The 115343-nt window shown below is 51.0% G+C and carries 105 protein-coding genes and 3 tRNA genes (1 of these 108 running past the window's edge); 40 read left to right on the top strand and 68 right to left on the bottom strand.

What is annotated here, in order from left to right; genetic code table 11:
* Nucleotides 1-339: 339 nt before the first annotated feature.
* Nucleotides 340-864: a ComF family protein gene (locus tag ACJJIE_RS02665; protein WP_282932260.1), complete on the top strand. Its 525-nt coding sequence runs from the start codon at nucleotides 340-342 to the stop codon at nucleotides 862-864.
* Nucleotides 851-1513 (top strand): DNA-processing protein DprA, encoded by a 663-nt coding sequence (locus tag ACJJIE_RS02660; RefSeq protein ID WP_282932259.1) that lies wholly within the window; start codon nucleotides 851-853, stop codon nucleotides 1511-1513. The genes ACJJIE_RS02665 and ACJJIE_RS02660 overlap by 14 nt, the downstream gene beginning before the upstream one ends.
* A 72-nt stretch (nucleotides 1514-1585) precedes the next feature.
* On the opposite strand, the gene ACJJIE_RS02655 is transcribed toward ACJJIE_RS02660, so the two are convergent.
* The 32 genes from ACJJIE_RS02655 to ACJJIE_RS02500 all read right to left on the bottom strand — a co-directional run bounded on the left by ACJJIE_RS02655 (nucleotide 1586) and on the right by ACJJIE_RS02500 (nucleotide 27834).
* Complete coding sequence (locus ACJJIE_RS02655) at nucleotides 1586-1873, bottom strand: hypothetical protein (RefSeq protein WP_444893456.1); 288 nt, start codon at nucleotides 1871-1873, stop codon at nucleotides 1586-1588.
* Between the two features lie 98 nt (nucleotides 1874-1971).
* The gene (locus ACJJIE_RS02650; RefSeq protein ID WP_444893455.1) at nucleotides 1972-2412 is read right to left on the bottom strand and encodes a DUF2793 domain-containing protein; all 441 of its coding nucleotides are present in this window, start codon (nucleotides 2410-2412) and stop codon (nucleotides 1972-1974) included.
* A 16-nt stretch (nucleotides 2413-2428) separates the two neighbouring features.
* The gene (locus ACJJIE_RS02645; RefSeq protein WP_444893454.1) at nucleotides 2429-3988 is read right to left on the bottom strand and encodes a phage tail protein; all 1560 of its coding nucleotides are present in this window, start codon (nucleotides 3986-3988) and stop codon (nucleotides 2429-2431) included.
* Between the two features lie 7 nt (nucleotides 3989-3995).
* Entirely contained in the window at nucleotides 3996-4574 is a 579-nt protein-coding gene (locus ACJJIE_RS02640; RefSeq protein WP_444893453.1) for a hypothetical protein, read from the bottom strand.
* Nucleotides 4571-5530, bottom strand: coding sequence for a hypothetical protein (locus ACJJIE_RS02635; RefSeq protein WP_444893452.1), 960 nt, complete (start codon nucleotides 5528-5530; stop codon nucleotides 4571-4573). Before ACJJIE_RS02635 ends, ACJJIE_RS02640 begins: the two co-directional genes overlap by 4 nt.
* Entirely contained in the window at nucleotides 5527-6453 is a 927-nt protein-coding gene (locus ACJJIE_RS02630; RefSeq protein WP_444893451.1) for a hypothetical protein, read from the bottom strand. Before ACJJIE_RS02630 ends, ACJJIE_RS02635 begins: the two co-directional genes overlap by 4 nt.
* A complete protein-coding gene (locus tag ACJJIE_RS02625) occupies nucleotides 6441-6875 on the bottom strand; it encodes an NlpC/P60 family protein (protein ID WP_444893450.1) in 435 nt (144 codons plus the stop codon). The genes ACJJIE_RS02630 and ACJJIE_RS02625 overlap by 13 nt, the downstream gene beginning before the upstream one ends.
* Nucleotide 6876: 1 nt before the next feature.
* Nucleotides 6877-7812 carry a phage/gene transfer agent baseplate hub protein gene (locus ACJJIE_RS02620; RefSeq protein WP_444893449.1) on the bottom strand — a complete coding sequence of 312 codons (936 nt, stop codon included), beginning with the start codon at nucleotides 7810-7812 and terminating at the stop codon, nucleotides 6877-6879.
* On the bottom strand, nucleotides 7809-8399 hold the full coding sequence (locus ACJJIE_RS02615) for a DUF2460 domain-containing protein (RefSeq protein WP_444893448.1): 591 nt from the start codon (nucleotides 8397-8399) through the stop codon (nucleotides 7809-7811). Before ACJJIE_RS02615 ends, ACJJIE_RS02620 begins: the two co-directional genes overlap by 4 nt.
* Nucleotides 8399-10642 carry a hypothetical protein gene (locus tag ACJJIE_RS02610; protein WP_444893447.1) on the bottom strand — a complete coding sequence of 748 codons (2244 nt, stop codon included), beginning with the start codon at nucleotides 10640-10642 and terminating at the stop codon, nucleotides 8399-8401. Before ACJJIE_RS02610 ends, ACJJIE_RS02615 begins: the two co-directional genes overlap by 1 nt.
* Nucleotides 10643-10658: 16 nt before the next feature.
* Nucleotides 10659-10922 carry a phage tail assembly protein T gene (locus ACJJIE_RS02605; protein WP_444893446.1) on the bottom strand — a complete coding sequence of 88 codons (264 nt, stop codon included), beginning with the start codon at nucleotides 10920-10922 and terminating at the stop codon, nucleotides 10659-10661.
* Nucleotides 10923-10942: 20 nt separating this feature from the next.
* Entirely contained in the window at nucleotides 10943-11302 is a 360-nt protein-coding gene (locus ACJJIE_RS02600) for a phage tail assembly chaperone family protein, TAC (protein ID WP_444893445.1), read from the bottom strand.
* A 10-nt stretch (nucleotides 11303-11312) separates the two neighbouring features.
* A complete protein-coding gene (locus ACJJIE_RS02595; RefSeq protein WP_444893444.1) occupies nucleotides 11313-11792 on the bottom strand; it encodes a phage tail tube protein in 480 nt (159 codons plus the stop codon).
* 51 nt (nucleotides 11793-11843) lie between these two features.
* A complete protein-coding gene (gene gpU, locus ACJJIE_RS02590) occupies nucleotides 11844-12236 on the bottom strand; it encodes a phage tail terminator protein (protein ID WP_444893443.1) in 393 nt (130 codons plus the stop codon).
* A 129-nt stretch (nucleotides 12237-12365) separates the two neighbouring features.
* Nucleotides 12366-13652: a hypothetical protein gene (locus ACJJIE_RS02585; RefSeq protein WP_444893442.1), complete on the bottom strand. Its 1287-nt coding sequence runs from the start codon at nucleotides 13650-13652 to the stop codon at nucleotides 12366-12368.
* A gap of 281 nt (nucleotides 13653-13933) precedes the next feature.
* A complete protein-coding gene (locus ACJJIE_RS02580) occupies nucleotides 13934-14230 on the bottom strand; it encodes a head-tail joining protein (RefSeq protein WP_444893441.1) in 297 nt (98 codons plus the stop codon).
* A 7-nt stretch (nucleotides 14231-14237) separates the two neighbouring features.
* Nucleotides 14238-14609: a capsid cement protein gene (locus ACJJIE_RS02575; protein WP_444893440.1), complete on the bottom strand. Its 372-nt coding sequence runs from the start codon at nucleotides 14607-14609 to the stop codon at nucleotides 14238-14240.
* A gap of 81 nt (nucleotides 14610-14690) precedes the next feature.
* Nucleotides 14691-16820: a ClpP-like prohead protease/major capsid protein fusion protein gene (locus tag ACJJIE_RS02570; protein WP_444893439.1), complete on the bottom strand. Its 2130-nt coding sequence runs from the start codon at nucleotides 16818-16820 to the stop codon at nucleotides 14691-14693.
* 9 nt (nucleotides 16821-16829) lie between these two features.
* Nucleotides 16830-18314, bottom strand: a complete 1485-nt coding sequence (locus ACJJIE_RS02565; protein ID WP_444893438.1) for a phage portal protein — start codon at nucleotides 18312-18314, stop codon at nucleotides 16830-16832.
* Nucleotides 18314-18529 (bottom strand): DUF6148 family protein, encoded by a 216-nt coding sequence (locus tag ACJJIE_RS02560; protein WP_444893437.1) that lies wholly within the window; start codon nucleotides 18527-18529, stop codon nucleotides 18314-18316. Before ACJJIE_RS02560 ends, ACJJIE_RS02565 begins: the two co-directional genes overlap by 1 nt.
* Nucleotides 18530-20542 (bottom strand): terminase gpA endonuclease subunit, encoded by a 2013-nt coding sequence (locus tag ACJJIE_RS02555; RefSeq protein WP_444893436.1) that lies wholly within the window; start codon nucleotides 20540-20542, stop codon nucleotides 18530-18532.
* Nucleotides 20505-21026, bottom strand: coding sequence for a hypothetical protein (locus ACJJIE_RS02550; protein WP_444893435.1), 522 nt, complete (start codon nucleotides 21024-21026; stop codon nucleotides 20505-20507). Before ACJJIE_RS02550 ends, ACJJIE_RS02555 begins: the two co-directional genes overlap by 38 nt.
* 97 nt (nucleotides 21027-21123) lie before the next feature.
* Nucleotides 21124-21861, bottom strand: a complete 738-nt coding sequence (locus ACJJIE_RS02545) for a hypothetical protein (protein ID WP_444893434.1) — start codon at nucleotides 21859-21861, stop codon at nucleotides 21124-21126.
* The gene (locus ACJJIE_RS02540) at nucleotides 21851-22099 is read right to left on the bottom strand and encodes a hypothetical protein (protein ID WP_444893433.1); all 249 of its coding nucleotides are present in this window, start codon (nucleotides 22097-22099) and stop codon (nucleotides 21851-21853) included. The genes ACJJIE_RS02545 and ACJJIE_RS02540 overlap by 11 nt, the downstream gene beginning before the upstream one ends.
* Nucleotides 22096-22590 (bottom strand): hypothetical protein, encoded by a 495-nt coding sequence (locus tag ACJJIE_RS02535; RefSeq protein ID WP_444893432.1) that lies wholly within the window; start codon nucleotides 22588-22590, stop codon nucleotides 22096-22098. Before ACJJIE_RS02535 ends, ACJJIE_RS02540 begins: the two co-directional genes overlap by 4 nt.
* A complete protein-coding gene (locus ACJJIE_RS02530; protein ID WP_444893431.1) occupies nucleotides 22590-22985 on the bottom strand; it encodes a DUF5675 family protein in 396 nt (131 codons plus the stop codon). The genes ACJJIE_RS02535 and ACJJIE_RS02530 overlap by 1 nt, the downstream gene beginning before the upstream one ends.
* Before the next feature lie 255 nt (nucleotides 22986-23240).
* The gene (locus tag ACJJIE_RS02525) at nucleotides 23241-23699 is read right to left on the bottom strand and encodes an ECF-type sigma factor family protein (RefSeq protein ID WP_444893430.1); all 459 of its coding nucleotides are present in this window, start codon (nucleotides 23697-23699) and stop codon (nucleotides 23241-23243) included.
* A gap of 105 nt (nucleotides 23700-23804) precedes the next feature.
* A complete protein-coding gene (locus tag ACJJIE_RS02520; RefSeq protein ID WP_444893429.1) occupies nucleotides 23805-24041 on the bottom strand; it encodes a hypothetical protein in 237 nt (78 codons plus the stop codon).
* Nucleotides 24038-25786, bottom strand: coding sequence for a DUF5906 domain-containing protein (locus ACJJIE_RS02515; RefSeq protein ID WP_444893428.1), 1749 nt, complete (start codon nucleotides 25784-25786; stop codon nucleotides 24038-24040). Before ACJJIE_RS02515 ends, ACJJIE_RS02520 begins: the two co-directional genes overlap by 4 nt.
* The gene (locus tag ACJJIE_RS02510; RefSeq protein ID WP_444893427.1) at nucleotides 25783-26823 is read right to left on the bottom strand and encodes a PriCT-2 domain-containing protein; all 1041 of its coding nucleotides are present in this window, start codon (nucleotides 26821-26823) and stop codon (nucleotides 25783-25785) included. Before ACJJIE_RS02510 ends, ACJJIE_RS02515 begins: the two co-directional genes overlap by 4 nt.
* Nucleotides 26824-27129: 306 nt before the next feature.
* A complete protein-coding gene (locus ACJJIE_RS02505) occupies nucleotides 27130-27426 on the bottom strand; it encodes a hypothetical protein (RefSeq protein WP_444893426.1) in 297 nt (98 codons plus the stop codon).
* Nucleotides 27427-27564: 138 nt separating this feature from the next.
* Nucleotides 27565-27834, bottom strand: coding sequence for a YdaS family helix-turn-helix protein (locus ACJJIE_RS02500; protein ID WP_444893425.1), 270 nt, complete (start codon nucleotides 27832-27834; stop codon nucleotides 27565-27567).
* Between the two features lie 111 nt (nucleotides 27835-27945).
* Here ACJJIE_RS02500 and ACJJIE_RS02495 point away from each other — a divergent pair, with 111 nt between their 5' ends.
* On the top strand, nucleotides 27946-28812 hold the full coding sequence (locus ACJJIE_RS02495; protein WP_444893424.1) for a type II toxin-antitoxin system RelB family anti-toxin: 867 nt from the start codon (nucleotides 27946-27948) through the stop codon (nucleotides 28810-28812).
* 97 nt (nucleotides 28813-28909) lie between these two features.
* On the opposite strand, the gene ACJJIE_RS02490 is transcribed toward ACJJIE_RS02495, so the two are convergent.
* The gene (locus tag ACJJIE_RS02490; protein WP_444893423.1) at nucleotides 28910-29278 is read right to left on the bottom strand and encodes a hypothetical protein; all 369 of its coding nucleotides are present in this window, start codon (nucleotides 29276-29278) and stop codon (nucleotides 28910-28912) included.
* Nucleotides 29279-29579: 301 nt separating this feature from the next.
* Between ACJJIE_RS02490 and ACJJIE_RS02485 the strand changes: the two genes are divergently transcribed.
* From ACJJIE_RS02485 to ACJJIE_RS02405, 17 genes are all read left to right on the top strand, one after another.
* Nucleotides 29580-29915, top strand: coding sequence for a response regulator transcription factor (locus ACJJIE_RS02485; protein WP_444893422.1), 336 nt, complete (start codon nucleotides 29580-29582; stop codon nucleotides 29913-29915).
* Nucleotides 29912-30094, top strand: a complete 183-nt coding sequence (locus tag ACJJIE_RS02480) for a hypothetical protein (RefSeq protein WP_444893421.1) — start codon at nucleotides 29912-29914, stop codon at nucleotides 30092-30094. The genes ACJJIE_RS02485 and ACJJIE_RS02480 overlap by 4 nt, the downstream gene beginning before the upstream one ends.
* Nucleotides 30091-30420 carry a hypothetical protein gene (locus ACJJIE_RS02475; RefSeq protein ID WP_444893420.1) on the top strand — a complete coding sequence of 110 codons (330 nt, stop codon included), beginning with the start codon at nucleotides 30091-30093 and terminating at the stop codon, nucleotides 30418-30420. The genes ACJJIE_RS02480 and ACJJIE_RS02475 overlap by 4 nt, the downstream gene beginning before the upstream one ends.
* Nucleotides 30413-30739, top strand: coding sequence for a hypothetical protein (locus ACJJIE_RS02470; RefSeq protein WP_444893419.1), 327 nt, complete (start codon nucleotides 30413-30415; stop codon nucleotides 30737-30739). The genes ACJJIE_RS02475 and ACJJIE_RS02470 overlap by 8 nt, the downstream gene beginning before the upstream one ends.
* On the top strand, nucleotides 30736-31044 hold the full coding sequence (locus ACJJIE_RS02465; RefSeq protein ID WP_444893418.1) for a hypothetical protein: 309 nt from the start codon (nucleotides 30736-30738) through the stop codon (nucleotides 31042-31044). The genes ACJJIE_RS02470 and ACJJIE_RS02465 overlap by 4 nt, the downstream gene beginning before the upstream one ends.
* The gene (locus ACJJIE_RS02460) at nucleotides 31044-31202 is read left to right on the top strand and encodes a hypothetical protein (RefSeq protein ID WP_444893417.1); all 159 of its coding nucleotides are present in this window, start codon (nucleotides 31044-31046) and stop codon (nucleotides 31200-31202) included. The genes ACJJIE_RS02465 and ACJJIE_RS02460 overlap by 1 nt, the downstream gene beginning before the upstream one ends.
* The gene (locus tag ACJJIE_RS02455) at nucleotides 31199-31486 is read left to right on the top strand and encodes a phage antirepressor KilAC domain-containing protein (RefSeq protein WP_444893416.1); all 288 of its coding nucleotides are present in this window, start codon (nucleotides 31199-31201) and stop codon (nucleotides 31484-31486) included. Before ACJJIE_RS02460 ends, ACJJIE_RS02455 begins: the two co-directional genes overlap by 4 nt.
* Nucleotides 31487-31509: 23 nt before the next feature.
* Nucleotides 31510-31809, top strand: a complete 300-nt coding sequence (locus ACJJIE_RS02450; protein WP_444893415.1) for a hypothetical protein — start codon at nucleotides 31510-31512, stop codon at nucleotides 31807-31809.
* 88 nt (nucleotides 31810-31897) lie between these two features.
* On the top strand, nucleotides 31898-32251 hold the full coding sequence (locus ACJJIE_RS02445; RefSeq protein ID WP_444893414.1) for a YfdP family phage-associated protein: 354 nt from the start codon (nucleotides 31898-31900) through the stop codon (nucleotides 32249-32251).
* Between the two features lie 59 nt (nucleotides 32252-32310).
* Nucleotides 32311-33156 (top strand): DUF2303 family protein, encoded by an 846-nt coding sequence (locus ACJJIE_RS02440; protein WP_444893413.1) that lies wholly within the window; start codon nucleotides 32311-32313, stop codon nucleotides 33154-33156.
* A gap of 59 nt (nucleotides 33157-33215) precedes the next feature.
* Nucleotides 33216-33482 carry a hypothetical protein gene (locus ACJJIE_RS02435; RefSeq protein ID WP_444893412.1) on the top strand — a complete coding sequence of 89 codons (267 nt, stop codon included), beginning with the start codon at nucleotides 33216-33218 and terminating at the stop codon, nucleotides 33480-33482.
* A 70-nt stretch (nucleotides 33483-33552) separates the two neighbouring features.
* The gene (locus ACJJIE_RS02430) at nucleotides 33553-33708 is read left to right on the top strand and encodes a hypothetical protein (protein WP_444893411.1); all 156 of its coding nucleotides are present in this window, start codon (nucleotides 33553-33555) and stop codon (nucleotides 33706-33708) included.
* 4 nt (nucleotides 33709-33712) lie between these two features.
* Nucleotides 33713-34108 (top strand): hypothetical protein, encoded by a 396-nt coding sequence (locus ACJJIE_RS02425; RefSeq protein ID WP_444893410.1) that lies wholly within the window; start codon nucleotides 33713-33715, stop codon nucleotides 34106-34108.
* A 50-nt stretch (nucleotides 34109-34158) separates the two neighbouring features.
* Nucleotides 34159-35595, top strand: a complete 1437-nt coding sequence (locus ACJJIE_RS02420; RefSeq protein ID WP_444893409.1) for a DNA cytosine methyltransferase — start codon at nucleotides 34159-34161, stop codon at nucleotides 35593-35595.
* Between the two features lie 10 nt (nucleotides 35596-35605).
* Nucleotides 35606-36520: a hypothetical protein gene (locus ACJJIE_RS02415; protein ID WP_444893408.1), complete on the top strand. Its 915-nt coding sequence runs from the start codon at nucleotides 35606-35608 to the stop codon at nucleotides 36518-36520.
* 15 nt (nucleotides 36521-36535) lie between these two features.
* Nucleotides 36536-36775 carry a DUF4224 domain-containing protein gene (locus ACJJIE_RS02410; protein ID WP_444893407.1) on the top strand — a complete coding sequence of 80 codons (240 nt, stop codon included), beginning with the start codon at nucleotides 36536-36538 and terminating at the stop codon, nucleotides 36773-36775.
* Nucleotides 36775-37809: a tyrosine-type recombinase/integrase gene (locus tag ACJJIE_RS02405; RefSeq protein ID WP_444893406.1), complete on the top strand. Its 1035-nt coding sequence runs from the start codon at nucleotides 36775-36777 to the stop codon at nucleotides 37807-37809. Before ACJJIE_RS02410 ends, ACJJIE_RS02405 begins: the two co-directional genes overlap by 1 nt.
* 1 nt (nucleotide 37810) lies before the next feature.
* On the opposite strand, the gene ACJJIE_RS02400 is transcribed toward ACJJIE_RS02405, so the two are convergent.
* The 4 genes from ACJJIE_RS02400 to ACJJIE_RS02385 form a co-directional block, all read right to left on the bottom strand.
* The gene (locus tag ACJJIE_RS02400) at nucleotides 37811-38632 is read right to left on the bottom strand and encodes a hypothetical protein (RefSeq protein WP_444893405.1); all 822 of its coding nucleotides are present in this window, start codon (nucleotides 38630-38632) and stop codon (nucleotides 37811-37813) included.
* A 156-nt stretch (nucleotides 38633-38788) separates the two neighbouring features.
* A tRNA-His gene (locus ACJJIE_RS02395) sits at nucleotides 38789-38864 on the bottom strand.
* A 115-nt stretch (nucleotides 38865-38979) separates the two neighbouring features.
* Nucleotides 38980-39056: transfer RNA gene (locus ACJJIE_RS02390), tRNA-Arg, on the bottom strand.
* Nucleotides 39057-39074: 18 nt separating this feature from the next.
* A tRNA-Pro gene (locus tag ACJJIE_RS02385) sits at nucleotides 39075-39151 on the bottom strand.
* A gap of 340 nt (nucleotides 39152-39491) precedes the next feature.
* On the opposite strand from ACJJIE_RS02385, the gene folD reads away from it, so the two are divergent.
* The 3 genes from folD to ACJJIE_RS02370 are packed head-to-tail and all read left to right on the top strand — an operon-like array spanning nucleotide 39492 to nucleotide 42059.
* Nucleotides 39492-40337: a bifunctional methylenetetrahydrofolate dehydrogenase/methenyltetrahydrofolate cyclohydrolase FolD gene (gene folD / locus ACJJIE_RS02380; RefSeq protein WP_444893404.1), complete on the top strand. Its 846-nt coding sequence runs from the start codon at nucleotides 39492-39494 to the stop codon at nucleotides 40335-40337.
* Nucleotides 40330-41034, top strand: a complete 705-nt coding sequence (rsuA, locus tag ACJJIE_RS02375; RefSeq protein ID WP_282932200.1) for a 16S rRNA pseudouridine(516) synthase RsuA — start codon at nucleotides 40330-40332, stop codon at nucleotides 41032-41034. Before folD ends, rsuA begins: the two co-directional genes overlap by 8 nt.
* A gap of 8 nt (nucleotides 41035-41042) precedes the next feature.
* Nucleotides 41043-42059, top strand: a complete 1017-nt coding sequence (locus ACJJIE_RS02370; protein ID WP_444893403.1) for a class I SAM-dependent methyltransferase — start codon at nucleotides 41043-41045, stop codon at nucleotides 42057-42059.
* A 49-nt stretch (nucleotides 42060-42108) separates the two neighbouring features.
* Here ACJJIE_RS02370 and ACJJIE_RS02365 read toward each other — a convergent pair whose 3' ends face one another.
* From ACJJIE_RS02365 to ACJJIE_RS02315, 11 genes are all read right to left on the bottom strand, one after another.
* On the bottom strand, nucleotides 42109-42564 hold the full coding sequence (locus ACJJIE_RS02365; protein WP_282932198.1) for a hypothetical protein: 456 nt from the start codon (nucleotides 42562-42564) through the stop codon (nucleotides 42109-42111).
* A 126-nt stretch (nucleotides 42565-42690) separates the two neighbouring features.
* Nucleotides 42691-43437: a spermidine synthase gene (locus ACJJIE_RS02360; RefSeq protein ID WP_444893402.1), complete on the bottom strand. Its 747-nt coding sequence runs from the start codon at nucleotides 43435-43437 to the stop codon at nucleotides 42691-42693.
* Nucleotides 43437-43910, bottom strand: coding sequence for a free L-methionine (R)-S-oxide reductase MsrC (gene msrC / locus ACJJIE_RS02355; protein ID WP_444893401.1), 474 nt, complete (start codon nucleotides 43908-43910; stop codon nucleotides 43437-43439). The genes ACJJIE_RS02360 and msrC overlap by 1 nt, the downstream gene beginning before the upstream one ends.
* Nucleotides 43911-44041: 131 nt before the next feature.
* Nucleotides 44042-44503 (bottom strand): 6TM ABC transporter family protein, encoded by a 462-nt coding sequence (locus ACJJIE_RS02350; RefSeq protein ID WP_444893400.1) that lies wholly within the window; start codon nucleotides 44501-44503, stop codon nucleotides 44042-44044.
* A gap of 168 nt (nucleotides 44504-44671) precedes the next feature.
* Nucleotides 44672-45874 carry a Wadjet anti-phage system protein JetD domain-containing protein gene (locus tag ACJJIE_RS02345; RefSeq protein WP_444893399.1) on the bottom strand — a complete coding sequence of 401 codons (1203 nt, stop codon included), beginning with the start codon at nucleotides 45872-45874 and terminating at the stop codon, nucleotides 44672-44674.
* A 42-nt stretch (nucleotides 45875-45916) separates the two neighbouring features.
* Nucleotides 45917-49564, bottom strand: coding sequence for an ATP-binding protein (locus ACJJIE_RS02340; protein ID WP_444893398.1), 3648 nt, complete (start codon nucleotides 49562-49564; stop codon nucleotides 45917-45919).
* A 134-nt stretch (nucleotides 49565-49698) separates the two neighbouring features.
* Nucleotides 49699-50463, bottom strand: a complete 765-nt coding sequence (locus tag ACJJIE_RS02335) for a DUF4194 domain-containing protein (RefSeq protein ID WP_444893397.1) — start codon at nucleotides 50461-50463, stop codon at nucleotides 49699-49701.
* Nucleotides 50456-51883, bottom strand: a complete 1428-nt coding sequence (locus ACJJIE_RS02330; RefSeq protein WP_444893396.1) for a Wadjet anti-phage system protein JetA family protein — start codon at nucleotides 51881-51883, stop codon at nucleotides 50456-50458. The genes ACJJIE_RS02335 and ACJJIE_RS02330 overlap by 8 nt, the downstream gene beginning before the upstream one ends.
* A 15-nt stretch (nucleotides 51884-51898) precedes the next feature.
* Nucleotides 51899-52087 carry a DUF3012 domain-containing protein gene (locus ACJJIE_RS02325; RefSeq protein WP_108733723.1) on the bottom strand — a complete coding sequence of 63 codons (189 nt, stop codon included), beginning with the start codon at nucleotides 52085-52087 and terminating at the stop codon, nucleotides 51899-51901.
* A gap of 115 nt (nucleotides 52088-52202) precedes the next feature.
* A complete protein-coding gene (gene cysS / locus ACJJIE_RS02320; RefSeq protein WP_444893395.1) occupies nucleotides 52203-53579 on the bottom strand; it encodes a cysteine--tRNA ligase in 1377 nt (458 codons plus the stop codon).
* 87 nt (nucleotides 53580-53666) lie between these two features.
* Nucleotides 53667-55340, bottom strand: a complete 1674-nt coding sequence (locus tag ACJJIE_RS02315; protein WP_444893394.1) for a glutamine--tRNA ligase/YqeY domain fusion protein — start codon at nucleotides 55338-55340, stop codon at nucleotides 53667-53669.
* Nucleotides 55341-55553: 213 nt separating this feature from the next.
* On the opposite strand from ACJJIE_RS02315, the gene ACJJIE_RS02310 reads away from it, so the two are divergent.
* Nucleotides 55554-56063: a peptidylprolyl isomerase gene (locus tag ACJJIE_RS02310; RefSeq protein ID WP_108733726.1), complete on the top strand. Its 510-nt coding sequence runs from the start codon at nucleotides 55554-55556 to the stop codon at nucleotides 56061-56063.
* Nucleotides 56064-56098: 35 nt separating this feature from the next.
* A complete protein-coding gene (locus ACJJIE_RS02305) occupies nucleotides 56099-56824 on the top strand; it encodes a UDP-2,3-diacylglucosamine diphosphatase (protein ID WP_444893393.1) in 726 nt (241 codons plus the stop codon).
* Here ACJJIE_RS02305 and ACJJIE_RS02300 read toward each other — a convergent pair.
* The 3 genes from ACJJIE_RS02300 to ACJJIE_RS02290 are packed head-to-tail and all read right to left on the bottom strand — an operon-like array spanning nucleotide 56821 to nucleotide 59926.
* Complete coding sequence (locus ACJJIE_RS02300) at nucleotides 56821-57762, bottom strand: NAD-dependent epimerase/dehydratase family protein (RefSeq protein WP_444893392.1); 942 nt, start codon at nucleotides 57760-57762, stop codon at nucleotides 56821-56823. The genes ACJJIE_RS02305 and ACJJIE_RS02300 overlap by 4 nt on opposite strands.
* Before the next feature lie 24 nt (nucleotides 57763-57786).
* A complete protein-coding gene (locus ACJJIE_RS02295) occupies nucleotides 57787-58569 on the bottom strand; it encodes a glycosyltransferase (RefSeq protein WP_444893391.1) in 783 nt (260 codons plus the stop codon).
* A gap of 52 nt (nucleotides 58570-58621) precedes the next feature.
* Nucleotides 58622-59926 (bottom strand): condensation domain-containing protein, encoded by a 1305-nt coding sequence (locus ACJJIE_RS02290; RefSeq protein ID WP_444893390.1) that lies wholly within the window; start codon nucleotides 59924-59926, stop codon nucleotides 58622-58624.
* Between the two features lie 209 nt (nucleotides 59927-60135).
* Here ACJJIE_RS02290 and ACJJIE_RS02285 point away from each other — a divergent pair, with 209 nt between their 5' ends.
* The 5 genes from ACJJIE_RS02285 (at nucleotide 60136) to adiC (ending at nucleotide 68650) form a co-directional block, all read left to right on the top strand.
* Nucleotides 60136-61296, top strand: a complete 1161-nt coding sequence (locus ACJJIE_RS02285) for a saccharopine dehydrogenase family protein (protein WP_444893389.1) — start codon at nucleotides 60136-60138, stop codon at nucleotides 61294-61296.
* 98 nt (nucleotides 61297-61394) lie between these two features.
* The gene (locus ACJJIE_RS02280; RefSeq protein WP_444893388.1) at nucleotides 61395-63077 is read left to right on the top strand and encodes an FMN-binding glutamate synthase family protein; all 1683 of its coding nucleotides are present in this window, start codon (nucleotides 61395-61397) and stop codon (nucleotides 63075-63077) included.
* Nucleotides 63078-63102: 25 nt separating this feature from the next.
* Nucleotides 63103-64815 (top strand): thiamine pyrophosphate-dependent enzyme, encoded by a 1713-nt coding sequence (locus ACJJIE_RS02275; RefSeq protein ID WP_444893387.1) that lies wholly within the window; start codon nucleotides 63103-63105, stop codon nucleotides 64813-64815.
* Between the two features lie 41 nt (nucleotides 64816-64856).
* Complete coding sequence (locus ACJJIE_RS02270) at nucleotides 64857-67160, top strand: Orn/Lys/Arg family decarboxylase (RefSeq protein WP_444893386.1); 2304 nt, start codon at nucleotides 64857-64859, stop codon at nucleotides 67158-67160.
* Nucleotides 67157-68650 (top strand): arginine/agmatine antiporter, encoded by a 1494-nt coding sequence (gene adiC, locus ACJJIE_RS02265; RefSeq protein ID WP_444894738.1) that lies wholly within the window; start codon nucleotides 67157-67159, stop codon nucleotides 68648-68650. Before ACJJIE_RS02270 ends, adiC begins: the two co-directional genes overlap by 4 nt.
* A 2-nt stretch (nucleotides 68651-68652) precedes the next feature.
* Here adiC and ACJJIE_RS02260 read toward each other — a convergent pair whose 3' ends face one another.
* Nucleotides 68653-69123: a YpsA SLOG family protein gene (locus tag ACJJIE_RS02260; protein ID WP_444893385.1), complete on the bottom strand. Its 471-nt coding sequence runs from the start codon at nucleotides 69121-69123 to the stop codon at nucleotides 68653-68655.
* A 129-nt stretch (nucleotides 69124-69252) separates the two neighbouring features.
* Between ACJJIE_RS02260 and ACJJIE_RS02255 the strand changes: the two genes are divergently transcribed.
* Nucleotides 69253-69708: a DUF2269 domain-containing protein gene (locus ACJJIE_RS02255; RefSeq protein ID WP_282932180.1), complete on the top strand. Its 456-nt coding sequence runs from the start codon at nucleotides 69253-69255 to the stop codon at nucleotides 69706-69708.
* A gap of 197 nt (nucleotides 69709-69905) precedes the next feature.
* On the opposite strand, the gene ACJJIE_RS02250 is transcribed toward ACJJIE_RS02255, so the two are convergent.
* Together ACJJIE_RS02250 and ACJJIE_RS02245 are read right to left on the bottom strand one after the other, a co-directional pair.
* Entirely contained in the window at nucleotides 69906-70535 is a 630-nt protein-coding gene (locus ACJJIE_RS02250; RefSeq protein WP_444893384.1) for a malonic semialdehyde reductase, read from the bottom strand.
* A 53-nt stretch (nucleotides 70536-70588) separates the two neighbouring features.
* Complete coding sequence (locus tag ACJJIE_RS02245; RefSeq protein ID WP_444893383.1) at nucleotides 70589-71053, bottom strand: DUF3429 domain-containing protein; 465 nt, start codon at nucleotides 71051-71053, stop codon at nucleotides 70589-70591.
* A 71-nt stretch (nucleotides 71054-71124) separates the two neighbouring features.
* Between ACJJIE_RS02245 and ACJJIE_RS02240 the strand changes: the two genes are divergently transcribed.
* Nucleotides 71125-71385 carry a DUF3081 family protein gene (locus ACJJIE_RS02240; protein ID WP_282932177.1) on the top strand — a complete coding sequence of 87 codons (261 nt, stop codon included), beginning with the start codon at nucleotides 71125-71127 and terminating at the stop codon, nucleotides 71383-71385.
* A 489-nt stretch (nucleotides 71386-71874) separates the two neighbouring features.
* Here ACJJIE_RS02240 and ACJJIE_RS02235 read toward each other — a convergent pair whose 3' ends face one another.
* Nucleotides 71875-72093 carry a hypothetical protein gene (locus ACJJIE_RS02235; protein WP_444893382.1) on the bottom strand — a complete coding sequence of 73 codons (219 nt, stop codon included), beginning with the start codon at nucleotides 72091-72093 and terminating at the stop codon, nucleotides 71875-71877.
* A 2206-nt stretch (nucleotides 72094-74299) separates the two neighbouring features.
* Nucleotides 74300-74926, bottom strand: a complete 627-nt coding sequence (locus ACJJIE_RS02230; protein ID WP_444893381.1) for a MiaE family protein — start codon at nucleotides 74924-74926, stop codon at nucleotides 74300-74302.
* Between the two features lie 220 nt (nucleotides 74927-75146).
* Between ACJJIE_RS02230 and ACJJIE_RS02225 the strand changes: the two genes are divergently transcribed.
* Nucleotides 75147-76082: a hypothetical protein gene (locus ACJJIE_RS02225; RefSeq protein WP_444893380.1), complete on the top strand. Its 936-nt coding sequence runs from the start codon at nucleotides 75147-75149 to the stop codon at nucleotides 76080-76082.
* Nucleotides 76083-76124: 42 nt separating this feature from the next.
* Here ACJJIE_RS02225 and ACJJIE_RS02220 read toward each other — a convergent pair whose 3' ends face one another.
* The gene (locus ACJJIE_RS02220) at nucleotides 76125-76574 is read right to left on the bottom strand and encodes a DUF1289 domain-containing protein (RefSeq protein ID WP_444893379.1); all 450 of its coding nucleotides are present in this window, start codon (nucleotides 76572-76574) and stop codon (nucleotides 76125-76127) included.
* A 304-nt stretch (nucleotides 76575-76878) separates the two neighbouring features.
* Between ACJJIE_RS02220 and acnB the strand changes: the two genes are divergently transcribed.
* From acnB to ACJJIE_RS02205, 3 genes are all read left to right on the top strand, one after another.
* Entirely contained in the window at nucleotides 76879-79494 is a 2616-nt protein-coding gene (acnB, locus tag ACJJIE_RS02215) for a bifunctional aconitate hydratase 2/2-methylisocitrate dehydratase (protein ID WP_444893378.1), read from the top strand.
* A 404-nt stretch (nucleotides 79495-79898) separates the two neighbouring features.
* Nucleotides 79899-80708, top strand: a complete 810-nt coding sequence (locus ACJJIE_RS02210) for a sulfotransferase family 2 domain-containing protein (protein WP_282932171.1) — start codon at nucleotides 79899-79901, stop codon at nucleotides 80706-80708.
* Nucleotides 80709-81192: 484 nt separating this feature from the next.
* Nucleotides 81193-83346, top strand: coding sequence for an alginate lyase family protein (locus ACJJIE_RS02205; RefSeq protein WP_444893377.1), 2154 nt, complete (start codon nucleotides 81193-81195; stop codon nucleotides 83344-83346).
* Nucleotides 83347-83353: 7 nt separating this feature from the next.
* On the opposite strand, the gene ACJJIE_RS02200 is transcribed toward ACJJIE_RS02205, so the two are convergent.
* Entirely contained in the window at nucleotides 83354-84736 is a 1383-nt protein-coding gene (locus ACJJIE_RS02200) for an MFS transporter (RefSeq protein ID WP_444893376.1), read from the bottom strand.
* Nucleotides 84737-84804: 68 nt separating this feature from the next.
* Here ACJJIE_RS02200 and ACJJIE_RS02195 point away from each other — a divergent pair, with 68 nt between their 5' ends.
* The 4 genes from ACJJIE_RS02195 (at nucleotide 84805) to ACJJIE_RS02180 (ending at nucleotide 88637) form a co-directional block, all read left to right on the top strand.
* Nucleotides 84805-85023 (top strand): hypothetical protein, encoded by a 219-nt coding sequence (locus ACJJIE_RS02195; protein WP_444893375.1) that lies wholly within the window; start codon nucleotides 84805-84807, stop codon nucleotides 85021-85023.
* Nucleotides 85024-85281: 258 nt separating this feature from the next.
* The gene (locus ACJJIE_RS02190) at nucleotides 85282-85638 is read left to right on the top strand and encodes a hypothetical protein (RefSeq protein WP_444893374.1); all 357 of its coding nucleotides are present in this window, start codon (nucleotides 85282-85284) and stop codon (nucleotides 85636-85638) included.
* A 200-nt stretch (nucleotides 85639-85838) separates the two neighbouring features.
* Nucleotides 85839-87062 carry a hypothetical protein gene (locus tag ACJJIE_RS02185; protein WP_444893373.1) on the top strand — a complete coding sequence of 408 codons (1224 nt, stop codon included), beginning with the start codon at nucleotides 85839-85841 and terminating at the stop codon, nucleotides 87060-87062.
* 348 nt (nucleotides 87063-87410) lie between these two features.
* The gene (locus ACJJIE_RS02180) at nucleotides 87411-88637 is read left to right on the top strand and encodes a hypothetical protein (RefSeq protein ID WP_444893372.1); all 1227 of its coding nucleotides are present in this window, start codon (nucleotides 87411-87413) and stop codon (nucleotides 88635-88637) included.
* Between the two features lie 180 nt (nucleotides 88638-88817).
* Here ACJJIE_RS02180 and ACJJIE_RS02175 read toward each other — a convergent pair whose 3' ends face one another.
* From ACJJIE_RS02175 to ACJJIE_RS02130, 10 genes are all read right to left on the bottom strand, one after another.
* Complete coding sequence (locus ACJJIE_RS02175) at nucleotides 88818-90596, bottom strand: sulfatase-like hydrolase/transferase (RefSeq protein ID WP_444893371.1); 1779 nt, start codon at nucleotides 90594-90596, stop codon at nucleotides 88818-88820.
* Nucleotides 90597-90849: 253 nt separating this feature from the next.
* Nucleotides 90850-92223 carry an MFS transporter gene (locus ACJJIE_RS02170; protein WP_444894737.1) on the bottom strand — a complete coding sequence of 458 codons (1374 nt, stop codon included), beginning with the start codon at nucleotides 92221-92223 and terminating at the stop codon, nucleotides 90850-90852.
* 444 nt (nucleotides 92224-92667) lie between these two features.
* The gene (locus ACJJIE_RS02165; RefSeq protein WP_444893370.1) at nucleotides 92668-97860 is read right to left on the bottom strand and encodes an OmpA family protein; all 5193 of its coding nucleotides are present in this window, start codon (nucleotides 97858-97860) and stop codon (nucleotides 92668-92670) included.
* Nucleotides 97860-110909: an isopeptide-forming domain-containing fimbrial protein gene (locus ACJJIE_RS02160; protein ID WP_444893369.1), complete on the bottom strand. Its 13050-nt coding sequence runs from the start codon at nucleotides 110907-110909 to the stop codon at nucleotides 97860-97862. Before ACJJIE_RS02160 ends, ACJJIE_RS02165 begins: the two co-directional genes overlap by 1 nt.
* 306 nt (nucleotides 110910-111215) lie before the next feature.
* Entirely contained in the window at nucleotides 111216-112595 is a 1380-nt protein-coding gene (locus ACJJIE_RS02155; protein ID WP_444893368.1) for an AgmX/PglI C-terminal domain-containing protein, read from the bottom strand.
* A 9-nt stretch (nucleotides 112596-112604) separates the two neighbouring features.
* Nucleotides 112605-113144 carry an ExbD/TolR family protein gene (locus tag ACJJIE_RS02150; RefSeq protein ID WP_444893367.1) on the bottom strand — a complete coding sequence of 180 codons (540 nt, stop codon included), beginning with the start codon at nucleotides 113142-113144 and terminating at the stop codon, nucleotides 112605-112607.
* Nucleotides 113141-113731 (bottom strand): ExbD/TolR family protein, encoded by a 591-nt coding sequence (locus ACJJIE_RS02145; RefSeq protein ID WP_282932156.1) that lies wholly within the window; start codon nucleotides 113729-113731, stop codon nucleotides 113141-113143. Before ACJJIE_RS02145 ends, ACJJIE_RS02150 begins: the two co-directional genes overlap by 4 nt.
* Nucleotides 113731-114462 carry a MotA/TolQ/ExbB proton channel family protein gene (locus tag ACJJIE_RS02140; protein ID WP_282932155.1) on the bottom strand — a complete coding sequence of 244 codons (732 nt, stop codon included), beginning with the start codon at nucleotides 114460-114462 and terminating at the stop codon, nucleotides 113731-113733. The genes ACJJIE_RS02145 and ACJJIE_RS02140 overlap by 1 nt, the downstream gene beginning before the upstream one ends.
* 69 nt (nucleotides 114463-114531) lie before the next feature.
* Nucleotides 114532-114852: a hypothetical protein gene (locus tag ACJJIE_RS02135; RefSeq protein WP_238152012.1), complete on the bottom strand. Its 321-nt coding sequence runs from the start codon at nucleotides 114850-114852 to the stop codon at nucleotides 114532-114534.
* On the bottom strand, nucleotides 114849-115343 hold the 3' portion of the coding sequence (locus ACJJIE_RS02130; protein ID WP_413662567.1) for a tetratricopeptide repeat protein. The gene runs 90 nt beyond the window's last position; only the last 495 of its 585 coding nucleotides appear in the window; the start codon falls outside the window, past its right edge — the gene reads right to left on this strand; it ends in the stop codon at nucleotides 114849-114851. The genes ACJJIE_RS02135 and ACJJIE_RS02130 overlap by 4 nt, the downstream gene beginning before the upstream one ends.

The following is a 115343-nucleotide window of genomic DNA, read 5'->3' as shown; positions in this document are numbered from 1 at the left end:
ACCTGAAGCTTCAACATATCCCTAAGCTTCGGGTCAGCAGGTGTCTGCGGTCATATCAATAGTGTTCAAGCAAGCGCGTATCTCGGCTTCAACCTCTATGAATGTCATGGCCCAACTCCTTCTTTCCGTCGACACAGAGGCAATCTACCAAAATACTGTATACATATACAGCATAGATAACAAAAAGAAGATGGCGGGTGCCTAGTGGCATCCTGAGGGTTTGCAAGAGCTAGTGCTGTGGTTATGGCTCGCAGCTAATCAAATATAATCCAGTTTTCATACTGTGAACTTCATCTGTATATTTGCAGCCGGAAGCAAAAGTTGTTAAGGGATTTAATCGTGCAGGTAGAATATTTATTTGATTACCACCCGTATCGAGGTGGCAAAAACCCACAACATACTGGCACAAGCGTGCAGCTTATCAAGTTTAAACAGGGAGACCCGGAAGCTATCCGATTCTTTTCGGAGCATGTTAAAGCCAGGCTCGCATCAATATTTCCTGCAGGCGCAGTGTTTAGTGTTGCCACCGTCCCCTCCTCCACCCAGGGAAAAGCCCATAAAGGCTTTACTCACATGTTTCGAGTGCTCCAGGGTGCGTTCTATATCAAGAACAGCGGAAACCTACTGCAGAGAGTGAGGTCCATCGACCCCTTACATAAAGGCGGCTCACGGTCCCCAAACATGCACAGAGAAACCCTGACGGCAGTTAACCGCATTACCCCAGGTGATAAAGTGGTATTATTGGACGATGTGACTACCAGTGGGAATTCTCTGAAAGTGGCTGCGGAGCTGCTCAGGGAGGCCGGTGCTGATGTAGTTTTGGTTCTAGCTTTATGTAAAACGGTCAATAATGGATATAGTTGAGATTCGGCGCGGTGACCAAAGATACCCACTGGGATTAGAGGACGCCCCCAGCCCTCCTGCGGTCTTGTATGCGCGTGGGAATGTTGACCTTCTCTCCAAGCCTGGCATAGCTATCGTGGGCTCTCGTGATGCCTCTACGAATGGACTGGAGATTGCCCGGAGAATTGCCGGTTACGCGGTATCAAAAGGGAATGTCGTTGTCAGCGGTTTGGCACTAGGGATCGATGCCGCAGCCCATGAAGGCGCCCTGGCTGTTGGTGGTGGCACTATCGCCGTGCTTGCCCACGGTCTACACACTGCAAACCCCCGAGCTAACTACAAGCTGGCAATGCGAATACTTGATGCCGGCGGCCTTTGGGTGTCAGAACACCCTGAAGGTGTATCTCCCCAGAGACACTTCTTCGTAGCCAGAAACCGAATCCAGGTTGGGCTCTCTCAATCTTCAGTTATCGTGGAATCTGCCACATCAAGCGGAACCATGAAGCACGCTGACTTTTGCCTGCAAGCACGGCACCGCCTCTTTGCAGTTGCTCCTCACAATCCTGAAAATTCATTAGGTCTTAATTGCCAAGGTCCAATTAAGCTCATCAATGATGGCAAAGCTACAGCTCTAAGAACCAAGGCTGACTACGACCTCTTAGAGCTGTAGGGTTCTACTCTTCCTATGAGAACTTCAGCCCGTACTTCTCCACTATCGCCATAAAGCACTGCACATAGAAGGCTAGGCGATTGACTCTTCTTGCTCTGAGGCTTCAGCAATGCCAAAGACCTGCTTAATTTCACGCTTAATGCGCTGGTATTCGCCCATGCTGTTTTCATTGAACTCCAGCGTGATGGGCGTACCTCCTTCTGGTGAGTCCCCTAGTGTCACTATTATTCCTAGTTTTTTAAAATAAAAATGGGATATGTAAGAAGGGTTTATAAAACATTCTTTATCATCGCTAAACACTATAGACCCAGTTATTTCCTGGATGTCTTCATTTAGTTTAATCCTGATGGCTTTATGCACTTTCTTTGCTCCATGCTAGCAACTTATTGAGTATTATTTCTGGAGGCTAATGCTGTTTTTTCAATGCCTCACGAGCCCTATACTAGACAAAAAGCAATCTAACTCACCTGATTATCCCAAAGCATACCATCCAAAGCCCCCAGCATCTGCCCAACCACTCCGGCCAGATCCGTCGATGTATCCCCAGTAATCTGCGGCAAAGTCGCCGGGCGGTTGGCCACCTGCCAGCCGCTGCTGCCGTTGATATATAACAGGCCGTCCGCCTGATTCAGTGCGACCTTGGCGGGGAAGAATTGCCAGTAGCCGGGGTCCGCCACATAGCGGGCGAGCTGGCCGTTTTGGTTTGCCCACTCATTGCTACCGGTGGCAACTATGTAGCGATCGCCATCACTGGGGGAGCCGGGGGGATCATTTTGGATCCCCTGCACTTCGATCTGCAGCAACGCGTCGATGGTATCCAGGGCTTGGTTGAGGCTTGCCGCTGGGTCCAGGGTGCCTTCTTCGGCGTAGGGGATGGCGTTGTTGGGTGTGTTGCTCATGGTCCTTTTATCCTGTTTATACCGTAACTTCCGCAGTCGGGCCTGCGCCGGTGATGCTGTTAATTTGGCTCACTTGGATGGTGGCGGTGCCTGGGTCGGTGATTGTCAGGCTAGTGGCGTTGGTGTCAGTGCTATCGCCGTTCACCGTTACCCGGTAGCCGGTGAAGAACTGGCTTTGATCGTAGGCGGCGCGGCCACCTAAGCGCCCCACCCCAACCCATTCAATGGTGAGCTGGCCGCCGCTGCGGTAGGCGCGCAGGCTGGTGGGGGCTGGCTCACTATGGGAGGCGCCAGTGTAGGTGGCGGCGGTGGTGGTCTCCTCACCGCTGCCTGAACTGGTGGCGCGGAAGGTGAGAACCTGGCCCAGGTTGTAGCGCTCGGTGGGGATATAATTCAGCGTATTGCGATCCAGCAGAACAAAGCGGGTACCCGCTGAGTGCTGGGTGATTTCGGTTCCCAGGCGGCCGCGCAGCAGGTAGCCAATTTCCCAGACGCCGGGGCTGATCTCGTCGGCCTCGCCAAAGCTGATAATCTCATTGCCAATCAGTGCCCGGTTCTGCCGGTTGAGCAGCTGCGCCAGGGTGCGATATTCGAGCGCGTCGCCATCATCATAGAGTTGGATTTGCACGCGGTTGTGCGTGTCGGGGATCTCGCGCTTGTGGGTGCCGAGCGCAGTGACCAGCTCACCCATCACCGCCTCTACGTCCGTGGTATCGGACTCGGTATAGTTTTCTCCACCATCTAAAGACAGCGCAACAGTGGCGCCGCTCCAGGCGCTGTTGCTGCCGGCGATAGCGATGTAATAGCCCAGCTGGGTATCGTCGCCGCTGGACAGTATTGGCGCGTCGATAAATTCGATGTAGGTGGCGCCGGCCACTAGCGGCACTGGGTCCGGTGCGACCATGGGGGCCACGCCTAGGGCCTGACTTTGGTAGGCGCTTTTGCGGTCGTGAATCAGTTTGTATTTTTGCTCGCCCCGATCAATATTCACTTCATCAACGCGAAGGCGGTCGCCGAGATACAGCACCACATCGCCTGCCGTGAGCCCCAGATAATTGCGAGGCAAAGTAATATCAAACTCGCCGCGCTGCTCTTCGATCATCACTTTGTGCATGATCACAGCGGTTTGCGCGGCCTGATCGGTTTCCAGTACCACGGGGGTTTCAATATTTTTTTCCCCCTCGCCGCGAGTGTCGATACTGCGGTCTGAGGTTTGTTTGCAGGTATCGATACCGCCAACAGAATCGTAATAGTTCAGGTTTAATACCTGCACAATATCCTCGGGGGAGCGTCGGGTTTTCTCGTCGTCGCTATCGCCGATTAAATCGTTGGGGTCGATTTCCATTACCGGCTCACCGCCGCGCGGGACAAAAGTGACCGTTCCGCTGCGGTTTACCGGATCAAAAAAATATACCTTGGCCAGCTCTTGGATATGCTCGAATGCCGGGGATTCGTTAGTGATCTGCATCCCCTGCACATAGCCCTCCAACAGAGTGGTGTCGAATTTATCGAAGGGCACACCGGCGCGCTCGCAGATCTCGGCCACGACGGCGTAAAGGGGATATGCTGAAGACATAGAAAGCCTAGGGTTTTAATAAAAATTGCAGGCGGAATTTTCGATTCATGCCGACTTTAATCAGCCCGTCGCTGTTGACGTTTTCCTGCAGTAAATATTCGGTTTGATAGCGGTCGCGCTGCTGGCGGTAACAGAGGTCGCCGCCGCTGAGATAAGCAAAAATCACATCGCTGATTGAGGATTGCAGCGGCCTTGTATCATCCAGGGTCAGGCGCGGCGTCACTATGCCGGGCCAGGTGGTAGTGGTGAGGGAGCCAATACTGGAATCAAACCAGTAGAGCTTGGCCGTACCGCTTTCTACATAGGCGATCACCGGGTACATGTTCTGGTCAAAGGCCAGGCTTACTTCGGTAATATCGGTGCCGGTAATAATTGTGTACGCGTCCACCTCTCGCGCATCCAGCACAATTTCCGTACCGTCATTTAAAATACGCGCCCGCCAGATTTGATAATCCAGCCCCTCGGAAGGATCTTGAATGGCAATGCCGCCCATCTCGTAGTCGGTAATATCCCGCGCGGGCAGTGCAGCACCACCGATAAAAGGAGCATCAACCACCACAGAGGATAATTGCTGGTCCGGGATCATATCGATGCCCTGCCCCAGGTGTGGCCAATAGTTAGTGACAACGTTTTGCTGGAGGTTTTATTGATGGCATCGCCGGTGCCCTGAGCGGAGAATTCCAACTGCCAACGGCCCCAGCCCTGCTGCAACAAAACACTGCGTATGCCGTTTGAAAAGTTACCCTCATCCAAATCAAATTTAATGGTTTTGTATTGGGTGTAGCTGTTATCCACATAGTCTTCTATGGTGGGCGTAGAGCTACTGTCGTAGCTGCCGCCCGGCGCACCAGTGTAGTCGCCAATATTGCCATCATAACCCCGATAGCTACTGCTATTGTTACCGCTTGAGGTTGAGCCTAATTCAAGGCTCCAGCCGGTATAGCTGCCGCCGTAACTGCCCACATCGGCCGCGCGCATAGTGACATCGTAGGTAATGCCATCCAGTGTGATGGTGTCAGCTGCATCGGTTGTGGGAGGATAAAGACGCAACTCATAAGTGACCTGTAAATACTCGTCGCTGAGTTTGGTAATTGAGGTGGGGTTGCCGTCCGTATCGAGAATCAGCGCACGGGAAAATAAATCCGAGGTATCACTACCCCACCCCATGCCCACCTCAGAAATATTGCCGGTGCCCGCACCCGGTGCAAATTCAATCACCACCCGGCGCCACACGTAGGGCGTATCGCCATTCACCGCGCCGGTATCTGTATCCACATCGTCATCGCTGACAGCCAGCCGGCTATCTAGATTCGACTGCCCGCTGCTAGGGGTCGAATTGCCGCTACCAATATGGCAATACCCCATCATATGGCGTAGAGCGTGCGAAGTATTGTGGCCCAAAAACTCCAGCCCCTGATCTAAAATCAGATTATTAAACCAGTCCGCTGCGACTCGCTGAGAGCTCGGCACAATCTCGCCCTTGGCATCTTTTTTAAACGCGACAAGACGAAAGCGTCCCGCCATTTGTCCAGATAATTTCATTGCATCTCTCCTGAAATTGGGGCGCAAGCACTAATAAGTCCTTCCACTTCTGCGCGGTCATATTCAATTAACACTTCGCCCATAGTGCCGCCGCCCAAGGTGCAACTGCTATTAAGCCCTTCCGACTCAGTGCTGTAAGCCTTTAACAGATTGCGCATCTCGCCGGCATTTAATGAGCAGCTAGCGGCGAGCCCTTCGGGCTCTATGCTGTGAGTATTCAACAGGTTGCGCAGCTCACCGCCCTCGATAGCGCAGCCACTGGTCATGGCGTCCTCGGTGGTGTGCTCAAAATAATTGATAAAGTCGAGCCCTTTGGTGCGGCAGCTGCTGGATAGGGTCTCGGTAACTTCTACGGCATAGGGCCGGCTGGTGAGCATATTCCCTTCAGCCCGCTCCACCTCAAACGCAAATTGCGGAATAGCACCGCCGGTACTGGTGAGGTTTTCGTTGTCGATCACCATATAGCAGGTGCCGCGATACGCGTGCACTTCACTGGTGCCGAAAGCCGCCTGCATCACTGCGCTAGGCATCTGGTCCCAGTCACCGAGAAAAAAGTCAGCGATTAGTAAAAAGGCGTTGTTATTTTGGATCTGAGTGGTGTCGGTGCTATCGCGGTCGTAGATCAATTCATTGTTGCGCCAGACGCGAGAGATGCCGGTGATAGGCCCCTCGCATATTCGTATAGCGTAGGTGCGATAAACTTCCTCGTTGACGACTTCTGTCGAGCCGCCGCCCTTGCCGGATTTTTGTTTTTCTTTTTTCTTAACAATCTTGGGTGCGGTGGTGGCGATAATGTTGCCGATGACCGGCAGCACCTTGCCGAAAATAATCGGGCGCGGTACACCGGCTTTGGAGGTCTGCACTTTGATATCGTCAAAGGTACGGCCTTCAATCGTCGTAGTACCAAAAATTAAGTTACCCATGGGGAATACACCTCCACCAATAGGCGGCGCCAGCGTTTATCTAAAATATGTTCGCGGCAGTCTTGGTCGGCGTGGGCATGAATTAAGGTAAACCCTCCGTGCGAATAATCCCCTAAAAAACCAACGTGGCTTGGGTCGGATTTTTGCGGCGATTTAAATACTGCAATATCCCCCGGTTTCCATAGGGGTTCCGCTATCGGGCTGCCAAACCGCCGCTGCATTTTTTGCCGCAGGCCGTCTTTCCAGGGTTCACGGCCGTAGTGCTTTTCATCTTCGATATCGACACCGGCGGCGCGCAGGCTGAGCACGATCATGCCCACACAATCTACCGCCCAGTCTGTGCGGCCCCGGTGACGCCAGCGCACACCCTTAGCCACCAGGCTTCTTGCATAAGCCAGTGTCGCTTGTCTTTGTGGATTCATATTATTCCTGATGGCTGCTCACGCCGGGCCAGTCGCTGCCACCGCCGGCACTGCCGGAGATACCGGCACCGGGCGTATCGGAGGCTTGGCCGATAGGGATTAGATTCTCGCCTTTAAAATCCAGCCAGTTGCCGTGGTATTTACAGGTAGAAAATTGTCCGTCGCAGTCTTCGCGAATTTCCAACTCATCACCGGGTTGCACGGCAAACGGCAGGGGTTCGATCTGAGTGATCTGGCCGCTGGCGGTATCCACGGCCTCAATCTGATACAGGCGCGCGGAGACGTTATCGCCGGTTTTCCAGCGCACCCGCCAGCGATTGGCAGCCGTGGAAAGCGTGGCAATATCATCCACCAGATAGGTGACTTTGGGCTCGTCACTATTAACGGCGGTGACCGTGGCCGATTGCCACAGCGCATCCGCATTCACACCGCAACCGGTTTGCGAATTCGCATCCGTGCCGAAAATGGCCCGGCAGGTGACGGAATCCACATGGCCGACAGACTGGCGCAACCGCATCATGTAGCTCAGCAGTTCAGGGATAAATACCGTATTGCGAACCGTCTTTACTTCGCCAATATCACCGCCGTCCAGCTCGATAGCGCCCATGGATAGATCGCGGTAATTAACCTCATACATGACCCACTCCGCATTATCCAGCTCACCGCGCTCGGCCATCTCGACAGTGATGCCCGGCACGTCGGTGGAATACAGGGAATAGCCCTCGGCATTGTCCACATCAAAAGACGTGTCACTGGCAATTACGCTGGGGTCAAAGCCGTTCTGGGCGTAATAGATAATCCCGTTGTATTCGACATTGCGGTCTAACGTGGTTGCACCAAATACGCGGCCATCGGTGAGGGTGATTTTTAATAGGCGGCAAGTGGTGGTGACGCCGCTGTCGTAGTGGGCTTGCAGTGCGCCGGGGATGTATCTCACAAGCGAATCTCCAGCAGCTCGACACTCCCACTACACACCGGTTGGCCCCTATGGCGGTTTTCAATGCCGAAGCTAACATCATCCTCAAAGCGCACCGGTACATCGAACTCACCTTGCCAGGTAATCTCTGCACCATTGGCCGCATTGAGCTCCACTTGGCCCGTGGTGTAATCAATCGCAGCGGCCACCTCTTGGCCATCGACAAAAATTTTTACCGTGCCACTCACGGGTTTATAAATTTCGCGCTGATAAGACAACGAGCCAAACACATAGCTTTTTATCAGCTGGTAAGTTTCGGTACTGCCGCTGCCGTAACCGATCACCTCACCGTCTGCAAAAAAATCACTGGCGTCCTTGAAGCGAAATCCCACCAGGGCACCGGCACAGGCGTGGTGCGCGGCAACGACAATTTGGTGATCTTCATAATCCAGGTTTTTGAAGATCACCGAGTACTGGCCCAGCGGGCGCTCCCACTCCGCATTGCGGCGCTCTACCCCGTTGCGCAATTCGCGAATATCCGTTTTGTAGCGGTGGCCATATTCGGAGCCATAGGCCACACGCTCCAGCAATCGACTTTCATTAAACATTAAGAGCCGAGCCTCCTGCGGTTAATACGTTGCTGGCGGGTACTCTCGCGAGCTAATTGTTTTGTAGTGCGATTATCCAACTTGCCGGAAACGCTAATATTCTGGGTGAAGGGTGCAGCTCCACCAGAGCTTCCACCACGACCACCGCCATGCATATCCGCTTGAATCATGGCCAGGGTGCGATCCAGTTTTGCACTGGTTTCTGAGGTGGTGACCCGCTCGCCTTTTTCCAGCAGCCAGGTGCCGGTTTCAGGTACCGCATCAAGGCCGTCATGAGCCATGCCGGTAAGCTTTGCCGCAGCCAGGCCACCGGTGACATACACGGCACCGGCCGCTGCTGCACCCAGTACCGGGCCCACATAGGGAATAGAGGCCATCGCGTTGTATGCACCCATGGCCGCATCATTGGTATTGGCAATAATGCTGGTTAGTGCGTTGCGTTTTTTCTCATCCAGCAGGGTACTGCCGATGGCCAGCGCCGCGCGCATATAGGCCGCCTCTTCGCCCTCCATACCGGAGTAATATTCCGAGGCCACCGACATCAACAGGTTGTAGCCTTCCAGCTGCTGCTGTCGGCGCAGGTCTTCATTGGCTTGGGTAATTTCGGTGAGCTTTTCTTCATACTGCTGGCGAATGGCCAGCTCCTCCTCATCCCAGGTGGCATTGAGGTCGGCGCGCTCGCTGCGGAATTGCTCCAGCATATCGAGCTGAGTGGAATACCAGTCTTCCAACTCGGTGCGCGCGGATTCGATATCGGAGCCATTATCGAGGCCACCGAGTGCGGGGGAGTCTTCTGTGGCGGCGTCGGTGATACGGCCTAGGGTCTGCTGGCGCTGTTCGTCGGTGATATCTTTTACTGCTTCGAGAATATCCAGGCGCTCGCGCAGTAAATCCAGATTGCGCTCTTCATCAGTTTGCAGGTCTGAAACCAGTGAATTAAAAGCCTGCTGCGCGCGCAGCATTCGCTCGCGCTGCTCCGCCTCTTTTTCTAGTTCGCCTTCGATATCCCCCAGCACACCCGAGAAGGTTTCCCAGGGGTCGCCGATGGCTGCCAGTTCCTTTAAGTCAGCTTCCACCTCGGCAATCGCTTGCTGAAAGTCATCACCGAGCAGCGGCCCCTCAATGACGATCTCTGATTGAGTTTTAGCATTAGTTTTCGAATAGGCATCAATCGCGGATTCCAGGCGTGCTAATTCCGCTTTTAATTCCTCATCGTTCCAATATTCCACCACACCTTTAGGACCAAAAAAGCGCAAGCGCTGGCCGAGGTCATTGCTGTCGAGTACATCGCGAATGCGCTGCGCATCCCGCTCCAATCGCACAATATCGTCGGCATGAATACCCACGGTAATAGCCGCAAATTCCTCGGCCAGATCTTGGACGGTGTGCACCGCATCGGTGACCACCTTGGCTACCACAGTAAACCCTTGGATTAATCCGCTAGTGAGGGCAGTTGCCGCTTGTATGGTGGCTGGGTCTTGCAGCAGTTCGGTCAGATCTTTAATCGCCGGCAGCGAACCGGTAACGACTTCTTTTTCAAATCCGTCGAATGCGCCTTTGAGTTTATCCAGATTCTTGCGAACTTCTCCCAGCTGCTGCAGATCCAGGTCCGACAGCACCGCGCCCACGTCTTCGGCCTCATCCCCCAGCCGACCAAGTTCCTTGCCGTTGTTGCGCAGCAGCGGCAGCAACAAGGTGGCATCACTGGCAATGGCCTCCATATAGAAGGTCATTTCGCTCTGGGATAAATTGGCTTTTTCCAGGCTACTGACATAAAGCCCCAGCGCATCACGGCCCGATAAATTGCGAAACTCTTCGGCAGTGACTCCCACTTGCGGGGCGATATTTTCAAAGAAGTCCGCCATCGGCCCGGCGCCGGTCTGCAGGAAGTCACCGACCTTATCCGAGGTATCCTTGAGGATATCTGCAACCTTGTCCTGCTCAACGCCGTAGCGCTGCGCAGCGTAGGACATACGCTGGAATTCTTCGGCGCTGGTGTTGGCCACCGCAGACAGGTTTTCAATCTCTGCAGACTGCTCTATCACCCGCGAGGTCATTACCGCTAGTGCGCCGGCAGCGGCAACGGTGCCCGCAGCAAATGCCTTATTTACCGCAGAGACACTACTCTTTACTGTTTTCTGCCACTTTTCAGTGCTCTTTTCAGCTTTGCCAAGGCCCTTTTCAAAGCCCCCGGTTTTAGCAATTAAGTCAACGCTTAGTGTGCCCAGGTTTTTATTAGACATAGCGATCCACCGCCCCTTAGTGCCAGGTCTTCATCGCTTGTTCCAGCGAGATTTCCGGCTCCTTCTCATGGGGCATAAAGTCTGTGATTTTTGCGGGGGCGCCTTTGCCGCGATGGGTATTGGCGTAGAGGGTGGCAAGTAATGCCGTGGATCTTTCAGTGCGCATTCCCGGGTGAAGGGAGCCGCGCAGCTCACGATATTTCGCCCAGCTTTGTACTTCTTGATGGCTCAGCCGCCGCTGGGCCTCTTCGATGGTGCAACCGCCAATGCCGTTTAGCACCAGCTCGTGCCAGAGTTCCTCTAGCTCGCTGAGCTTTTCGCCTTTCCCAGGTTATTGACCGCACCGATTTCCATCAGCAGCGCCTGGGTTAAATCCGCATTGAGCGGGCCGCGATCTGGATCTGCCTCGCCGGTAATATCCTTCGCGGTAAATACCGGCTTGCCCTCGGCATCGACAACACAAGCGGCAATGCGCCCGGCAATCACATCGCCCTCACCGCGCAACGCCGCCACATCATTGACGGCGCTGTAGTATGAGAGGCGGCGAATATAAACCGTCGCCGTGAACTCCTCATCGCCCTGCTTCCAGGTAATGGAACGCTTAACCGGCGCCCCGGAAAAGCTGCCCTGCTGCTGCAGGGATTCAATCGATAATTCCATGGGTTACCCCTTACGTTATATTTTTGGGCGTCCAGGCAGAACCGCCGCTGCGCTGGATCGACATTTCACCACTGACCAAGGTGTTCAGCTGGAAATCAAAGGGGAAGTCAGCGACATAGCCTTCAAAGGTGAACCAAGTGCGCGTGGTGGGCAGTGACCACTCGCCGGTGGTTACGGTGGGTGCTTCAGTGCCATCACTCCAACCCACCGCCCACTTGATGCTATCCACCGTATCATCCTGGGACAGTTCATGCAGGCGCTTATGCACCGCGTTCTGCGGGTTTATTTTGAGCCCTACCGATGCCTGCCCCGGTGTACGCAGGCCGCGCTTGAACTTCTTATCCAGGTCTTCCAGGGAAGTGTCATCTAGCTGGTCGGCGGGACTGCCGCCGGGATTAAATGAGGTAACCCCGGTGATCTTCTGCACAGTATCAGCATCTCCTGCCGGGTCGATAAAATAGATATTGGTGCCCTGAGCCAATTGGGACATAGGGGTTCTCCAGTCGCTTTAGTGGAAATTAATAATCGACGCGGGAATGCGTCACTCAGTGGAATATTGGGCGCTGTAGGTCAGGCGCACTTCGCCCAAGGGGTGGTCTTGATCCAGGGCGAAATCGGTTTGTGATAGCGAGAAGATTTCACAGGCACCGCCCAGAGTTCGATCCTGCAGGACACTCTCAACATCCTCGGTAGCTTGATCCAGTAATTCATAGATATCCCCCCGGCTATGCACCACTACCGCAACCACAAGATCCAGCTGGCGGGTGGTGCCAGAGAACTCTTGCTGTGTTTGTTCCGTGGCAAAGCCGACGAGGATTGCCGGCAGCTTTTCTCGTTCGATGCCTTCGGTGGTTCCGGCTGAGGGGAAGTTATAGCCGGATAGGGTTTTTAGTTTGCTTAATACAGCATCGCGGATGGTGATGCGTTGGGTCATTGGGATTGCTCCAGGAATTTCGGACATAAAAAAAACCGCTGGTGCGGGTTTGGTTAGCGAAGGTGATTTTTTGCAGGTCTTCTATGACTCAAGAGGTTTTTTATCCTCTCAAGCTTGCTTTTCTAGACACTATGATTGTGATGCCATTTCCTTTTTAAGTTTCTTACCTTCGAACTCTAACTCTGCGTTTCCACTTCCTGCCTGCACACGAACTTTTGAGGCAGAACCTAAAAGCGCTGACGCTAACTGATCCCCAGCATCAATATCTGGCACGCTAGCATCATTTTCTTTCTCGAATAAGTTTTTTGTAATACTTTCCATCAGCACTGTAGGTATGCCAGTACCTAACGACGCCTTCCATTCAAGAGAGGTTTCAACAACCCAACTTGCCCTATCAATATCTAGTTGAAATTGCTTAAGATGAAATTCTGCTTGGGAATGCTGTTCAAACCAACGATTTAGCCATTTAAGATAAAAAACTGCAGTTGCGATCCCGCCAGCAGTTAAGCTCAACTGCTTTATTGCAAGTATTATAACGTTCGTAGTTGTTGCGCTACCGCCCCCCAAATATTCAAATAACTCAGCTGCATACCAAATACCACCCAACGCAAACAGAAAGATAAGCACATTGCAAAGTATATGAATAGGTATTCTTAGCCTGTTGGTTCCGGGAGTTAATTTAAATTCAGTAGACCGACTCTTAATGATTTCTTGAATCTCTTGGCGAATTCCTCGACGAACATGGGTATTATCTCTGTCATCTATACCTTTTATCCTCGCATCGACCTCTGCTGTTTTAGTCTCAAGGATTTCGTTCTTTGCCCGATATTTTCCTTCGAGCCTGTCTTTATCTTCCTTAAGCTTATTGGCAAGACTCTCAGACTTAGCATCATACTGTGCCTCCAACTTTTCTCTAAACTCTGCGCTCTTTCTAATAAGCTCTTCGTTGAGATTTTCAAGGCGTTCAAGTGTTGATATATGCATCGCTTCAAGCTGCGCTTGAGCTTCAGGATCGGTCTTTATGCTTTTTGATGAATCAAAAGAATTTAGCTCTTTGCTAATAGTAGCAAAAATTTCAATTTTGTCTTCATTTGAAATTTCCCCTTGGTTATTTTTACTAATCCAAATTTCGTCAAACACTCCTGACTTATTCTCTGGCCTTTCCTTCCCTCCTCTGTGATATGAAATATATAAGCCTTTCAAAGTAAGTACAATTTTGTCAATAAGAGAGGAGTTTTTTGACAGGAGTACTTCCATATCCTCCGGAGGGGATTTTGGATTAATATTTCTTAATTCCAAAAACCCAATGCCGGATACGTTTATCTTTGATACAGAATAAGTGGAGGCTAAGCCTTTGAACACACCCCATACCTTTTTGTCGACCTGTCTAGGTAGTTTTATAATCTGATCCGACATTTATAGCTATCTCCTTGTTGCATAACATTTAAATAGTGGTAATCATGACCACGATTTCTGATACAAATTTACGACAACAAGCCATCATTTTCTACTAAATCAATAGATAGCGATCACTCGAAATTATCAGTTCACCTAGAAAATTGGCCATCAAAACCGGGACCTCCCATTTTAACCACTTTCTCACTTCGCTGATTTTATTTACTTTCTTTTGAATTTAAGCAATTCAAACAAGAGCCATTATGGCGATCATGGATTCTGTATTGCCCCACCTGTTTGGGTTACCCATCCACCAACACCCGCCAAACAACCCCATCATCCGCCAGCCGCTTGCGCACCGTGTACTCCACACCACCCAGCGTAATCACCGCCTCTGAGTTATAAGCACCCACTTCACTCACCAGCAGACTCAACTCAATACGCGGCACCCGCACGCGCTCCTCATCGTCGAAGTCATCAATCTCCTGCTCAAAGATCACCTTGCAATCAATAGGCTCAGCACCGCTACCATCGGTATAGGTAGCGGCTTTGCCCCATTTGCGAAACGCGCGCTCTGCGGCTCTCTGGTCCAGGTCCATGAGTCACTTATGCCTTAACGGTGCCCGGTACGCCGGTAAACTTGACGGCAAAACTGGTAACGCCATTCCCGGCGGCCTCTGCGGCGAAGGCGGTGGAGCCGGTGATATCGCCAGTGGCTGCGGTTGCTGCATTACTATCGAATGAGCTGGAGGCGGTTACCCAGGTGAGGGTTTCGCCCTGATTGATCTCTGCGGCGGATACCTTGGACACGGTGAATACGCCATCAATGGCAATCACGCCGGAGGCGCCCACGGCGATATCGTCCATCGCGACACCCAGGACGGCACCTGCGATTACCACCTGGCCAGAGGTAATCGCTGCGCTGGTGTTGTTGGTGAAATCGAGCATGCGCCCATCTTGTACAAAATTCGTAGCCATAATCTTTCTCTCAGTGGGTAAAGCGGTAGAAATAAAAAAGGCCGCGTACTGCGGCCCTTTCCGGTTTAATTTCAGTTGGGATTAGGTTTTGGGTGTTTTCACCATGCCTTTTGCATCCCAGGCTTTAGCGGCGGCATCCAGTCGCACTTTGAATTCCACCCCATCAACACTCCAACCATTTTGCTCTTCTAACACCGGGGCCTGCTGACCATCCAGATAGAGCACTTCGATGGTGTCATGCGCTACCGGGTCGGCATTGAGGTACCAGCCGTTATGTCCGCTAAGGCGCGCATCAGAGAGCACTTCAGCAATATTGCGCACGCTGTTCGGTGTGGTGTTGTTTTTGGTGGATTCGCCCACTTCGAATTCGGATTCCAGAGCAACCTTTGCGCTGCCCTCGTCGGCAATATCACAGAGCAGGAACTTGGGCCGGATATTGAGCACTGCGCTGCCATCCTTTTGCTTGCCCATTAATACCCGTGCGGCGTCGATGCTGGCAGTATTGATGCCTGACTTAGAGGCTAGGTTTCCATGATCGTCATGGAACAGGGCTTTACCATCGGCCATCTCGGGATTATTGAGCAGGATACTGAACACCAGATCCCCCACGGTGCGCACGGCGGCGAGGCCCATCTTTTGCGGGATTCGGGTGAATGCGCCCAGGTCGTCATTAATAATCGCCTGGCGGTTAATAGAGAAGAGTTCCCCGTAAGTAGCCAGTGCGGCAGTCTCGGCCCGTTCGCCGATACTCACATATTTAAATTCTGCCCCGGGTGCGACTTGGCGCAGTGAGGGGAAGCTGCCCAGATCTGTGCGGGTGGTGAGTTTAAAGTCACTGAGATTGCCGACACTGGTAAAGCGCGGGAAAATTTCCTGCGCTTCTTCATAGCCCTTCAGCATGGATTTATTGGCGATATTGCCGAGTACCGTTGCGAAGTCACCCGAGCTATGGGTAAAGGCTGCGGCAACCACACCCATTCTGTCCAGCCCGGACAAGCTTTGGCCGTGGGCCTGCATGAGGATGCGGGCAATCTCCATCATGGTGTAGCCGCTGAGCTCATTGCCCTCTGTGCGCTTTTCACCAAGGGCACGTACAGCAATCGCATTTTCCGCATCGGCTTTCATGCGCTTAATGCCTTCACCTTCCTGTACCACCACGCTGTAGCTTTGCACGGGGGTTGGGGTTTGGCTGCCGAGGGCTGTGAGCAGTTTGTCTTTGGCTTTTTCGGCGGTGCAGTCCATATCATTGAGACATTCCTGCATCACAACACTGTGCGCTTCGAAGCCTTTAAATACGGCCGTGATATCGTCTTTGCGCTTTTTTTCATCGGCAGCAAATTGCGCTTTGGCATCGGCAGCAATTTGCGCTTTCATTTCTTGGGTAACCTCGGGCGCAGCGGTTGCAGCTGGCGTGGTGGAGGTAGTTGTGGTCATAGCTTGCGCTTCCTTGGTTTGGGTTTGGGTTGGATTGCCTGCAACCGCAGACGGAGTAGATGGATTATTGGGAGCTGAAATATATTTTGTGATTGCAGCGGTAAGTTCAGAGGAGTCCCCCGAACCATTTGCCAATATGCTGTGGGTTATTTCCGCAGCGCTTTCGGTGCGAATAGGTTCAGGCGCATTTTTGAAAGACGACACCAGGGATTTACTGGTACAAGCCTTCATCTCAATAGCTTCGGTGGTATCAGCCGCAAAACCCGCTGCTACCGCTTCCTCACCGATATACCAAGTCTCGTCATCCATTAATGGTATGAGCTGTTCTATATCTAACCCGGTTGCATCAGAATATTCACGGACCATCACATCGCGCACTCTGGCCAGTAAATCACGGGCCTTCTCCATAGCTCGATAATCTCCCGATACGCTACGGGCCGGGTTATGAATCATGAAGTAGCCGTTTGCGGCAATATGCCTTTTTTCAGGCTTTGCGATGAGAAAAAGAATGGTTGCCATACTTGCGCAGAGCCCATCAATCCAGCATTCAATTTCAGCTGGATGCTCCTTCAGCAAGGTAAACATGGCAGTACCGTCATACACACTTCCACCGGGCGAATTGAAACGTAGATTGATCTTGCTAATGTTGCCCAGCCCACGTAAATCCCTGGCAAATGCACTAGCAGGGATTCCCCAAGCTCCGATCTCGTCATAAATAAAAACTTCAGCTACGCCATTGGCCTGGGCCTTTATGTCGTACCAGGATTGATCAGGCATAAGTCTCTCCTACTCGGAATCAGTATCTTCTGCGGGGACCGCAGTGCGTTTGGTTGGGGTGGTAATGTCGTTTTGTTTGAGCTTTCGCTGCCAGGCAGCAGTTTGCTTAATCACATCGTCCGGCTTTTTGCCGCGACGGCGGATGGTCTGCTGTGGGCTGGCCAGTACATTTTCCAGCAGGGTTTCATCGGCGCTGGCTTCATGGACCGGATTAATCCAGGGCATCACCGGGGTAATAAAATCGACGTGCATTAATGTGGATGGATCGACATCACTCGGCACTTTGAAGGCATCCGCCAGTAAACCCATCTGCACCCAGCGGCGGGTGGCCGGCTCTACAATTTCCTCACAAAATTCCAGGCTGAGGGTTTCATAGTTTGCCCACTGCTCCACCAGTTCCTGGCGTTGCGAGCTATAAGTCCCGTTGTAGTTTTTGCTGATGCTGCTAAAGCTGGCCATGGTGCCGGTGGCAGTCATGCGCTGCATGGTTTCTAAAAATGGGGTTAGCAGACCACTGGGGCGATTACTTTGAATGGTACCGACGGTTTCCCCTGGGCGGAGATCGTCATAGATGGCACCGGCGCGGATATTGAGAGTGCGGTTTCCTTCATCATCCCAAGAAGAATCATGCTCATAAGTATCAGGGCTGCCCTTTTGGATAAAGCCGACCATGGCTGAGGCAATCTTGGCGGCAACACGCTCGTTTTCTTCATAGTCTTTAATATCAGTAAGGCGATTCATTACCGCTGCAAAGATGGAAACCCCTCGGGTCTGGTGCAGCCTGCGTACAAATTTCAGGTGCTCGATATTTTCAGCGCTGTGGAGCCTGCGCTTCATACGCCAGTTAAATGAGGCACCGGGGTGTTCGTCGTACAACCAAAAGCCAGAGGGTTCACCCCAGGCAGATTTTTGAATGCCTTGCACAATGCGCTTGCTGGGATCGTTGTAATCCACCGGCAGGAAATCCGGCTCCAGGCATTCGATGGTGTAAGGCACGGAAGTGCGGTGTTTTAAGCCGGGCACTGTGCCCTGCAAGTGCCGCATTAAAGTTTCACCATCGCGCAGCCAGGTATTACATAAAAGCCGCTGCGCTTTGCCCCAGCTAAATTGCCGGGTGCATTCCGGGCGCCGCGCCCATTCCTTGTGGGCGTCATTCATTTGGCTGGCGAGACCGTCGTGGATATCGCCATCCCAGGTCTTGGGTTGGAATTCCACATCGATACCGCGCGGGCCGACAATGTTATTTACCAGGGTGGTGAGAATGCCAAAGGCAAAATCGTGGTTTTGCTCCAGGTGCCGGGCTTGGCCGCGCAGGGTTTCCACACTGCCTTCCAGCACCAGATCACCGCTGCGGTTATCACCGGGGTTTTTGCGCAGGCGACTGGGGCGCGCGGCTTCATAGGCGGCGGCGATCTCCAGGGCACGCCGAGCTTGTACACGGCGCAGGGCAGCCTCGGGTGCAAAAAACCCGATGACAGAATCTAATTTATTCATTAATTAAAATTCGCGTAGGCGGGCCCAGAGCGTTTGCCGGCGGCCTTTAAGGTTTCAGCAGTTGCGCGGCGCTCCCACTCCTGACGACCCGCGCGGATTTCCTGCAGGTTCTCGGCGGTAAATTGGCGGCCGTTAATGACCGTGGTTTTTCCAGCGAGCACGTCTATCTCGGCCTCGATATAGAGGTCGACCATCTCTTGTGCGGTTTTAGACATTTAACTATCCAGTAGAGAGCCGGCTGGCTGCGCGGGCTGCCTTGGTTTCTTAGTAGTTGGCTTGGATTGTTTAGGTGCTTGAGGCGATTCTGATTCACTAAACAAAGAACGTTGGCCCAGTCGAGATTCGATCGTGGACCATTTTTTCTCGTTGTTCTTGTACAGATTCTTCGCATAGGCTGCGTGCAGGGCATAGACCTCTGTATCTATTCCTTCGTTAGGCCTACCCGGACGCTTTTGCCAGGTTTCTCTGCCTCTATACTTTTTGCTCGGTGCTTTTACTTCAGCAGTCACCTGCTCCCAGTAATCCTGTCGCACATGCTTACAACTGTGCATATAGGCACTGGTGCCTAATAGTCGCCTAGCAATCAGATCTTTGGCCTTGTGAGTACCCACCATGTATACCTTCACTTCATGGAGGTCTGCTTTAGTAGCGCGCGTAGGATTTCTAACTTCAGCTTTCCTTGGATGAGAAAATATTTCTTTACTACCAAAGTCTCTACTGTCGCCCTTAATCGCCATAACGAGGACGCGACGATATTTTCTTTTTCTAGTCCTTACCCACTCATACACCGCGCTACTGGTAGTACCGTCAGAGGAGTCGATGCTAACCGCAGATGCGTAAATCTCACCAAAACGCTCATGCTTAAAGCCTTGAAACAATAACTTGTCCAGAGCATCCCAGCAGCTATCACGCTTATCTACTGTGTCGCCATCTATTTCGCCCCAGTACATTTGCCAGCTTTCTTCATTGCGACCAAATGCACGGATGGTGATGGCGAGTCGATCGTGCTGGACATCGACACCGGCAGTCACCAGCAAACCGCCAGCAGGACAAAACAGTTCTGGGTAGTCTTCAGCAGCTTCTTCCAGTTTCTCGTGGTCCAGTAACCGATTGGCAGCATATTTATAAGGTCTGCCTAACTTGTTGTTTTGGAATACGATGCGTGCAGATTCATCGCCGCTTTTGGCTTCGTGCTCAGCCTCTAAGAAATCCCTAACGACCTCCGCCAATCCTGTGCCAGGGATACACACATAAAGCTCCGATAGCTCCATAAACGTCTCTATCGGTTCTATCTCATCCTGCTCATAGTCTTCGCCGCATTGGGTTTTAACCCAGCCGGCAAATTCATCACCGTTTTCACGCGCTGTTTTACAGGTCTGCAATATATTGGCTTGGCGGCGGTAGTCATCCCATTCACTGCCACACTTGGGGCAACCGTAAACTGCGGTTTCTGGCTGATTCAAACCAAATACCGGGTGCGGCGTGCCGCCCTCTTTCTCTAGCCAACTAACGTTTTCCCAATCCAACACATGAGACTCACCGCAGTCATGGCAAGTAACCGGCAGTACACGCATGGTGCCGAGTTTGGTGTAGTGCTCCACCTGGGAGAGATCCGCAACCGCAGGTGTACCACCGATAATTAATTTCTTATTGCGCATCCGCTTGAGGCGTTCGCGCAGGTGGCGAATGGAATCGCCCTGATCGCCGACATCTTTATTGGTATCGTCAGGCTCCTCTACATAGCCCCGGCGGGCTGATGTGGATTTCACATTGGAAATGGAGTTGGAGCCAATGGTGCGCACTTCACCACCGGGAAATTTCTTTCGCGTTGAGCGGCTGCCGCCTTTGCGGCTTGTAGTGACATCAATCACCTTACTCACTGCTGGTGAGCCTTCAATAATCGGCACCAGCTTTTCATCCATAAACAGCCGGCCTTTTTCATCCTTGGGGAACAGCATCAGGATGCGGGCGGGCTCAGTAGCGGCAACCTTGCAGATATCGGTAGCCAGCAGAACCGTCCAGCCGATCTGCGCGGCTTTCTGCATCACCACCATCCACGACACCGGATTATCCAGCGCGTGCATCACGCCCCAGAAATAGGGCACATAATCGTTGCGGTAATAGCCCGCGTTATCGCTATCCTCAGACGGCAGTTTGATATTTTCTGGCAACCACTCAATCAGCGGAATTTTAGGCTGCGGTATCCAGGTCTGGCGTACCTCCTTCACCAGCCTCTGTAAATTCAATCTCGTAACCGCCAATAGTTCTGAGGGCAGCTTCAATGTTTGGCTGTAGGGGTTCTCTGTCGACGGTAATGGCATACTGACTTTCGATAGCAATAACGATGCTTTCTACCGCTCCTTGAAATTCATTTTTTCCAATGGTGGACCACTCCACCATCGCCTTGCGAGTCGACTCAAGGTCAAGAATTAATTGATCGTCCTTATACAGCTCGCGCATTTTCATCTGAGCATTCACCTCAGACTCAATGGCTTGGGCCATGTCACGGCGGTTCCGGGCTTCATTAGCCTGCCGGCCAGCGGCTTCTGTCCGTAGTCGCTCACAGTATTCTTGAAGCCAAACCCTATAACTGGCACCTTCAGTAAAAACCTCTGCCTTGTAGTGCTTGGCAATAGCCGGTTGTGAGGTACCAACCAAGCGAGCAAAACCAGACTGAGTAGCCTGATCATCGAGTGATAGGTTGTCAGCCAAGGTATAACCCCCTAGGAAATTTCAGATATCTGTTAAAAAAACACGGTCCGAATTACCCGTATCACGGATTTCTCAGGAGGACCCGTTGACGTTTAGGTCAACGCCGTTTGGCTGTCGCAATGGCACGATCCATTGCCTTATCAAGCTCAATCGGGAAGTGTCGCCGCGCTATGCCCTCGGCAATTCGGAAGAAGGGGAAACGCTTGCGATAGTTTGGTTTCTTTTTTACGAAGATAAGAATGGGCCTAACGGATCTGCGCCGCTTGTACCCTACCCTTTGCCACACACCTAAGGTGCCTTCAATCTTTCCAACGAAGTAGCCCTTAGTGATGCCCCGTTTAGCCTTACTACGGTTGCTATTGGTTGCGTTCTGGGTTGGGTCACGGCTGGCTCTAACTTGAGAGAGGATCTTGCTATAAGTGCCGCCCGAGATATTGCCATGCTTATTCAACTTGGCCCCTTCACCGTGCACTGCATACATCCCCTCAGGTAGTAAGCCCGCGTGGCGCAATGCCTGCTCGAACCTCTTCACATTGCGGTCAACACCAAGTATGGCTGGCGCTAAGTATTTACTGGGCGGCGTTCCCTTGGTTGCCTGATCACGAATAAAGACTTTCGCCACACCCGAGCGCTTAGTGGCTTTCTTTACCAGTACAGAGTTCAGGGTTAGGTTCGCCGGATTGGCAAAGATGCGCCCAATGGCTGCACGCTCCTCCCCCCGTATACGAAACGCCACATTGTTCAGCGCAACCGAACTGGCATAGGGCAGCTGCTTTTTTAATTCAGCCGATGCCTTATCAAACTTTGAGGTATCCAGCTTTACACTAACGTCCATCGCTCAGCTCCTCAGCAGGGTTATCCTCACCCCGCTTCATCTGCTCACGCTTCAACTTAATATCCTGATGCCGGTAATAAGCAAACACCGCGATGGAAAGCAGGCCGGTGGTGAATGCACCGTAGGTAATTACATACTGCTCAAACGCCGATGCAACCTGAGCTGTCACGCTACCCACTCCCGCAATCCATATCATCAGCCGCTCCATTGCTGTATTTGCTGCATCAGTTGGACTCATTGAACCACCCTCTTCGCTGCGCCTTTCACCGCAGCCAATGGCTTCATGATGTGCTGGCTGATCCCATAAGAACCAAAGAAGAAAATGACCACTGCCGAGAAAGCACCGAACATCAGCATCGACCCAGCGACAGACCAAATAAACTTCGCGTACCCAGCATCCCACGGCCACACCATCACAGAGGCCAATACTAAAAACATCTCGATGCGGATAATGGCCAAGGCCGCAAAGCGCCGGGTTAAGCTGCGTTGCGTATTCTCACTCGCCGTGCTCTCAACATGAGCCACCACCGTACTGATAATTTGCTTGCGGGCCTCAGAGGCATGGCGAATTAATTCTTTCGCATCTTCCGCGCTTTCCTGTTCGGTGTAAGACAGGCCATCAATCCAACCACCCGCTCGCACCAGTAGCCCGTTATCCTTGTCGAGGATATCGTCCACGGGTTTAGCGTTACTGCTGAACAACCCTGTTATTCCAGACCAAATACCCATCACGGATACTCCGGCACATAGTGCGTAATTGTCAGATTAAAGTTAGGCGGCAACATATCCCGTAGTTGATCCATTGCCTTGCGTGACTGCATCACCCACCAGCCACCCGGAGCCACAGCAGAACCAACACCAATGCAGCCTTGAACATCAGAGGAATAATTAGCCGTGTGGATTAATATTTTTGAACGCCCAGGAACCTCCAGCAGTTCCCACACATTGGGGTATCGCCATGAGCTATACGCCTCACAAGAATAAACACCCTCGGGGATACAACTCTCAAACGGGCGGTTACCCAACCACGGACGCTCTACCGTATAAAACATACAGTCGCGCACTCTCAGCCGCCCCAATGTGGCATCAGGCCCATAGGCGAATCGTTGTAGGTTGCAGTCCATGTGTTTGCGCTCAGTGCCCTGCGTTGCAGAGCAAATAGAATTCAAAAAAAACGGCGCCCAAAAGAGCGCCGCCAAAGATCGTACAAGGATGAAAAATGAAAGACCCAAACGCAAAAAACCCAGCTGGGGGAGCCGGGTTTTTTGCGCGATCCGAAAATGGGGGAATCGGATTTGGTTCTTTCTTACCCACCTATGGCAGGATGCCTAGATTTAATAATTTATTGTCACGGATGTAAAGCCCTAACTTAGAAATATTTACGCCACTCTTGGACCTTGCGAACCAAATAGCTCCACATCTAATAAAACATGGGCCGCATCAAGATGGCGATAATAGGTACGAACGGAAACACCCGCAGCCTTTGCCCGACCTTTAGCAGAAAGGCCCTCCCGTAAATACTGCACTCTCACAACCTGACGCAGCACTTCCGGCAATTTACGCAAAGCCTCTTCAACTTCCATAGGCTCCTCATCAATTAAAACTACCGGCCCCTTACCTCGCTGCCCCTGGCCACTGCCTGCGCGCATATTGGCGGTAATTCTTCTCGCCCGGTAAGTTATCGGGCTCACCCGTATCTCATTGGTCCACTGGCCAGAAGATGAAGAACTCACACCGTTCTCCATAATCGCAGCCATCGGCGACTTATATTGCCGCGCCATACTTCCAATTACCTGAAGCGCCCAATCAAGCAAACGTTTCTCAACTCGATCAATCATCACACCCCTCCTCTGGAAAAACCTGAAATTAACTACCCGTATATGTCCGTATATATCCCGTACAGTAAAAAAATTAGGTATACGGCTCTGCAGACCGCATGGTTACTAGGGTTTTTGCACTTCCCGTATACCCGTAATACAAAAACCCCTCACGCGCAGAGAAAAAATAAATACTGAATTCTGAATAAATACTGCCGCAGTAATTGCGCGCGTGCGTGCGCGCACGTAAGAGGGGTACAGGTATACGGGAAGTGCTAGGAAGCTAGAAATAACGGGGGCTGCAGAGCCGTATACTGTATAAACATCATGTACGGGAGCCCAGCGGGGGTATACGGGAATCATGCGGCTTCCTCCTGAGATGTACCGATCTCTTTTCGAAAAGCCTTAACACAATCAGACAACCACTCTTTTTGAGTTTTGTTATACGGCGCAGAGTGCAATAGAAAGAAGGTTCCTTGCACACCCTTTTTAGGAGGTCTGCCGTACCCACCCGGATTATCATACTCCAACCGGTTCCTCTTCTGCACCCGTGCAGCCATCGCCTCAGAAAAGCGGTTCATATCCATTTGATGAAATCCACCTGCACGACACCATCGCTTATAGACTGAATACAGATCCCCGGTTAAACACGTAAAGTATGGCGCCTCCGTCTCTCCTTCTTTCCAAGCTCTGAAAAATACCTCCCAGCTAGGCAAACCAAAGCTAATTAATCGCTCCTTGGCACTGGTCATAGGCGGCTTGGTGCGAGTATTAAACTCACCCAGCTTCCAATCTAATAAAAACTGATAGAAAGCCTCAGCTCCACCATTCTCCAGCTCCTGGCCCACACCTTTCTGTAAGTCCATAGGCAAAGTTTTCAAAGGCCACACAACTAAGAAACGCCGATCCATAGGTTCAACCGGGAATGGCAATACCTCATTAGAAAGAAACACACTATTCATATAGTTCGCCTCCTCCCAACCAGAGACAAACTTTTTCTCAATACGAGTGGTCGCACCGGTAATCATCTGCTTGATGTTACCAGTCTGAGAGTACTTCTTATCTCTCGAAAAGATCTCCTCAAACACACCCCAAAGCAAAGAGGACTTCCAATCCGTATAAGCACTTTCAATCTGATGCTGGCCCAGCGTAGCGCTATATTCACCATAAATCTTGCGCATCACCCCATCAAAAAATAGAGACTTACCAGAACCATGAACATCAGAATGCACAAGCAACGCCGTATCCATTTTGGAACCCACATACTGCAACGGATACGCCAGCCAACTCACCATCCAGCGCCAAACCGCTGCATCTTCATTACAAAGATGATTCAGCAATGCACGGATGTTTTTACACTTATCCCAATTCTTTTCTGGATTCAGTGGTAGCTTCTGGAAAGTATTGATGTGTGTTTTAGGGTCAGTCCGGCGCGTTGGATCAAAAACCACATTCCTATGCGGCACCATCTTCCTATCTGGATGCCGATACCAAATATCATAAGCATCTGGCGAGATATGCTTAATCACCTTTAATGGCATCCTCTCCCAATGCAAACTATCCCACGCCTCTTCCGTCCCCTCCAATAAAGTGAACCGCTTCAGCAAATCGCCCACTCCCCCTGCCCCCTTACTGGCGGCCTGGCGCGCAAACAGGAACTTATGCACATCGCTCTCAAGCACCTTGCGCTTATCCGTAGCTGCCATAAACGCCTTAAACACATCTGGGCCCACTTCAGCTTTAAAAGCAGTAGATTTAAATTCCCGGTGCAAATGCTCATCCCACACCTTGGTGGTACCAGAAATCAAAGCAAAGCGCTTTTTCGCATCCTCAAGCGTAATTTCACGCGCCTCTGCCGTTATAGAGGGTACGGGAGAATCAGCAGGCTCGCTCGGCTCAGAATACTCGGGGGGAATATCATCAATAGGCGGAGCATCAACAGGCCCCGAATAATCATCAGCAATCGCAGCGGGCGCCTCAATAGATGGGGAGCGGGGGAAGAAAACCACATTCTCCATAAACTCATCCCACTGCCGCCGCACCTCCCCTAATCCATAGCGGCAATGGATATCATTAAAATCAAATCCCTCTGGCTTTTTCTTACTCACGCTGCTTTATCCTCCACCTCATCACGCAGAGACGGAACCCACACCGCAGCATCACCCACAGCCTTTGCCGCCTCCATAGCCTTCTGCACACCATCATTCACATCCAAGTGCAGATCATTATCAGCAGCGAATACCATGTGTTGATCAGGGAAGCGCTCGCGGATCAACAGAGCCACCACCTTTAAATTGCCACAGTCAAAACAAATCAATACCGGGCACTCTGTGGCCTCATGGGCACTGGCACCCGTCGAAAAGCCCTCAACCAATACTAAGGGTTTACGTGGGTCCATCTTTCCAAGGAGTACATACAGACCCGACTTACGCCCATTCCGTAAAAACAACTTCTTACCTGAGGGTGTAATAATTTGTAGATTCCAAATCACACCATCAATATCAGTCATAGGGACTGCAAAATATCCACTCTTGAAATAGTGAAACTTCGGGCGTCCTTCTTTCGGCAAAGCGAAAAACTCTGATATTTTTTCCTGATCCTCAACCCGCTCCAAATGATCATCCCGCTCAATCAACAACAACGCCGAACGGAAAAAGCGCACCCCATGGGCACCAATTTTTTTAACCCCCAGGTACTTACTCCGCCCTGTAGGTTTTAATTCTGACCAAATCGCCTGCGCCTGCTGCTTTACCGCCTCATGCCAGGCCGCAGTTTCTGCCTCTTCCCGCTGAATATCCTTGGCCCGCTGTGCATCACGCGCCGCCTTTTCCTTTGCCCAGGCCGCCTTCTCTTCCGGTGTTAACTCCCGGCGCTCAAACTGATAGCCGCCCTCTTTCGCCTTCGCAAATAAGGAACCAATACCAATACCACCTGCTGACCGCTTGAAACTTTTCCAAGTGCTTTTCGCCGCGCGCGGGCAATAGTTATCCGCCTGCTGGCTCCACTCATCCCAGATATCAAAGGCTGAATCGCCGAACTCCGCCTTAATCGCCATACCCATCTCAACCCAGGTATCACGCGCGGCATAATCGAGAACAAACGTGAGCGCACGGCGCACATCATCCATAGTGCACTGTTCGTACATAGAGAATTCCCCCTAAAACAGAAGCGCCCGAAGCGCTGAGAAGTGAGTGCCGGTCTTCCACCGGCTCAGGGTTTTTCAGGCCCTTAGCGCTGTTTCTCCACGATGCAAATAGGGTTTCCCGTGGTCGTGTCGTGCCGTTCTTTAAGTCCCCACACTGCTGCCCTATTCCGAACGGCGGAGACTAAATAATTCTGAATACCGGTCTTTCCCGGCTGTCAGCGGTCTTTCCCGCCGTCTTCAAAGCGGGCCGGGTTGGCGTCCCTCACCGGCCCTTCCTGTGGTTGTTCAATAAACCTTTAAGGGTAATTACTGGTAGGTATCAATTACCCAAAAATCCCAATCAAAATCACAAGAATCATCAGAGCGACAAAGCTCAACTTCCTGTCCGCATTCAGGGCAGCACGGCACTGATACAACGACCTTAGTGCCCGGAGGGAAGTTCTTGGCCTCTAAGTCAAATGAATTCAAACCACACACCACACCCATCTCGCCATCAGAAGTCGCCGCCCATTTGGGCTCAATCCGATCACATTTGGGCTCACCATAAATATCCGGGGCTGCTTCGAACTGCATTACCTTGTGAAATGTTTTTACCGGCTTCATCACCTTGCCTCCCTGTACAAATCCCCATATACCGCAGTGAATTAATCCCGCTCGCTGTTCATCGCAAAATGGCAGGACAATAAAATGGGGAATTGAAAATGATCGTTATTCTGGTTTCTGAAACGAACCCGCACGGCCTTAACTTGCCTGCCGAACTTCTGGCATGGCTTGCCGATCAGCAGCCTCAAACAGCTCAGCCAGTTTCGGGCAAAGATCCACAGCCCGAACCACCCCACCTGCCACCTGCTCCGCACGCAGAGCCAATACAGCTGACGCACCATGATTTCCATTTAATAGGTTACTTATGGTGGGCTGACTGATGCGCAGGGCCTTGGCTGCCGCTTTCTGGCTTCCAAAGTGCTCAATCAGTTTTTTGATGGCCTTTTCGACCTGATCTGACTTGTCCATGCCTGAAGAGTATCGGTACACCTATACTTCAGTCAACTGGTATTCCAGTTTTTCATACTATAGGTAGACCTATAACATAATGCGCCTAATAAAACCCCACGGGATTCACCAGTGACCGACCTGAAGGACAGACTAAAAGAGGCCCGCAAAGCTGCCGGAAAGACGCAAAAGCAAGTCGCAGAGGCGGTGGGGATCACGCAGCCCTCTTACTCAGAACTAGAAAATGGGCGGTCCTACGGTACTCGCTACATCGCGCAAATAGCTCTCCACCTAGGGGTTAATCCGGTTTGGCTAGCCACCGGCAAAGGTGAAATGCGCCCCCCTCTGATAGAGGAGATCCGGCGCAAAAACTTAGATCCGCTGCTTGAAAAATATGGAGTGGAAGGGCTAAAGGAAAAGCTTCCCGAACTGGAAAGCCACATTCACTTCATCTTCAATGAAAAGCGCCCTATCAATAGCCGGGTTGCCAGGAAGATCGAGGCCGGACTGGAGCTCCCCCTGGGATCACTGGACTATGACTCAACAGCAAAAGAAGCTAGCAACTTTGGTAGCAATGTAAGCCCAGGCCCACGTATACAGGGACGGGTACCGTTGATTAGCTGGGTTCAAGCGGGTGCGTTCTGCGAGTCGATTGATATATTCGAGCCGGGTGACGCAGAAGATTGGATACCTTGCCCCACTAATCACTCAGACCGCACTTACGCCTTGCGCGTAAGCGGAGACAGCATGACCAGCCCACACCCTGGTCAAAAGTCCTACCCAGAGGGAACGATCATATTCGTGGACCCCGACAGGGCCATAACCAACGGCTGTCGCGTCATTGCCAAGCTTAATGGTGAAGCAACCTTCAAAACCTACGCTGAAGATATGGGAAAAGTCTTTCTCCGCCCGATCAATCCAATCTACCCTTTGATGGATGTCACTGGCACGGATATTTCCTTTTGTGGCGTTATCATTGGCTCCTTCAGCCCAGAATAACACCCACAAAAAAGCCCGCTCACCAGCGGGCCTTTTGCGACCAGAGAAGGCTAAAACAGTATCTTCTCTGCCATACCTACTTCAATCGCAATTCAATTCACCCAGCAAATTGGGTTAACTTTTTAACCCCCCCCGGTGAACACTCAAGGACTACACTCTTTTCATCCAAGAATTTGACCTCAACATTATTCTTGCTGTCCGAATAAAATGACCCTAAATAAGCCAATACAACTGCGATACCTACCCCAATAAAGCCTACAATCATCCCCAAAACAATACTCAAAATAATTGCCCCAAGCAGAAACCCAAAGAGACCAAACTTTTTCTCTTTTACCTTCTGCGAGGATACTGATTTTATTTTATCTGGCGAATAAATAACTTTGCTTGCACCTTCAACCACAAGATAGTTATCCCTGCTAATGTATGCAGATCCCTCTACCCCAAAACTCCCACTAATAATTTTCATTAGCCACCCTATTAGTTTTATTTGCTTCGAAAACCTTAAAGCCTGTCTCACCTGATTAAACACACTTTGCTTATATTGTGCGCCTTACAGGTCACAGCACATCCCTCAGGTCCACCCACCAGCACTACCCTCGCCACTTCACACTCCAGCATTTCATTGCCGCCATCCGTAGACAGACACGCCCTCAGCCTACCAACAACCACCCCAACTTCAACTTAACAACAAAATATAGGGATACCTATTGACTCGATAGACTGGCACACCTATATTTCGCAGTAACACCACGGACAGGGCACCCAACATGGACACCGCCACAAGCCACCTCAGACCCCTGGCACCACGCCAAGCGGAAGCGCTAACACATCGCGCCCGAGGGCTCTCAAACCGGGAAACCGCCCAGGCTATGCAGTGCTCCGTCACTAACGTCAGCAACCTGCTCGCCGAGTGCTTCTACAAACTGCACGCCCGCAACAGCACCGACGCCGTGGCCAAGGCGGTAAAACACGGATTAATCCAGTTCGTCCTGATCGCCACGATTGTCAGCGGAATTGGCGCAGAGCAAGAACAGCTACGCACCCGATTCCAACGCCGCCTCACCTCACAAACCATCCGAAACAACCGGGAGGGAATCGCATGACCGCCACCGTGTTTGTACACCCCACGGCGATGAGTAAAAACAATATCGACCGCCTCAAGCGCCGCATCGATATAGCCAACGCCGTCCACAAAATTGGCACCCGCCTAGTGCAGCCAAAACCCACCACCGCAAAGCCAGTAAATAACAACTGGTCACCGTTTGGAGGTGATGCCGCATGAACCAATTCGAATTTATTGATCTGCCCGTCAGTGACCTAGAAAAGGCGCACCCCTTCGGAGCATCTAGTAGAGAAATTATTGTGATCGATGGCGAAACCGCTGGAGAAATATCTCTTTACAAAGATCGTCACGGCAACAACGTCTACTCAGCCCACTTAGGTGTGAACTCAACACCAAGCGGGTACACGGTGGGGCAAGGAAATACAAAAACTGAAGCTATTCAGAATGCCCTGGAGAACCTTTTAAATCGGGCCGGCGCTTTTGTTGACTCGGTTAAAAATCTGATGTCATCAGCAGCTGGAGTAGAGGTGATGCCGCATGAATAACCTTGAATTTATTACTCAGGACGTTAGCGAGGGAGAAGCAAAATCCCATCTTCCCGCACTCTCTAAGGAAACCGTTGAACTACAGGGAAAACCTATAGGAGCAATAACTAGCCACCGCATCGGCGGCGGCATCGAACTCAAAGCTGTACTCAATGTTCACAGCGACCCGATCCCACATTCAGGCCTAGCTATAGGCTGGGGAATAACCCGAGACCAAGCCATACAAAACGCCTTCACTGATAGCCGTAAGCGCGCAAAAGCCTACATCGAATCAGTCGACCATCTGGAATTTCAAATAAACGGGGGCCAAGCCGCATGAGCACAAGCGAATTTTCTCCACCGGATTACAGCGCCCCCACCTTTCTGGAAAAAGGCGCTCAGCATATGCGCGATCGCGCAGAGCAACGCGATAGCGAAGGCGGCGAACGCACCATGGCCAAAACCGTATCAGCATTTAATGCCCTATACGGCACCTCCCTCACTGAGGAAGAAGGCTGGATGTTTATGGTGTTGCTCAAACAGTCCCGTGCAAGCTGTGGCGTATTTGTGCCAGACGACTATGAGGACGGCTCAGCCTATTTCGGCCTAGCCGGTGAAGCCGCCGCAAAGGCCAGAGCAGCCTGATGAACGAGTTCAGCCGAATCTTAGAGCTGTACGAAGAACTGCAGGCCAAGGTGAAGCTGCAAGAAATTGAAATTAAAAGTATGCGCGAACAAGTCGCCACACTTTCCGAAGCCATCCAAGGCCAAGCCCCACAACAAGAAAATCAGGAGGCAGCGTGAACAATCAAAAAACTTTCACCGTCACTCAAGCCGCCCGAATGCTAGGAATGGGTAGAAACAATCTGCTAAAGCTAATGCGCAAAAACGGCTTTTTATACAGCCACGAACCTATGCGCAACTCCCCCACAAAGTGGGCCCTAGAGCAGAAATTGCTTCATCAAAAAACAGGTGAGTTTTTCAGAGGGCCGGTAAAAGTCCAGCACATCACCGCACTAGTCACGCCGAAAGGTATGGCCTGGATTCGCGATATCGTCGAAACACAGACCACACCTAAAGCCAGCTAGACCTCATAAAAACAAGGACAGATATGAATACAACACAAGTTGAAAAGCACTTAAGTCTTCTAGGCATGAAGTGCCAAGACAAGGTAACAGGACTCAAGGGCGTAATAGTAAATATAGGCTTTGATCTTTATGGGTGCGTTCAAGCAATTGTACACCCAGGACTCAGCGCAGACGGTAAGCCCCAAGAAACCATATGGTTCGATATTTCTCGCCTTGAAATAACCAGCAAAAAATCAGTCATGGAACGACCTAATTTTGAATTTGGGCACATTGCCGAAGGCCGAAAGGGGCCAAGCGAAAAACCCCTAGAAAGCAAGTATTAAAGTTCAACCGCGCCCCAGGCGCATCAGTCAGCTGTAACCGTTAGGGCTGCCGGTACGGAGCCCAATTTTAAAAAACTTGGAGCATCCCATGAGCACAAACGTAACCCAGGTATTTGCCGATTTGGACGGCGGAGTATTTATAGAAAAACTAGCCCACATCCTCAGCGATGTTGCCGGCGCAGTTACCGATCACGAGAAAAAAGGTGAGGTCAGTATCAATCTGAAATTATCCAAAATCCAAAACAGTGATCAGGTTCAGATTGAGCACACCTTGAAATTCAAAAAGCCGACCATGCGCGGCTCCATTATCCAAGACGACGCCACATCCACTCCGATGTACGTCGGCACCAAAGGCGCTCTGAGCTTCCACCCACAGAAGCAACCACCGCTATTTGATCAAGACAGTAGCGGCAAAGTGGCCTCACTCAAAAGCAGCGGCTAACACAAGCCATCAACCTTTAACCCACCCACAAAACTCAAAAAGAAAATAAGGATTTATCTATGACCATGGACCAAAGTGCAGTAAAGGAAATTAAGCAGTCCCAGGCGATAGCAACGATAGACGTGGCTATCCGTAGCAAGGATCTTGAAAAACCAGTTTTAGCAGTACCCACTGATTTCAGGCTGCACGACCTCGAATGCTATCTGCCAGGTAGAACCCGGCTTCGAGGAGCAATGCAAACAATTGCTTTGCTTGACTTCATTTCCTATTCCCTGGATCACCGTAAAGATAAAGACTCAGCGTGTTTTGTCGATCCCGCAAGAATGTCCGCTGAAACCATTTTCAACCTCGGCACCGATGCCAAGCCAGGGCACGCTGATTTCTCCGCTGAAGTAACCCTGATTAAAACCGCAGAGTATAAAGCGCTCTTGGATATCAATGGTCAGAGGCTCAGCCAGAAGGAATTGGCAGAGTTTTTGGAGGACTATGCCGAAAATATTGTCTGCTACGCTCCAGACGGTGAAGCAATACCCATCAGCGAAGCCGTCGCTGCCGTGCGCTGCCTGACCATCGAAGCCTCTCGCAAAGCGGATTACGAAGTCCAAGACTTCAAGTCCAGCCGCAGTGATCTCGAAAATATCGAAGCTCGCAGTGAAAAGACTTTGCCCGCCGGCTTTAAATTCGAATGCGTTCCTTACAACGACCTTAGTATTCGCACCTTTGATCTGCGCCTCTCAGTCATTACTGGGCGCGAAGCTCCCACACTCAGCGTTCGGATTAAGCGCCTTGAAGCCGCCCAGGAAGATATGGGCAGAGAACTCCAGGACAGGCTCGCCGATGCGTTCGCAGCAGAAGATATTTCCGAGCAAAAAATAGAAACCTATATCGGTTCCTTCTCCCCCTAACCACAAACTCTAACGTCTCGGGCCGCAGGTACTGGACCCTAATACAGGACCAAGATCCAATGAAAAGATACGCACTATTCACCGGCACCTACGACTTAATGATGGGTGGCACCGAAGATTTCAAGCGCTCCTACGCTACCGAAAAGGAAGCCTACAAAGAGGTAGAGCACATCGCCCAAAAAGATCCATTCACAAAATGGGCGCAGATATTCGACAAGAAAACCGATACAGCAAAAATTTATCTTATCAAAGATAAAAAAATCACTGAGGACAAATCCTCAGATTGCCCTCACTCAAAAGAGACCGAAGCACCACAAGTCGCCTAGCCGAAAATAAAACCAGCTTTCTCAGCCCGCCCAGTGCGGGCTAAGTGGGTAGAAAAACACGGAGGAAATTATGCTTATTTTCAAATCACCGCTATCAGCTTTAGCCCACATCGTAGCAGCCAACTGGACGGATAAATTAATTACCACGCCGACCCAGAACAAATTTACCGGCAAGCAAAATAAACTCAGCCAGAAAGCTCGGCGAAAACGAGCAAAGTGGAGCTAAGTTCATGCCCAAGCGTAAACCCCGAAAACCCATGAGCCAACGCGCCCTGCACGCCCGCCGAGTAAACCGCTGGCTACCTGGTTTAATCCTCACCGCGCGCAGCAGTACCGGCCTGGATACCGATGGCGATCCTATTTTAAAGATCACCCACCGCCGCCAACGCGGCGCCGTAGGCGATATCGCCCGCGCTGATTACCAGCATGAAATATTGAACTGGCAACACCACTGGCTGGTAACGGTATTTGTTGAGTGTAAAACCCCTGAAGGCGATTTCTATAAAGACTCGACCGAGTTCGAAGCCTACGGCGTCCGCCTTAATGACCTAGCCGAATTAGTGCGCCCAGAACTGGACACCATAAAAAACAAAGCCAACCCCAACCACTACAAAGACCACGGCTAGCAAGCAGAGATTCTGCCGAATCGTAAACAGGAAAAAGGGAGAGCAGCGTAGTGTCGGATATTCATCAGTTTCGCACAGCTCCACAAATTGGATTTAATTTTGATGAGCTGGTGGTAGACAGCTTTGCCGGTGGTGGCGGAGCTAGCACAGGAATAGAAGCTGCCTTAGGACGCCCAGTAGATATCGCGATTAATCACGATCCTCAAGCTATTTCCATGCACACCGTGAACCACCCGCAAACACGCCATTATTGCGAGAGCGTATGGGATGTAGATCCACGCAAGGCAACCAATGGACAACCTGTCGGCCTCGCTTGGTTTAGTCCTGACTGTAAGCACTTCAGCAAAGCCAAAGGTGGCAGACCAGTAGAAAAAAAGATTCGGGGGTTGGCCTGGGTAGTGATCCGCTGGGCGGCAACCGTGCGCCCTCGTGTAATCATGCTTGAGAATGTCGAGGAGTTCCAAACCTGGGGGCCTTTAGCTGAGGATGGACGCCCCTGTAAAAAGCGCAAAGGCCAGACTTTCCGTAGCTGGAAACAACAGCTAATCAGCCTTGGCTACCAGGTAGAGCACCGCGAGCTCCGCGCTTGCGACTACGGCGCACCTACTTCACGCAAACGACTATTCCTAATTGCTCGCTGTGATGGCAAACCCATCATCTGGCCTGAACCAACTCATGGCGATGGCCTAATCCCCTACCGTACAGCCGCAGACTGCATTGATTGGAATATTCCTTGCCCAAGTATTTTCGAGCGCAAACGCCCATTAGCGGAAAATACCTTGCGCCGCATTGCCCGTGGAGTGCAGAGGTTTGTCATCGAAAATCCTGAGCCTTTTATTGTGCGCATTGGACACACAGGCCGGAGCGGTGACGGTATGCAGTACCGACTCAATGAACCGCTAACCACCGTCACCAGCAAGCAAGAACATTGCCTGGTGGCTCCGTATATCCAACCCTACTACGGCGACAAAGGAAACCAGGCTCGCGGACGAACTATGGACCAACCGCTGGCCACTCAAACCACTGAAAACCGTTTTGCCTTATGCGCTGCATTTTTAGCGAAGCACTACGGTGGCAATTATAACGGGCCAGGTCTGGCAATGACCCAGCCACTGAGCACCGTAACGACCGTTGACCACCACGCACTGGTAGCAGCGTTTCTGGTGAAGTATTTCGGCAACTCTGTAGGAACGGGCATGGATGAGCCACTACACACTGTCACCAGCAGAGACCGCTTTGGCTTGGTAACCGTTCATGGAGCTCCCTACCGCATTGTTGATATCGGTATGCGAATGCTTGAGCCCAGGGAGCTCTACCGTGCGCAGGATTTCCCTGAGAATTACATTATCGACAGGGATGCAACTGGAGCTCGCATCACTAAAACCCAGCAGGTGGCCAAGTGCGGGAATTCAGTCTGCCCTCCAATAGCTGAAGCTTTGGTGCGGGCAAATATGCAGCCAGCCATTGCCATACCGGCAGCAGCTTAAGGGGCCAGCAATGAAACTCTGGCAATCCCTCACCGGTATCGCCGCGCTGATCTTCTGCGGCACCAGCCTCGCGTTTACTGTGCAGCTGTGGATATCTATGCCCGCAGGTCTCGGCGGGCAGGTGGTGGCCGGGGCCACGGCGGTGGCGCTGGAGCTGTGCAAATTCAGCTTCGCCCCGCTGGGCCTCTGGTTGTGCAGCCAAGGGCAAAAGAGCGGCTATGCCCTGCTCTGCCTTTGGCCCCTGCTGGTAGTAATCAGCATTGTTGCAACGGTCGGATTCCTCGCCACTCACAGCGACGAACAGCAACAGCGCAGCACCCGTAACAGCCAGGAATACCAAGCGTTGCAACAGCAGTTAAACAGTTTGCAACAGCAGGTCAACACCCTAAACGGCTTGATCAACACCGACGCCAACAACGGCTACCGCCAGCGTGCCATTAATACCGCCGCACAGTTATCCACAATGGAAGCTGAGCGCACGCAGCTCATAGAAAAGCTATCCACAATCGAACAGACACCCAGCACGCACAGCGCCTTCAGCAGCTTGGCGAGCACCCTCAACACAGACCCGGCAAAGGTTCAGCATATCGGCTTCCTCGCCCTAGCGATCATCACAGACATCGTGGGGTTGGTTGCGTTACTCGCGTTTAACGCTGCCGTAACGGTTGCGAAACGCGCCACTGCACCGTTGCAACAGCCTGAAACGGTGGAAACACAACCGTTACACACCGCCCACTTGAATGAAGAACAACAGCAACTCGCCCAGCGAATCCGCGCCGGGGAGTTCGGCCACAAGCCCGTCATGCGCAACATCATCAACGAAATGCGTCTTAGGCACGGAACCGTTAAACCCGTTTTCGATGCCCTGCAACAGGCGGGCACACTCAAACGCAACGGCCAGGGGTTTGCCCTGGTGCAGAGCTAGAAGGTAAGGATTGCCATGAGTAAGCTACTCACCAAAACAGAGATAGGTCGCCTGACTGGTGTTGGCGCAGATAATATCGAAGAGCAAAAACGAATTTTGGAAGCCAACCGAATCCCCTATGTGCGACGCAAAGATGGCTCACCCGCGCTAACTTGGGAGATGGTCAATCAGGCAACCCTATCCCGAGGGGAGTCTAAACCCAACGCCTCAGGTATAAACTTACCTGCGGGCTTTAACCTTGGAGCAGCTGGCTAATGGGCAGAAGACGAAACCCGGAAAATGCTTGGATGCCGCCAAATGTAGAGCGGTACAAGAATGGTTTTCGAGTGAATCGAAGAGGCTACCCAACCAAGCATCTGGCAAAACTTGATGCCAGTAAGGCAGAAGTTTGGACTGCTTACGAACGCTACCTGGCCGGGTTGGTAGAGAAGGAGTTCACCCTTAAAGACCTTATTGAGCTGTATTTTGCATCACCTCAATACACCAAACACATCAAACCGCAGACGCAAAAAGACTACCATCGCTATAGCCTGCGTATCTTGGCAGTGTTTGGGGAAATGACACCCGATGCTATCACCTCACCACTGGTTCAGATGTTCATTGATGCCCGTGGCGCAGAACACCCTACCGCAGCAAACCGAGAAAAAACCTTTCTAGGCATTGTGATGAAGTGGGGCAAAGCCAGAGGGTTTGTAAAAATTGAAGACCCAACCGCAGTAATTAAAAGCCTCAAGGAAAAAGCAGGCGGGCGCTATCTCGAAGACTGGGAGTATGAAGCCTTTTGGCAGTGGCTTGGCGATCGCGGCCATATTATGCATCAGTGCGCTATGGAGATTAGCTATTTGTGTGCAGCCAGGCAGCAGGATGTGCTCGCCCTCACGCGTGCAGATATGAAAGAAGATGGTCTACTTATTATTCAAAACAAGACCGGAAAAGCACAAATAAAACTCTGGAGCCCAGCACTAAGGGAAGCTGTGGAGAACGCACTTGCGAGCAATGCTGATGCAAAAATTCAAACAGCTCATATTATTCGCAGCCGTACCGGGCGACCTTTCACACGCATGGGCTTTAATGCTACTTGGTTAAGAGAACAGCGAGCCGCCTTGGAGGCAGGAGTTATTAAGGAGCGGTTTCGGTTTCACGATTTAAAAATTAAAGCCGCCAGTGATTTTGACGGTGACGTGCAGAAATTTACCGGACATAAAACCCGCTCGATGGCAGAGCGATATAATCGAACAGCGGATAAAGTTGTCAGCCTAGACCGGAAGCGCCCTAAGAAAGGCAAATAATTTAGTTTGCCTTTTGCTCTACATTCTCTTTGGTTTCTACAACTTCAATATGAGCATCTCTTTCAAGCTCAAGTCTCAGTACAGCTCTCAAGTCTTCGATTGATTCAGGTGATAAAGTGACCTGCTCATCTTTCATTTTAGATAACTCAACTGCAATTGAGTGAGTTAGGTTACTTATTGATTCATCAGAGAGAGTGACTGGCTGTAAAGCCACAGGGGAGTTTAGATTTACAGAAATATCTTTATTTTGGGAATAGATCTGTCCTATGAGCGCACCAACAGCTACCAAGGCTGAAAAAACTGCCGCCCAGAACATCTTTTTTGTAAGCCTGAATCCATGCCTTGCAACTTGGGCACTTTGCTTGGCTGCACTTGCACTCACTTTCGCCGCCTCCGAATTAACAGCAGCAATTGTATTTGCAAGTTCAGCAGCATGCACTGAACGCTTCGTTAAGTCAGCCTGCTCCCACTCTAGTTTGCCGCGCCTCAAATCTTCAAGGTCCTTTATACGCGCCTCGATTCTCGTCAAAAATATCTCTATACCCCGCATCTTTGCATCCCGCTCAGTCATGAGCGGCTTCCATGGTGAACCCACCACATGAGATCCCGAGAACCCCTCAAACAGCTCAGGGAGGCAATTCAGGACTTGATGAGTTTCCGATAATTGAGCTTTCCACTTTCTATAATCTGAGAGACCTCGCTCTACATCTGATTCGCTATCTTCAGATAGCAGCTCCTCTATTTCCTTGGATCTTTCTTCAAGCTGAAAGTAATTAGGCGCCTCCGCCAAAACTCTTTTAACTTTCTCTAATTCAGCACCCATGTAGCCACAAATCCTTATGCTCTAACTCATGAATAATATGGAACCTCAACCTAGATTGAGGACAAAATTACCACACCAAATTACCACACTGGAGCCAAAAACGAAAAAACCCCGCACTAGGCGAGGTTTTAAGTCCTTGAAAAACAAGGAAGAATCTGGGGTGGCCGACGGGGATCGAACCCGCGACCTCAGGAGCCACAATCCTGTGCTCTACCAACTGAGCTACGGCCACCATAAAAGTGATATACTTCAGCACCTTGTGGCAGTACTGATTGCCGGATACCTCTTGCAGCCAATCTGGCTTCAGACTAAGTCCTTTTTGCCAAACCAGCACCATCTCGTGAAGATGGCACGCCCGGCAGGACTCGAACCTGCGACCATCCGCTTAGAAGGCGGATGCTCTATCCAGCTGAGCTACGGGCGCAAGGTGAACCCGGAAAATTGGTCGGGGCAGAGGGATTCGAACCCCCGACATCCTGCTCCCAAAGCAGGCGCGCTACCAGACTGCGCTATGCCCCGTTTTTCCAATCATTCGCACCTCTTTGACCCTGTTAACCGCCCCGTAGGTGGTTGTGTAAGTCGCTGTAGCTGCGAAGTGCGTGCATAGTAATGATACCCCCGGCCCATGTCAACGCTTCTAAGCTATTATTTTTAAAGAAGTTTATCCTTTTGCCTATCTGGGCCCAGAAGTGGCGAAATTATTTCCAACCTGTGCGAAAATGGCGCACTTCGCGAATCCGACCGGATAAAAAGTAAGCGTTTTTAAAAATCGCCGGCTTCCGCCCTTCTATATAAAGTAGGTGCTGAAGCAGATTCCGGTCTATTAGCCATCGATTTTTTACTGTTAGAGATAGTATCTATGTCTGCACTGGTTCTGGACGGCAAGGCCCTGGCACAGAAAACTGAAGAGGAACTCTCGGCTCGGGTAGCCGTACTAAAGGAAAAGAGTGGTGGCCAAACGCCAATCCTGGCGACCATTCTGGTAGGTGATGACCCCGCCTCCGCCACTTACGTAAAGATGAAGGGCAATGCCTGCCGCCGAATCGGCATGGACTCCCTCCAGGTGGAACTGCCCTCCTCCACCACCACTGAGCAGCTGCTCGCCAAGATCGAAGAACTCAACACCAACCCCAACGTCCACGGCATTCTGCTCCAGCACCCGGTACCGGCGCAGATCGATGAGCGCGCTTGTTTTGATGCGATCAGCCTGGAGAAAGATGTAGACGGTGTAACCTGCCTGGGCTTTGGCCGTATGGCAATGGGCGAAGAGGCCTATGGTTGCGCGACTCCTAAAGGAATTATGCGCCTGCTGGAAGCCTACAATATTGAACTGGAAGGCAAGCACGCCGTGGTTGTGGGTCGCAGCCCCATTTTGGGTAAGCCGATGGCGGCCATGTTGTTGAATGCCAATGCCACCGTGACTATCTGCCACTCCCGCACCCAAGACCTGGCCGAGCATATCCGCCGCGCCGATATCGTAGTGGGCGCCGTGGGCAAGCCTGAGTTTATCAAGGCCGAGTGGATTAAGGATGGCGCTGTGGTTGTGGATGCCGGTTACCACCCCGGCGGTGTCGGCGATATCGAGCTGGGCCCGCTGGCTGAGCGCGCTGCCGCTTACACCCCGGTACCCGGCGGTGTTGGTCCCATGACCATCAATACCCTGATCTATCAATCTGTCGATTCCGGTGAGCGTAAAATTGGCTAACCTAATTCGTCTGGATAAAGCGGTCAGCCAGGTCACCGACCTCTCCCGCACTGATGTAAAGCGCGCCGCCTGGGCGGGGCGCATTACCGTCAATGGTGAGGTGGTCACCAATGCGGCCACCAAAATACAAGTCAGTGATGAGTTGTGCCTGGATGATGAGCCCCTGCACGAGCCGGGGCCCCGCTACATTATGTTGAACAAGCCACTGGGCTATGTCAGTGCCACCAAAGATGGCGAGCACCCTACAGTGCTGGACCTGATTGATGAGCCTAATAAGGAAAAGCTGCATATTGCCGGGCGCCTGGATATTGATACCACCGGCCTGGTGCTGCTTACCGATGACGGCCAGTGGTCCCACAAAGTGACCTCCCCCAACCACCATTGCGACAAGACCTACTACGCTCTGTTGGCCGAGAAAATTGAGGAAGATGCCGTGGCCAAGCTTGCCAAGGGTGTCTGGCTCAATAACGAAAAGAAGAGAACCAAGCCCGCCAAGCTGGAGATCCTCTTTGCCAACGAAGTGCGCATCACCATCGGTGAAGGGCGCTATCATCAGGTGAAGCGTATGTTTGCGGCCCTGGGCAACAAGGTATTGGAGTTGCACCGGGAAAAGATCGGCGAAATCATCTTGGATGAAGAACTTCAGGAAGGTGATTACCGCCTCCTGACCCCTGAAGAAATTGCCTCTATCAATTAAAAAAAGATATGTCAGCCCTTCTACATCAGGAACTTATCCAGGCCCCAGAGGAAACCCTGTGGATCGCCGATGAAAACAGCAAGCCCCTCTTACACCAGGAGGGGTTTCATTTTGCCGGGGATTTAATCAGTAACCGCTGGGATATTGCCGAACTCGCCGAAAATACGGTGAAGCGGAGCTTCTTCAATGATTTCCACTTTGAAGAACTGGACCGCAAATACCGCCGTATTGTCTACGCCGTTTCGAAAGAAAAGGCCGTAGTTCACCATGTTATTGATTGTGCACCCCACTTCCTCGGTGAAGGTGGCGAATTGATTCTGCTGGGTGAAAAGCAAAGCGGAATCAAAAGCTACGCCGCCAAAGTGGCCGAGCGCCTGGGCACTGCCAAGCACTTGCAAAAAAACGGCAACGACTACCTGAGCAGTAATGTTGTCGCTCACGAGGACACCGGCAATCCAATCAGTGAGCTTCAGTACGCCCAGTTACAAAAGCTGCCCGAGCTTGGCGACCTCTACTCCAAGCCGGGATTGTTCGGCTGGAACAAAATCGATAAAGGCAGTGCCCTACTCGCCCAGCAATTAACGACGGAGTTACCACAGGACGGTTCTCGTATTGTTGATCTCGGTTGTGGTTATGGCTACCTGAGCATGCAATTAGCCGCTTTGGGTAAATATCATTTTACCGCTACGGATAATAACGCCGCTGCTCTATTGGCCTGCCGCAAGAATTTTACCGAACAGGGAATCGAAGGCATCGTTGTGCCCTCTGATGCAGGCTCTGAACTGGAAAGTGAAATCGCCGATCTGGTGCTGTGCAACCCACCTTTCCACCAGGGCTTTCAGGTGGAGGGGGACTTGACCGATCGCTTTCTGCAGCAGAGTGCGCGGATTCTCAAAGATTCCGGCGCTGCGATTTTTGTGGTGAATGAATTTATTCCCCTGGCGAAAAAAGGGCCCCGCTATTTTTCCCAGGTGGATTTGATCACTAAAGAGCAAGGATTTTGCGTATACCGTCTGCGCCCCTAAGAGCTAGGGGCGCAGGCCGGTAGCAGTCGCCTGGAAACTGAATTAAAGGCTAGTAATCGCGCAGATTAAACAAGTTCATCGACAGCGTATGCTCTTCCAACTCTTCGAGTTGTCGCAATCGTTCAAATGCATCCCGTGCCGATGGGGTTTCAGCGCCCTGGGCAAGATCCCGATATTGATCGGCCAGGTAGATCTCGATATCCATGGCCAACTTGGCAATCTGCTCCAAATCTTCAATATCAATGCCGCGCAAGCGCTGCAAAAATTCTTTCTCCCGCCCTTCCGGGGCAAATTGCACCCAGGTGTGCAGGGCTCCAGGGGGCAGGTCTGCATGGAAGTTTTCCAGTGAGTGCTTCATGGAATCTTCCCGTCGTCGCAGCTGATCCAGCAGCAACTCGACCCGTTCATTGGTGGCAAGCTGCTCATACTCTTCGTATTGCAGCGCCAACTTGGCATGAAAATCCCTTCCTTCCTGAATCACTTCCTCAACAGTTTTGTACCGCATCAATCGATCCCGGCAGAACACTTCGCTCACCTTGAGTATAGTCACGAGGTGACAAAGGGCGCCAATGAATATCACTATTAAAGTGACAGGGATTTTAGGAGCCGGCCTCTGTGGGGGCTGTCGAGATCAGCGAAGCTGGCTCATGCGGAAATCCAGGCGCCGATTGGGGTTGGCGGGATTGATCTTTTCTGGGGCCCTGGCCGCCAGCTCACCTTTGCGCAGAGTTCTTCTGCTCACTGCCAGGATATGATTCTCATACTGGGGCATATAGGCCATACAGGCACCGCCGAGTCGCTCACGCATAGCTTTATCGCGCCAAGCACTGTTCTGTAGCTCGGGCCTATCCCCGAAGTTACTGACCAGCACGCCATCTTTATGAAGCAGGCGCATCAGACTGGAGCACCAGGATTTATCGGCGGATACCGCTCGCTGCGCTACGCCGTCGCAGTGCCCAAATAAGTCGTCGATTACCAGGTCGAAAGTGCTGTGAGAGCGTCGCTTCAAGTGGTCGCGCACAAAGTCACAGGCATCCGCACACACCAGCTCAACATCGCGTACGCCAAAGAAGCGACGGGCAATATCCAGGTGCACCGGGTCCAAATCTACGCCGACAATACGCTTAGCGGAGGTGAACGCCTGCAAAAGGCGAATCAGGGCACCGCCACCAACGCCGAGCACCAATACCGAATTCAAGCGCTCTTCAGGGAGGAAAAATGCCGGTAGCAGCAACAACTCCCATAGGGAACCCTTGAGCGGATCGCGGGGATTCCACTGAGAGTGGAAAACCCCATTGCTGTAGAGGCGCACACTGGCGCCATGGTTGCGCACCTGATAACAGGTGTCGCCAACCTGCTTTTGCCAAAGCAGCGCCATCAGCTCGCCGGGAGGTCTGAGGACTTGAGCAATACCCAGGCAAAATCCTGTAAGCCCGCCAGGTCTTCCTCGCTAAAGCGCGCCACACTGGGGCTATCGATATCCAGCACTCCCAGGCAACGACCCGCGTCATCATACAGTGGCACCACCACCTCTGAGGCCGACACGGCATCGCAGGCGATGTGGCCGGGGAACTGATGCACATCCTCTACCAATTGGGATTCACCGGTCGAAACAGCAGTACCGCAAACACCGGCGCCCACTGGAATCCGGGTACAGGCAGGCTTGCCCTGGAAGGGCCCCAAACGCAATTCATCACCGTAGAGGAAATAGAAACCGGCCCAGTTGATATCTTCCAACTCCATAAACAACAGCGCACTGGCATTGGCGGTGTTGGCCAGCCAGTCCCGCTCTCCAGAAAGCAATCCTTCCAGCTGCCCATTTAAGGTGGTGTAAAACTTGTTCAGCGACATACCTAGCGCCCCTTGCCCACTTATAATTTCAAATCGTGTCAGCTAAAACTGGCAAACCCGCAAAACAGTATCCTGCGGAAGGCAGGTATTTTGCGGGCTTTGGCGAGGGAATCAATATGCAGAGCGCAAAATTACTGGTAGGGATCGACCACTGCGGGTTCTTCACCGGTCTCACCACGATACTCATCGGCATCTACAGTTGGGCGAGACCACTCGCTTTCATCATTGTTGCTACGAGTGTTCGACTGGATAGCCGGCGGCGCGCTGGTAACGTCTGACTGCATCAGGTTGCGCGACTTTTCAAAGCGGTCTTCCACTTTCGGCTTGGGCGCAACTTGTGCGGAGTTGCCGCTACCTTCGCGGCGAATGCGGTTGGCCATAGCACTGAGATTAGGGCGGCGGCGCTCCGCAAGCTTCACGGTTTCCAATTCGCTGTTCAGGCGGTTGATCTCCGCCTGTAAATCACCCATCTGCGCCTGAAGTTCAGTAATCTGGGTCAACACGCCTTTTACTTTACGACTTTCCTTCTCGTACATCACGGCGGCGCCGCCAAAGGCCAACGCAAAAATGACCAGGATGGAAAACTGACGCATAGCAAACTCCGGAAACTGCACTTGTTATTCTGAGGGGCATTTTTACAGCATATTTTTTCTATCTTCCGAGAAATTGCGCATAAAAAACAAGTTCAAACGCCCGCCGACGCCTTGATAGTCACCATTCCATAAAAACGAACAATTAAAATTTATCGGATAGCGACATATTCACACTAATGTCCCAGCCAGCTCCCCAATCTCAACCGCCTCCTGATCCACATAGCGATTGCTGCCTGAAATTGCTGGCAACAGAGTACTATCTGCGTATTGGCAACCAATCGCTTGCACCAGCTTTTGTCCCACCTTTTCCGCCTGTTCCGGAGCATGGGCTTTTCCCGTGCGCAGAAAATGCAGTAAAAGATCGTAGCCCGGGCGCCAGCACTGCAAGTCGGGAAAGCTCTTTCTCAGCGCTGCGGCAATCCGCAATCCTTCATAGTCCAGATCCCCCCAGAAAAATGTTGGAACCGTTCGGGACTCCCCATCGTGCCACCAGCTTAGGAATTGCTGCCGGATATTTTCACTAACCACATTAATAGTGCTGAAGCGAACCCTCTCCCCATTGCGAATCCTTTCTGCGCCTCCCTGGTAGCCCTCGCTATAAACCAGTGCTGCACGACTGGGTTGCAGGTCCGCCAGGCTAATAAAAGTGTCCTGGTTTTCGATAAAAATGACCTGCTCAAATTGCCTGGGCAGGTAGGCGTGAAGTAAAAGTTGGCGCTCCTGGATTTTACGGCTCAGGTCAGGATAGAGATTGCGCACCAGAGATTGGCGGCTGGGTAATTCCAGGTATTTGGAATCCCCTTTAAAGCAGCGCGCGGCTAATTGTCGCCAGGAAATTTTGTCGGCAAAGATCAGCTCTTTGCCGACGGACACCCAGCAAGCGATAATTTCTTCGACGGAATCAAACCCCGGTTGGAGTTCCAAGCCTTCGAGGGGAAAAGCAGAGGGATTTTCAAAGCGATCGACGTAGGGTTCCAGCAGGCTGGTCCAGGCGGATTGGCGAACGGTGGGGGATGGGCGATTGAGCCACAGGCGCAGCTGTTCCTCGCTGGCATCCCGAAAAATCAATTGGGCCCCTTGCCACTCGGCAATACCCGGCCGCCTTTTCGGATTCGGTTTTACCGTAAAACACTGGTATTCCCGCGCAAAATGCTGCAATTCATTCCATAGCTCCTGCTCGTCTTGGTCGGGGTCCCTGAGGGGCTCCAACACTTCCAACCAGCGCTTACTGCCAGCGCGCAAATCCAGCCTGAAACTAATGCGGGCTTCCTTGCCGCGTTCCAGCTGGCTGTCCCGCCGATCCAGAATAAAATTCAGGATGCCGATTAACAGCGGGTTTTCCTCTACCCAATAGGGCAATGTCTTATCCATCGGTTGCCTCCCTGCCAATGGAGGGGTTTCCCCCGAAAATACCTATCCCTCTACTTCTACCAGGTCCATAAAATCCAGCGACGCCTGCTGGCGAATCGCACGGCGGTGATTGGCCCAGAGTTCGGCGATACGCTCCTGGTTGCACACCTTGCGATCCACATACACCCGGGTATTCAGCTGGCCGATGGGCTTGGCACTGGGGCACTTACTGAATACAAACTGATTCGAGATCAGGTCCATAAAAGGCCCGGATTTACTGCTGGGCATAATAAACAGCAGCTGTAGCCCCAGGGTTTCAGTCAGGTAGCGGATCACTTCCTTGGAGCGGGACTCATCCATTTTGGAGAAGGCCTCATCCACCAGCACCATCTGCAAATGGCTGCCGCTTTCACCAAAGCGGAAGGCCGAAGTGACCGCTGCGGAGCGGATAATATAAGCCGGCGTTTCCAGCTGACCGCCGGAACCGGTGCCGTACTGACTGAGCGCAATCGGTTCCTTGCCTTCCGGCTCCTTGTAGATCTCATAGCTGCGGTAGTTTCGATAGTCGCTGATTCGATCCAGCTCGCGCCGCGCCACCTGCTCGTCTTCACTCAGCAGCATACTCAACAGGCGATCCCGCACCTTGCGGTGCTTGGGCGCCAAGTCCGTGTCGAACAGGCTCTGCTCTTCACCCAGATTCGGCAGTTCAATTACCGCCTTAAAGAAGCTCCAGTACTCCTTAAATTCCGCCACCCACTGGTAGTCGAAACGGAAGCGCTCGCGGTCGGCGCCAAAGCGGTGGTGCTCCAGCTCTTTGTTCAGATCATCCAACACGCGCTTACCATCGTTAATGGACTGGTAAATAGCGTGGCACAAGTGGGTTACAAAAGTGGTGTTAAAGGATTTTTTCAATCCCAGCAGTTGATCGTGGCGCTCCACCAGCAGGTTATTCTTCAGGCGGTTGCGCAGGGTCTCTACCTGATCGCCGAGGCCGCTGATCAACTTGAACAGGTTGTCTTTGTGGCCGCCGCTCAAGTCCGGCTCAAACACCAGGGTATCGACGCTGGCACAGGTGGCGTTGTATTCCATCACCGCGCGATCCAGTTGGCGGCTGTATTTTTCCAGCTGCCCCTGCCAACTTTCGATATCCGCTGAGAAGTCGAAGTTGTCGGCGGCGCGCTCCACCTGCTCGTCGGCAGTAATCAGTACTTGCTCGGCGTCGAAAGTGGGGTCGATGGCGGTAATGCGCCTTACCATTGCCTCGCTGTCACTGGCAGCATCGTCCAGGGACTCCAGCTCGCCAGACAGAGCATACAAGAGTTTTTCGTTGCTTCTTAGCTTGGTCTCCAAAGAGCCATGCTTGCGCTGGAGGTCAGACAACTGCTTTTGCTGATCTTTGAGCTGGGCCTTGAGTTCATCGACCTGCTGCTCGAACTGCTCGAAGTCCTTCAGGTCCAGGTTTTCCAGAGCGCGCTCGGCGCTGCGCCATTCGCGCTGGGCCACCAGGGCGGTATCCACAATGGACAACAGCTTGATATTCGCCAGTCCGCGCACTGCATTGGTGACGCGGCGGTAGAGCTGGTGGCGCTCGTTGACGTGGGCGGCCTCTTCCAGCAACTGCTCCATAGCGCGCTGCTGCGCCGCCAGTGCGCGGGCGCGGGCGCCCTGGCCGAATACCAACTCGGCATCGTCCATATCGCAGCGCCACATGCTGTAGTTGCCACTGGCCATACCGTCGGCAGTCAGGCCCCGGCGGGTGCCGCGCAGCTCGTGTTCATCCTCCACCTGCACCACGGCACCGTAAGAGGCGCGCAAATAGTGCTCGGCAGTTTTATGGGTGAACTCCATCAGTTCGATAATGGAGCCCGACGGCGTATCCAGGCGCTCCGCATCGCGGCGGGCTTTATCCCCCTGGATCACGCGGGCGCGGTTGTTGCGCCCGGGCAGGCCGCGCACTATGCGAATCGCGCGGGCCTCGTGTTCCGGCTCCACAATAATCGAGAAACGCGCGCCGCCCAGATAGCCTTCAATCGCCATCTGCCAGCGCTCATCCAGCACTTCCACATAATCACACAGGACGCGGGGCTCCGCCTCTGGGCACTGTTCGCGAATTGCGGCCAGGGCCACTTCCACCGATTGGGGGTAGCGCACGCGGTTGGCCTGGAGATGCTGAATGCGACTCTCCTGGGTGCGCAGCTGCTTTTGCAGTTGCTGTACTTTTTGCTCCCAGCGGGAGGCCTGCTGGGCAATCTGCTCTTTGGGGGAAACCTCATCACTGGCACCGGCTTTACCACTGCTATCCAGCAGGTCGAACAGGCGGTTCTGTAGGGCTTCACTGCTGGCGGCGCGCTCGCGCAGTGGCTCCAGTGCAGCCAGATCGATCCAGTCTTTGCCCAGCAACTTGTGCAGATCCGGCAGGTCTTCCTCGCGGGCCACCTGCTTGATCGCCTGTACCAGCGCTTTATCGGAGAAGGCGGGAATTTCCAGCTCGGCGGAGGTGGAGTTGAGCAGGTTTAATAATTCTTCGGCGGCCTCGCGGTTCTCACGCCAGCGGGCCTCTTCGGCAGACAGCGGGGTGTGCTGCTGGGACAGCAGGCTCAGGGCATTGTTAATGCGCTGCTCCAGTTCGTCCTTATTGCGCAGCGCATCGATACCCAGGCGCTGGGCTTGAAGCTCTACCAGCTGACCATTGAGCTGCTCGACGCGTTCGGAAGCGACGCGCACTTCACGCTCATTGTTGTCCAGATCGCTGCGCAGTTTTTTCTGATCGTTCTTGCCGCTCAGATAACTCTTTTGCACCCGCTGCTGGCGGTGGCGCGCGCACAAATATTCCTGCACCCGCAACTGCAACCACTGCTCCCGGTAGAGTTCTACCGACTGGGCGATGGCCTCCAGGGAACTGACCCGCTCCACAATCTGGCGGGCTTCCTGCTCCATGCTGTGAATGGTTTTCATCAGTTCGGAGACAGAGCGGATGGCATCACCCAGATCGCGTTTTTCCAACACTTCCTGGGCGACAAAATCGTTGATGCTTTTTACCGGCTTGTAGGCCATAAAATTGGCAAAGGTGCGCGCGGCGTGCATAGCCTCGCGATCGGAGACCGCATCGCGGCGTCCGCGCAGGGCACCGTAAAGGCGGCGCAGGTAGGCCTTTTTCTTGTCGTACTGCTCGACTTTTTCGAACTGTTTGCTCAGGACCTGGTTGAATTTATCCAGTGGCAGTAAATGTTTGCCATCGGTGTAATCCCGGACAAAATCCCCCATCACCAACTGTTCGCCGGGGAATACGAAAAAGCGCAAATCACTTTGGCGGGCCTGGGCGGGTTTACTGCTGTTATCCAGGTGTGCGCGAATACCCATCACTGCGGTAAAAGGCTCAGCGTCGTCTTCACCGCTGGTGGGATGAAAAATACCGGCGATGTAACAGTCGGTGGGCTCGACACGGGCATAGCTGCCGTCGTCACAACCCAACACGTAGGATGCGAGCGTGCGCACCTGCTTGCCGCCGCGCCCGCGCTGGGTGGTTTCATCCTGCCCCGGGTTAAAGGTAAACAGGGTGTCGTGGGCGGCGGTCATCAATGTCTGGATGGCATCGGCTGCGGTGGTTTTACCGGAACCATTGCCACCGGAAAACAGGTTGATCGGGCCGAAATCATATTCCAACTGCGGAATATTACCCCAGTTAATCAGGATCAGTTTTTTTAGGAACATAGTCTTTTCAAAAAAACGGTCTTTTCAAAAGCAGGGTCTTTTGGCAGGCGGAAAGCCACTACCCTTTTTCGAGGCCCCGGCGGTCGAGTATTTGTCTATTTTTTGTGGCCGCTGTTGCGGCCTCTATTTTTCAGCTAAGAAGCCGCTTCACTCTCAAATAAGCTGTGGTCTTCGACCTCTGGGGTGATGCGCGCAGGCGCCGGCTCTATTTCCGCTTCTTCAAGCTCACCCACCTTATCGGTTTCGGCAACTTGGCTCTCTGCGGCGGGCGGGACTTCGCTGTCGATCAGCTGGTGCAATACCGACTCGCTGACAAAGTGGGCGATGGTCGGGCGCACGCGCAGCCACACTTCCGCACTGGTCTCCACCTCTTCGCTGCTGAACTGCACCAGGCGCAACTGGCGCAATTTCTTCAGCAGGTTTTTACGCTCGGCGTGCTTATCCGGCAGGGACATTTTCAGCAGATTGCGCATGCCCAGTTCCAGGGCTTCCATCGATAGCGCGGCGCAACCGCTCTCATCCACCTGCCCTTCCCGCAGCGCTTTATCATACTCCACGCGCAGGGCGAGAATCGCGGCCACTTCCTGCTGGCTGAGGCGGGCGCGGAAGCCGCCGTGGTGCGGCTCTTCCTGATCCGGCAGGCCCGGCACTTCGGCGCCGGGCGGATACACGCGGATAAACTGGAAACGGCTGTCGTGCTGCAAACGCAATCCCAGCGGGGCCAACCACTCGCGCACCAGCTGCTCACAGCGCTGGAAGCGATCGTAAAGGGTGGTTTCGATTACGCTTTCATCCCGGCAAATAACGCCGTAATCCAACAGGCGCACCAGCAGCTCGGAAAATTCGCTGCGGTTCAGGCGACACTGCGCCAGGGCCTCTTCCAAAGCCTGTTCAATCACTGTTTTTCAGCTCCAGGATATATTCGTCAAATTCGGTGAAATAGTCATTGCTGGCAATTTCACCGGTAAATTTCACCTGCAGGTCGGCGGCACCGCTCTGGTTCACCGCCGCCGCTTCGATCACATGGCTCATAGCGAGCAGGTCACGCGCATCGCGCAATGGCAGGTTGCGGCTGTTGATCTGGCGGCCGGTGCCGAGGGCATCGCTCAGATAATCGCGCAGGTTACTGTTGTTGAAGTTAAACGCCTGGTCGAGCAGTTGTTGCAGCTCGATCTCGCGGCGGTTCTCTTCACCGATGGGGGTTTCATCTTCAACCCGGGTATTCACCGGCTGGCGGCGATTGCGCTGCCACAGCTGGGTTTGCTTGGGGTCAAACAGGCGCAGCTGGAAGCCGCCTAACTGTTCGCCCAGCTGCTCGAGAATTTGTGTTTTTTGCTGGCTCTCACCGAGACGCTGGCACAGGTCGGCAAATTCACCTTCGGCCTGGCTGTGCAGGTAGCTGAGCTGGCGAATAATAATATCGGCACGCTTGGTAAAGCCCTGTAGTGCGCGGCGCAAAGCGGGCAACTTCACCTCGCAGGCGCGGCGCATGCGGTCTTCGATGGTATCGAGCATCAGCCACAGCAGGGAGTGGCCCGGTTGCACCAACTCCGGCAACAGTTGGCGCAGGCGCTTCTCCCACTCCGCTTTCTGCATATCCTCCTTGCGGCGAATGCAGTCAATCACCCGGTTGATGGAATCGCGATGTTTTTCTACGCTGTCCGCAGACAGACGGATAGCCAGGTCCGGTTGGAAGCGGCTCTCCATAAAGGAGAAAAACTCATCGGTGGCCTGCTGCACCAGCAATTGAGCCTCCACTTCCCGCACCATTTCCCGCTTGCGCTCTTCCAGCTCGGCGATCATATCGGTGAAATCCGCCACGATACGCTCGGAGTATTCCCAGGCATCGATCAAGTCGTGGATTTCACCTCGGCTGGCAAAGGCTTCCAAGGCATTTAAGGTGTTGCGGGTATTGCGGTGGCGGGTGCGCACGCGGGTGCCATTCACTTCCACTAGCGGCTGAGTGAAAAGGCGGCCCCGGCGGCTAAACGGATAGGTGGCGGTGAGCGTGGCGCTGTCTACCTGCTTCTCCAGCCAACCGAACTCCACCAGGCTGTTCAGTACCCAGACCGCCTGATCGCGCAGGTTGCGGAAGCGGCCCTCGGGGTCCTGCACTCCATCTTCACTATCGAGCTGCGGCGCGCGGGTCAGAGCCTCGGCAAAAATTTCCAGAATCTGTTCGCGCAGCAGAGACTCACCGTAGTCAGCCTTGGCGGTGTACAGACGCTCATACAAAAGACGCAAGCACTCAACCACCTGCTCGCGGTATTTACCGGTCAGCGGGCGGAAGAAGTGCTGGTAGGAATCGACGAAGAACAACGACTATAGGCCCGCTTATTCCTCTTCCGGCTTTTGGTTGAAGACACAATATTTTGTGTAGTCGCGGGTATCGTCAAAAGTCCACTGCCCTTTGGGAATGCCATCCATTTTTTCGCACCAGGCATCGGAACCCCGTTTGGGCTCACAGCCGGTCAGTGCGATAAGGGCGATAACAGCGCTGGTCAGGACAAATACTTTTTTCATGGTTCGCTTCTACAAATGAAATTCGAATTTCACTTCCCCGGCGGCCGCAAGGTGCCAAACCGGGGAAAATCTATCGGTGTCTCAAGTCTATCCGTGTCTCGGGGAGGGACCCGCGCTATTCGCGGCGCCACTTGGTCCCTTCGCGGCTATCCTCAAGCACCACACCTTTGGATTTTAACTCTTCGCGAATCTCATCGGCGCGGGCAAAGTCACGGTTCTTCTTGCTTTGTGCGCGCTCTTCGATCAGTGCTTCAACTTCTTCGGCAGAAATACCTTCATCGCCACCACGGGCCTGTTTGAACCAGGCTTCCGGGTCTTGCTGGAGAATGCCCAGCATATCTGCAGCGGCCAACAGCAAGCCTTTCAGGCGTGCTTTATCCGCCTCATCGGCTTTGTTCAGGTCGCGGGCAATCTGGTGCAACTCGCTGATGGCGATCGGCGTATTCAGATCGTCTTCCAACGCCTTGATAAAGGCGGTGTCGTTAAGATCTGCCGCTTCAGCCTCAACCGCTTCCGTTTCACGGAGTGCGCCATAGAGAGTATCCAGGGTGCGCCATGCCTGATCCAGCAAATCAGCACTGAAATTCAGCTCTGAGCGGTAGTGGGCAGACAGCAGTGCAAAACGCAGCACTTCACCCGGGTATTGGCTCAGCAGGTCTTTGACCATGCGGAAGTTGCCCAGGGATTTGGACATCTTTTCGCCATTGATATTTACATAGCCGTTATGCATCCAGTAGCGCACAAAATCCACACCATTGGCGCAGCAGCTCTGGGCGCGCTCGTTCTCGTGGTGAGGGAAGGTCAGGTCGCGACCGCCGCCATGGATATCGATAGTGTCACCCAGATGCTTCTTGATCATGGCCGAGCACTCCAAGTGCCAACCCGGGCGCCCACGGCCCCAGGGGCTGTCCCAGCCGGGCTCGTCATCGGCGGACGGCTTCCACAGTACGAAGTCGCCGGCGTACTTTTTGTAAGGCGCTACTTCCACCCGCGCACCGGCGAGCATATCGTCGAGGGAGCGCTTGGACAGCTGACCGTATTCCTGCATGGATTCCACGGCGAACAGCACATGGCCTTCGGCGGCGTAGGCGTGGCCTTTCTCCAGCAGGCTTTCGATCATCGCGATCATTTCTGGCAAGTGCTGGGTGGCGTAGGGGACGATATCCGGCTCCAGGTTATTGAGCGCGGCCATATCCTCGTAGTAGGCCTGGGCATAGCGCGCCGACAGCACGCCGATTTCCTCGCCGTTATCCCGCGCGGTCTTCATGATTTTGTCGTCAATATCGGTGATATTGCGCGCGTAAATCACATCGCTGAAATTTCTTTTCAGTACCCGGTACAGGGTGTCGAACACCACCACAGGGCGGGCATTGCCAATATGCACGCGGTTGTACACGGTGGGGCCACACACATACATGCGCACCTGATCTTCCACCATTGGTACGAAGGGTTCTTTCTTCCCGGAAAACGTGTTGTAGACCTGTAGAGACATCTTTTCTCTCGAATTCTTTTTGCTGTGTGGCTGGGCCAGTCATTGACCCAGCCGCGAAAACTGCCGCTCGGGCAGCTCTCCGCTTTGCTATTTGTTTTGCTCTTTGGCCCAGCTGTCGCGCAGACCAATGGTGCGGTTAAACACCGGCGCTTCTGCGCTGCCGTACTTGCTGTCGCGACAGAAGTAGCCGTTGCGTTCGAACTGGTAACCCTGCTCCGGCTCCGCTTTGGCCAGGCCGATTTCCGCCTTACAGCCTTTTAGGATTTGCAGGTTGTCCGGGTTTACGCAGTCGAGGAAGTTCTTACCGCCGGCATCCGGCGCCGCATCATTGAACAGGCGATCGTAGAGGCGCACTTCGCAATCGACATTGTTGTCCGCAGATACCCAGTGAATAACGCCCTTTGGCTTAACGCCGTCGGCCGGGTCTTTGCCCAGGGTGTCCAGATCAACCGAGCAGATCACTTCAATAATTTCACCGGCATCGTTCTTCACGACTTCTTCAGCAAAGATCACATAAGCGTTGCGCAGGCGAACTTTTTTGCCCAGCACCAGTCGCTTGTACTTCTTGTTGGCCTCTTCGCGGAAATCCTCTTTCTCAATATAGAGAGTGCGGCCAAAAGGAAGTTCACGGGCCGGCAGATCATCGCGCACCGGGTGGCCGGGTGCTGACAGCATCTCTTCCTGGCCTTCCGGGTAATTTTTCAGGGTAATCTTCAAAGGCTCCATCACGCACATGGCGCGCGGTGCATTTTTATCCAGATCGTCGCGAATGCTGTATTCCAGCATGCCCACATCGACAACTGAGTCGGAACGGGTTACACCGATCATCTCGCAGAAGTTGCGAATGGAAGCCGGGGTAAAGCCGCGACGGCGCATACCGGACAGGGTCGGCATGCGGGGATCATCCCAGCCGTCTACATGGCCTTCGTCAACCAACTGCTTGAGCTTGCGCTTGGACACCACGGTGTAGTTGAGGTGCAGGCGGGCAAATTCGTACTGACGCGGACGCGAAGGCACCGGCAGGTTCTCGATCAGCCAGTCGTACAGCGGCTTGTGATCTTCAAACTCCAGGGTACAGATGGAGTGGCTGATACCCTCAATCGCATCACACTGTCCGTGAGCGAAATCATAGCTGGGGTAAATGCACCACTTATCACCAGTCTGGTGGTGAGCCATCTTTTTGATGCGGTAGATGATCGGGTCACGCAGGTTGATATTCGGTGCGGCCATATCGATCTTGGCGCGCAAGCTGCACTGGCCCTCTTCCATTTCACCGTTGCGCATCTTTTCAAACAGCGCCAGGTTTTCCTCGACAGAGCGATCCCGGAAGGGGCTGTTCTTGCCCGGCTCTTTCAGCGTGCCACGGTAGTGACGAGCTTCTTCTGCGGACAGGTCGCAGACGTAGGCTTTGCCATCTTTAATCAGGTGCAGCGCCCACTCGTACAATTGATCAAAATTATCCGAGGAATACTTCGCTTCACCATTCCACTCAAAACCGAGCCAGGAGACATCGCGCTTAATCGCATCGACAAACTCTTCCTCTTCCTTGGCCGGGTTGGTGTCGTCAAAGCGTAAATTACAGGTGCCACCGAATTCCTGCGCCAGACCAAAATTCAGACAGATGGACTTGGCGTGCCCAATATGCAGGTAGCCGTTGGGCTCCGGCGGGAAGCGGGTCGCGATCTGCGTAACCCGGCCCTCAGTCAGATCTTCACGGATAAGGTTCTGTAAAAAGTGAGCTGGCTTGCTCTCGGATGTCATAGGATTCTCTTAATTTACAGCTGTGCGAACGTAAACGGCGAATTATAACCTACTTGAGAGACAGAATATCGAATTTGAAGGAACGCTTTTCATAGAAATTCACTGCAAGCGTTTGATTTTTGTGCAATTGACACAGATATTCCGACACAGCATTTTACAGCTACAGACTACAAGGTATCATGCCGCCCCAAATCAACCCTCATAGGACATTTTATGATCACCCTTCACACAACCCATGGAGATATAGCCATCGAATTGGATTTCGAAAAGGCACCCAAGACTGCTGCCAACTTCTTGCAGTACTGCCGTGACGATTTCTATACCGGCACTGTCTTCCACCGGGTGATCAACAACTTTATGATCCAAGGTGGCGGCATGACTCCGGACATGCAGCAGAAGGAAACCCGCGATTCCATCGAAAACGAAGCCAACAATGGCTTGAAGAACGACACTGGCACCCTGGCCATGGCCCGCACTATGGACCCACATTCCGCCAGCTCCCAGTTCTTTATCAATGTTAAGGACAACGATTTCCTGAACTTCCGCAGCGAAGACTCTCAGGGTTGGGGTTACTGCGTATTTGGTAAGGTTGTCGACGGCATGGACGTGGTCAACAAAATCAAAGATGTTAAAACCGGCAGCAAAGGCTTCCACCAGGACGTACCCCTGGAGACTATCGAAATCACTGGTATCAGCATCTCTGACGCCTACGCCGATAAGTAATTCCACGGGTCAGTACCGACTCTAAGGCGGGGACATTGTCTACTTATTTTATTTCTGACTTGCACCTCGACGAAAAACGCCCGGATATTACCCGGGCGTTTTTTGATTTTCTGCACGGGCGAGCTGCCGGTGCTGAGGCGCTATATATTCTCGGCGACTTTTTTGAGGCGTGGGTTGGCGACGACGACGATGCCCCGCTGGCCCGCGAAGTGATTGGCGAGTTAAGCCGCTATAGCGGTACCGGCGTAGAGTTGTACCTGATGCACGGCAATCGGGATTTCCTGTTGGGTACCGACTTCGCCCAGCGGGCGGGAGCCACTTTACTTCAGGACCCCACTGCGTTGTCCCTCGGTAATGAGCGCGTGTTGCTTATGCACGGCGACAGCCTTTGCACCCTCGACAAAGAGTATATGGCGTTCCGCCGCCAGGCCCGGGACCCCAAGTGGCAACAAGAGCTATTGGCCAAGTCTCTACAGGAACGCCGCGCTATTGCCGCGCAGATTCGTATGGCATCCAAGAGTATGAACAGCCGCAAGGCCGAAGACATCATGGATGTAACCCAGGAAGAAGTGGAGCGGGTGATGCTTGAGCACAATGTGCTTCGACTGATCCACGGCCACACCCACCGGCCCGCCCGCCACGCGTTGACGATCAACGGTGAACCGGCGGAGCGTATTGTGCTGGGAGACTGGGATAAGAATGCTTGGTGCCTGAAAGCGGACAAAGACTCACTGGAGTTGATTCACTGGCCGATCGGCTAGGAACCGGCGTTTTGGATGAGGCTCTGCTGTTGCTGCACAGCCTCTACTAACTCCTCAAGCGTCTCCAGCAAACGCTGTACACCCCCAAATTGAAAACCTTTCCCCTGTAAATAAGCGCAATCCATCACTGCTGGCGATTTCACTTGTGGCTGGGAAGGTAACGGTCCCCGCTGTCCAGATATCGATCTTAGAATCTTCACCAACTCGCGACTGCTAACCAGGCAATCACTACAGTTTACTGCCCGCCCCCGGGCATCTTCGTGCTCCAGTAAAAGCTCTACCGCCCGCGCCACATCTTCTCCGTGCACTTCCGTTGAAAGCCGGGAATTTAAATAGGCTTCTCCGGATATCACTGCTCGAGCGATGTCATACCACTTGCTGCGACTTAGCGGACTCACCAGCCCGTAAACTCCAGTTAAGCGCAATGAAACCGCATGCCAACTGCGCTGATGCGCCCAAGCAGACAGCATGGCTTCCACAGCCGCTTTATAGCCGCCGTAGAAAGTATCCGGCTGAACAACCTGCTCCTCGCGTAAAGAGCCGCTCAACTTTCCAGTGGCATAAACGGCACGACTGGAAATAAATACAAATTTTTTTACTTTCGCTGCATAGGCGAATTGGATTAATGCCAGGGTTTGACTGAGGTTTACATGTAAAAAACCCTCGAGATCATCCCCTTCTCCATTTCGATAGCGACCGGGAAGATGCTCGAAAGCCGCATGCACCACTACGTCCAGATTGCTGGCGAATGTCTGTAGTGTTGTATCAGAAGTAATATCCCCGACGCTCCACGCCAATCTGGGTGAAGCAATACTGCGAAAAAGAGCTGCACTTTCCTCCCTGCGCAGTAATGCTCGCACTTCATAGCCCTGCCGCAAAAAATGCCTGACCAGAAATTGCCCCACATAGCCACTGGCGCCAGTAATCCCTATTCTCACAATTCCCTCTCTCGATTTTATTTTCTAAGCACGGGCCAGCTCATCCAGGTCAACGGCAATATCTCGCCCTTCGTAAACAGCCCACCACAAGTCGATCAGGGGTTTGAGCTTTTCAACTTTTGAGTGCTGTTTTTGCCAGGGTTTTTCATATTGGTAGTGAATGACATGAATACTGTCCCACTGCCACAGCTGCGGTAAATTCAGGTAGAGGTATTGCAAGGCGTTATAGATATAAGGCAGGCCGTGCCAACGAGGGAAAAAGGACTGCAAAAAAGTCTGGTCTGTGCGCCGCCAGAAAACCCCTGGTCGATCCAGTTGCTCAAGCATTTTTTGGTAAGTCGTTTCACTCGGTACCGCAGTAAACAATCCCGAATTCATACGGTGAAATCCATCCAAGTTTTCGTAAAGATTGGGCGCTGCGCAAAATTCCGGATAATTCATCAAGTGGTCAATATTGCGCAATACCAGGGTGTCCGCATCCAGGAAAACAAGCTTGTCGAATTGAGTCAATTGCCACAGTGCCAATTTACAAAAGTTATTTAATGGATCGTGAAAGGCTGGTTTATTGCCCTTATCAAAGGGCGCGCGCCGGTGCAGCGCTTCACGTTTATGGCGACTGACAAATTCATCAGAAAAATGGGGAGGGAAGACTTCTTTGATCAAACAACCCGATGCTTCCAATGGCGAAACATCACAACTATTTGCGGGCACCATACAAACCAGCGGATGAGCACTGGCCACCTGATCTAATGAACGTTTTAGTGCCATCGCACCAATTACATAATCCCGACTATTAACCAAAGTCACGAAAGTACATCTTGACATAACAATTGGCTCAACAATCCCTTTGCAGCATTATTTACAGCTGAGGAAGTACATCTTCAGGCCCGCACAATAATCTGTCACACCAGCGGCTTACAATTGCTTCTACTTGTTTTTCCTCAAAGCAGTTCTCATTGTAGATAAAGCTCGAGCGCAACTGTTTCCCAAAGACGGTGATAGATAAATAGATGCCATATGGCGTCAAGCGCGTCGCCAGGGGGGCAATCCGGATCTTCAAGTGATCATTCAACCTTGCCCAATCTGAAGTCTCGCCGGTGTAGACAGCAAAAAAACCTTCCCTGTGCTCCTCCGTTTGTAGAAAGGTCACCAAATAGCAATGGGATGCATCAAGGTGATGGCCAATCCGGCCATGCGGACCGATGGACTCAGCCGCATAAACCGTGCGCATTGCATATTTTATCTCCGTAGACAGGCGCGCAAGCTTTTCATGCCAGGGCTCATCACGACAAACCATCAGGTTCACATATCGACACATAGGGCCGAACACTTCCCGATGCTCCTTCTTCAACCGAAGAGATAAATTCCCACTCATCCAAAAAGTGTGTGGTAGAAACTCACATAGCACTTGCTGAAAGGCCGCCGCCAAATAAGCAAAGAGGCTGACATTCTCCGAGCTAGCCAACGCCATCACCCTCTCAATTTCCCCTTCGCCCAGACTACAGACTGCTTCACTGCAAAGAACCGAAGTCTCTTCAGACTGGGGTAGCTGCTTTATTTTTTCCTCTTGGATTTGCAGTCGATCTTGCCAATAGTCCCGCGCCTTCTGTCCACGTGCCGACTGCAGGTAGGCTTGTTCAAAATTTACATAATCCGCAAAGTCAGTAGTTTCCACACGAGGTTGGTAGTCCTTCCCCACTTCCCCACTCAAATAGTGAGACAGTGCTTCGGACCAAAGAAGTGACAAGCTAATTCCATCGGTAATAATGTGGTGGCACTTGGTTAAAAAGATATATTCATCTTCGCCAGTACGGAGAAGACTAAGGCCCAATAATTGGTCTCTTTCCAAATTAATTGGCGAACTGCCAAATTGGCGCAAAAAACTCGCAACATGCGCTTCACTCAAATGGCGAATATCCAAATAGTCCAGTTCGATATCGACAAAAGAGCGAACAGCGGGCTCTCCGCTATAGCGGCAACGAAAAATCGGATAGGTATTTACTACCTCTGAGATGGACTTTTTAAACAACTCAACATCCAGGTCTCCCTTGACCACCATGGCACGGGTGATCAGGTCGACCAGATCCTTGCGGTGATGCAAGTCATAAATACGCTGCTCAGTGATCGACAAAGGAACCTGCGTCGATAAACTCCAACCGGCCATGGCGGTCTCCGAAAATCATTTGCCCGACAAAAGATTACGGTTAAATCTAGTAAAAATACGCAAGTCCCACGGGCGCGTTACTTTTAGAATATACAAAACAGCGGGATGCAATGGCGCTTCACTATGATCACAGGCAATATTCTCTTGCTTTAGGTCGCCGGCACAATGCATGATCTCTTCAGACTACAAGGGGCAGGAGTTCCATCCAGGTGATCAATAACCTGAATAAACGCGTATTGATTCTCGGCGGCTACGGCAATTTTGGCGCACGCATCGCGCAAATGCTGAATACGGAGCCCAATATCCAACTGATCATTGCCGGCCATAACAAATCGCTGGCCGACCGTCGCGCCCAATCACTCGGTGGTCTCGCCGAGGGGTTACGACTGGAACGGGACTCCATTAACCTCGCCGCACAATTGAAGGCCCTGCATTTGGATTTAATCATCCATTGTGCAGGCCCCTACCAAAGAGAAACTGATTACCGGGTGGCCAAAGCCTGCATTGAAGCCCGCACACCCTACATCGATATTTCAGATGCGCGCCGCTTTGTATGTGATTTTCACCGTCTATCCCCGGCCGCCGAGGCCGCCGGCATCTCCATGGTATCCGGTGCCAGCAGCCTGCCCGGCCTCAGCTCAGCAGCCATAGCTGAGATCCAGAAAGAGCTGCCGGTCATTCACTCTGTACAAGCGGCAATTGCTCCAGCACACAAGGTAGAGCGCGGCCTCGCCACCGTGCGCTCTGGCTTTGAAGCGCTGGGGGAGAGCTTCCCCCAATTGCGGGATGGGCGCTGGAGAGAATCATTTGCCGGCAATCACCTGCGCTCGGTAACTCTTGCCCATCCAGTGGGAAAACGTTGGCTGTGCGATTTTGAGGTGCCCGACCTGGAATTGTGCCCAAGATACCTGCCAGATTTAAACACAGCACTATTTTCCACGGGGACAGAGCCCCTGATTCTCCAGGCCGGCCTGTCTTTGTGCGCCCAACTCTCGCGCCTAAATTTGCCCGCCACAAGTTCCCGCATCGCACAAATTGCCCATAAATTGAGTGCCCGCTGGCCTGGTGGCAGCTCTCACGGCGGCATGATTGTCCGCGCACTGGGTGAAGATGTTGACGGTAGGACAGCTGGTAGGCAGTGGCAAATACTTGGAATGGATGGCGATGGCGTCTGGATTCCTGCAGCACCCGCAGTGGCTTTAGCGAGAAAATTCCTTCGCGGTGAGATTTCAGACAGTGGCGCGCGCGCATGCTGGCAACTATTGAAGCTGGATGAAATTCTGGATGAACTGAAGGATTACTCCATCGTCACTGCCATCGAGTTTTTACCTGCAGAGCAAAATTCACTGCCTGCGTTGGCGGCGAGCTAGGGGAAAAAGCCCTTTAGTTGACCTTATCAAGGCAGAACCCTTACAAATGATCTAGGTTCAGTATCGGAACTTTATGTAACGATGCTGAACCTGATTTTATGAGTAGCTCCAACCCCTGGTGCGCCTATTCCGGCCGGAATGGTATAAAGCGCGCAATAATCCCCATTACCGCTCTTATCCTGACCCCATTCTTCTTGGTGCTCACGTTTACAGACAGCGCCTGGTGGCTGGTGGCTCTATTAATTAGCATTTCACTGGTACTACTGGGAATCTACGATATGCTCCAACCGCACTGGAGCATTACGCGGAACTTCCCGGTTGCCGGCCGCATTCGCTGGATATTCCTGAATCTGCGTCCCTATTTCCGCGCCTATATGGTCGAGGGTGATGAAGAGGGACGCCCTTACAGCATTGAAGCCCGACGACTGGTGTATGCCCGCTCTGAAGGTTTTTCCGATATGCATCCGTTCGGCACTGAAAAAGATGTGCAGAGTGAGGAATATACCTGGCTCACTCACTCGGTGAAGCCCGAGAAAAATGCAGACACTTCCTGCCGTACTGAAGTGGGCACGGGCCGCTGCAAGCAGCCCTACTCCGCCGCCCTGTTAAATATCTCCGCCATGAGCTTTGGCGCTCTCTCCGCCGCTGCAGTAGAGGCCTTGAATAAGGGAGCCTCAATTGGCGGCTTCTATCACGATACCGGTGAGGGAGGCATCAGCCCCTATCACCGCAAGCATGGCGGCGACCTAGTGTGGGAATTGGGTACCGGTTATTTCGGTGCGCGCAACGATGACGGCAGCTTTAACCCGGATCTATTTCGCGAGGCCTGCAACGATCAGGTCAAAATGACGGAAATTAAATTGAGCCAAGGCGCCAAACCAGGGCACGGTGGGGTTTTACCCGGCGCCAAAGTTACCCAGGAGATCGCTTCCACCCGCAAGGTTACACCCGGGCAGAACTGCGTTTCCCCTCGCGCGCACTCCATGTTCTCCACCCCCATTGAAATGCTTGAATTCGCCGAGCAAATGCGCGAACTCTCCGGCGGCAAACCGGTAGGCATAAAACTTTGTGTAGGGCACATCTACGAAGTGATGGCCATTATGAAGGCCATGCACGAGACCGGGAAACTGGTGGACTTTATTGTTGTGGACGGCGCCGAAGGCGGCACCGGCGCAGCGCCGCTGGAGCTGTCCAACCACGTGGGCATGCCGCTGCTGGAAGGGTTGATTATCGTACGAAATGCCCTGGTAGGGGCGGGCCTGAAAGACAAAGTGAAGTTGGCTGCCAGCGGCAAGGTTTATTCCGCGTCCGGCCTGGCACAATGCCTGGCCATTGGCGCTGACTGGTGCAATGCGGCGCGGGCATTTATGTTTTCCGTGGGCTGTATCCAGTCCCAGCGCTGCCATACGGATACCTGCCCAACTGGTGTTACCACCCAGGATCCTCGGCGCCAGCGCGGGCTGGTGGTGGATGTGCAGAGTAAAAGGGCGGCTGCTTTCCAGGCAAAAACTCTCGAAGCACTGGGGGATATAGTGGCCGGCGCAGGGCTTACCGATCCCCGGGACCTGAAACCCTATCACCTGGTTCACCGAATTAATGGCGCAGAATCCAGGCCGATAGATCGTATCTGGCATTTTCTCGACACCAACTCCCTAATCGACGCACCGGAAGATACGCCCTACTGGCACTGGTGGCTGGCCGCACAGGCAGACAGTTTTCAGCCTGCGATCAAGCTCGAAGAAGGCAAGTACGCGTCAATCCGCCGCGCTATTAACCGCTAGCCCCACCCAATCTGTGGAGACTGCTATGCAGACCGTTTCAGAAATTATTGTCGATACACTGGTCAAGGCCGGCGCCAAGCGGTGTTACGGCATTGTCGGCGATACCATCAATCACTTCACATCAACGGTGCGCACTTCCGATTTGGAGTGGATACATGTGCGCCATGAGGAAGTGGGCGCTTTCGCCGCTGGGGGTGAGTCTTACCTTACCGGTGAACTGAGCGTCTGCGCCGGAACTGCTGGACCCGGCAGCCTGCACTTTATCAATGGCATTTTTGAAAGCCATCGCAATGGCGCCCCGGTGGTACTGATTGCCTCTCGAATCGACCGTGCGGAACAGGGATTCGGCTATCCACAGGAAGTGGACCAGCAAAAGCTCTACGAACAGTGTTCGGTCTTCTGTGAAACCATGACCCACCCGGAGCAAGCCCGTCGAATGATTGTGCAGGCTGCACAAACTGCGCTGACTCGCGGTGGAGTCGCGGTGGTGCAAATTAGCGGCGACTTGTTCAAGGAGAAAAGCAAAGACAGTCTGCCCTGGTCGGTACATCGCCCTGAATGGCTAGCGCGTCCGTCTGACTCTGAGCTCGACGCCCTGGCAAAGAAAATCAACGCCGCAAAAAATATCACTATTTACGGCGGTATCGGCTGCCGTCACGCTCACGATGAAGTAGTAAAACTGGGACAACACCTGGCCGCTCCTATTGCCCACACCACCAAGTCGAAAGAGTTTCTCGAATACGACAACCCCTGCCATGTGGGCATGACCGGGATTCTCGGCAATCCCGCAGGCTACCGGGCCATGGAGACTTGTGACCTGTTACTGTGCCTGGGTACCGATTTTGCCTACACCCAGTTCTACCCGGAAAAAGCCACCATTATTCAAGTTGATGCGGAAGCGCCGCACCTGGGGCGACGCGCTCCTGTGGATATGGGCCTGGTAGGGCATGTGGGTCCAACCATTGAAGCCCTCTTGCCCCGATTAAAGGCCCGCACCGACAGTACCTTCCTCGATGACCTTCTCGAACGATACAAAAAAGATCGGGAAGAGATGAAAAGCCGCGGCAAAGAGAAAGACCCCAGCCTGATTCACCCTCAATTTGTCGCTCAGACGCTCAACAAGCTGGCCGATGAGGATGCCGTATTCACCGCCGATGGCGGCGCCTGTATGGTTTGGATGCTCCGCGACCTCACTGCCAACGGCAAACGCTCATTTCTCACCAGCCTTTCCCACGGCACCATGGCCAACGCCTACCCCCAAGCCCTGGGCATGGCCAAAGCCTATCCCGGGCGCCAGGTCATCGCTATGTGCGGCGACGGTGGTATGACCATGTTAATGGGAGACCTGTTGACACTGGTGCAAGAAAAAATCCCATTAAAAGTCCTGGTATTTAACAACAATTCCCTCGGATTCGTAGAGATGGAGCAGCGCATTGAGGGGCTACTCGACAGCTATACCGATTTACATAACCCGGACTTCGGCCGCGTTGCCGAAGCTTGTGGCATCAGTGGTGCCAGTATCGAGAGTGCAGATCAGCTTGAGGACAGCATGAAGCGCTGGCTCGCCACTGACGGGCCGGCACTACTCAGCGTACCGACGAACCGCGTGGAACTGGTGATGCCGCCGGAAGTTACGGCGCAGCAAGTCACCTCCACCGCACTGTTCGGACTTAAGGCAATACTCAACGGCCGCGCCGATGAGGTGGTAGATCTTTTGCGAGACAATTTCCTGCGCTGAGACTTTTTAGCAGGCCACAACAAAAGGTTTGTGCGGCACTCATGCATCATTTCGGACAGCAACGCCATAACAGCATGCTGGCCCTGATCGCCAGCAGTGAAGTCGACGATAACAGCGCTCCCGGCCGCGCCGCCATGAGGCTACAGGCAGAGTTATCAGAGCGAAAAATTGACGTAATAACAACCACCAGCGGTAGTGATGCCTGCGCCATACTGAGCACTAACACCGCAATCCAATGCCTGCTGATTAATTGGACCCTGCCCGGTGAAGCGGAATGCCCCGCCCTGGTTGTATTGGAAGAACTTCGCGCCCGCAATCCCCAAATGCCGGTATTCCTTCTGGCAGATCAGCAGACTGTCAGCACCATGCCGCGACGGGCCCTGGAATTAGCCAACGATTTTATCTGGATGCTGGAAGATACCCCGACCTTTATCGGCGGTCGCATCCAGAGTGCGATTGAAAGATACCGCCACACCATTCTTCCCCCCATGTTTCGCGCCCTGACCCACTTTGCCCGGGTCCATGAATATTCATGGCACACACCCGGCCATACTGGGGGAACAGCTTTTCTCAAATCCCCTGCGGGTCGCGCTTTTTACGATTTCTTTGGGGAAAATATGTTGCGCTCGGACCTGTCTGTTTCTGTAACAGAGCTGGGATCGCTTTTGGATCACTCGGGCCCCATTGCCAAGGGAGAGCAATATGCAGCAAAAGTATTTGGTGCGGATCGCACTTACTATGTAACCAATGGCTCTTCGACATCGAATAGAGTGATATTGATGGCATCGGTTACCCGGGGGCAACTGGCTCTGTGCGATCGAAACTGCCATAAATCCGTTGAACACGCTATCACCATGTCAGGTGCAGTTCCAACCTACCTGATTCCCCTACGCAACAACTACGGTCTCATAGGCCCTGTCCCTCCCCAACAGTTGACGGCCAGCTCTGTTTCCAATGCTATTCGGCAAAACCCTCTGTCCAAGCACGCCAAAAATTCCCGTGCCGTTCACGCAGTCATTACTAATTCCACCTACGACGGTCTCTGTTACAACGTGCGCAGAGTGGAAGAACTTCTCGGCGAGTCCGTTGATCGCCTGCACTTTGATGAAGCCTGGTACTCATACGCTCGATTTAATCCTATCTATCGAGATCGCTTCGCAATGTACGATTTGGGAGAAGCCGACGCGAAAAATGGCCCGAGCAAATTTGCCACTCAGTCAACGCATAAATTACTTGCTGCATTGTCCCAGGCATCGATGATTCACATTCGCGATGGGCGTAAACCCATTGAGCATGGGCGCTTTAATGAAGCCTTTATGATGCATGCCTCAACCTCCCCACTTTATTCCATCATGGCCTCCAATGATGTGAGCGCAGCAATGATGGATGGACCGGGTGGAAAAGCATTAACAGAGGAGTCAATTGCTGAGGCCGTAGCGTTCCGACAAGTATTGGCCCGTTTGCAACAGGAGTATCGCGATAAAGAAGAATGGTTCTTCGGAGGTTGGCAGCCTGAGCATGTCACCGATCCCAGTAACGGGCACAACTACGCCTTTCACAGCGCCCCAGCAGAACTCCTGTGTCATGAGCCCAGCTGCTGGTTATTAGACCCCGGCGAGTCATGGCATGGATTTGGTGATATTGAGCCAGATTACTGCATGTTGGACCCGATTAAAGTATCGATTACCACCCCGGGGATAAACCCTGATGGCAAACTGTCTGCATCTGGAATACCTGCCAACATCGTCAGTAAATACCTGGACAACCTCGGCATTATCGTGGAGAAAACTACCGATTTTACGATTTTGTTCCTGTTTTCTATCGGTATTACCAAGGGTAAGTGGGGCACTCTAATCAATGCTTTACTGGCCTTTAAGCGCGACTTCGATGCCAACCGGCCCTTAAGTGAATGCCTGCCAAACCTTATAAAAAAGTCCCCAGCCTATCGCAATATCGGGCTGCGCGACCTTGCAGACAATATGTTTGCTTCCATGAAAAAATTGCAAACCACAGTGCAAATGTCTGCAGGATTTTCAGCCTTACCTAGAGCTGACTGCAGTCCGGTACAAGCTTATGAAGCCCTGGTTCGCGGCGATGTGGAAATGCTTCCGCTAAGCAAGTTACCGGGACGTACGGCTGCCACGGGCGTTGTACCCTACCCTCCAGGTATTCCTCTGCTAATGCCCGGCGAAAATTTTGGCGATGAAGATAGTCCGGCATTGATTTACTTGAGAACTCTGGAAGCCTTCGACCAGCAATTTCCAGGCTTTACCCACGATAACCACGGAGTAGAGGTGCGGGACGGCCACTATCATATTTACGCCCTGCGGGGAGACTCGCCATAGGCTCGCCTATCAAAGAGGAGCATAAAATAGGCCTGGTCCCCGCAACCCTGATGGTTGCAGGCAATATGATGGGCTCCGGGGTTTTTATGCTCCCCGCCAATCTCGCTGCAGTCGGCAGTATTTCTTTGATCGGCTGGTTGATAACCATCGTCGGCGCTATCTCCCTGGCACTGGTATTTGCCAAGCTCGCCGCTATCTATCCCGCAGCCGGCGGCCCCTATGCCTATGCCCGCCGCGCTTTTGGCGATTACATTGGCTACCAAACCAATCTGGTTTACTGGCTGGCCAATGTAATCGGTAATGTTGCGCTGATTACTGCAGGCCTGGGCTATCTGACCCATTTTTTTCCACCGTTAAAAGACCCACTGACTTTTGCCATGGCCCAGGTTGCCATGGTCTGGCTGCTAACTTACGCCAATGTACTGGGCCCGCGCACCGTCGGTCGCATCCAATCCCTCACCACCGGCCTGGTTTTGCTTCCAATCCTCGGCACCGCTATTTTTGGCTGGTTCTGGTTCGACCAGCAAAACTTTACCAGCAGCTGGAATGTCTCAGGCAAAAGCGACCCCAGTGCTATTATGGCCAGCCTGACCTTCACGCTCTGGGCCTTTATTGGGGTGGAAACCGCCTCTGTATCCGCCGCAGTGGTAAAAGACCCCACCAAGAACGTCCCAATCGCAACGGTTGGGGGAGTTATCCTGGCTTCTATTGCCTATGTACTCAGCTCATCGGTCATTATGGGGATGCTGCCGAACCAGGAATTAATCAGCTCCTCCGCTCCCTTTGCCGATGCTGCTCGCCTGGCACTGGGAAATACTGCGGCCAATGTCGTAGCCCTGTGCGCCGCTATTGGCTGTATCGGTTCATTGGGCGGCTGGATACTGTTGGTGGGGCAGTCTGCCAAGGCGGCGGCAGATGATGGCCTGTTTGCAGCACTATTTGCCCGCACCAATAACAAAGGCGTGCCTACCGGCGGATTGACTCTAGTAGCCGTGTTGATGTCTGTATTGATACTTACCACCATATCGCCAACGGCCAGCCAGCAGTTTGGCAAAATTGCCTCTGTCGCTGTGATTATGACGCTGATGCCCTATATCTATTCAGCGGTAGCTTTGCGGGTTTTGGCCTACGGCAAAATGCCGCCTCAGCAGTACGGACTGTTTACTGTGATTTTGCTGATTGCAGCGGTGTACTGCCTTGTGGCCCTGGTGGGATCTGACGGGCAACAAACCCGCTGGTCCCTGATCTTTGTGATTGCGACAGTCATTTTTTATGCACTAATTTTAAATCGCCGTCGCAGCGTTGAAGAAAAGCACTTTCTACCCGGTGGGCCAGAACCAGCCTGGGTTCACTACTTCACTCTCTTTGCCACAATTGCTGCCCTGTGCCTGTTCTTCTGGTTTTCCGTAGGGCAATACCCGGACTTGGAATTGCGCCTGCGCGCACCCAACCCCTCGGGTCATCATCTTGAGAGGCACATTGAACCCTAGACTCAGCGGGTTAGCGCCCTCTCGATGGTTTCCGCGGTAATTTCAGTAATCCCTTGGGAGTTGGATTCACGGTTACCCGCCACATTGAGCGTCTGCGGACGGTTCTTGAGGATGAAGTCGCGCACCAGTTGTACTCGATCGGCATCAGTCGGATTGACTACCAAGTGTGGTTTCCCCAATACCTGGCAGAACTCAATAGTAAACAGGGTGCCATCACTACTGGGATTGGTTGTGAAGATAACCGTGGCATCGGAGTTGCGGATATTCTCACGAGTACGCTCTTCCAGGTCCGGGGACGTGTTTTCAATCAGCCCAAGTCCTTTCAGAAAATCAGGCCGATCACCGATCTCAGTCCAGTAACCCTGTGGTGCTGTGCCACCGGTGGCAATTCCCAGGCGCTGCCCCGCCAGCAGGCCTCCGGTATCCGCCCCCGTCTGACCACCACTGATAATTTTCTCCGGTCGGAAGATCACTTTTCTCCCCCATATCGTTCATCGTCTTACTAGCTTGAGCTAGCAGACATCAAGCCAGCGATAATTGACATTGAAATTAACGGTCGCAGCCACTAATTTATCTCCAACTTTAGTCTGACCGGCAGCACTGTGAATTACTATCTGATACTGAAAACACTGCATATCCTCTGCGCCATAGTCGTTCTCGGCACAGGGACCGGCATCGCTTGGTACACCCTGAGGGGCTGGCTGTCCGGAAATGCCCAAGTCATGCAGTGGGTCAGCCGGGAAACGGTACGGGCAGACTGGATATTTACGGGATCAGCGGTAATTGGTCTATTTGGCAGCGCGGTGGGTATGCTGCTGATCAATCCTAGCTGGATGCTACAGGCCTGGCTGCAATTGGCCGCCGGTCTCAGCGCAACCGTGTTCTTGTTGTGGCTGCCGGTCGTTTACCTTCAGTACCAGCTGCGTAAACATGCCAAAGAAGACGGTAATCTAGATAAAATGCGCAAGCTAATGATGGCTTGGTGCCTGCTCGGGGCTATCGCATTTCCCATGACCATTATTATTGTCTATCTAATGGTATCCAAACCTCCACTGTAAATTGGATGGCAATATTAAAATCAACTATGAGCAACTTTTTTAGCTTGTACCTTAAAGATAAAGACAATCCCTCAATAAAAAATTCTCTCAGGTAGGTTAATTGATGAGATTATTTAAAAATAATCAAACCACACATTAACTTTACCAATCGACATTTAAATTATTCAACAAGTGTGGAATACACTGACCCCATCAACTTACAACGTCCTACATGCCTCATCAAAATCCAATCGGGGATTACGCGGATGCAGCTTTTCAGTTTCTCCATACCCCAGGTTGCACAGGAAGTTAGATTTAATAACGCAGTCAGGAAAGTGCTCAGGTAAAAATGCTGGCGCTGAACACCTTTTACTGAAGAACTCCTCATCAACCAGCGTATTATCAAATCCCGACATAGGTCCGCAATCAAGCCCCAGTGCCCGCGCAGCCAAAATAAAGTACCCCCCCTGAAGGGAACTATTACGAAATGCCGTTACCTCAGCATATTCCGGATTGTCGGCAAACCATTCCCGTGCAGGGGTCTGAGGATAAAGTCTCGGTAGGTTCTCATAAAAATGCATATCGTAGGCAACAATTGCAGTCACCGGGGCTTGCATTGTTTTTTTGATATTTCCTTCATTGAGGGCCGGTTTAAGTCGCTCCTTGGCCTCCTTGCTTACGACAAAAACCAATCGCATGGGGCAACAGTTGGCGCTAGTGGGCCCAAACCTGACCAGATCGTATAGCCGCTTCAAAACCGCTTCCGAAACAGGCCTGTCCTGCCAGTAACTATGGGTTCGAGCCTCGTTAAACAACTGATCGAGCACTCCAGAGGAAACCGGTTGCATAAAAGCTACCCCAAATGACTTCTCTGGTAACAGTTTAGTTTACGCATGCCATTTCAAAGGAGTAGCAGGATCATAAACAGATGGCAGAACATCACCAAGTAAGTCACAATACTACGGGTGCGGAAATACTGGTCTCGCCCCGGCAAGTTAGGGTTCAACTTAGCCTCAGCCCAGGCAACAAAGCCAAAAGCGAGCAGCAGCACTGGAAGCGCCCAGGAAGTGCGAAACATCAGCAACGCTCCCCAACCCAATAGCGTCACCAGATTGCTAAGCAGCGCCAACATCAGCCGGTGCGGGTGCCCCACCCGATTAAGTGCAGCACCCCACCAGACACCACAAAGAAAGCTGAGTATCACAGCGCTATAGGTCGTGAACAGCAGGCGCGGAGTCACCCCCAAAATCGATAACCCCAGCCACTGCATAAAGATTCCAACGACAAATGGAATCAGACCAAAATAAGCTAACCAGTCAAAAAACCGGGTATCTACTTTAGGGTAATTATGGCTGTCAGGGTCCATGTCGTCTAAGCTTCCAAGTCAGAGACAGTTTCATCTCAAAGCAACAAGCTTAGCGGCAAGGGCAAGCAGCAATGGATGCCGAACAGAAGATTGACGTTAAACAAGCGCTGCGGGTATTTGATAAAGCGACAAAGAAGGGACTCAAAGAAGGCAATGAATGGCATTACCAGGGGCTGGCCGTCAGTACTGACTATGACGGCTATACAGTGTTCATCAACTCCCCCAAAGTAAAACTCACCATATTTTTTCACAATAAATTTTCTGTAGACTCCACCAGTAACAAAGAACTTGAAGAATTTATCCGGTTGCTGAAAAAGCTTGATTCAGAATAAAAGAAAGGAATCTACGAGCACCAAAATGACACCACTTTAAGAGTGCCCTTCGGCACTCATTAGAATAACAGAATTTGTGCATACAGAGACACTATTCTCAATCAAAACTAAAAGTCTAGAAATACCGCATACACCTGATTTAAAACTGGAGCCTGACTCTGCTGTAGCCAGCATCCAACAAATTGATCATCTTTCATCTTTCATCTTTCATCTTATAAAATTATTTGGGTGATATCGGGTTTTTCAGCACTCTCTATAGGCAGGAAAAAGACTCTACTGATCCACTGGCTGCAAATTTATAAATTGAGCATGTGATAATTACAATACGTTGGGACGACTTCTATTTGCACAATAACAAAATTTGCCACTACCCTTCGACAAATTTCATTAACCCATGAAAGACCAAGTACGCAAGTAGCTACAGCAACAAGAGATAACCCAGCGGAACTTTAACCTATTACTTTGTCATAAGTCCGCCGGGTTAAAATATCACTCCTCTCCCAATAGAGCTTTAATTATTGCCCCAATAATATAACCAACGTTATCCACCATTGCACCAGAAGTGCCACTCTCGGCCGTTAACGTCTCCTGTGAAAGGGTTTTTCCTCCTTCAAATGCAGAAGCATAAACCACATCCTTATGTATTGAGCCAGCAAAAGACACACTGACAATTACAGCAACAAGAAAAAATCTACATATAATTTTCATAAAAATTCCTCTTAATTGATCCAGTTTTTCATCTTCCCGTCCTCCAAAAACCCCCCTATTTATGGAACATCCACACTAATGGATATTTGAACAGCCTTCAAACCCATTAAATTAAACTTAAAAATCTCATATGGAACCTTATTAGCTTTCAGGAATGAAATAACGCCAACGCGATCATCCCAGGTACAACTAACGGAACAATGTGGCCAACAAAGCTGAAGCTGTGGTAGTCGACACCCTCTGGATCATATTCAATCCCCCAGGAGTCCAAAAGAGCATCAACACCGTCAAAGGTTCAATATTATCACCGGAATAAGCCCGAAGTGCTTGCCGGTCATCCCCTAAAACAAGGGAGCATGACTTGACCATATGATGGAATCCCATTTAAAAAATCTAACTACCGATTATCTAAAACCCGCTATTTGATTGAGCATAAGCCCCAAAATGGCAGTATCTACATCTAGCGTAAAGTCAAGGCTATCATGGAAGATGACAGCGTTGCACCAGACCCTGAATCTACTGTCATATATTTGACACCATGTAACCAAGTCACCATCTCTTCGATCTTCTTTTGAAATCGCTCCTTACTTTTAGTTGCATGTAAATATTTTTTAACACCCCAAGAGTCAATGAAATATTTACAAGATATCGCCTTGCGCATCAATACTGATACCGAGTCAGCTACCCATATTGGCACTCCAACGGCAAAATATTAACCTATCCCAACAGGATAAAGAGGGAAATTAACTATCTTTTTGTGGCCCTTCTTGATGAAAGTCAGGTAGCCTTAATCCCCAAGAGGAGTTTAAAAGCCTTATTGATACGTCCATCTACCCAAGGGTAAATGTAAATCAGGGTCATATCTACTGTGGAGCGTCCCAAAACCCCTTATATTAGCTACAAACCAAAATTCTCAGCAGCCTGAGTGACTAGAGCCATCGTGATATCGTCTTGTTTTATAAGGCCTTACTCAAAATTATCGAGTAAAGAAAAAAACAGCCATGTTTTTGTATTTCTATCCGCACCTATATATTGCCAGGAACTGAAAGACAGCTTATTTTTGGGGAGGGAGGAGAGAAACCAGGCTATCTGGTACCAGTCCACCATAAGAATCATCCCGGCGAATCATTACGCAAACCTAAAGCTAACAAAACCAGGTTTTAATGGAAATTTTTACATTGGGCCACCTTAGGTGTGAGCCCCATTAAATAGTCGGCTCGATCAAGCCTGTCGCCTTAGCCCGCAGTTACCCAGGAAAAACTGAGAGACTGACACATTCAACTTACCTCCTCGACCAGACAAACTTGGCGCAACTCCAGCAACTGTTATGCCGCCGCCCCACAGGCAATCACCAGACTTCTAAACACAAAGAAAATTCCTATTTGGCACTCACCTGAATTTGCACAAAACAGTAAATAGCCTTCAAAGCACTAGCAACATACTCTGGTTTCAATTCTGCTCGAAATCAGCATATCTGAACAATTTGTTAAAAAAAAGAGTGGAAGACCATCGCCGAAAGCACGACCACTCGCTGAGCACTACTAGCAGCTGGAGATGAGTGGTTTTATCAACAGGCTAGATTCTGATCTTACTTTTCCCTTCCAACTTACCCCCGGCTTACTGAAGTAGATCGTTCTACCAGGCTGTCAGTAAAGAACTTCAGCCAGAGGCCTGCCAGATCTTTTTCTGGCACTAGTCCGGACAGATTCGAGTTGGTTTTGGGAGCCTTAATAGCTCGCTATCGACTTCTTTTAGAGAGCTCAAAGTGATCGAGCCAGAACAAAAGAGTAAAGAGTAACGGCGCTTAAATACTCTACTTCAACACATTGACGCCATACAAACGTAGCTTTGTCTTTTTAAGGGAGGGATACCCTGTAGAAGTCTACAGGGCAGTAAAAATATTTTTCAAAACTGCGGTTAACAGAGCTTTAATAGAACCATCCCTGGAGTACGAAGTTTACTTTCTAGCATTCTAACGATAGTACAGATTACAAGTACCCTTTAATACGTACTTCTCACCCCGCATGCCTATAGCGTTCGATCAAGCAATATCGGCTTATACCAGAGAAGTATTAAAGAAGCCCGTACTGAATTTTAAAACAAAAATGTGTAACAGGGGTCCATAGAATCAGGAAGCTTGTAGCCAATAAACATCAGTGCAAAAGCTTCCTGTAAATCTGACCCACCTTAGCAGGCCAAGCGAGAATTACTGCCCGGCACTCTCCGGCACACCACTGTGAAAGCGGAACTGTCCATCACTGCCTTCCACTAATTCCTTTTCTTTCTCCAGCAGTGCCTGAACCCTGGGTTGAATATCTTCATCAGAAGCCTTCTGGGCAAGGTGCAGGTAATCGCGGAAGTGACGCGCCTCAGATTTGAGCAGGGAGAGATAAAACTTCTGCAACTCATCATCTAACTGAGGCGCAATCCGTGCAAAGCGCTCGCAGGAACGCGCCTCGATAATAGCGCCACAAATCAGCGTATCAATCAAACGCCCCGGCTCTGCGCTGCGCACTTCAGCGCGAAGACCGGCCGCGTAGCGGGAGGCACTAACGTGAGGATAGGCGATACCGCGCTTCTCCATAATCGCCAGCACCTGCTCAAAGTGGCGCAACTCTTCGCGAGCCAGACGCGACATTTTGTTCAGCAGCTCAAAGTCATTCAGATAGCGAAACATCAGGTTCAGGGCAGTACCCGCCGCTTTTTTCTCGCAGTTGGCATGATCGATCAGCATCATTTCCGGCTCCTTCAATGCCGCCTCCACCCAGGCATCGGGCGTGGGACACAGCAGGAATTCATTGATAGCGGACAGATCTGGGACTTGAGCATTCATAGGACGAACAAACTTAACCGGAGCAAAATAACTTGGCGCGGGATTATAGCGGCCCCAAGCCACAAACGCCCGCTTTTAAACCACCAGCGGGCACTACTCCCCCGACTGACAAACCGGGGCTGCAATTATCCAGGAAGGTCCCTAGTGATAAATACACTCAACTTGATAACGATTTATTAAGTGCATTAATATAAAAGTCACTTTTTATCCGGCATATCTGATGAATGACTACAGAACCCAGGCAAAAGCTATCCCGCCGCTATTAGAAAATATCCATGGCGCCGCCCAAGCCCTGAGAGAATCCCTGGAATTGCTGCAAAATGCCGAGAAACCCTGGCAGCACTATCTACTTCAGCCCCCTTTCGCACAAGATGCCGCACTCAGTCTCAATCAGAGCTTTGAACGCCCCTATTCACTGTCAGGCGCTCTCTACTCACAACTCGACTATCTGGAGCCCATTAGCGCCGGAGGAGATGCCCGCGCTACTTTACAGGTACCGGGTTTATTGGCGGTACCGGCCAAAACCCTTGAGTTTGCCCAACAACTCAATAGCCACAAAGAGAGCTTTGCCAAGGCTATTGCCGAACTCCGAGGCGCCCTGGCGGAGCGGCCAGTGGCCGAACAGGATCGCACTGTGCGGGAAACCCTAGCGGATGCTGGGTACCCCCGCGCGCATCTACGCCAGTGCTACCGCCTGGTGTTAATGTGCCCAAAGCGGCCTGATGCCATCACTCTTTCATGGATCAAGGCGCGTAAATCCATTCGCAAGGTCACGGTAAAATGGTGTGAAAAGAAGTTGGTACAGCTGGACCCTCAAGGGTCCGATCCCGGTATCCAATATCAGCGCCAGCTACTCGCCGGGCTACACAAAAGCCAGCAGGAGGATTTACGCCAGGTGCAGGTACAGAGTCGCCCCAATCTCCAGGTAGCGGAAATCTTCTATGGGCACGAGCTAGGTGAGGAAGAGGAATATCATCAGGTCGGCTATTCCTCCATGCCGATTCTGGTAGAGGCCAATGAGGCTGGGCAGCTGCCTGAATTCACCCGAGTCGACCACCAGCCGAGCTTGAGCCGGCGGCGCCAGCGACGGGATCTGGCAATCGCCAGCGAACCCTTTCTACCGGCGCTCAGAGTATTTTTGCGCCAGCAGCGCTGAACCCAAGCCCCAAATGGGGCTGCCATCAATTTTTGAACCGCCCTAGGTAATACCCGGCGCCACGTAGCGCTGGTAATAGGCGACAGACAGCGCGTAAAACTCCTCATCTATAAGGCGGCGAATTTCCACCAGAGAGACACCGCGCGCCTGCGCAGTGGTCTGCAACCCAAACGCTTTCAAGTCACCTATTTGGCTGGCCCCTGCCCGCAATAGTTCGAACACCCAACAGTAGGGATTTTGACTTTCATCAAAGCGGACCCGCTGGTGATGAAGCTGCTCCAATAGCAGCTCGTGATCCACGATCTCCAACTGGCTGCGCACTGCGTTCACCAAATACCCTTCACGGCGCTCGGCAATTATCCGGCGCTGTTCTTCACTGTAGGCATTCCAATCAATCACCTCGTGTGCAAAGCGCTTGCAGCCACGGCAAACATCATCGCCAATTCCCGTGGAGCAAACACCGATACAGGGCGTGCGAACCTTCTTATACATTAACTATCCGACCAACCTATTTATGCCGCCCGCGCGGCCTTCAAATTGCGCGTAGCCTATTTTGTTTCCGCCGCCAAGAAAAGGGGGGAAGTACCAGCTGCCAAACTACTAAAATTCACCTAGCAAATAGTCATAATTCACTTAAATTATTGATTTTTCGATAAACTTAACAGCAGTAGGGCTTTCCTGTAGTATTCGCCCCCCGCCATCAGCGGCCTCGAAAAAAAAATCCCGGCTGACCGTTAATAGACCGGGAATTCCACCCGCTGTAGGTGCCACCCCACACACCAAGAGGGACTTATCAGTGCTTGAAGCCTATCGCAAACACGTCGCCGAACGCGCCGAACAAGGCATTCCGCCAAAGCCATTGGACGCCGAGCAAGTCGCCGGCCTGGTTGAATTGCTGAAAAATCCGCCAAAAGGCGAAGAACAGGAACTGGTTGACCTGCTCACCCACCGCGTTCCGCCGGGCGTTGACGAAGCCGCTTATGTTAAAGCCGGTTTCCTGTCCGCCATTATCAAAGGTGAAGCAGAATCCCCGCTGATCGATCGCAAACACGCTGTAGAACTGCTGGGCCAAATGCTGGGCGGCTACAACATTTCCACCCTGGTCGAGCTGCTGGACGACAAAGATCTGGCCGAGCTGGCTGCCGAGCAGCTGAAAGGCACTCTGCTGATGTTTGACGCCTTCCACGACGTGGAAGAGAAAGCCAAAACCGGCAACGAATTCGCCAAAGCAGTCATCCAATCCTGGGCTGACGCCGAGTGGTTCACCAAGCGTAACAAAGTGCCCGAGAGCATCAAAGTTGCCGTATTTAAGGTAACCGGCGAAACCAACACCGACGACCTGTCTCCGGCACCGGATGCCTGGTCCCGTCCGGACATCCCCCTGCACGCGCTGGCCATGTATAAAATGAAGCGCGACGGCCTGGAGCCAGAAGAAGCTGGCGTTACCGGTCCGCTGAAGCAGATTGAAGAAGTTAAAGCCAAAGGCCTGCCCGTTGCTTTCGTTGGCGACGTAGTAGGTACCGGTTCTTCCCGTAAGTCCGCCACCAACTCCGTACTGTGGTACTTCGGTGACGAAATGCCCGGCGTGCCCAACAAGAAAGGCGGCGGTATTTGTATCGGCGGTAAAGTTGCCCCAATCTTCTACAACACCATGGAAGATGCCGGCGCGCTGGTATTCGAAGCCCCTGTTGACGAACTGGGCATGGGCGACGTTATCGAAATCCGCCCCTACGACGGCAAGATCCTGGCTGAAGACGGTAAAGTCCTGTCTGAATTCCAACTGAAGTCCGACGTACTGCTGGACGAAGTTCAGGCTGGCGGTCGTATCAACCTGATCATCGGCCGCGGCCTGACCGGCAAAGCCCGTGAAGCCCTGGGCCTGGCGCCTTCCGAGTTGTTCCGCAAGCCTGAGCAACCTGCCGACACCGGCAAGGGTTACACTCTGGCGCAGAAGATGGTTGGTAAAGCTTGTGGCGTTGAAGGTATCCGTCCGGGCACCTACTGCGAGCCGAAAATGACCACTGTGGGCTCCCAGGACACCACTGGCCCCATGACCCGCGACGAACTGAAAGACCTGGCCTGCCTCGGCTTCTCCGCCGACCTGGTAATGCAGTCTTTCTGTCACACTGCGGCCTACCCCAAGCCCGTTGATATCAGCACCCAGCACACCCTGCCGGACTTCATCATGAACCGTGGCGGTGTTTCCCTGCGCCCGGCTGACGGCATCATCCACAGCTGGCTGAACCGCATGCTGCTGCCGGACACCGTAGGTACCGGTGGTGACTCCCACACCCGCTTCCCCATGGGTATCTCCTTCCCGGCAGGTTCCGGTCTGGTAGCTTTCGCCGCCGCTACCGGTGTTATGCCGCTGGATATGCCTGAGTCCGTGCTGGTGCGCTTCAAGGGCAAAATGCAGCCCGGCATCACCCTGCGCGACCTGGTGCACTCCATTCCTCTCTACGCCATCAAGCAGGGCCTGCTGACCGTTGAGAAGAAAGGCAAGAAGAACATCTTCTCCGGCCGCATCCTTGAGATCGAAGGCCTGGATGATTTGACTGTAGAGCAGGCATTCGAGCTGTCCGACGCCTCCGCCGAGCGCTCCGCTGCTGGCTGTACCATCAAGCTGTCCGAAGACACCATGTCTGAGTACCTGCGCTCCAACGTAACCCTGTTGCGCTGGATGATCGCTGAAGGTTACGGCTCCAAGCGCACCCTGGAGCGCCGCGCGCGCGCCATGGAAGAGTGGCTGGCCAACCCGAAACTGATGGAAGCGGACGCCGACGCTGAGTACCTGGAAGTAATCGAGATCGACCTGGCCGAGATCAAAGAGCCAATCGTATGTGCTCCTAACGATCCAGACGACGCTCGCCTGCTGTCCGACGTTGCTGGCGACAAGGTAGACGAAGTGTTTATCGGCTCCTGTATGACCAACATCGGCCACTTCCGCGCTGCCGGTAAACTGCTGCAAGAACACAAAGGTGGCATCTCCACACGCATGTGGATCTCCCCGCCCACCAAGATGGACGAGCACCAGTTGATGGAAGAGGGTTACTACAACATCTACGGCTCTGCCGGTGCCCGCACCGAAATGCCCGGATGTTCCCTGTGTATGGGTAACCAGGCACGTGTAGCACCGAACGCCACCGTACTGTCTACCTCTACCCGTAACTTCCCCAACCGTCTGGGCGATGGTGCCAACGTGTACCTGACCTCCGCTGAGCTGGCTTCTGTAGGCGCCATCCTGGGTAAACTGCCGACTCCGGCTGAGTACCAGGAATACGCACAGAACCTGGATTCCATGTCCAGCGAGATCTACCGTTACCTGAACTTCGATCAGATTGAAGACTTCCAAAAGTCTGCCGAAGAAGGCAAGCGCATCGCCGCGACTGAGATCCAGGAAGTGAATGTCTAGGTGACAGCCTGATCCAGACGAAAAGCCCCGCAATTTAGCGGGGCTTTTTTTGTCTATAAAAAATATTTCTATCTCCCTACCCTGCAAAACCAGATTTTCCTGCCGCTAATTCCTACGCAAGCCCCTAAAGTCACAACCACTATTGGCCCATAAATAAACTTTTGAAATACCCCACTGCGAAAGTGTATACATTCTTCCGGCTGAGATTCGGGAGATGAGCCTTAAATTGAAAGGCTAAACAACATAAAAGCCGCCACTAAGCAAACAATATATTGCCCACTTCATTACCACCGGCTAGATTTAAAGATTGGCATTCATACAGAGTTTACAACGAGAAACCTTAGAAAATTAAATTCGATGATTTATTGGAAAACAACCTCTATTACTCGATAGACTTTCTTTAAATGAAAAAATTATTGATGAAATTTAGCCGACCTACATTCAAAAAGTTTCCTATAAGACTCGAATCTCCCCCTAAAATCTTTTTTTGCCACATCCCGAAATGTGCAGGTTCCTCCCTGCACTCCGCCATTAGCTCTCAATATTATGAGCCAAATAAATTAGGCAGTTTCAGTATTAAACGAGCAGTTAGCAAACGAGCATCAGACGTATTAGAAATGCCAATGATGTCTGTACGAGAAACGGTAATGGTTCACAACCTGTCTATAAAGTCTAATTATTATGGGCACGGACACTCATTCTGCCGTCCGAATGTTGTAAAGAATTTTTCCCGCGAATGGAATTTTATAACAGTATTACGAAACCCTATTGACAGATGGATATCTCTCTACACCTACAACACCTACAAAAAGAGCCAATGGGACAAGAACTCCCTCCCGCTGGAAAAATATATAGAATCCCAGGTTGGGGCCATGACAGGGCAAGTTTTCATACGGTATTTTTCCGATTTTGCCGACTCCAATCCTTCAGAGCATATAGAGCGGGCCTTAGAAAATTTACAGCAGTTTTCAGTTGTTGGCACAACTGATCATTTAAATAAGTTAACCCAACAAATATCTAAAGACTTCGATATAAAACTAGACATCCCTAAGATCAACAAGAGTCCTAATACCAAACTTGCTCAGGAGATAAAATCAGACGCAAAAGCAATCAAGAAAATTGAGAAGATTTGCCAATATGATATGGAAATTTACAAAAGATTTACTGATAAGCATGGACCAATATTTTCTGGCAAGGGTTACAAAGAGATGTAAAAACACTGAAAACATACCAAGTCGTGGAAGCCCCCACCAAGACGACAACCCTGCAAAGGGGGAGAGGATTACGAATGGTATAAGTTATGCTGATTCAAATAAAAAGAGCGCAATGTTGCTACCCATATACAAATATAAGAAACTCCCTCCAAACATATCTCTTAGATCATCCGCACCCACAACAGCGAAAACTTCTCGATTATTGCTTGAAATATAGCTACCTTTGAATCTACCCGAGAAGACAAGTGGAACGACGCGAATTGTTATCACTCATAACCACCTCAATTTGTATCAACTAATGGCGATAAGCTTCAGTGATGGCGTAATTTACAACTTCCTTTGCCTCTCCATCCCTAAAATCAGGTCAGCTATAATCATTTACAAGCCATAATGTAAAAGTTCGACCATTAGGAATTCCCCTGATAACAATAAGGTTCGCTTAAATACACCTTCAAAATATCGAACTATAAGAATATAGATACCAATGCCCATTAAACACCCTGGTTTTAAACAAAAACCAATAACTCCCGGTAAAGATACTTTTTTAATACGGTGGCAGAATCGCCGGGCGTTTTTCATTCAAAAATTCAAACGGAAGACCCTGAAGTATGCCGGTCGCCTAATCAATGCTATCTTCCACAAGCATCGCCATTTCCCAAACTTCTACTTCCCCAATAGTCGCCCACCCTACCCAAAGACTATACCAAGTAACTCCTATACAAGCACATCAGACAATGCACAGACTTTTATTCTTTACAGAATTATCGGCAACGACCTAATCCCTCGACACAGTGCCGGACAATCCTACAAAAATCTTGAATTCATCTTGCAGCATGAACCTCCACTAGAGGGTTGCAAGAAGGTGTTCATCCTCAACCGAATTGTCGACCCAAGCGAGGAAACTGCCATTATCAAACTGCTTTGCAATTACAAACAAAGTTACTTGAGAATCCCCTTTCACTGGGATGAATACAAAGAAATTGGGTGGAACATCTTGGATTACCCGATTAATTATGCCCCCTATAAACTGAAAGACCTTTGCATGCGACGGGATTTGGAAATACAAGCCGAGCTGGGTCTATACCGTCATAAAAACAACTATGTAATGAATAATAATGGAGCGAGAAATCTCGCTCTGAAAGATGGCAAATCAAAAGCAGATTGGATTTTACCCTGGGATGGCAATTGCTTTGTGAGTTCAAAAGCCTGGAACGCAATAAAACAACAAGTTCTCAACCATGCCACTTACCCATACCATATTATCCCAATGGCAAGATTATTGGATAATCAGTCCATACTGCGTGAAGACTTCGAACCCTCCCCCACAGAGGAGCCACAGGTTCTATTTCGATCTGATAGCACAGAGGTTTTTGATAGCCGATTCTGCTACGGAAGACGCCCTAAGGTAGAATTTTTATGGCGCCTAGGGGTACCGGGGAAATGGGATGATTGGGCCGTTTTTCCCTGGGATCTCCCATGCCCTGACTACTCAAAGGATGCAGGCCACTACATTCAGGGCGCCTGGGTGGCCAGATTGTTTTCTGGTAAACCCCACCTAGAAAGAACGGATCAACAGTCCAGCCGAGAGCGGGGAGAAACCCGTTCCGAAGCCATCCTTACAATGCTAGATCAACTGGACAACTACACCCCAAACAAAAATACTCCAACCACCATGCCATCTGAACCGAATAGTACGGGTAACCTCAGCTTTTCTTATCTCACTCTATTGAGCGAAGCCACACAGAGAGCAGCGAGAGCACAACAGAAGTTACAATCCAATTCAACAGACTGCCTGCTGCAGGATTTAGTGATTGCAGGCCTTGCTCAATCTCACAAGGTAAGACCAGAGTTTTCCCGATTAATCGACGATAGCCTACTCAAGCTATTCCCAGATACCCAAGACAAAGCAAACACCAGACGACTAGAGACTGCAAACCCCAGCCTTCTGGCCCACTTGCTTTCTACTCTAAAAAACCTAAAACAAACACATCGACTCTACTCAACAAGAATTCAACAACTAGACGATCTCCTGAAACGGCACCTCATCTGGTTAACAGGAAGCCCCTGCGGTCAGTCTATGCGCTCAGATTTGGGGTATCTTGGCACACAGTATGATTTACAGGTCGCAGCGGTAGCTCTCTATCTCGACCAGACACAAATTGTCAGGAAAACCCTTAGAGACTCTCGTTTCCGGATACTGGAACAATTTGATGCTTCGGGTAAGCAACAACCAAAAACCAAAGGAAAAAATAGCACTCACTATGAGTGTCTCAATCTGCAGTTATGGATACATCTTGCTGAATTGGCAATGACGCTAGATGAGAACCTATGGAATTTTACTGCAAGAGACGGAGCTGGTGTCCAACAAGGAATACGCTGGTTCCTACAGAAATTTGAGATTCATAAAAATGCTAAAGATATTGATAAGCAAAGGCTGCTCCCAATTATCAATGCTTACCAAAAACAATATGGGGAACTACTGAATTTACGAATCAAACTTGGCCCCAAGCATATCCCCCAATACAAGTCTATTTTTCCTATTGAAACAGCAATTCACCCATTTTGGAACTTAGGCTACGAAGAGCATAGCAATTCATTCACAACCACCAATAAGTTAACCCCAGAGGTCCTTGAGTAAAATACAATTAATTTATAGTATTCTTATCAGCTTCAACAAATAGGATACAAACAACAAAAGCAAACATTGCCAAACAAGCATTGAGAGTAAATGCATGATCAATGCCTGACGGCATATCTTTGGCCATCGCCACTATAGTGGTATTTAAACCCAACCCCACAGCTCCGCCCGCTATCTGAAACATAAATATGATTGCACCTGCCAGGCTCGCCCTACTCTCATCAACAACCGTAATAGCCACAGTTGTAATAGTGGAATTGAACAAGCCGATACCTCCACCCAATATGACCAGGCCGGGAATCAGAGAAGTATACTGAGTATCTTTATGAATGTGAGATAAAATATACATTCCTAGTGCCATTAGTAATGTCGCTGCAGAAACTATTTTCTTCACTCCGATCACATCATATAATTTCCCTGCGAGAAATCCGAAAACGCTGAAGGATAACATCATAGGGATCAACCCCATTCCCGCCTGCATAGCCGATGTATTGCGAATATTGGTTAAGAACTGTGGAATAAAGAACAACCCGGCAAAGAAGAGTGCAGAAATCAGCAAAGTAGCAATTCCGGCGAAAATAAATCGCCTGTTCCCAGCCACATCCGGCGGAATCAGGGCCTGCTGCCCCACCCTGTTCTCTACAAAAGCAAACAGGCAAATAAACAGAAAAAAGGCGATAATAAGGCCGAGAACCAGTGGGCTTTTAAAACCCACATCAACAACAAGATCAAAAGCGAGCAATAGAGCAAGTAGCGCCATCGACAAAGAGGTGATTCCGGCGTAGTCAATGTGTTCATCACAAGACTCTGGAGAATCATCGGGAATGACTCTCCAGCAAACGTAAAGAGCGATCACCGATACAGGTAGATTGATAAAAAAAATCCACCTCCAACTGATATAATCAGCCAGAGCGCCCCCCAACAGTGGGCCGGCTGAATTGGCAATGCCGCAAACAGTGATCACCAATCCCCCTGCTAACCCCGCTCTCTTCTCTGTCATCAAACCATAGGTCATGCCTAAAATTGATGGCCACATCATCGCCCCCCCAACCCCCATCAAAGCTCGGGATATCAACAACATACCCATATTGATCGCTATTCCACCCAACAACGAAAAAACCATGAATAGTAAGGTTCCGACAATAAACACTCTTCTCCTGCCATACATATCGGCAAGACGACCACCTGAGACTATCAATACGCCAAAGACCAGGGCATACCCATTAATAACCCACTGTGTGGTTGTTATATCTGAGTGAAATTCATGCTCGATGGTAGGTAGTGCAGGAGAAAATGCGGTGAAATCATTAGCGACAATAAAGATTGCAAGGGACAAAGCCATCAGGCCGGCATAAAGATGCTTATCTGCTGATACTTTTCGCTCGTTCATCCCTGCCATCCATGATTAATAAAAATAACAAATTAGCTCCGATGACCTTTTAGATAGGACTAGGTATTATGAATAGTGAGCAGTTAATTATCTTTGCGATAAAAGAGAAACAACAACATCAACAAGCCATTTACAATAAAATCATACGCCATTACTCCTTAGCTGCCAGGATCCAGAGCCAACCCACATCTTCACAACCAACAAATTATGTAGAATATAATCAACAAGTTAATGGATATAATACAAAAATAGATGCCTTCCGACAGCCGATGAAACCCACTATTTAGATGTACATGCGTGTCATCTTAGCACCTATGAGGGTGACATACTCGCCACATTCTTTCATAATTCATCGTGTACACTATAAACAGTATAATTTCTACCACATCAAGAGGATAAAGTGGGATAGAAGACTTTTAGCCCATAAATACATGTCCACCAATTATTACAAGCCACCTAAGGCAAACCTGGAAACTAACCCCCCTTCTAAGCGAAGGGATATATCTTTCCTGATTGCCCTTACAGCAACATCGATGACATGTATCATGTTGCCAACCTTTATTGCAATATTTTCCCTGCCAGGAGCATCATTTTTTCATATCATTAATGGTACGGTGCCCATGCTGGTATTTTATCTGGCAACTACTGCAATCGCCCTAATCGTAACCCTTACCTATGGAAGATTGGTAGAACACGTCCTCCAAAAAATGCAAAGATATAACCGAGCCTCTATGATTTTTGGTGGTATCCTTCCCGGCATATTGATTTATTCAATTGGAGCAGTAACAACCACACCAAATCTTGCTAGCCTCGGAATTATTATCGCTTTATACGCCACTCCCATTTCCTTTTTATGCTATTTTTTTACAACCAAATCCATCAAACTTGAAAATAACGAATAAAACACCCGCCCCACCTTTCCCCCTTGTAATACTTAGTTAAAACCTTAAATCCGCCTATACCTGGGAATTTTTTCTCAGATTATTGATAGTTAATTCCCAAGGAAAATACTTGGTACCTGACCGAGAATCGGAGGGTCATCCTATAACGTCATCCAATATCATTTTAACGATAGAATTTTGGATGCCAGTGGTAACTTTGGGTGAAAATAATTCAAGTAATTACCCAGAGATTTGAGAGTCGTCTTTGCCTAACCAGCTATTCAGCAAAGTCCCAAATCGACAAACAGGCAGTAATGCGCTTGATAGAACTTAATATGTTGATTTGTAAGGAAACAGATATGAAAACTTACGCCTCCATTGCTGCGGCAGTCGCTTTAGTTATTAGTGGGCACGCTGCCGCCAACACCACCATTGTCAATCAAAATGGTATCGGGAATACTGCGACATCTAACCAGGCTGACCCGACCACCTCCGGCAATTTTGCCATATTCACACAAACAGGCGACAACAACTCATCAACCACATCCCAGGTAGTCAACTCTACCAATAGCGTTATCAATAGCACCCAAATTGGCGACAACAACACCGTTTCATCGATTGATCAAAGCGATGCCACTACGTCAGTAGTTAATGTATTGCAAAATGGTCAGACCAATACATTCAACGCAATTCAAAATACTACCACCTCAAGTACTTCAACAACCACACAAATTGGCACCTCTAATCAATATACAACGGTACAAACCAATTCATCCCTGGATACCACCGTAATTACCCAAAATGGTGATTCCAATAGCGGCTCTATTGTTCAAGCATTAGGTTCGGGGAATGGAATTTTTGTCACCCAGCTTGGAACGACCAATTCTACAGCCGGTACTCAGTCAAGTGAAACATCCAGTACCACTACTGTATTTCAGGATGGTACATCAAACATGGCCTCATTTGGCCAAGGGCTAGGAACGGGAAATATCCAGACTACAATCCAACTGGGAACGAGTAACACTTCATTAGTTGTACAGTTTACATCCATCGGCGATTATGCCGAACTAATACAGGATGGTGATTCTAACGATGCCGACATTGAGCAGGATTTAGGTTCTGGTAATAGCCTCTATGCCGAGCAGCTTGGCACCTCCAATATGGTGATGACGTATCAAACGGGAGCAGGTAACGAAGGGGAGATCGAACAGGATGGTTTAAGTAACTCCGCAGACCTCTCCCAAGATGGAAGCTTGCATCTGGCCTTTATGGAGCAGATTGGCGATACCAATACCGCTACGATAACTCAAACCTCCACGATGAATACTGCCAGTACAATGCAAATGGGTACAACTAACACCCATGACACTACCCAGGCAACATCTGGAAACTCTGCAACTGCTACTCAAGTGGGAACCAGTAACGTAGGTACCATCCTACAGTAATCCAAAGGCCGGCATCCGGGAAATTTCAACCGGAGCCGGCCAACCGAGAATCTCATGAATCTTGATTTTCAAGTGAAAATCTACCCGTCTGTTATGCTCCAAACTTTTCACTTCCAAATTTCCAATGAGCAAGAAAAGTAGTTGATTCGGTTAGCCTCTGCCTATCTTGCTCACACAAAAACTTAAGAACAAACCTGTAGCCATCCCTCTAAGCATTTATTCTCAGCATATTGATATTTAATTCCCAAGGAAAATACCGCTCACCTGACCGAAAATCGTTAGGTCATCCTACATCATCACCCAATATCATTTTAACGATAGTGTCTTGGGTGTCAGCGGTAACTTTGGATGGGAATAATTCAAGTAATTACCCAGGGATTTGAGAGCCGTCTTTGCCTAACCAGATGTTCCGCAGAGTCCCAAATCGACAAACAGGCGGTAATCCGCTTGATAAAGATTAATATGTTGATTTGTAAGGAAGTAGATATGAAAGCTTACACCTATATTGCTTCGGCACTTGCTCTAGCAATCAGCGCGCATGCTGTCGCCAATACCACGATTGTCAATCAAAATGGCACCGGGAATACAGCAACAGCCAACCAAGCTGACCCCACCACGTCGGGCAACTTCGCGATATTCACTCAAACCGGCGACAACAACTCATCAACCACATCACAGATAACCAACTCTACAAATAGTGTTATCAACAGTACCCAAATAGGCGACAACAATACCGTTTCGACGATTGAGCAAGATAATGCGACCACATCGACAATTACTGTACTCCAAAGTGGTCAAACTAATTTATTCGATGCTACTCAAACCAATACCACATCGGTAACTTCGACAACCACACAAATTGGCACGTCCAATCAATTCACCACAACACAACTCAATTCCTCCCTCGATACTGCCGCTATTACCCAAAATGGTGACTCCAATATCGGCTCAATTGTTCAATCAAGCAGTTCAGGGAATGGGATTGTTGTTACCCAACTTGGAACATCCAATGAAGTCGACGGTACTCAGGCAAACGAATCCTCTAGCACGGCAACTGTATTTCAGGATGGAACATCAAATATGGCTACCTTTTTTCAGGTCGCCGTTGGCTCGGGGAATGTTCAGAGTACAATCCAGTTAGGGACAGGTAATACCTCACTCATAACACAATTTACATCTACCGGTGGTACTGCCGAGCTAATACAGGATGGTGATTCAAACGATGCTGATCTTGGACAGCAGGACGGCCTCGGTAATAACCTTTTTGCCGAACAACTGGGTACAACCAATATGGTTTTTGCCATTCAATTTGGTGACAGTAACGATGCTGAGATCGAACAGGATGGCCTAAGTAATTCCTCTACGCTATTCCAGATTGGAGATTTACTGGTTGCCGATGTGGAACAGATTGGAGATTCCAATACGGTTACGATTAACCAATCAATGATGATGAATACCGCCAACATTACGCAAATGGGTACAACAAACACCCATGATACCACCCAGGCAACATCTGGAAACTCTGCAACCGCTACGCAAGTGGGCACCAGCAACACCGGCACAATCTTACAATAATCCCCAGGCCGGCCTCCAGAATCACGATTGAGGCCGGCCATTTTGTGCGATCGGTTGAGGCTTGTATTCCTAGAGAATCACTCCCTTCACCCAGTTTCATGACCATCAAACTTTTACATACTTAAACGGCTCAAGCATAAATCCACTCGTAGAGTTAAAGTTGTATTTCAAGATTCAACTCTAAGGCCAGGGATACTTACCAGTACCCTCTTTCTCAAACTGCTCTAACTTCTCTTTAGCTTGAGGTAAAAGGTCATAGATTGGCGGATTATTGGATATAAAACCGATCTTGAATTGTGGGGGATACTTAATGAGTTCTTTCATATAGTCTCCCGCCGATGTCATCACTGGTACAAGCATTGGCAAATGACGCACACCGATACTGACATCTTCCTGAGGATTGGAATAAAGGTTAAATAATATTGCCCCGCCACTCTCAACAAAAATGGGACCACTGAACCCGCCCCAGTTTCCCCTCTGTACGACACCATTTTCGATTTCTGCCGTCCATACATATTTGAACTCATCAATACGCATGGCAGAAAAATACTGATTCATCGTATAGGGCCGACTACGGCGTGCAGACTGGCCATTATCCGCCAACAGCATTCCCGTTTGATCGATACCATCGATATATCGATCTTCACTGACAAAGCCGGCAACCTCTTTGCCTGGCTTACCCGCTATCGAAATGGCCGTGTTAAAGAGATCAGCCAGGTCAAACAACCCTTCAGTACGGCGAGGCTTTATCATCCCCTTCCAATAGGCAAATGTCGGCACTCTTACTCCACCCTCCCAGCTCGTACCTTTACAACCCCGGAAAGGGGTTCGGCCATAAGGGGGAACCTCGCATTCGGGGCCATTATCCGAGGTGAAGAAAATCAGGGTGTTATCCAGCTGGTTTGTCTCCTGCAATGCACTAAATAGCTGTGCAAGTACATAATCCATATGCACCATACAGTCGCTATATACTGTACGAGCTCGCGATTTCCCTGCCCATTTATCAGATGGATAATTATCAAAGTGACAACCTCGGGGGGCGTGATACAAAAAGAATGGCTTTTCAGAGCTTTTCATTTGCCTAATGAAATTTACACTGTAATCCATCCATTGGTCATCGAGCACCTTGATATAGTCCAGATCAATCAAATGAACATCTTCACACCGTTCCGTATCCTGCGGCGTACAGTGTACTTCGCTATGACTAAAAGGCTCCTTCTGCATCATGGCAAAGCGCTCTGGAGACAGTGCCACTTCCGGATTAAAGTAGATGTCTCTCCATTCCGTATACATATCTGATACACCGAGAAATCCCCGGTAATTGTCATAGCCAACATTCTGCGGTAACGATCCCTTATTTTCGCCCATATGCCATTTCCCGACTCCCTGGGTAATGTATCCCAACTTCTTGAGTATGGCGGGCATTGTGACTGCACCATCCAAACCGCCGGCTTCACCATACATCGGCGGGCGCAAAATTCCGTGGTGCAAGGGATTCTGACCGGTATGAATCGTTGCCCGTGTTGGCGAGCATGAAGGCGTTGAGTAGGCAGAGGTTAGAATAAGCCCCTCATTCGCCAGCTTATCCATGGTGGGCGTAGCATTGCCGACAGCAATACCTCCACCATTAAAGCCAACATCCATCCAGCCCACATCATCAAGTAGGAAAATCAATATGTTAGGCTTTTTACCAAATTTCTCCTCCAGAAGAGCCAGCTTCTGTCTAGCTTGCTTTTCCTCTTGCGGATGCTGAATTACCGGATACATATTGTCAGCCAGTTTTACAGACTTTAGATGCAGAAACTGATCCGGGTGGCTGTATCCTGGTGCAGAGGTTGGCCCCGTGGTGCTTCCCCGCAAGTTTTCTGCCTGAACAGCAAAACTTGATATGACAAAGATTAAAGCAAAGTAAACAATAGATAGTTTTCTGCGAAAGAAACACAGCCAAGACAGCTTCATATCCGACATCCCGTTAACGTAAATATTGACTTGTGGCCGCTAAAACCACAATGCCGCAGAATCCACCAAAGTTAAATTGCCAATAGCCCATACAAATTAAAATAGAGATAGCTTTCCCTGATATTCATTTAAGGATAGCTCTGAGTGCTGGCCCTATACTTTACAATCAATATTTGGAGAATATAAGAAAAGGAACACGCCTGTGAAGGGCAGTAAGAAACTAGGTTACCAGCAGGAAATAAATATCCTTTTATTACCTTCCCTTCTTCTCCTGGAAGAAGAGAAGAGAAATCAAGAAACCTACCAGAACAATAAATCCATCTACCAGTAATGCCCGATTAACACCTGTAGCAATATCCGGCGCTGACGCCAATATGGCTGAATTGATCCCCAAGCCCACAGCGCCACCTAAAAAACGGAACATATAGACAACAGCGCCAGACAAACTGGATTTACTGGCCTCCACGGAGGTTATTGCGGCAGTCACAGCGGCAGGGCTAAATATACCTAATCCAATGCCAATCAATAACATACCCGGTACAAAGACCAGATAGACGATATGATTACCGTGGACCGAGAGCATAAAAAGCCCCAGACTCATCGCCAAAGCACCTGAGCAGAGCAGCAGCTTTGGGCCAAGCCGTTCATGAATTTCTCCAGATACAAATGCAAAAATGCCAGAAGAAACCATAGCCGGCAACAAAGCCAATCCGGCCTGAAATGCGGAATAATGATGCACGCTAATAAAAAGCAGAGGGATATAGACAAGGATTGCAAAGAACGCGATGGCAACAAAAAAGACACTGACTCCTGACACCATGAAAATACGATTAGTTACCAAACTCGCAGGAATCAGTGCATCATCTGCCATATATGACTCAATTATGATAAAGCTGATCGCAGAGATAAGCGAAACTACCAACAAGCAAACAACCAATATTCCAGAAGTGGTTTTTTCTGTCGTAAAATCCAAGGCTAGCAAAAATAGGAATAATGATAGAGAGAGTGTCAACACACCCAAATAGTCAATTCTCTCCACTTTTTTCTCATATTTTTCTTTCGGGTACTTTAATCCATAAAAAGCAACCACCAAAATAGCAATGGGAATATTGATAAATAGAATCCAGCGCCAGCTCAGAAAGTCTGACAAGATCCCACCTATAACAGGGCCGCAAGCTGTAGCCACCCCTAGCGCAGCCAAAATAAATCCCCCGACAAATCCAGCACGATCTGATGGCAACAATGTATATGCCATCCCCAGCATTGCTGACCAGGCCAAAGCTCCCCCTAGCCCCATCATTGCTCTGGCGATTAACAGCACCTTAACTTCATTCGCAAGACCACCCAGGAGAGATGAAAGGGAAAATATAAAGATACCTATCAAAAAAATCTTTCCACGCCCGTAGATATCTGCCAACCGCCCACTGGTCACAATAATGACTCCATAGGCCAGGGCATAGGCATTCACAACCCAGTGAACGAAAGATATGCGGACGGAAAAGTCTTTGGCGATAGCGGGGAGAGCCGGTGAAAAGGCGGTAAAATCACTGGCGATCAAAAATACTGATAAAAAGAGAACAGACAGCCCCCAGATTTGCCCTTCTGAGATACCCTTCACTTTTGTCATTTTTACCATGCAAGCTCTCTAAGACCCCACTTAGTGACACTCTAGTCCATGGGGTCAGAGTAGGAGTCTCACAGCCTGTACAGCTCCATACTATTGCATCTGGGGACGATTGAAGAAAGTGGATTGGAAGGCTTACTGACTGAATCGGTTAAATGACGACTAATAACGCCATTTACTCTTTACTTAAAAAGTGGAGTTACTACTGGGGTGGAAGGAAAGAACACACTTCACTCGAGACACGCTGTGAATACATCCCTGTAAGCTCCTAATCGGCATCCATGCCTCATAGGGTCCCGAGCGCAGTGTATTATTTCCTTCTCCCTTTTTAGTAAAAGGTAAGATTAAGCAACCTGATTCTTTTCCATTTTAATAACTTCACATTATTGTTTGAAGCTCAAACGAAAAGGATAAGATTTAAGGCCCAACCTGCGCCGGGCCCTAAAATTACAGCTTGCCAATTATATTAATAAACACCCCATGACTGTCATAGTCAAGCTGGGTGAGGTCATCAGAGAAGTCGGTAAAGTTGTAGCCCACCCCCAACTTAAGGTGATCCCCAACATGGCGATACAAGCCGATTAGGGCGCCGCTCTTACTATCCTGGGCATCGGGTAGATCGAGCAGACGGGCTTCCAAGAGAAGGTCCCAGCGTTTGATAAAATGCCAATCGGCACGCAGTACATAAAGGCTGGCACGGCTATCGAAAAACTCCGGGTCTTCCGTGTCCATACTCAACTGGCCCAGACGATAAGCGTACTTACCACCCAAGGTCCACTGTCGATTGAGATCGTAACTGGCGTCTATCGAAAAGATATGACTCTTCTGGATAAATTCAGTGGAGGTATTTTCAACCGTCACCTGGTCCTGGGTCGGCACATTATAGAAATAGGTGTACTTCATCAGGGTATTCAGGCGGTCGTTATTCACCGGGCGATAGGCATAACCCATTACCGCTTCGGTAAATTTGCCATCGTAGAATTCACCTTCCGAACTTTTGCTGTCTGAATAGTTGAGTTTGCCAACCAAGCGCCAGTCTGGAGTAAACTGGTAGTTAAAGGTATTTTTTAATAACCATGTATTACGTTCAGTTTCCGATACGGTATTTTCGTCCGATACGGTTTCCGATATATCCGTACGGTATTCCAGCGCTGATGCTATACGTATCGCATCCCGGCCATAGCCCATATTAAAGCCCATGGCATTGCGTTCGGTTTTGGCTCCTGTATCCGGATCTTCGAGCGTACCCGCCTCCAGGGTAGTGCCATAGCTCCAACGGTCATTGGGCGCCAGATCCATACCCAGAGCGTGGGTCAGGCCAGTGGAAACATCGCCGTGACTGTAGCGCTCTTCACCATAAATATTGAGCGTATCGGAATAGCGGCTGCGGAAGCCTGTGCTCATATTGCCCTTGCGTGCACGCACACCGGTATCACTGCGCTCGTTATCCAGCGCATAATTCATATAAAGGCTGGTTCTGTCAGTCACCAGAAAGTCCGTACCGAGCCTGGCAGCTGTGCCGGTATCACCGCCGGAAACCTCACTATCCATTGTCAAACGGTCACTCACCCGATAAGCACCACCGAGTCCGATGCGATTGTTCTCTTCCCGGGTACCGGTCACCTCCATCGTATTCTGCACAAAACCAAAGGCGCTCCAACTCTCACCGGAGTCATAGCTGGCCTCGACAGCAACATCCGTTCGATCCCCTTCTGTCTGGGTTGCGGCGACAACTTCGGATTCATCCTCGCGGCTGTCATTGCGAACCGCAGAGGTGAGACGCCAGTGATCATTGATGCGGTAGCCGAGCATCAAGTCCATCGCATCGGTCTGCAACCCATCTTCTTCCTCTTTGGTGTCGGCTTTGACCCTTACATCAAAACTCTCACCTATCGGCAGGTTAACGCCACCGCCATATTGGATAGTATCGCCATCCACAAATTGGCCTGGACCGGAAAAACCCGCTTCACGCTCTTGATGGTAGAAATTGCCAGAGCCGCGCAAACTCTCGAAAAAATCTCCCAGCTGTAAAACGCCTTCCACTTTAGTTGCACTGGCGGCAACTGTGGAATCCAGGCTTTCATCTTCAAAGGTGTAGCCACCATCCAGTGAACTGACACTATCGAGGTTGCTACCCTCGCTATCGGCCATTTCAATTTTCACCCAACTACTGGCGCTTTTACGCAAAGTCAGGTCAATGCCCTGCAGGGAACTTTCTTCCTCATCTTCATCTTGCTGAATACTGCTTAGGCCCAATTTGACATGATCACCTAGCCAATAGTGGGCACGTCCACCGACAGCCAGGGTATCCATTTCCTCAAAGCCCGGTGTGTATTCGTAACGCGCTACCAGGTATTGGGGGTTACCGTTGTAAGCGCCATCTTCAATGAGCAGTTCATCATTTGCCAGGGAAGATAAGGGGCTATTGAGCAGGATACGCCCTTGGATATAGTCAATGTCGTAATCAACTACTGCAGTGAGGGTCTTAACTGCGAGCACCAGTCCGGAATCTTTATCCCGAACTTCCACACGTAAACTTTCCGAGCCGCTGGAAATATCCTGGTGCCGAAGGTAATACAAGGAACCGCCGGTTCCACGATACTCATCGCGCCCGGCAACTGTTCCAGGCTCGGCCCCAAAGGCATCTATTTGAAAGCGTTTTTCACCAAAGCTGGTCATCGCATCCGTTTCAAAGTGACCGCTACCACCGTAGAGCGTTCGATCAATTTGAGCCAGTTCATTATCGGCAAAGTTCGCTTTGAAATTACCCCAGAGGCCGTAGTCATCGTACTTGGACAATTTCACATAGAATTTGCCAGAAGTAGGGGCATCTTCAACGACGGTGGAGTCATCGCCAAACGTCGGATAGTACAAATCGCTATCCATACGGCGGAACAAGGCATCGGGAGACTTTTCCATAAAGTTGGAAAATAGATCATCTACCGGCCCTTCTTCAGTGTCAGCGCTGGCAGACAGGCGCCAGCCCTCCCCGAAGCCACCATTGGTATAAAACGCCAAGCGGCCATCGTAACTAACGGAGTTGTCATAGTGAGTCTCATCGCCGGTGACCAGTGCAGCAGGGCCGTTGGTTTTGTCGTAACCCACGGTAAGGTCGGCAATCCCTACGGCAAACCAATCACTTTTAGCAAAATCCAAATCTCGCAGGAAGAGTTCACCATTGCCCTCGTCATCGAGAATCGCCACTTCAACTGTATGCATACCCGGTGCAAAAATTTGCTCGGCGATAAACTGGCCTTGGCTATCTACCGGGACCGGATTGCCCGCTAGCCATACTGTGTGTCCAGGTGGCACCTGGGCACCATTGACCAAGACACTGTTGCCATCGAGTGGAATATTCTGTTGGGCCAGGCGATTCTCACCGTAACCTACCAACAATTCCCGACCGATATCCTCATTTTCGGAAGAGTCTTCGATTTTATCCACTATCCAAAGGGTTTGCTCAGTGGTCTCGTCATAGCGACCCTTGTGGTCGTAGGCACGTAAAACATAGTGCAGTTTTTTCAGTGGCGCTTGGTAGTCAGAAAATTCTGCTCTCCACTCCCCTTTACCAAAGTGATCCAGCGGCACAATAGCCAGCGGGGTATCGCGCAGAGATTGCCCCTCTTCAAACAAGCGCACTTCTGTACTTTTAACAAAAGAGGGATAGTTGGTATAACTACTGAAAAATACCCGATTCTCTGCCAGATCGGTATCCGGGTTATCCGCATAACGGATGGTATTGGGCCACGCTGTCACATTCAGGCGCGGCTGCATTTTTTTGTTGTCGAAGCGGAATTGAATATTGGCTTCCTGCAAAGCCACATCGGTACAACGCTGCAAGTCCGCCGAGTTTTTATAGGGATCGTATTCCGGGCTGCCGTCGACAGTGATACGCATTAAGTTAAGTGCGTAGGGATTATTGGCTATGGCTTCACGATTAATGCGCTCGATTTCCAAGCGATCACTTTCTGTGAGAATTGCCAGTTCATCGTAAAGGATTTCGACCTCAACCCTGGCGCCATCCCGCTGCTCAAAGCCATTGCTCACCACATCCGCAGATTGGACGTAGCCACGCCCTTCAAATTCCACCTGGGTGTCTTTCAGGTTAAGTAACTCCTGTACCTGCGCCATAGCGCGTTGGGCACGGGCACCGGACAAACCCTGGTCATCGCCGTAAACCATAGCTTCGCGGCGATCCATACGCTGGTTATCGCTGTAACCAATAAAGCTCAGGCGCACATTTGCCTTATTGGAGATTTCAGCCATGGCTGCACGTATCTGTGTCAGCTGTGCCTGGCTGATAATCGGGTCACCGTTATCAAAGCGAATCGGAGATATTTTTCCACCGGCGGACTCATAGGCGATGGTGAGAGTTTCTGCTGCTGCAGCTTCCGGGCAGGCTTGCACCGATTCCGTAGGGACTTCCAGCGGATCGTCATACCAAAATTCCACTTCTACCCGGCGGTTAAGGGCGCGGCCTTTGGGAGTATCGTTAGCCGCTATTGGCTGGCTCGCCCCTTTACCACTGCTGGTAACCATAGTTGCGGGTAAGTTCAGTGCAGCAGCCAAAGCCTGAGCGACACGGCGAGCTTCACTGTAGGACCTTTCCTGATAGGCTTGCTGCTGGGCTTCCGGGTTTTCACCCACATCCAGCGGGCGGGCATCAGTGTGGCCAATAAAATGAATAACCAGATTATTTTTATCGGCAAGGTTTGATCGAACCTCCCGGATACGGCGAATAAAGGCTTCCGGTAATTCTGTTTGCCCGGGCTCTATTCTCAGTGGCGTCACCAGGTTTCTAAGGCGTGCCCGCTGTTCACTACCCGCAGCATAGGTGAGTTTACACACCGTTTCCTGGCGGCATACTTTCACCCGGTTGAGTAACAGTGCCTCCGCCCGGGCACGGTCCGCCATGGCTTTTTCATCCAGGGCGTCGTAGGTTACTTTTACCTGTACTCGGCGATTTTCTTCACGACCTGCAGTCGTAATATTATCCGCTATAGGCTCAATATCTCCGCGCCCTTCAACGGCAATCATTTGCTCCGGCAGTTCGAGAGCCTCTTGCAGGAAGTCTGCCACAAACTGGGCTCGCGCCAGGGTAAATTCTTCTTTGCTGGTAAAGTCCGCTACCAACTCCCCAGTAAGAGGGTCAGAATCGGTATGGCCAATGAAGTGCAATTTGAAATTAGGCGTCTCGCCCAATTCATTCAGGCTCTGGCGCAACAATTCCACCGTCTCTGGAGAAACTTCATCTTCAACGCCATGGAACAGGATTGGGTCAATAAAATCTTCCACCACAATCGGGTCTAGCGGCGATACGAATTGTGTCGCATCCTGAAGCCACTGATTTGTGGGGGCGCGCAGCAGCATACCTTCGGTATTACTACCGATTGATTGCTCCTCGAACTCTACTTGAGTTTCATTTTCCTCAGAATTCAGGCTTGGAATATTCTGCCACACCTGCCACCAGCCAAGCTCATTCAGTTGCGAATCTGCATCTTGGGCCTGGGCCGGAAGTGTCAGTGCCAGTGCAATTGCAGTGGCCAGACGGCGGTCCCGCCGGGGGAAAAAGCGGATCGACTTCACTGAAGAGTTTGTCGAGCCTGCTTTCTGGACAATATTCCGTTTCGCAAAGGGCATTACTCCAACCCTCCTTTGCCAGGAGGCGCTCCACGGCGCCAGAAAACTTCAGTTTCAATGGTCAAATCGTAGTCGCCATTACGACTCGTCCAATCCTTGGCAACCTGATCCTTAATTGCCTGCAGGCGCTCTTCCACCAAATCCGGATCTTCATTTTCACCGAGATAGGCAAGGCGTAAAACAGAGGGGGCTTCGCTGAGTTTTTCCAACAATAAATCCATTCGGGAGTGCCATTGCGGGCGCAGTTCTGTTGTGCCCGGTTCAAATACCGCATCGGCAATGTCCAGGCGCACCACCCGGTGCAAGCTGGCTCCAAAATTGAACTTCAGCATCTTGCCTCGGGTAGCTCGCAGCACGCGCGGGTTTTCAGTGGTGAGACGATACCCGCTTGGCAAGCTGCGATCGTCGAGCTTGAGCACAAAATTAGAACCCCGGTCTCCATTCGGCACCACTGCGCAGGTAATATGGAAACGACCATGGGAGTCCGCAGTAACATTCAAGCCGGTCGCAGTTGCCACACGCGCTCCGGGCAGGCCACCCTCGCCTTCATCCTGGTAGCCGTTCATATTTTTATCGTCAAACACTTTGCCGATAACATCAGTACAATCAAAGGTGGGATCGGGCACCACACGCACAGTGGCAGAGGCCTCACCAGAAGCGGCCTGCCCAGAGAGCTGATTGAACATGCGCGCGCGGTTTACGTATTTGCCCTCGCCCACACCGGAACCTACAACCAAGAGCAGCTTTAACACACGAGTTTCTTCCGCTTCCACTCGCAGATCCGACCAACTTAATTGCAAGCCCTCACTTTCAGGTTCAACCGCCTCGCCATCAAGGCGCGCTGAGCCCGCCACATATTTGAAGCCTGCGGGGAAGTAATCCACCAACTGCAAATCGGTTAGGGGTATCGGCAGTGTGTTGCCAAAGGTAATGGTGTAGGGCACCAGCTGGCTGCGGGTTACATTGAGCATGGCGGCAGTTTTGGTGATGGACAGCGCCCCTTCCAGCTCCGGGTCCATAGCGATATGGTTGTTAAACAGCTGGCTTTCCCCTGGAATCTGGCCGTCATCCAAAGTCATGCGCAGATAGTAATCTGTTGCTGCATCCCGGGCCTCCACATCGAGGGTGGGGTGTGCGGAAGATTCCTGTACCTCACAGTGGTCCGCAGTTGCAGGAACCATATCGGCATTACTGCCCAGGCAGCCAGCCACATCAAAACCGGCAGTTTCGCTATTGGTCTGCGCGGGGATTACCAGTGACTCACCACCGGTGTAATCATCATCATCGATTTCTACCTGAATCAGGTAATCCACGTTGGACGGACAGGAAGCATCGCTGAAATTAATATCGAATTTGTAGTAACCCCCGGACTGGGATACCTGTCCCTGCTGCTTCTCATCATCAAAGCAACGCGCCGGTAGCTCCTGACCGGAACTCACTCTCAGCATGGTGAGTGTGGCACCTTCAATAGCAGATCGGGTTACAGAGTCGTAAACCACTCCATTGGGTGTCAGCGGTAAGTTTAAGTCCTGGGGGTTTGCCCCCGATTCCACATAAATTTCACTGATCGATTGTGGTCCATTGGTGAAATCAGAAACAGGATTACCCAATGAAGCCGTATTTTCCGTGGCATCCGGTGCGGTGTAACGCATCTCGTAACTGAGGCCGCCATAACTGTTGGGCACCAGTCCCTGGAATTGGAAATAGCCACTTTCATCAGACTGAGCTGTTTCCATCAGCTCCTCATTGAAATACAGATCTACTGCCCAGTTAAGCAGTAGGCTCTCATCCGTATCCAAAGCATTGTTGAAATTCACATCGTGCCACAGATAACCGGCCAGGTTGGCAATGCCCGGCGTACCGCCAACATCAATGGCAACACTGGCCTGAGCACTGGAAGCTGGGTCATTCCACTGCACTTCTGCCGTGTTCACTACGGTAAAACCGTAATCCAGGTTTTCCGACATCTGCGCCTGGAAACGCAGTGTAACAACCTCTCCCGGCTCCAAATCACCGTAGGTAGTGGCATAGTCCGCAGTGATCAGTGTGTTGGCCACTGTTACACCGTCGGCCTGCCCATTGAGCAGAGCTGAATCGGCAACATAAGTGAGGACGCCATCGCCGGCAATGGCCAGGTCATCGGTAATCTCAACATACGTGGCAGAAACACCACTGATATTTTCGACGGTTACCAGGTACTCCAATACCGCCCCTGCTTCTGCAGCCCCGCCACCGACAACGGCAACTTCTTTCACAATGGACAACAGCTGGGCATCACCTACGACCACCTCAGTTGGCTGAGCGCCATTGGCCGAGTTGCCGTCTGCATCGGTTAGGGTAAGTGCCAACTCATCAGCTTCAACACTACCCTGGTTACTAATAACCGTACCTGTCGCTGTACCAGCGTTCACCATCACTTCAAAGGTAACGGTGGCTGTTTCGCCCGAGGTAATAACACCCTCGTTAGCTCCCGGCAGGGGTGGTGTCAGGTCATCGGAAGAAACCGGCAATGCAGAATCCAGCTGTGAATTACCACCACCGTTATCCGCTACCGATTCACCATTTAATGTGGTAGTACCGGCAACATAGGTGGTGTCATCTGGCACCTGGTCGGTAAGCGCTACTTCCTGTGCATCCACACCCCCCATATTGGTAATGGCGATGGTATAGCGGAGCACATCACCGGGATCAACAATCCCTGTGGAGGTGTAGTCTTCAGCAATTTCTACAGTCTTGTGGGCAATTAACAGAGGCACATCGCCGACAATATCGATCGTGGGATCATCGGGGGTATCAGTATCCGGATCATCGGAGGGCACTTCATCAAAAGTACCACTACCCGCTCCTTCACCATTTACGAATCCCTGGTTCGAAATTACGGTGCCATCATTAACGTCATTAATGGTGACATCAAAGGTGATAACCGCTGCAGAAACACCATTGGCGCTGGCACTGATAAAACCATCGGCTTCGCCATCGGTATTAATATCCATACCGGCAGCCAGCGGGGAGGTACCGCTGACATCGGACACTGTAGAGCCGTTCAAGGTAGTAGAGCCGCTGACATAAGTCGTATTCGCGGGGATCTGATCCCGTATCTGAGTATTGATCGCGTTCTCATTACCGGTATTTTCCACCGAAATGGTGTAACGCAGGGTATCTCCCACCATCAACAAGTCGGCATCATCAGTAATATCTACCGACGTTTTTTCTACGACCAGTAATGGCTCTGATTCAATCTGTACTTCCGTGGGATCTTCATCTCCCGCAGTATCCGGATCATCGGTACCATTGATATTGGGGTCATCACTGTCTTGTAACGCTTGCCCGGGCAGCTGAACTTGGGCCTGGTTAAAGACTTGAGTCCCACTATCAATAACTGCAGCCAGCGTAACCTCGTAAATAATCTGGATAGAATCCCCTGTTGTGCCGCTCGCAGTGAGGTCCAGATTACCAACTTCCAGGTAGCCACTATTCCAGGTTCCTGCTGAGGCATCGATAGCACTACTGTCACTTCCGGCAGGTGCACTGACTAACTGCAAAGTGCCCGATTCAAATAATGCAGAATTATTTAATCGACCAAGGTCATCGGAAACTTCAACTCCACTTACATCAACACCGCTCGTATTGGTCAGTGTCAGTGTGTAACGCAAAACTTCTGCCGGACTGGCGGTAGTAGCCGGGTTTTCTCCACGGCTGATATTTTCCACCGCTTTGTAAAAAGTCACTGTCGGCACAGAGGAGGTAACCGAATAAGCGTCCTCATGATCAAGCACGCCAGGAGTACCATCGGTGGGCGCCGCATTGGTGTACTGGCGGGCTTCGCTGAAGCTGCTATCCCAGCTATACCACTCAGTAACACCGGCAATATTCGTCAGCGTATCCCCATCAACGGTGTCGGTATCCAGGTAGGCATCGTAGCCCACAAGTAGATGGTAATCCGCATCCAGCATCGCCGCTGAGCCAATGGAGGTAATTGTGAGCGTACAGCTCGCGCTGTCGAATACTGCAGTAAAGTCGGAGCCTTCCGTCAGAGTAGCCGTGGTGATACCAGTGCTATCGGTAATTTCCGCAGTAAAATTGTCAGGGGCCGTTTCACACATACCACCGGGATTATTGTCCGGCAAAATATCGGTAACACTAATATCCCAGGCGGGACCCGTACCGGTATTGTGTAAATCTAAAGTGAAGGTACCACCAACACCGGACTGCACACTGGTCGGGCCAGTTTTAGTCAGGGTAATTGCGCTGGGCTCTACGACTTCCATATCTGCCGTAGTATTTCCGCTACCCGCACCCTGCCCCACAGAAGCATTATCATTTTCGTAGTTGTAGCTATAGCTGGCACTCGTAGAAAAATTCAAACCGTCTACATTTGGCGGGTCTATATCCAGCAACTGCAGTGTTACATCGATTACCACTTGTTCGCCGGCAGGCACATCAATTCCAGTCGTATTGTCTGCAATACTAAGGCTGGTAGCGGTACCATTATTTTCAGGGGTGAAAGATGCACTGCCAGAGACTTTACTGGCACTGACAAATTCTAAATCTGCAGCGGACGTTGTGAGATCCATCAGCACAGTGACATCGTGAAGCGCTGTGGTCTGCACCGTTTCCGGGATGGTAATGCGATAATTAAATGGTTCGCCGATAGATGCGGTTGATTGGGTAATCTCAATCAATAACGGTGAAGCATTGGGCGTATTAAATTGAACGCTAACTGGAGAGGTCGGACCATAGTCCTCACGTAAATCCTCAGTTACCGCGACGGAATTTAGTGACGGTAAATCATCATCATCGAGAGAATAATAAACTTCAACATAGGCTGCATTCTGCAGGCTCAGCCCAGCGCCCAAGTTGGAATCAGCCTCAACCCGATAAACCATTTCCAAAGATTCGCCCGCATCGATTCCATAACCGGTCCCTGAGGCAAAATCCCAAATGGCTTCACCGGTACTGCTATCAAAAGAGGGGGCGACCACCGCTGCAGTGGCACCATTTACCGTAAGGGACTGCACACTGATTCCCGCCTGTCGCAAACCGGAGGGAATCACATCGCGGAATACCGGATCATAAGCCGGTGAAGAGCCGTTGTTAGTTACTGTAACGGTATATTCAATCGTATCGCCGGCAGAAAGCGTACTGCCATCCGCAGGGCTTGAACTTATCGCCACAGAGAGATCCGGCTGTAGCAGATCCAGGGTTTCACTATCGCTACGGGTCTCAGCGCCTGTGGCAGCATCGAAACCAAACTCTGCGGTATTGGTCAATGCAGTATTCGCTGCAGGCCAGGGGTGGGAATCCTCATTGAGAACCCGCACCAGGTAACGCACAACAAATTCATCGTTGCTGCTATCGTTATCAGCGGTATTTACCAAGTCCGGGATACTCCAGGTGACTGTAGTGGCACCGGTGGCAGGGTCTCCAGACTGCAGCGGCTCGGCAATATCACTGTGGGTAAACGGTGCGCTGGCAATAAATGGTGCCGAACTCTCGCCATTGATTGAGAGTGTGCTTACAAACACCATCCCCTGAGGCAAGGTATCGACAATTAGTCCGTTGGAAGCCGTGCCCTCTGGCAGGGAAAGGGTAATCTGGTATTCAACCAAATCACCCACTCGCAACTGCTCATCAGCACTACCATAGCTGTCATCCAGACGAATTTTGCTGATTGTACTGTCGTTGGCAGCATCTACCTGAGCAGCAATATTCTCCAACAAATAATCATTCAGCCCAGCGCTGCCATCGGCACCATTACGCTCATAGGTGCTGCTGTTATCTTCATCGAGGCTGGTCCACTCAACACTGGCAGTTGCGGACAACGTCGCTGCTGGCTGTACACTGTTGAGAACAACCGCGTCAAAAACCAGCGCACTGCTATCACTTGCAGCGATATCCAGATCGCTGTTAGCCCGATCCCAAGCCAGGGTTTGTGCAGTTGTAACTCCGTCACCACTTACAGTTGGATCTGCCTGGGACGCCCCGGCAAAAGTTACTGTGCCCGGCACAAATTCAAGCCCCAGGGACAGCAATTCGCTAACTGAAATGTCATAGGCTGCAGAATTTTCTGCATTGCCCGCAGCGCTAAGGTCCAAGGTGAAGCGCAGTACATCACCCGCATCCGGGTCGTTACCTGGATTGGTTTGATTCGCAACAGAAGCAGTTGCACTTAGTTCCGGCTCAACAATCGTGAGTGTCGCCGCAGTGCCGGTACCGCCAGACTGTGAAGTGCCTCCGTCCGTTGCGGCGTAAGTATAAGTCACTTCATTTTCAAAACTGTGGCCAGCCTGGGCCGTCGCATTATTGGCGACCCGGGCGCGCACTTCAAAAATTGCCACAGTACCCGCTGGAATAATATCTATTGTCAAATCGATATTATTCCCACTGGTATTATCGGTATAGGTGAGCCCATTAATTTCCTGCAGCTGCACCAGCTCCAGACTGGAATCCAGTACGTCGGAAATTGCAATATCGTAAATTGCCGAAGTCGTGCCACTGCCAGGCACCTGTATTTGATATACGACTTCATCACCGATAGCGGCAATAGATGCTGTCTGCAGTGTCTTTTGCGGAGCGGTCACACTGGTCGCAACGGTACCCATTGGATAAGGAGTGCCCAGGGAAACTGCAGAATACTGCTCGCCATCATTGCCCTCCAGCGACCAAAACTCATCGACTGTAAAAGTATTAACCCAGCTTTCACCGCCACTGATATCCGTATAGAAACCAATTTCGTAGCTGATTTCCAGGCAAGTGCCCGCCTCAACTGGCACCAGGAAATCGAAACCCATATCATCACCGCGCGTTGCGGGCGCGCTATAGGTGTAGTCGGTTCCCTGTGTCAGTACAGCACCGTCGAGGCTCACCTGGAGATTGGCAATGGAACTCTCGTCCATTTGCGTCGCTAAGTCGTCTGTTAGCGATAGGTTGTAGGCGGAGGCGAGGCCCGAGTTACAGGCCTGCAAGGTAAACTGCATAACATCGTTGGCCGGGTCCACATTCATATGGGAACTGGGCCAAGTGGCATCGGTCTTGGTGAGACTGTCGATAACCGGTTGCAATACAGTAATATCGGCGCTGTCCTGCAAGGTACTGGCCGCGCCGGTGTAGTTTAGCTGGGCCGTATTGGTAAGAGTTGCAGTAGGAGAGGCAATTCCCGAACTCACCACTACCTTGGCTGTGTACTCAATAATAAAATTATTGGTATTCCCAAAATTACTGCTGATATCCCCCAGGTCCCAGGCAACTGTACCAGTATCACCTGCTGCAGGAACTGAATTCGCGGAATACGTGAAATCGTTCAGATTATCACTATAGGGCGCAGCACTGTCCCCATTTACGCTGACAACAGTGTCAAATTCCAAACCACTGGGCAGCACATCATCAATAGTGACCCCAGGCGTAGTACCCGCCTGCAAATTCAGGGTTAGCTGGTAAGTAACCGTATCACCAACACGCAAGGTGCCCACTGCAGTTGCCGTATCCGTATCGGCAGTTACTGTTTTTGTAATACTGGTATTATCAACTGTATCGATACTGGCCTCTGCGGGGCCAACACAATAATCATCAGGCGCAGAGATACTGGGACATCCAGCACCATCACGCTCATAAGCCTGATCATTGATGCTGCCATCATCCAGCGAGGTCCAGTCCAGCATTACACTGTTATTAATGGGCGAACCAAAAACGCCTGTAACCTGGGTGCGGTAGGTGAGCACCAGTGTTTCGCCAAGCTGCAGATCCAAGCTGTTATCACTGTTGTCCCGCCCCCATACCAGTGGGCCCGAGGGGGCTGCTGCCGGCGTAGCTACAAAACCGGAAACTGCGGTGCCGCCAATTTCTGCGGTAGGAGTAAAGCTGCTATCAAAGGTCAACTCTGAAGGTAAGGTGTCTACTAAATTCAGCTCATAAGCGGGGGCACCGGAGCTGGAATCATGCTCCACGGTAATCACATATTCCAGTACATCACCGCCCACCGGTAGGTTGCCGGGATTGGTGGCATTGCTCACAGTCTTGCTAATCGCAAGTAGGGGTTCTACTACCGTTATACTGGTTGTACTGTCGTTAAGACTTTCCGTGCTACCGCTTTCCCCGTTGCTATAGGTCAGCGCAGCACTGTTCTGGCGACTATCCCCGTCATTTGTAGAGAGATCATTTTCAATACGTGCAAAATAGGTGATTCGGATCAGCGGGGAAATACTGCTTCCTGCGGTATCATCTTCACTATTAGTATCGACAGTGCCGATATCCCAACTGGCATTGCCGGAAGTATTATCCCCCGGGAAACTGTTAAAAGCGGATTCGGATGGCGCGCTGCCATTAATTGTCTCAATGCCGACAAAGTCGTAAGTGATATCGTAATCAGTATTGTGGGAAAGCACATAACCTTCAGGGCTGCCCAACTGATCAGTGACGACTACATTTTCACTGACCCCTTCCGGCAAACTGATTTCCAATTGGAATTCTTTATGAGCACCAATAGTAGGAACTACTGTGGTGTCTAAATCTGTTTTAGTCAGCTCTAATGCCGGGACTTCGGTCTGAGCGCTGGCGGTGGTTTCATAGTCGTTGATGGGATCGCCAACATTAGGCAAAACACCAATACGCATTCCATCAGCATCGCCATCGGTTCCAATAACATTACTGCTGTTAAGGGCAATATCTGAACCCGGTAGCGATTGCCAGCGAGCTTCGATGGTATTGTCCAGAACTTCATGGGGCTCAACGCCCTGCTCTACCTGAACTTCAAAAGTAAATGTTTTTGTATCGCCAGCGGCAATGGTGTAATCGCCATTACTGCGATTCCAGCTAAAGATGGGAGCATTAGAGCCCACCGTAGTGACATCAATATTATTGGGGGGATCATTGCCACCCACATTGCCCAGGTAAACTAAATTACTACCGGTGAGATCGTCGAGTACCTGTAAATTGTATGCATCGGCGCTACCTGTATTTTCAGCGATAACCGTCACTGTGAGAATATCGTCAGCATCACTATTAGTAACGGCAAAGGATTTTGTCAGCTGTATTTCAGGTTCGAGTATCGTTATTTCATGTGCGTCAAATGGTACCGCTACAGACGCACCGGACTCATCCACGTAGGAAACCTGTGCAGTCGTGTAACTACCACCATTGCCCAATACATCACCGTCATTGGTATTGCTGCTGTTTTCAATACGGGCAATAAACTCTACAGGGAAATCAAAAAGGCTACCGGAAACGGTGGTGAGTTCCTGATCACCAAAATCCCACTCTACATAGTCCGCAGTACCAGTGCTGGTACAGGTAGCGTTAAAGGTACCGCCCGGTACGAAACCTGCAGTATCAAAGGGCGAGGCACTTAAATCGATAGTTTCTCCCTCGATACAGCGCATGCCCGCCGGCAATTCATCGCGAATTACAAAGTCCCGCAACTTTGCCGCCGGAATCTGTGCGGTCAACTCGTAACGAATCTCTTCACCGACAACAGCGGTATCACTGCTGGTACCACTGGCGGTGCCGTTGGAAAATTCCAGCGCTTCCTTCGGTTCTGCCTGTACCTCAATAATCTGCATCTGCGCTTGGGCATTATCAGATTGGTAGTGGCGAGCACGCCCCGCTGCGGGGGTGCCGTCACCTACACCATCATTGTCCGTGTCACTGACAATCTGAGGGGTAGTCTGGTTACTAAAATCATCCTCCAAACTGTCGTAACGAGCAAAAAATGTATTCGTAAACAGCTGCAGTGGTGCCACTGACTCGTCCGGCTTCACACGATAATACAAAGTGACAGAATCACCGGGATTAATCCGCTCAAGCGCGCTGGAGTGCTCATAGGAGAAGGTAATAACCGCTGGAGTACCGCCGTCTCCACAATGGGAAGCTTCCGAATAATTATTTGTACCCGATGTAGTTCCCACCCAGCCATCATCGCCACTGGTAGTTTCCGAACTGCCATCGCCATCATTATCCAGACTGTCAGACTCCAGGGCCTGCACACACATCTGACCCGAGGAATCCAGGTTATCGGTTACTACAATATCGTACGCGGGCGCTCGATCAACGCCGCTATCTGAAGCCCGATTGGTAACCGTCAGACGGAAAATATAAGTCTGGTCACGGTGTCCTTCATCAGTAAAATCAACAAAGTTGCTACAGCTGGTTCCTGTCCCGTAAAGGTTTTCATTACAGACTTTTTTGTCCACCTCTATTGAAGGCTCAGTAACCGTGACCGATTCCGACCACTCAGTGACATCAGGGAAGCCTGGAACGGTTGTTGGAACACCATCAATATTGGTGAGGGTACCACTGGTATTGTAGTTATCGACGATTATCGTTTCCGTATCGAAAACCGCAGTAAACTGGGCCCGGGCATAATCAATACTGTCATTTGCATGTTGGTTCGGGTCTGTACTCTCAGTATCCGCAGGGTCATTCAGCAAGCGGGTGGTCATGTCCGCGAGGAACCAGCGATCTTTCTCTGTAATACTGGCAGTAATATCCCACTGTAAATCTGTTTCACTCAGTGAGTTATTCAGACCCCCGCCTTCGACTATATCGCCAGTAGAAATAGCTACACAATTTGCCTGAGAGGTAGTGTCGGGAAGAGTGACATCGGAACAGTTTAGGGCGGAATCCGCAATATATCCCTGTCCATCGGGGAGGTCGTCGATAACATCAACATCTTTCACTTCAATTAAAGTGAATCCGGGAGTATCAAAACCAAACCAGCCACCGGCTTGAATTTCAAAGCTACATTCTTCACCAATCAGAACACTGCTATTGGGATAGGCACTTTCACTGGTAAGCTCGTTACATTCATCGGAACGATCTTTAATCAGGTTAAATCCCATAACCCGCGCGCGCATACCGTCGAGGGTATAATTATTGGCCAATTGTTGATTTGGGGTCGTGTCGGTTAGGGATACCGGGTCGGGAAAACCCAGCGCTGTACCATCATATAAGGTGATCTCACCCACAACATCTGCGCGGAAAGTAAGGTCGTCATCGGTGGCAGAGTGGTTTTTCTCCACCTCGAAAACCACCCGCTCTGTATCACCAGGTCCAATTTCACCACCCAGATCACCACTATCACAGAGATACACCGTTGAGGAATTCGGTAAATAATCAGGCTGATTCCAAAGTGGGTGCCCAGGGACAGTGCCTAAACTGGGATTTCCCAGCGCCGTACAGCTGCGATCATTAGACAGAACCGTCATCGCCTCACCAAAGGTGATATAAACGGAATAGTCATTCGCATCGTGGCCACCATTATTGGTGATATCCACTGTTAACTCTGAAGTACCGCTGTCACGAACAATATAGAGGGGGTGAACGGTGCTGACATCCAGGTCTTCAGGGTCGGGAGTAACCGATTCGGTCTCCACTTGAGTAGCAGGACTTGTTGAAGAACAGAAGTCCTCGTAATCAATCGTCAGAACATTACCTGTTAAGGCAATATTACTATTTGGATCAGTTCCGGTAGTGGAGGACTCTTCCTCTACATCCAGGTCCGCCTCGAAGTCATAGAAATCTGGCTCTATCGTAACGACGCGGAATCGAATTTGAATTTCATCTCCGTGCCGCATCATGTTCTCTTGGTCGGAATAAACCGAGTGAACGGTACTACTCAATAAGCGGAATTCTGGTTGGTTATTGTTAAGTGGATCAGTATCCCACTGATTCCAGGTAGAGCCCACACGCCATTCCAGTGTATCGACTTTGCCGTCATAGGTTGAACTATAATTGGCTCCATGATTGTCAATTCCACGGCGCTCCTGGGTGATCTCCGGGTTAAAGGTAGTATCAACTACATATTCGTCAGGCAGATCACTAACAAATTGGACGTCCTTTACCGAACCCCCGGTCTGGTTATTTACCGTAATGGTAACGTAGCCGGAAGCACCCAGGGGCTGGTTCAAATTGGTACCAGTAATCTCCTGGGTAATAGTGAGGTCTGAGGAAGACACAACACGCATTGCCGACGTATCAGAACCAGGGGACGAAGCTTCCGCAGGGCTGGTAATACCACCAACGCCCGTGTCGCCATCAATTTCACAACCCCACTGTAAATCTGACACCGTATTGGTGCCGTTACTACAGGAAGTATTTACCTTACCCACCAGGTAAATATCCAGGGTCCCTCCAGACGGAACATCAGTGCGCCCCGAACCATTGGAAAAATTGCCATCCAGCTCAAAATCGTTAACCGAATTACTGGCTGATACACAGCTACTACCACCGGGCGCAACACCATTATTATTGGCAACAGCTTCAGCAGCACTTTCACTCGGACAGGCGTAGTTGATATCCATATTGGGGTTGGACATCAAATCATCAAAACGCGCATCCTGCATATCCGCCTCACCATTATTGGAGATACGGATGCGCCAAATTACATCGTCCTCAATATTGCCATAGACATTATTGGTGTAGTTCGTTTGCGCGGCATCCATGTTGCGGCCGCGCTTATCCATGGAGGGTTCGGGCTCACGTATGGCCAGCTCCATGCTGTCGGTATCTGTGGTGGTTGGGTAGCTGCAGTAATCGAATGTTGCAGTAGCATTCAAGGTACGATTATTGACTACCAGCTCCTCTTCCTCTTCATCCTGGCTTCGCACATTAAACGTGATAGTTAAAGTAGTGCTCTCAGCGAGATCAGAAAGGGCTGACAGATCATTTTGGTCCCAAGTGATAGTGGTACCGCTAATCGTGGGCTCTCCCAAAACAGATCCAGAACTTACAGAAGTGGAGCCCGTTACATACTCCAGGCCAGAAGAGCCAAAGTTCTCAGTAATAACGATATTCTCGATATATTGAGTACCCGCGAGGCCGCTATAAATACTGGGTACATCAACTTCTATGGTGACCTGTCCATCACCACATAAAACACACCAACTATCGCTAGAGCGATGACTGAGGATATTGAACCCTGTAGGGTCCTCAGTTATAGAAGGGCAACTACTTTGAGCAAATGCTTGCGGCGCAGCTATTAAGAACGCAGCACAAACCAATAAAAATCCAATAAATGTAGACTTGTAGGATTTTTGCTCAACTATTTCCGACTTCATTATCACTTAACAGCCGCCACTTTCTAATGCAGATATTTGGAGACAAGTCGGGCATTTACGCCAGACACTCCACGGTGGGCGAACTTTAATTACAACGCCATCTGGTAGCCGTGAAATAAGTCATAATTAGCCAGCTAGCAGGGGGAACTTTTGCGGGGATTGCCAAGTGGTTCTCAGGCAAGCACTGAGGATGAAAAGTTTTTTCTAGTATGAGCAAAAAAAGAGCGCAAAAATCTGGTGAAATTTTCGCCGTATTGAAGTGATCGGAACCCACCTATTTTTGGCAGGCTCCGATCGTTCATTGACCTAGGTAGGAGGGAAGAAGTCAATTGGGTAAAGAATAGTGATTGTCGGCACTCCAGCCTTCTCACCAAAGTTAAACCGTTTGACCCTAGCCACAATTTTTGCATTGAGTGACGGCGAATCCACATCACTGGAATCTACACTCACAGCAGAAACCGATCCGCTGGGCTCGATAGTAATCTTCAACACCATCTTGCCTTGCAGTGCGGGATTATTACGCAGTTCACGATTGTAAATACGGTACAAGGTAGCCTTGTAGCGATCGAAAACGATCTGGATTTCTTCGTCCGTCCGCGACGGTCCAGCGCCATCGCTAAGAGGACTATCCTCACCGGCAAAGTCACCTTCAGTCCCGATAGAGCTTTCCACTCGCGCAAAGGCAACGCCACCCAAGTCCGAACCAGATCCACCCACATTACGACTCAGCTCTGCTGTGTTGATACCACCACTACCTGCGGTAGATGCTGCAGTGATCAGTGAGCGCTGACTGCGGTTCTCTTTTTTACCGGCCGTGCTCAGCTGGGTTTGCTGGCCGAGGCGGTTATCCAGATCATCCTGTATCAGGTCCTGGAAGTTATCCTTAAAGGCGAGAACACCGGATCGCTCAGCTTTTTTGCGCGCCTGCTTTTTCTCCGCCTTGGAAGGTTTCGGATCCTGTTTGGCCACCTTCTGCTCAGGCTTCTTCTCCGGTTTTTTCTCCTCTTTTTTAGGCTTGGATTTTTCTGGCTCTGGCGGTGGCTTGGGCTTGGTTTTCTTCTCAATAACCAGCTTGGCCAGGCGCTCAGGAATCTCCACTATCTGGGTTTCAGGCTTGGGCACGGTATACAAAGGAATCAGGTAGCCCAACAGTGCGGCGAAAAACAGCGAAACCAAAACACAGCGACGAAATCGCTTTTCGTCCTCACCCTGCTTATGCCATGGCATCACCATAGGGCGGAAACTAGGTTGTTCGAATTCCCTCGTTATCTCAAATTCGAACTTGGACTCTTCCTCCTCACGGCGCAGCTCATCCGCGCGCTCATCCAGCGCAAAGATCTCTTCCTGGCAATCGGCTATTCCGCCCTGCAAAGCACTGCGCTCACCGCGCAATTGCTCCATGCCCTCATTGAAACTGCGTGTCGATTGGCCGATCCGCGCAATAACTTGCGCTGAAGCATTCTCCCGATAATCTTCGGCCCAGAACATTTCCCCCGCGCCAGCATCCTCAAGCTTGCGCAGACGTTCTGAAATCTCGTCGAGCAACTGGTACTTGGACCCCTGGTCCTGTAATTCAGCCAGCTTCTCTTCGATTCGTTGCCGCTCATCCTCGAGCAGCTGCATGCGATGGCGAACCGCTTCAAGCGCTTCGCCTACCGCCTGCTGTTGTTGAAGAAAATTACTCACAAACTTCCATTAACCCTGAGATGCTTTCTGAATAACCGCCAGTGAAACTTTGGTATAGCCAGCGTCTGTACAGCTGGACATCACCTTTTTCAGCAAACTGAACGGAATGCCTCTGTCCGCGAGAATATTGACCTCCGGTGGTTCTGGATCCTGCCCCCCCTCGACATCACCCTCACCCGAATCTGCCGAGATCTGTGCAACTCCAATTGCTTTGGCCAGCTCCGCAACCATGGCTTCCTTAATGGCCGCAATAATGGTTTCCTCACTTTCCAACACTTCTGAGGTGGCAATTATCGAGTTGGACTCCACCAGGATTTCATCATTGGTCACCATCAAGGTCACCGTTTCCCGAGGTTTAGTCTCCACCACTGAGTCCGGCAAGGTAATCACCTTGGGGGGCTCCAGCGCTTCATTGCTGGAGGTATTAGTCAGCAGGAAAAATACCAGGATCGTAAAAACATCCATCAGGGAAGTCAGGTTCATACCTGAGGTTTTCTTGCGCTTATGACTTCGCGCCATACGCTTCATGCGTCGGCTTTCATTTCTCATGGCGCATCCCCTATGGAAATATCAGGAAATAAAACCACCTTTTCCACCGCATCCAGATCACTGGGATCACTCCCCTCAACCCGTACTTCAGCTCCGCGCACAGTATCCATAATGCCCACCAAATGCTCATAGGCGATTGTGGGCTCCATCAGGATGATGGAATCAGTTTTTTCCGGATAACTGGCCTTAACTTCCAACAAGAACTGCGTGAGCTTTTTAAGGTCATACACTTCTGCTGTGGGCAGCACAGCGAGAATCTCAGTCTGTTCTGTATCTGCTCCAACGGGAGCCTCAATAGGAGCATTTTCACCCTCGCCATCGATATTCAGGTTGGGGAAACGTGCGATAACCTTTTCACCATCACTGATTTCCACGGCCTGTTCTCGCACAACTACCTCCACCGTAACCGTGGGATCATCCGGTGCTCCACCACCGGCACCACTCGGCATATTCAGTTCGAGAATTGTCACCCGCGAAAATACCGCCGATACCAATAGAAAAGGCACCAATACCACCATCAAATTCAAGAAAGCGGTGATATCCAGCTCAGGAGCTTCTTTATCCCGCCCGTGGCGCCGCCTTCTCATTACGCAGTTTCCGCTTGCTGTGCTACTGGATTGGTTTTAGCTGGGGCAGTTTTTTCACTAGACGGCTTGGATTTTGCGGGCTCCACTTCAAAACGGCGACGGGTTGCACCATCAATCAGGTTGGATGCTTTTACTGAGACCATCTCCAGGCTGTCGATAATTTCACCGGTGAGTGAGTTCAGCAGTGCGTGGACAATCAACAACGGGATACCAGTCATCAGACCAAAGGCGGTGGTGTTCATCGCCACGGAAATACTGGCGGAGAGCAAGTCTGCCTTTTCTGCCGGGTTGGCATTGGCTACCGCTGTAAAGGCTTCGATCAGACCCATAATGGTTCCCAGAAGCCCGAGCAAAGTTGCGATATTGGAAAACAAAGCGACGTAAGGGGTGCGTTTTTCCAGCTGTGGAGTAATCTCCATCATGCTCTCTTCCATCGCGATTTCGATATCTTCACGACGGCGAACAGCCCCCTGCCGGGCCAGCCCCATAGACAGTAATTTACTCACACTGGACTCGTCCTGTTTTACCAGGTTGCGAGCGCGATCGAAGTCTCCCGAAGCTAATACAGGCTGCAGCTTATCCCACATATTGCGGTTGCTGCGGCGCTCCAAATGCAGGCGGATAAAGCGCTCGATAGCCACAGCACCACCCAGTGCGGCAACCACGAGAATCGGGTACATAAAAGTACCGCCCGTCTGGAAAAACTCGATGACGTTATTGAAAAAGCCCATTACAAACCCTCTTGAGAAATACAGCTAAAACTTGGTGCTACTCCGGCGATAGCCGGAGTCTATATGGCGTTAATCGCCGGACAGGCTGAGCTGGTAGAACTCCAACTCACGCATGAAAACTTCCTTGTCGAGCGGTTTGAGTTTGTCATCCATCAAGCTGGAGACAAGGTCGCTTTCGACACCCACTTCGGAACTTTTCCAGGGGACAATATAGAGAGACTTAGGGGCTTCCTTGTTACCGATAATAGAAATACCCGACAACTCCTTAATTTTCGAATCCACCTTTTTATCGGTGGATTCTTTCTTCTCCTCACCCTCAGACTGAGCCAAGGCATAAGGAAAAACCATAAAGCTGGCCACGAATGGCAAAGCCCAACGAAGTTTAATCATTTACCAGCCCTCCGTTGAATATCAGCTAACCAGATAGTGACATCCCGGTCCTCTGGTTCCAATTGCACATATTGTTCGAATTGTGCCAGAGCACACTGGAGATCTTGCAGATATAGATCACACAATATGCCCAGATTTTTTATTAAAGGTAGATATTCCGGATTTTCTGCCAAAGCATTCACATATATTTTCCGCGCTTCGGCAAAGCGCCCCTGCTTTCGGTAGAGAACCGCCAGTTCATTAGTTGCCACCGGATGTTTTTCGTCCAGCGCCAATGCCTTTAAAAAAGCCTCTTCCGCTTTTGCCTCATTGCCACTTTTGTAGTGGGCAATACCCAGGTTGATATAGGGTGCCGGAAGGCGCTGCTCGCGCTCCACCACTGACTGCAGAAGTTCAATAGCACTCGCATAATCCTGCTCGGCAAGATATTCCAGGGATCGCTCAAAGTCCCGACTCACACTGCCCGATACCCGCACCGAAGAATAATCAGA

It is taken from the genome of Microbulbifer maximicatervae (SeqCode) (assembly GCF_052467325.1).
The sequence above is the reverse complement of the archived record's forward strand: the minus strand, read 5'-3'. Positions and strand labels throughout refer to the sequence as shown.

What these genes read in the sequence shown, in the direction of transcription:
- ACJJIE_RS02660 (WP_282932259.1), top strand. Translation starts at nt 851, where the DNA reads ATGGATATAGTTGAGATTCGGCGCGGTGACCAAAGATACCCACTGGGA.
- ACJJIE_RS02650 (WP_444893455.1), bottom strand. Translation starts at nt 2,412, where the DNA reads ATGAGCAACACACCCAACAACGCCATCCCCTACGCCGAAGAAGGCACC.
- ACJJIE_RS02645 (WP_444893454.1), bottom strand. Translation starts at nt 3,988, where the DNA reads ATGTCTTCAGCATATCCCCTTTACGCCGTCGTGGCCGAGATCTGCGAG.
- ACJJIE_RS02640 (WP_444893453.1), bottom strand. Translation starts at nt 4,574, where the DNA reads ATGATCCCGGACCAGCAATTATCCTCTGTGGTGGTTGATGCTCCTTTT.
- ACJJIE_RS02635 (WP_444893452.1), bottom strand. Translation starts at nt 5,530, where the DNA reads ATGAAATTATCTGGACAAATGGCGGGACGCTTTCGTCTTGTCGCGTTT.
- ACJJIE_RS02630 (WP_444893451.1), bottom strand. Translation starts at nt 6,453, where the DNA reads ATGGGTAACTTAATTTTTGGTACTACGACGATTGAAGGCCGTACCTTT.
- ACJJIE_RS02625 (WP_444893450.1), bottom strand. Translation starts at nt 6,875, where the DNA reads ATGAATCCACAAAGACAAGCGACACTGGCTTATGCAAGAAGCCTGGTG.
- ACJJIE_RS02615 (WP_444893448.1), bottom strand. Translation starts at nt 8,399, where the DNA reads ATGTTTAATGAAAGTCGATTGCTGGAGCGTGTGGCCTATGGCTCCGAA.
- ACJJIE_RS02610 (WP_444893447.1), bottom strand. Translation starts at nt 10,642, where the DNA reads ATGTCTAATAAAAACCTGGGCACACTAAGCGTTGACTTAATTGCTAAA.
- ACJJIE_RS02600 (WP_444893445.1), bottom strand. Translation starts at nt 11,302, where the DNA reads ATGGAATTATCGATTGAATCCCTGCAGCAGCAGGGCAGCTTTTCCGGG.
- ACJJIE_RS02595 (WP_444893444.1), bottom strand. Translation starts at nt 11,792, where the DNA reads ATGTCCCAATTGGCTCAGGGCACCAATATCTATTTTATCGACCCGGCA.
- gpU (WP_444893443.1), bottom strand. Translation starts at nt 12,236, where the DNA reads ATGACCCAACGCATCACCATCCGCGATGCTGTATTAAGCAAACTAAAA.
- ACJJIE_RS02585 (WP_444893442.1), bottom strand. Translation starts at nt 13,652, where the DNA reads ATGTCGGATCAGATTATAAAACTACCTAGACAGGTCGACAAAAAGGTA.
- ACJJIE_RS02580 (WP_444893441.1), bottom strand. Translation starts at nt 14,230, where the DNA reads ATGGACCTGGACCAGAGAGCCGCAGAGCGCGCGTTTCGCAAATGGGGC.
- ACJJIE_RS02575 (WP_444893440.1), bottom strand. Translation starts at nt 14,609, where the DNA reads ATGGCTACGAATTTTGTACAAGATGGGCGCATGCTCGATTTCACCAAC.
- ACJJIE_RS02570 (WP_444893439.1), bottom strand. Translation starts at nt 16,820, where the DNA reads ATGCCTGATCAATCCTGGTACGACATAAAGGCCCAGGCCAATGGCGTA.
- ACJJIE_RS02565 (WP_444893438.1), bottom strand. Translation starts at nt 18,314, where the DNA reads ATGAATAAATTAGATTCTGTCATCGGGTTTTTTGCACCCGAGGCTGCC.
- ACJJIE_RS02560 (WP_444893437.1), bottom strand. Translation starts at nt 18,529, where the DNA reads ATGTCTAAAACCGCACAAGAGATGGTCGACCTCTATATCGAGGCCGAG.
- ACJJIE_RS02545 (WP_444893434.1), bottom strand. Translation starts at nt 21,861, where the DNA reads ATGGACGTTAGTGTAAAGCTGGATACCTCAAAGTTTGATAAGGCATCG.
- ACJJIE_RS02540 (WP_444893433.1), bottom strand. Translation starts at nt 22,099, where the DNA reads ATGAGTCCAACTGATGCAGCAAATACAGCAATGGAGCGGCTGATGATA.
- ACJJIE_RS02535 (WP_444893432.1), bottom strand. Translation starts at nt 22,590, where the DNA reads ATGGGTATTTGGTCTGGAATAACAGGGTTGTTCAGCAGTAACGCTAAA.
- ACJJIE_RS02530 (WP_444893431.1), bottom strand. Translation starts at nt 22,985, where the DNA reads ATGGACTGCAACCTACAACGATTCGCCTATGGGCCTGATGCCACATTG.
- ACJJIE_RS02525 (WP_444893430.1), bottom strand. Translation starts at nt 23,699, where the DNA reads ATGATTGATCGAGTTGAGAAACGTTTGCTTGATTGGGCGCTTCAGGTA.
- ACJJIE_RS02520 (WP_444893429.1), bottom strand. Translation starts at nt 24,041, where the DNA reads ATGATTCCCGTATACCCCCGCTGGGCTCCCGTACATGATGTTTATACA.
- ACJJIE_RS02510 (WP_444893427.1), bottom strand. Translation starts at nt 26,823, where the DNA reads ATGTACGAACAGTGCACTATGGATGATGTGCGCCGTGCGCTCACGTTT.
- ACJJIE_RS02505 (WP_444893426.1), bottom strand. Translation starts at nt 27,426, where the DNA reads ATGAAGCCGGTAAAAACATTTCACAAGGTAATGCAGTTCGAAGCAGCC.
- ACJJIE_RS02500 (WP_444893425.1), bottom strand. Translation starts at nt 27,834, where the DNA reads ATGGACAAGTCAGATCAGGTCGAAAAGGCCATCAAAAAACTGATTGAG.
- ACJJIE_RS02490 (WP_444893423.1), bottom strand. Translation starts at nt 29,278, where the DNA reads ATGAAAATTATTAGTGGGAGTTTTGGGGTAGAGGGATCTGCATACATT.
- ACJJIE_RS02485 (WP_444893422.1), top strand. Translation starts at nt 29,580, where the DNA reads ATGGACACCGCCACAAGCCACCTCAGACCCCTGGCACCACGCCAAGCG.
- ACJJIE_RS02480 (WP_444893421.1), top strand. Translation starts at nt 29,912, where the DNA reads ATGACCGCCACCGTGTTTGTACACCCCACGGCGATGAGTAAAAACAAT.
- ACJJIE_RS02475 (WP_444893420.1), top strand. Translation starts at nt 30,091, where the DNA reads ATGAACCAATTCGAATTTATTGATCTGCCCGTCAGTGACCTAGAAAAG.
- ACJJIE_RS02470 (WP_444893419.1), top strand. Translation starts at nt 30,413, where the DNA reads ATGAATAACCTTGAATTTATTACTCAGGACGTTAGCGAGGGAGAAGCA.
- ACJJIE_RS02465 (WP_444893418.1), top strand. Translation starts at nt 30,736, where the DNA reads ATGAGCACAAGCGAATTTTCTCCACCGGATTACAGCGCCCCCACCTTT.
- ACJJIE_RS02460 (WP_444893417.1), top strand. Translation starts at nt 31,044, where the DNA reads ATGAACGAGTTCAGCCGAATCTTAGAGCTGTACGAAGAACTGCAGGCC.
- ACJJIE_RS02450 (WP_444893415.1), top strand. Translation starts at nt 31,510, where the DNA reads ATGAATACAACACAAGTTGAAAAGCACTTAAGTCTTCTAGGCATGAAG.
- ACJJIE_RS02445 (WP_444893414.1), top strand. Translation starts at nt 31,898, where the DNA reads ATGAGCACAAACGTAACCCAGGTATTTGCCGATTTGGACGGCGGAGTA.
- ACJJIE_RS02440 (WP_444893413.1), top strand. Translation starts at nt 32,311, where the DNA reads ATGACCATGGACCAAAGTGCAGTAAAGGAAATTAAGCAGTCCCAGGCG.
- ACJJIE_RS02435 (WP_444893412.1), top strand. Translation starts at nt 33,216, where the DNA reads ATGAAAAGATACGCACTATTCACCGGCACCTACGACTTAATGATGGGT.
- ACJJIE_RS02430 (WP_444893411.1), top strand. Translation starts at nt 33,553, where the DNA reads ATGCTTATTTTCAAATCACCGCTATCAGCTTTAGCCCACATCGTAGCA.
- ACJJIE_RS02425 (WP_444893410.1), top strand. Translation starts at nt 33,713, where the DNA reads ATGCCCAAGCGTAAACCCCGAAAACCCATGAGCCAACGCGCCCTGCAC.
- ACJJIE_RS02415 (WP_444893408.1), top strand. Translation starts at nt 35,606, where the DNA reads ATGAAACTCTGGCAATCCCTCACCGGTATCGCCGCGCTGATCTTCTGC.
- ACJJIE_RS02410 (WP_444893407.1), top strand. Translation starts at nt 36,536, where the DNA reads ATGAGTAAGCTACTCACCAAAACAGAGATAGGTCGCCTGACTGGTGTT.
- ACJJIE_RS02405 (WP_444893406.1), top strand. Translation starts at nt 36,775, where the DNA reads ATGGGCAGAAGACGAAACCCGGAAAATGCTTGGATGCCGCCAAATGTA.
- ACJJIE_RS02400 (WP_444893405.1), bottom strand. Translation starts at nt 38,632, where the DNA reads ATGGGTGCTGAATTAGAGAAAGTTAAAAGAGTTTTGGCGGAGGCGCCT.
- folD (WP_444893404.1), top strand. Translation starts at nt 39,492, where the DNA reads ATGTCTGCACTGGTTCTGGACGGCAAGGCCCTGGCACAGAAAACTGAA.
- ACJJIE_RS02370 (WP_444893403.1), top strand. Translation starts at nt 41,043, where the DNA reads ATGTCAGCCCTTCTACATCAGGAACTTATCCAGGCCCCAGAGGAAACC.
- ACJJIE_RS02365 (WP_282932198.1), bottom strand. Translation starts at nt 42,564, where the DNA reads ATGCGGTACAAAACTGTTGAGGAAGTGATTCAGGAAGGAAGGGATTTT.
- ACJJIE_RS02360 (WP_444893402.1), bottom strand. Translation starts at nt 43,437, where the DNA reads ATGGCGCTGCTTTGGCAAAAGCAGGTTGGCGACACCTGTTATCAGGTG.
- msrC (WP_444893401.1), bottom strand. Translation starts at nt 43,910, where the DNA reads ATGTCGCTGAACAAGTTTTACACCACCTTAAATGGGCAGCTGGAAGGA.
- ACJJIE_RS02350 (WP_444893400.1), bottom strand. Translation starts at nt 44,503, where the DNA reads ATGCGTCAGTTTTCCATCCTGGTCATTTTTGCGTTGGCCTTTGGCGGC.
- ACJJIE_RS02345 (WP_444893399.1), bottom strand. Translation starts at nt 45,874, where the DNA reads ATGGATAAGACATTGCCCTATTGGGTAGAGGAAAACCCGCTGTTAATC.
- ACJJIE_RS02340 (WP_444893398.1), bottom strand. Translation starts at nt 49,564, where the DNA reads ATGTTCCTAAAAAAACTGATCCTGATTAACTGGGGTAATATTCCGCAG.
- ACJJIE_RS02325 (WP_108733723.1), bottom strand. Translation starts at nt 52,087, where the DNA reads ATGAAAAAAGTATTTGTCCTGACCAGCGCTGTTATCGCCCTTATCGCA.
- cysS (WP_444893395.1), bottom strand. Translation starts at nt 53,579, where the DNA reads ATGTCTCTACAGGTCTACAACACGTTTTCCGGGAAGAAAGAACCCTTC.
- ACJJIE_RS02315 (WP_444893394.1), bottom strand. Translation starts at nt 55,340, where the DNA reads ATGACATCCGAGAGCAAGCCAGCTCACTTTTTACAGAACCTTATCCGT.
- ACJJIE_RS02310 (WP_108733726.1), top strand. Translation starts at nt 55,554, where the DNA reads ATGATCACCCTTCACACAACCCATGGAGATATAGCCATCGAATTGGAT.
- ACJJIE_RS02290 (WP_444893390.1), bottom strand. Translation starts at nt 59,926, where the DNA reads ATGGCCGGTTGGAGTTTATCGACGCAGGTTCCTTTGTCGATCACTGAG.
- ACJJIE_RS02280 (WP_444893388.1), top strand. Translation starts at nt 61,395, where the DNA reads ATGAGTAGCTCCAACCCCTGGTGCGCCTATTCCGGCCGGAATGGTATA.
- ACJJIE_RS02275 (WP_444893387.1), top strand. Translation starts at nt 63,103, where the DNA reads ATGCAGACCGTTTCAGAAATTATTGTCGATACACTGGTCAAGGCCGGC.
- ACJJIE_RS02270 (WP_444893386.1), top strand. Translation starts at nt 64,857, where the DNA reads ATGCATCATTTCGGACAGCAACGCCATAACAGCATGCTGGCCCTGATC.
- ACJJIE_RS02250 (WP_444893384.1), bottom strand. Translation starts at nt 70,535, where the DNA reads ATGCAACCGGTTTCCTCTGGAGTGCTCGATCAGTTGTTTAACGAGGCT.
- ACJJIE_RS02245 (WP_444893383.1), bottom strand. Translation starts at nt 71,053, where the DNA reads ATGGACCCTGACAGCCATAATTACCCTAAAGTAGATACCCGGTTTTTT.
- ACJJIE_RS02240 (WP_282932177.1), top strand. Translation starts at nt 71,125, where the DNA reads ATGGATGCCGAACAGAAGATTGACGTTAAACAAGCGCTGCGGGTATTT.
- ACJJIE_RS02235 (WP_444893382.1), bottom strand. Translation starts at nt 72,093, where the DNA reads ATGAAAATTATATGTAGATTTTTTCTTGTTGCTGTAATTGTCAGTGTG.
- ACJJIE_RS02230 (WP_444893381.1), bottom strand. Translation starts at nt 74,926, where the DNA reads ATGAATGCTCAAGTCCCAGATCTGTCCGCTATCAATGAATTCCTGCTG.
- ACJJIE_RS02225 (WP_444893380.1), top strand. Translation starts at nt 75,147, where the DNA reads ATGAATGACTACAGAACCCAGGCAAAAGCTATCCCGCCGCTATTAGAA.
- ACJJIE_RS02220 (WP_444893379.1), bottom strand. Translation starts at nt 76,574, where the DNA reads ATGTATAAGAAGGTTCGCACGCCCTGTATCGGTGTTTGCTCCACGGGA.
- ACJJIE_RS02210 (WP_282932171.1), top strand. Translation starts at nt 79,899, where the DNA reads ATGAAAAAATTATTGATGAAATTTAGCCGACCTACATTCAAAAAGTTT.
- ACJJIE_RS02205 (WP_444893377.1), top strand. Translation starts at nt 81,193, where the DNA reads ATGCCCATTAAACACCCTGGTTTTAAACAAAAACCAATAACTCCCGGT.
- ACJJIE_RS02200 (WP_444893376.1), bottom strand. Translation starts at nt 84,736, where the DNA reads ATGAACGAGCGAAAAGTATCAGCAGATAAGCATCTTTATGCCGGCCTG.
- ACJJIE_RS02195 (WP_444893375.1), top strand. Translation starts at nt 84,805, where the DNA reads ATGAATAGTGAGCAGTTAATTATCTTTGCGATAAAAGAGAAACAACAA.
- ACJJIE_RS02190 (WP_444893374.1), top strand. Translation starts at nt 85,282, where the DNA reads ATGTTGCCAACCTTTATTGCAATATTTTCCCTGCCAGGAGCATCATTT.
- ACJJIE_RS02180 (WP_444893372.1), top strand. Translation starts at nt 87,411, where the DNA reads ATGGGAATAATTCAAGTAATTACCCAGGGATTTGAGAGCCGTCTTTGC.
- ACJJIE_RS02175 (WP_444893371.1), bottom strand. Translation starts at nt 90,596, where the DNA reads ATGAAGCTGTCTTGGCTGTGTTTCTTTCGCAGAAAACTATCTATTGTT.
- ACJJIE_RS02170 (WP_444894737.1), bottom strand. Translation starts at nt 92,223, where the DNA reads ATGACAAAAGTGAAGGGTATCTCAGAAGGGCAAATCTGGGGGCTGTCT.
- ACJJIE_RS02165 (WP_444893370.1), bottom strand. Translation starts at nt 97,860, where the DNA reads ATGCCCTTTGCGAAACGGAATATTGTCCAGAAAGCAGGCTCGACAAAC.
- ACJJIE_RS02160 (WP_444893369.1), bottom strand. Translation starts at nt 110,909, where the DNA reads ATGAAGTCGGAAATAGTTGAGCAAAAATCCTACAAGTCTACATTTATT.
- ACJJIE_RS02150 (WP_444893367.1), bottom strand. Translation starts at nt 113,144, where the DNA reads ATGAGAAATGAAAGCCGACGCATGAAGCGTATGGCGCGAAGTCATAAG.
- ACJJIE_RS02145 (WP_282932156.1), bottom strand. Translation starts at nt 113,731, where the DNA reads ATGAGAAGGCGGCGCCACGGGCGGGATAAAGAAGCTCCTGAGCTGGAT.
- ACJJIE_RS02140 (WP_282932155.1), bottom strand. Translation starts at nt 114,462, where the DNA reads ATGGGCTTTTTCAATAACGTCATCGAGTTTTTCCAGACGGGCGGTACT.
- ACJJIE_RS02135 (WP_238152012.1), bottom strand. Translation starts at nt 114,852, where the DNA reads ATGATTAAACTTCGTTGGGCTTTGCCATTCGTGGCCAGCTTTATGGTT.